Origin of the sequence: Belliella kenyensis (genome assembly GCF_022549675.1) — a bacterium.
Lineage (GTDB): Bacteria > Bacteroidota > Bacteroidia > Cytophagales > Cyclobacteriaceae > Belliella > Belliella kenyensis.
Genome location: NZ_JAKZGR010000005.1, coordinates 115344 through 230686, shown reverse-complemented (window position 1 = coordinate 230686; position 115343 = coordinate 115344). Strand labels below are relative to the sequence as shown.

Annotated in this window: 103 protein-coding genes and 1 tRNA gene (2 of these 104 cut by a window edge); 37 read left to right on the top strand and 67 right to left on the bottom strand. The window is 37.6% G+C overall.

The genetic code is table 11. The features are described 5' to 3' along the window. The 12 genes from MM214_RS07275 to MM214_RS07220 all read right to left on the bottom strand — a co-directional run. On the bottom strand, nt 1-25 hold the beginning of the coding sequence (locus tag MM214_RS07275; protein ID WP_241293842.1) for a RagB/SusD family nutrient uptake outer membrane protein. The gene continues 1832 nt to the left of window position 1, outside the view; only the first 25 of its 1857 coding nucleotides appear in the window; its start codon is at nt 23-25; its stop codon lies beyond the left edge, outside the window. 145 nt (nt 26-170) lie between these two features. Then, a complete protein-coding gene (locus tag MM214_RS07270) occupies nt 171-3278 on the bottom strand; it encodes a SusC/RagA family TonB-linked outer membrane protein (RefSeq protein WP_241293975.1) in 3108 nt (1035 codons plus the stop codon). A gap of 549 nt (nt 3279-3827) precedes the next feature. After that, nucleotides 3828-4862 carry a FecR family protein gene (locus MM214_RS07265; RefSeq protein WP_241293841.1) on the bottom strand — a complete coding sequence of 345 codons (1035 nt, stop codon included), beginning with the start codon at nt 4860-4862 and terminating at the stop codon, nt 3828-3830. Nucleotides 4863-4885: 23 nt separating this feature from the next. Next, nucleotides 4886-5533, bottom strand: a complete 648-nt coding sequence (locus MM214_RS07260; protein ID WP_241293838.1) for an RNA polymerase sigma factor — start codon at nt 5531-5533, stop codon at nt 4886-4888. Nucleotides 5534-6233: 700 nt separating this feature from the next. Further along, nucleotides 6234-6617 (bottom strand): RidA family protein, encoded by a 384-nt coding sequence (locus tag MM214_RS07255; protein WP_241293836.1) that lies wholly within the window; start codon nt 6615-6617, stop codon nt 6234-6236. A 137-nt stretch (nt 6618-6754) separates the two neighbouring features. Beyond that, nucleotides 6755-7891, bottom strand: a complete 1137-nt coding sequence (locus tag MM214_RS07250) for a glycosyltransferase (RefSeq protein WP_241293833.1) — start codon at nt 7889-7891, stop codon at nt 6755-6757. A 45-nt stretch (nt 7892-7936) separates the two neighbouring features. Next, nucleotides 7937-9109, bottom strand: a complete 1173-nt coding sequence (locus tag MM214_RS07245) for a glycosyltransferase family 4 protein (protein WP_241293830.1) — start codon at nt 9107-9109, stop codon at nt 7937-7939. 2 nt (nt 9110-9111) lie between these two features. Beyond that, the gene (locus MM214_RS07240) at nt 9112-9867 is read right to left on the bottom strand and encodes a class I SAM-dependent methyltransferase (RefSeq protein WP_241293827.1); all 756 of its coding nucleotides are present in this window, start codon (nt 9865-9867) and stop codon (nt 9112-9114) included. Continuing rightward, nucleotides 9860-10573, bottom strand: coding sequence for an acyltransferase (locus MM214_RS07235; protein ID WP_241293824.1), 714 nt, complete (start codon nt 10571-10573; stop codon nt 9860-9862). The genes MM214_RS07240 and MM214_RS07235 overlap by 8 nt, the downstream gene beginning before the upstream one ends. Next, a complete protein-coding gene (locus MM214_RS07230; protein ID WP_241293821.1) occupies nt 10566-11702 on the bottom strand; it encodes a glycosyltransferase family 4 protein in 1137 nt (378 codons plus the stop codon). The genes MM214_RS07235 and MM214_RS07230 overlap by 8 nt, the downstream gene beginning before the upstream one ends. Beyond that, the gene (locus MM214_RS07225; protein WP_241293819.1) at nt 11692-13011 is read right to left on the bottom strand and encodes an O-antigen ligase family protein; all 1320 of its coding nucleotides are present in this window, start codon (nt 13009-13011) and stop codon (nt 11692-11694) included. The genes MM214_RS07230 and MM214_RS07225 overlap by 11 nt, the downstream gene beginning before the upstream one ends. A gap of 125 nt (nt 13012-13136) precedes the next feature. After that, on the bottom strand, nt 13137-14072 hold the full coding sequence (locus MM214_RS07220) for a glycosyltransferase family 2 protein (RefSeq protein ID WP_241293817.1): 936 nt from the start codon (nt 14070-14072) through the stop codon (nt 13137-13139). A 402-nt stretch (nt 14073-14474) separates the two neighbouring features. Between MM214_RS07220 and glf the strand changes: the two genes are divergently transcribed. From glf to MM214_RS07205, 3 genes are read left to right on the top strand one after another with little or no spacing between them, the layout of a single operon-like run. Next, nucleotides 14475-15620 (top strand): UDP-galactopyranose mutase, encoded by a 1146-nt coding sequence (gene glf, locus MM214_RS07215; protein WP_241293814.1) that lies wholly within the window; start codon nt 14475-14477, stop codon nt 15618-15620. Beyond that, nucleotides 15617-16894 carry a flippase gene (locus MM214_RS07210; RefSeq protein WP_241293811.1) on the top strand — a complete coding sequence of 426 codons (1278 nt, stop codon included), beginning with the start codon at nt 15617-15619 and terminating at the stop codon, nt 16892-16894. The genes glf and MM214_RS07210 overlap by 4 nt, the downstream gene beginning before the upstream one ends. Before the next feature lie 47 nt (nt 16895-16941). Then, the gene (locus MM214_RS07205; protein ID WP_241293808.1) at nt 16942-17934 is read left to right on the top strand and encodes a glycosyltransferase family 2 protein; all 993 of its coding nucleotides are present in this window, start codon (nt 16942-16944) and stop codon (nt 17932-17934) included. 73 nt (nt 17935-18007) lie between these two features. On the opposite strand, the gene MM214_RS07200 is transcribed toward MM214_RS07205, so the two are convergent. The 3 genes from MM214_RS07200 to MM214_RS07190 form a co-directional block, all read right to left on the bottom strand. Further along, entirely contained in the window at nt 18008-19072 is a 1065-nt protein-coding gene (locus MM214_RS07200) for a Wzz/FepE/Etk N-terminal domain-containing protein (RefSeq protein ID WP_241293806.1), read from the bottom strand. Nucleotides 19073-19077: 5 nt separating this feature from the next. After that, nucleotides 19078-21702, bottom strand: coding sequence for an SLBB domain-containing protein (locus MM214_RS07195; RefSeq protein ID WP_435374030.1), 2625 nt, complete (start codon nt 21700-21702; stop codon nt 19078-19080). Between the two features lie 168 nt (nt 21703-21870). Continuing rightward, a complete protein-coding gene (locus tag MM214_RS07190) occupies nt 21871-22872 on the bottom strand; it encodes a radical SAM/SPASM domain-containing protein (protein WP_241293800.1) in 1002 nt (333 codons plus the stop codon). A 125-nt stretch (nt 22873-22997) separates the two neighbouring features. Here MM214_RS07190 and MM214_RS07185 point away from each other — a divergent pair, with 125 nt between their 5' ends. Continuing rightward, a complete protein-coding gene (locus tag MM214_RS07185; RefSeq protein WP_241293797.1) occupies nt 22998-23423 on the top strand; it encodes a lipocalin family protein in 426 nt (141 codons plus the stop codon). Between the two features lie 135 nt (nt 23424-23558). On the opposite strand, the gene MM214_RS07180 is transcribed toward MM214_RS07185, so the two are convergent. The 8 genes from MM214_RS07180 to rfbC all read right to left on the bottom strand — a co-directional run bounded on the left by MM214_RS07180 (nt 23559) and on the right by rfbC (nt 31403). Continuing rightward, on the bottom strand, nt 23559-24812 hold the full coding sequence (locus MM214_RS07180; protein WP_241293795.1) for a pyridoxal-dependent decarboxylase: 1254 nt from the start codon (nt 24810-24812) through the stop codon (nt 23559-23561). Between the two features lie 166 nt (nt 24813-24978). Further along, nucleotides 24979-25719: a shikimate dehydrogenase family protein gene (locus MM214_RS07175; protein WP_241293792.1), complete on the bottom strand. Its 741-nt coding sequence runs from the start codon at nt 25717-25719 to the stop codon at nt 24979-24981. After that, entirely contained in the window at nt 25716-26651 is a 936-nt protein-coding gene (locus MM214_RS07170) for a DUF368 domain-containing protein (protein WP_241293789.1), read from the bottom strand. Before MM214_RS07170 ends, MM214_RS07175 begins: the two co-directional genes overlap by 4 nt. Before the next feature lie 51 nt (nt 26652-26702). Beyond that, nucleotides 26703-27473, bottom strand: a complete 771-nt coding sequence (locus MM214_RS07165; RefSeq protein WP_241293786.1) for a phosphosulfolactate synthase — start codon at nt 27471-27473, stop codon at nt 26703-26705. Between the two features lie 50 nt (nt 27474-27523). Further along, nucleotides 27524-28927: a tetratricopeptide repeat protein gene (locus MM214_RS07160; RefSeq protein ID WP_241293784.1), complete on the bottom strand. Its 1404-nt coding sequence runs from the start codon at nt 28925-28927 to the stop codon at nt 27524-27526. Between the two features lie 222 nt (nt 28928-29149). Beyond that, nucleotides 29150-30106 (bottom strand): NAD-dependent epimerase/dehydratase family protein, encoded by a 957-nt coding sequence (locus tag MM214_RS07155; RefSeq protein WP_241293781.1) that lies wholly within the window; start codon nt 30104-30106, stop codon nt 29150-29152. Beyond that, entirely contained in the window at nt 30103-30855 is a 753-nt protein-coding gene (locus tag MM214_RS07150; protein ID WP_241293779.1) for a tyrosine-protein phosphatase, read from the bottom strand. The genes MM214_RS07155 and MM214_RS07150 overlap by 4 nt, the downstream gene beginning before the upstream one ends. Next, nucleotides 30855-31403, bottom strand: a complete 549-nt coding sequence (rfbC, locus tag MM214_RS07145; RefSeq protein WP_241293776.1) for a dTDP-4-dehydrorhamnose 3,5-epimerase — start codon at nt 31401-31403, stop codon at nt 30855-30857. The genes MM214_RS07150 and rfbC overlap by 1 nt, the downstream gene beginning before the upstream one ends. A gap of 182 nt (nt 31404-31585) precedes the next feature. Between rfbC and hflX the strand changes: the two genes are divergently transcribed. Both hflX and MM214_RS07135 read left to right on the top strand, forming a co-directional pair. Continuing rightward, entirely contained in the window at nt 31586-32851 is a 1266-nt protein-coding gene (hflX, locus tag MM214_RS07140; protein ID WP_241293773.1) for a GTPase HflX, read from the top strand. A 372-nt stretch (nt 32852-33223) separates the two neighbouring features. After that, nucleotides 33224-33351: transfer RNA gene (locus tag MM214_RS07135), tRNA-Asp, on the top strand. Here MM214_RS07135 and MM214_RS07130 read toward each other — a convergent pair. The 3 genes from MM214_RS07130 to MM214_RS07120 form a co-directional block, all read right to left on the bottom strand. After that, the gene (locus tag MM214_RS07130; protein ID WP_241293770.1) at nt 33343-33543 is read right to left on the bottom strand and encodes a hypothetical protein; all 201 of its coding nucleotides are present in this window, start codon (nt 33541-33543) and stop codon (nt 33343-33345) included. The two genes, MM214_RS07135 and MM214_RS07130, sit on opposite strands and share 9 nt — an antisense overlap. Before the next feature lie 407 nt (nt 33544-33950). After that, nucleotides 33951-34649: a monofunctional biosynthetic peptidoglycan transglycosylase gene (gene mtgA / locus MM214_RS07125; RefSeq protein WP_241293767.1), complete on the bottom strand. Its 699-nt coding sequence runs from the start codon at nt 34647-34649 to the stop codon at nt 33951-33953. Between the two features lie 4 nt (nt 34650-34653). Further along, a complete protein-coding gene (locus MM214_RS07120) occupies nt 34654-35472 on the bottom strand; it encodes a class I SAM-dependent methyltransferase (RefSeq protein WP_241293765.1) in 819 nt (272 codons plus the stop codon). 211 nt (nt 35473-35683) lie between these two features. Here MM214_RS07120 and MM214_RS07115 point away from each other — a divergent pair, with 211 nt between their 5' ends. Further along, nucleotides 35684-36148 (top strand): MaoC family dehydratase, encoded by a 465-nt coding sequence (locus tag MM214_RS07115; protein WP_241293763.1) that lies wholly within the window; start codon nt 35684-35686, stop codon nt 36146-36148. Here MM214_RS07115 and crtD read toward each other — a convergent pair. Together crtD and MM214_RS07105 are read right to left on the bottom strand one after the other, a co-directional pair. After that, complete coding sequence (gene crtD, locus MM214_RS07110; RefSeq protein WP_241293761.1) at nt 36142-37614, bottom strand: 1-hydroxycarotenoid 3,4-desaturase CrtD; 1473 nt, start codon at nt 37612-37614, stop codon at nt 36142-36144. The two genes, MM214_RS07115 and crtD, sit on opposite strands and share 7 nt — an antisense overlap. A gap of 190 nt (nt 37615-37804) precedes the next feature. Then, nucleotides 37805-39196: a DUF4403 family protein gene (locus MM214_RS07105; RefSeq protein ID WP_241293758.1), complete on the bottom strand. Its 1392-nt coding sequence runs from the start codon at nt 39194-39196 to the stop codon at nt 37805-37807. A 120-nt stretch (nt 39197-39316) separates the two neighbouring features. Here MM214_RS07105 and ytxJ point away from each other — a divergent pair, with 120 nt between their 5' ends. After that, nucleotides 39317-39652 (top strand): bacillithiol system redox-active protein YtxJ, encoded by a 336-nt coding sequence (gene ytxJ, locus MM214_RS07100; RefSeq protein WP_241293755.1) that lies wholly within the window; start codon nt 39317-39319, stop codon nt 39650-39652. A 47-nt stretch (nt 39653-39699) separates the two neighbouring features. Here ytxJ and MM214_RS07095 read toward each other — a convergent pair whose 3' ends face one another. Together MM214_RS07095 and gldD are read right to left on the bottom strand one after the other, a co-directional pair. Then, nucleotides 39700-41043, bottom strand: a complete 1344-nt coding sequence (locus MM214_RS07095) for a fasciclin domain-containing protein (protein WP_241293753.1) — start codon at nt 41041-41043, stop codon at nt 39700-39702. Nucleotides 41044-41142: 99 nt separating this feature from the next. After that, a complete protein-coding gene (gene gldD / locus MM214_RS07090) occupies nt 41143-41733 on the bottom strand; it encodes a gliding motility lipoprotein GldD (RefSeq protein ID WP_241293750.1) in 591 nt (196 codons plus the stop codon). A 77-nt stretch (nt 41734-41810) separates the two neighbouring features. Between gldD and MM214_RS07085 the strand changes: the two genes are divergently transcribed. Beyond that, nucleotides 41811-42341 carry a DinB family protein gene (locus tag MM214_RS07085; RefSeq protein ID WP_241293748.1) on the top strand — a complete coding sequence of 177 codons (531 nt, stop codon included), beginning with the start codon at nt 41811-41813 and terminating at the stop codon, nt 42339-42341. Nucleotides 42342-42509: 168 nt separating this feature from the next. Here MM214_RS07085 and MM214_RS07080 read toward each other — a convergent pair whose 3' ends face one another. Beyond that, entirely contained in the window at nt 42510-43115 is a 606-nt protein-coding gene (locus MM214_RS07080; RefSeq protein ID WP_241293745.1) for a nitroreductase family protein, read from the bottom strand. A 106-nt stretch (nt 43116-43221) separates the two neighbouring features. After that, nucleotides 43222-45468, bottom strand: coding sequence for a TonB-dependent receptor domain-containing protein (locus MM214_RS07075; RefSeq protein ID WP_241293743.1), 2247 nt, complete (start codon nt 45466-45468; stop codon nt 43222-43224). Between the two features lie 122 nt (nt 45469-45590). Between MM214_RS07075 and MM214_RS07070 the strand changes: the two genes are divergently transcribed. Beyond that, a complete protein-coding gene (locus MM214_RS07070; protein ID WP_317208428.1) occupies nt 45591-47663 on the top strand; it encodes an alpha-L-fucosidase in 2073 nt (690 codons plus the stop codon). A gap of 14 nt (nt 47664-47677) precedes the next feature. On the opposite strand, the gene MM214_RS07065 is transcribed toward MM214_RS07070, so the two are convergent. From MM214_RS07065 to MM214_RS07045, 5 genes are all read right to left on the bottom strand, one after another. Beyond that, nucleotides 47678-49612 (bottom strand): hypothetical protein, encoded by a 1935-nt coding sequence (locus MM214_RS07065; RefSeq protein WP_241293741.1) that lies wholly within the window; start codon nt 49610-49612, stop codon nt 47678-47680. Further along, on the bottom strand, nt 49609-50667 hold the full coding sequence (locus MM214_RS07060; RefSeq protein WP_241293738.1) for a DUF4249 family protein: 1059 nt from the start codon (nt 50665-50667) through the stop codon (nt 49609-49611). Before MM214_RS07060 ends, MM214_RS07065 begins: the two co-directional genes overlap by 4 nt. Then, nucleotides 50664-53294 carry a TonB-dependent receptor gene (locus MM214_RS07055; protein ID WP_241293736.1) on the bottom strand — a complete coding sequence of 877 codons (2631 nt, stop codon included), beginning with the start codon at nt 53292-53294 and terminating at the stop codon, nt 50664-50666. Before MM214_RS07055 ends, MM214_RS07060 begins: the two co-directional genes overlap by 4 nt. Nucleotides 53295-53445: 151 nt before the next feature. Continuing rightward, complete coding sequence (locus MM214_RS07050; RefSeq protein WP_241293733.1) at nt 53446-55761, bottom strand: M1 family metallopeptidase; 2316 nt, start codon at nt 55759-55761, stop codon at nt 53446-53448. Nucleotides 55762-55924: 163 nt separating this feature from the next. After that, nucleotides 55925-56506, bottom strand: coding sequence for a HupE/UreJ family protein (locus MM214_RS07045; protein ID WP_241293730.1), 582 nt, complete (start codon nt 56504-56506; stop codon nt 55925-55927). A gap of 95 nt (nt 56507-56601) precedes the next feature. Between MM214_RS07045 and MM214_RS07040 the strand changes: the two genes are divergently transcribed. Beyond that, entirely contained in the window at nt 56602-57090 is a 489-nt protein-coding gene (locus tag MM214_RS07040; protein WP_241293727.1) for a DUF6702 family protein, read from the top strand. On the opposite strand, the gene MM214_RS07035 is transcribed toward MM214_RS07040, so the two are convergent. From MM214_RS07035 to MM214_RS07020, 4 genes are all read right to left on the bottom strand, one after another. Next, the gene (locus tag MM214_RS07035) at nt 57087-57695 is read right to left on the bottom strand and encodes a hypothetical protein (RefSeq protein ID WP_241293724.1); all 609 of its coding nucleotides are present in this window, start codon (nt 57693-57695) and stop codon (nt 57087-57089) included. The two genes, MM214_RS07040 and MM214_RS07035, sit on opposite strands and share 4 nt — an antisense overlap. Nucleotides 57696-57976: 281 nt before the next feature. Continuing rightward, nucleotides 57977-59524, bottom strand: a complete 1548-nt coding sequence (locus MM214_RS07030; RefSeq protein WP_241293722.1) for a RagB/SusD family nutrient uptake outer membrane protein — start codon at nt 59522-59524, stop codon at nt 57977-57979. 26 nt (nt 59525-59550) lie between these two features. Then, on the bottom strand, nt 59551-62625 hold the full coding sequence (locus MM214_RS07025; protein WP_241293719.1) for a SusC/RagA family TonB-linked outer membrane protein: 3075 nt from the start codon (nt 62623-62625) through the stop codon (nt 59551-59553). A gap of 193 nt (nt 62626-62818) precedes the next feature. Beyond that, complete coding sequence (locus tag MM214_RS07020; RefSeq protein WP_241293716.1) at nt 62819-63382, bottom strand: 2'-5' RNA ligase family protein; 564 nt, start codon at nt 63380-63382, stop codon at nt 62819-62821. A 108-nt stretch (nt 63383-63490) separates the two neighbouring features. Here MM214_RS07020 and MM214_RS07015 point away from each other — a divergent pair, with 108 nt between their 5' ends. Continuing rightward, nucleotides 63491-64402, top strand: coding sequence for a universal stress protein (locus MM214_RS07015; RefSeq protein WP_241293713.1), 912 nt, complete (start codon nt 63491-63493; stop codon nt 64400-64402). A 116-nt stretch (nt 64403-64518) separates the two neighbouring features. Here the strand turns inward: MM214_RS07015 and MM214_RS07010 are convergent, their stop codons facing one another. Beyond that, on the bottom strand, nt 64519-65892 hold the full coding sequence (locus tag MM214_RS07010) for an exopolysaccharide biosynthesis polyprenyl glycosylphosphotransferase (protein ID WP_241293711.1): 1374 nt from the start codon (nt 65890-65892) through the stop codon (nt 64519-64521). A 195-nt stretch (nt 65893-66087) separates the two neighbouring features. Here MM214_RS07010 and MM214_RS07005 point away from each other — a divergent pair, with 195 nt between their 5' ends. Then, nucleotides 66088-66762 (top strand): class I SAM-dependent methyltransferase, encoded by a 675-nt coding sequence (locus tag MM214_RS07005; RefSeq protein ID WP_241293708.1) that lies wholly within the window; start codon nt 66088-66090, stop codon nt 66760-66762. A 17-nt stretch (nt 66763-66779) separates the two neighbouring features. Here the strand turns inward: MM214_RS07005 and MM214_RS07000 are convergent, their stop codons facing one another. Continuing rightward, nucleotides 66780-67946, bottom strand: a complete 1167-nt coding sequence (locus MM214_RS07000) for a hypothetical protein (protein WP_241293706.1) — start codon at nt 67944-67946, stop codon at nt 66780-66782. 160 nt (nt 67947-68106) lie between these two features. Here MM214_RS07000 and MM214_RS06995 point away from each other — a divergent pair, with 160 nt between their 5' ends. After that, nucleotides 68107-68568 carry a GlcG/HbpS family heme-binding protein gene (locus MM214_RS06995; RefSeq protein ID WP_241293704.1) on the top strand — a complete coding sequence of 154 codons (462 nt, stop codon included), beginning with the start codon at nt 68107-68109 and terminating at the stop codon, nt 68566-68568. 25 nt (nt 68569-68593) lie between these two features. Here the strand turns inward: MM214_RS06995 and wecB are convergent, their stop codons facing one another. After that, nucleotides 68594-69703, bottom strand: coding sequence for a non-hydrolyzing UDP-N-acetylglucosamine 2-epimerase (gene wecB / locus MM214_RS06990; protein ID WP_241293702.1), 1110 nt, complete (start codon nt 69701-69703; stop codon nt 68594-68596). A gap of 345 nt (nt 69704-70048) precedes the next feature. Between wecB and MM214_RS06985 the strand changes: the two genes are divergently transcribed. Together MM214_RS06985 and MM214_RS06980 are read left to right on the top strand one after the other, a co-directional pair. Next, nucleotides 70049-70711, top strand: a complete 663-nt coding sequence (locus MM214_RS06985; RefSeq protein WP_241293699.1) for a hypothetical protein — start codon at nt 70049-70051, stop codon at nt 70709-70711. Between the two features lie 13 nt (nt 70712-70724). Continuing rightward, nucleotides 70725-72416, top strand: a complete 1692-nt coding sequence (locus MM214_RS06980) for a capsule assembly Wzi family protein (protein WP_241293696.1) — start codon at nt 70725-70727, stop codon at nt 72414-72416. Between the two features lies 1 nt (nt 72417). Here MM214_RS06980 and MM214_RS06975 read toward each other — a convergent pair whose 3' ends face one another. From MM214_RS06975 to MM214_RS06930, 10 genes are all read right to left on the bottom strand, one after another. Next, on the bottom strand, nt 72418-73560 hold the full coding sequence (locus MM214_RS06975; RefSeq protein ID WP_241293694.1) for a BamA/TamA family outer membrane protein: 1143 nt from the start codon (nt 73558-73560) through the stop codon (nt 72418-72420). A 127-nt stretch (nt 73561-73687) separates the two neighbouring features. Continuing rightward, nucleotides 73688-76093, bottom strand: a complete 2406-nt coding sequence (locus tag MM214_RS06970) for a TonB-dependent receptor (protein ID WP_241293692.1) — start codon at nt 76091-76093, stop codon at nt 73688-73690. Between the two features lie 60 nt (nt 76094-76153). Further along, entirely contained in the window at nt 76154-76867 is a 714-nt protein-coding gene (locus tag MM214_RS06965; protein ID WP_241293689.1) for a fatty acid desaturase, read from the bottom strand. Nucleotides 76868-76887: 20 nt separating this feature from the next. After that, complete coding sequence (locus MM214_RS06960) at nt 76888-77733, bottom strand: 4-hydroxy-3-methylbut-2-enyl diphosphate reductase (protein WP_241293686.1); 846 nt, start codon at nt 77731-77733, stop codon at nt 76888-76890. A gap of 69 nt (nt 77734-77802) precedes the next feature. Further along, entirely contained in the window at nt 77803-78645 is an 843-nt protein-coding gene (locus MM214_RS06955) for a phytoene/squalene synthase family protein (RefSeq protein ID WP_241293971.1), read from the bottom strand. Nucleotides 78646-78667: 22 nt separating this feature from the next. Next, nucleotides 78668-80149: a phytoene desaturase family protein gene (locus MM214_RS06950; RefSeq protein ID WP_241293683.1), complete on the bottom strand. Its 1482-nt coding sequence runs from the start codon at nt 80147-80149 to the stop codon at nt 78668-78670. Between the two features lie 5 nt (nt 80150-80154). Further along, nucleotides 80155-80667: an RNA polymerase sigma factor gene (locus tag MM214_RS06945; RefSeq protein ID WP_241293681.1), complete on the bottom strand. Its 513-nt coding sequence runs from the start codon at nt 80665-80667 to the stop codon at nt 80155-80157. A gap of 216 nt (nt 80668-80883) precedes the next feature. Further along, on the bottom strand, nt 80884-81789 hold the full coding sequence (locus MM214_RS06940; RefSeq protein WP_241293679.1) for a MerR family transcriptional regulator: 906 nt from the start codon (nt 81787-81789) through the stop codon (nt 80884-80886). Beyond that, nucleotides 81790-82224 carry a sterol desaturase family protein gene (locus tag MM214_RS06935; protein WP_241293676.1) on the bottom strand — a complete coding sequence of 145 codons (435 nt, stop codon included), beginning with the start codon at nt 82222-82224 and terminating at the stop codon, nt 81790-81792. A 43-nt stretch (nt 82225-82267) separates the two neighbouring features. Further along, entirely contained in the window at nt 82268-82936 is a 669-nt protein-coding gene (locus MM214_RS06930; protein ID WP_241293673.1) for a carotenoid biosynthesis protein, read from the bottom strand. A gap of 102 nt (nt 82937-83038) precedes the next feature. On the opposite strand from MM214_RS06930, the gene MM214_RS06925 reads away from it, so the two are divergent. From MM214_RS06925 to MM214_RS06915, 3 genes are read left to right on the top strand one after another with little or no spacing between them, the layout of a single operon-like run. Next, a complete protein-coding gene (locus tag MM214_RS06925; protein ID WP_241293670.1) occupies nt 83039-83341 on the top strand; it encodes a DUF4286 family protein in 303 nt (100 codons plus the stop codon). A gap of 1 nt (nt 83342) precedes the next feature. Beyond that, nucleotides 83343-83807, top strand: a complete 465-nt coding sequence (locus tag MM214_RS06920; RefSeq protein ID WP_241293667.1) for a TspO/MBR family protein — start codon at nt 83343-83345, stop codon at nt 83805-83807. Between the two features lie 6 nt (nt 83808-83813). Next, nucleotides 83814-84404, top strand: a complete 591-nt coding sequence (locus MM214_RS06915) for a DNA-3-methyladenine glycosylase I (RefSeq protein ID WP_241293665.1) — start codon at nt 83814-83816, stop codon at nt 84402-84404. Between the two features lie 13 nt (nt 84405-84417). On the opposite strand, the gene MM214_RS06910 is transcribed toward MM214_RS06915, so the two are convergent. Continuing rightward, on the bottom strand, nt 84418-85164 hold the full coding sequence (locus tag MM214_RS06910; RefSeq protein WP_241293663.1) for a hypothetical protein: 747 nt from the start codon (nt 85162-85164) through the stop codon (nt 84418-84420). Nucleotides 85165-85217: 53 nt separating this feature from the next. Here MM214_RS06910 and MM214_RS06905 point away from each other — a divergent pair, with 53 nt between their 5' ends. After that, nucleotides 85218-85544: a Rieske (2Fe-2S) protein gene (locus tag MM214_RS06905; RefSeq protein WP_241293660.1), complete on the top strand. Its 327-nt coding sequence runs from the start codon at nt 85218-85220 to the stop codon at nt 85542-85544. Here MM214_RS06905 and MM214_RS06900 read toward each other — a convergent pair. Beyond that, nucleotides 85538-85873 (bottom strand): tRNA-binding protein, encoded by a 336-nt coding sequence (locus MM214_RS06900; protein WP_241293657.1) that lies wholly within the window; start codon nt 85871-85873, stop codon nt 85538-85540. The two genes, MM214_RS06905 and MM214_RS06900, sit on opposite strands and share 7 nt — an antisense overlap. A 79-nt stretch (nt 85874-85952) precedes the next feature. Between MM214_RS06900 and MM214_RS06895 the strand changes: the two genes are divergently transcribed. Next, the gene (locus tag MM214_RS06895; protein ID WP_241293654.1) at nt 85953-86333 is read left to right on the top strand and encodes a hypothetical protein; all 381 of its coding nucleotides are present in this window, start codon (nt 85953-85955) and stop codon (nt 86331-86333) included. 133 nt (nt 86334-86466) lie between these two features. Continuing rightward, on the top strand, nt 86467-87036 hold the full coding sequence (locus tag MM214_RS06890; protein WP_241293652.1) for a fasciclin domain-containing protein: 570 nt from the start codon (nt 86467-86469) through the stop codon (nt 87034-87036). A gap of 392 nt (nt 87037-87428) precedes the next feature. Here the strand turns inward: MM214_RS06890 and MM214_RS06885 are convergent, their stop codons facing one another. The 3 genes from MM214_RS06885 to MM214_RS06875 form a co-directional block, all read right to left on the bottom strand. Next, a complete protein-coding gene (locus tag MM214_RS06885) occupies nt 87429-90287 on the bottom strand; it encodes an outer membrane beta-barrel protein (protein WP_241293649.1) in 2859 nt (952 codons plus the stop codon). A gap of 131 nt (nt 90288-90418) precedes the next feature. Continuing rightward, nucleotides 90419-91144 carry a tRNA threonylcarbamoyladenosine dehydratase gene (locus MM214_RS06880; RefSeq protein WP_241293646.1) on the bottom strand — a complete coding sequence of 242 codons (726 nt, stop codon included), beginning with the start codon at nt 91142-91144 and terminating at the stop codon, nt 90419-90421. Continuing rightward, the gene (locus MM214_RS06875) at nt 91137-91787 is read right to left on the bottom strand and encodes a TatD family hydrolase (protein WP_241293643.1); all 651 of its coding nucleotides are present in this window, start codon (nt 91785-91787) and stop codon (nt 91137-91139) included. Before MM214_RS06875 ends, MM214_RS06880 begins: the two co-directional genes overlap by 8 nt. Nucleotides 91788-92003: 216 nt before the next feature. Here MM214_RS06875 and MM214_RS06870 point away from each other — a divergent pair, with 216 nt between their 5' ends. After that, entirely contained in the window at nt 92004-92411 is a 408-nt protein-coding gene (locus MM214_RS06870; protein WP_241293640.1) for a hypothetical protein, read from the top strand. Nucleotides 92412-92426: 15 nt separating this feature from the next. Here the strand turns inward: MM214_RS06870 and MM214_RS06865 are convergent, their stop codons facing one another. Both MM214_RS06865 and MM214_RS06860 read right to left on the bottom strand, forming a co-directional pair. Further along, the gene (locus tag MM214_RS06865; protein ID WP_241293637.1) at nt 92427-93767 is read right to left on the bottom strand and encodes a neutral/alkaline non-lysosomal ceramidase N-terminal domain-containing protein; all 1341 of its coding nucleotides are present in this window, start codon (nt 93765-93767) and stop codon (nt 92427-92429) included. 17 nt (nt 93768-93784) lie between these two features. Next, nucleotides 93785-94951, bottom strand: a complete 1167-nt coding sequence (locus MM214_RS06860) for an AIR synthase related protein (protein WP_241293634.1) — start codon at nt 94949-94951, stop codon at nt 93785-93787. A gap of 367 nt (nt 94952-95318) precedes the next feature. On the opposite strand from MM214_RS06860, the gene MM214_RS06855 reads away from it, so the two are divergent. From MM214_RS06855 to MM214_RS06835, 5 genes are all read left to right on the top strand, one after another. Then, the gene (locus MM214_RS06855) at nt 95319-97079 is read left to right on the top strand and encodes a MutS-related protein (protein ID WP_241293631.1); all 1761 of its coding nucleotides are present in this window, start codon (nt 95319-95321) and stop codon (nt 97077-97079) included. Nucleotides 97080-97146: 67 nt separating this feature from the next. Then, nucleotides 97147-97299, top strand: coding sequence for a lmo0937 family membrane protein (locus MM214_RS06850; RefSeq protein ID WP_241293629.1), 153 nt, complete (start codon nt 97147-97149; stop codon nt 97297-97299). A 110-nt stretch (nt 97300-97409) separates the two neighbouring features. Then, on the top strand, nt 97410-98555 hold the full coding sequence (locus MM214_RS06845) for a 5-(carboxyamino)imidazole ribonucleotide synthase (RefSeq protein ID WP_241293626.1): 1146 nt from the start codon (nt 97410-97412) through the stop codon (nt 98553-98555). Continuing rightward, nucleotides 98552-99067 carry a 5-(carboxyamino)imidazole ribonucleotide mutase gene (gene purE / locus MM214_RS06840; RefSeq protein ID WP_241293624.1) on the top strand — a complete coding sequence of 172 codons (516 nt, stop codon included), beginning with the start codon at nt 98552-98554 and terminating at the stop codon, nt 99065-99067. The genes MM214_RS06845 and purE overlap by 4 nt, the downstream gene beginning before the upstream one ends. Nucleotides 99068-99070: 3 nt before the next feature. Then, nucleotides 99071-99223 (top strand): hypothetical protein, encoded by a 153-nt coding sequence (locus tag MM214_RS06835; protein ID WP_241293621.1) that lies wholly within the window; start codon nt 99071-99073, stop codon nt 99221-99223. On the opposite strand, the gene MM214_RS06830 is transcribed toward MM214_RS06835, so the two are convergent. Next, nucleotides 99220-99675, bottom strand: a complete 456-nt coding sequence (locus tag MM214_RS06830; protein ID WP_241293618.1) for a hypothetical protein — start codon at nt 99673-99675, stop codon at nt 99220-99222. The two genes, MM214_RS06835 and MM214_RS06830, sit on opposite strands and share 4 nt — an antisense overlap. 193 nt (nt 99676-99868) lie before the next feature. Then, nucleotides 99869-100237, bottom strand: a complete 369-nt coding sequence (locus tag MM214_RS06825; protein ID WP_241293616.1) for a DUF3127 domain-containing protein — start codon at nt 100235-100237, stop codon at nt 99869-99871. 361 nt (nt 100238-100598) lie between these two features. On the opposite strand from MM214_RS06825, the gene MM214_RS06820 reads away from it, so the two are divergent. Both MM214_RS06820 and MM214_RS06815 read left to right on the top strand, forming a co-directional pair. Then, the gene (locus MM214_RS06820; RefSeq protein ID WP_241293613.1) at nt 100599-101201 is read left to right on the top strand and encodes an RNA polymerase sigma factor; all 603 of its coding nucleotides are present in this window, start codon (nt 100599-100601) and stop codon (nt 101199-101201) included. Next, nucleotides 101176-101409, top strand: a complete 234-nt coding sequence (locus tag MM214_RS06815; RefSeq protein ID WP_241293608.1) for a hypothetical protein — start codon at nt 101176-101178, stop codon at nt 101407-101409. The genes MM214_RS06820 and MM214_RS06815 overlap by 26 nt, the downstream gene beginning before the upstream one ends. A 58-nt stretch (nt 101410-101467) precedes the next feature. On the opposite strand, the gene MM214_RS06810 is transcribed toward MM214_RS06815, so the two are convergent. After that, a complete protein-coding gene (locus MM214_RS06810; protein WP_241293606.1) occupies nt 101468-102334 on the bottom strand; it encodes an alpha/beta hydrolase in 867 nt (288 codons plus the stop codon). Between the two features lie 710 nt (nt 102335-103044). Between MM214_RS06810 and nth the strand changes: the two genes are divergently transcribed. Genes nth through MM214_RS06795 form a run of 3 tightly spaced genes read left to right on the top strand, consistent with a single transcriptional unit; the run spans nt 103045 to nt 106738 of the window. After that, nucleotides 103045-103719, top strand: coding sequence for an endonuclease III (gene nth / locus MM214_RS06805; RefSeq protein ID WP_241293604.1), 675 nt, complete (start codon nt 103045-103047; stop codon nt 103717-103719). 7 nt (nt 103720-103726) lie between these two features. Next, the gene (asnB, locus tag MM214_RS06800; RefSeq protein WP_262916595.1) at nt 103727-105517 is read left to right on the top strand and encodes an asparagine synthase (glutamine-hydrolyzing); all 1791 of its coding nucleotides are present in this window, start codon (nt 103727-103729) and stop codon (nt 105515-105517) included. A 3-nt stretch (nt 105518-105520) separates the two neighbouring features. Next, complete coding sequence (locus MM214_RS06795) at nt 105521-106738, top strand: glycosyltransferase family 4 protein (protein WP_241293599.1); 1218 nt, start codon at nt 105521-105523, stop codon at nt 106736-106738. Here MM214_RS06795 and gldB read toward each other — a convergent pair. Then, on the bottom strand, nt 106707-107714 hold the full coding sequence (gene gldB, locus MM214_RS06790) for a gliding motility lipoprotein GldB (RefSeq protein ID WP_241293597.1): 1008 nt from the start codon (nt 107712-107714) through the stop codon (nt 106707-106709). The two genes, MM214_RS06795 and gldB, sit on opposite strands and share 32 nt — an antisense overlap. A gap of 339 nt (nt 107715-108053) precedes the next feature. On the opposite strand from gldB, the gene MM214_RS06785 reads away from it, so the two are divergent. Further along, entirely contained in the window at nt 108054-109025 is a 972-nt protein-coding gene (locus tag MM214_RS06785) for a fasciclin domain-containing protein (RefSeq protein WP_241293593.1), read from the top strand. 72 nt (nt 109026-109097) lie between these two features. Here MM214_RS06785 and MM214_RS06780 read toward each other — a convergent pair whose 3' ends face one another. Next, nucleotides 109098-110873 carry a sodium:solute symporter family protein gene (locus tag MM214_RS06780; protein WP_241293590.1) on the bottom strand — a complete coding sequence of 592 codons (1776 nt, stop codon included), beginning with the start codon at nt 110871-110873 and terminating at the stop codon, nt 109098-109100. A gap of 115 nt (nt 110874-110988) precedes the next feature. Between MM214_RS06780 and MM214_RS06775 the strand changes: the two genes are divergently transcribed. Then, complete coding sequence (locus tag MM214_RS06775) at nt 110989-112041, top strand: phosphotransferase enzyme family protein (RefSeq protein ID WP_241293588.1); 1053 nt, start codon at nt 110989-110991, stop codon at nt 112039-112041. Here the strand turns inward: MM214_RS06775 and MM214_RS06770 are convergent. After that, nucleotides 112027-113703, bottom strand: a complete 1677-nt coding sequence (locus MM214_RS06770) for an amidase (RefSeq protein ID WP_376856816.1) — start codon at nt 113701-113703, stop codon at nt 112027-112029. The genes MM214_RS06775 and MM214_RS06770 overlap by 15 nt on opposite strands. A gap of 74 nt (nt 113704-113777) precedes the next feature. Here MM214_RS06770 and MM214_RS06765 point away from each other — a divergent pair, with 74 nt between their 5' ends. Both MM214_RS06765 and MM214_RS06760 read left to right on the top strand, forming a co-directional pair. Further along, nucleotides 113778-114215: a hypothetical protein gene (locus MM214_RS06765; RefSeq protein ID WP_241293584.1), complete on the top strand. Its 438-nt coding sequence runs from the start codon at nt 113778-113780 to the stop codon at nt 114213-114215. Between the two features lie 21 nt (nt 114216-114236). Next, nucleotides 114237-115343: the 5' portion of an exo-alpha-sialidase gene (locus tag MM214_RS06760; protein WP_241293581.1), read on the top strand. 129 nt of this gene lie beyond the right edge of the window; only the first 1107 of its 1236 coding nucleotides appear in the window; the start codon lies at nt 114237-114239; its stop codon lies beyond the right edge, outside the window.

Sequence of the window (115343 nt, the reverse complement as noted above, 5' to 3'; positions counted from 1 at the left end):
GGTATATTCTATTATATTTTTTCATGTGTTTATATTTTGTTATTTAATGGTCACATGGAATCTTCGTATAGGTATAATCATCTCCCTATGTGACGCTCTAATCATAAACGTCTGCTTCAGACATGCCTACTTGTATCAGACAAGCTCGATTTCATAACAAAGCTCAAATTTTAGAATGTGACTGAAAACCCACCATTGATGACTCTAGCTTGTGGATAATATTGTCCTGTGGAATTATTAGATTCAGGATCAAATACCTTCAGCTTGTCCCATGTTATCAGATTGAGTCCATTTAAGTAAAACCGGAGGTTGTTTACTCCTATCTTTGAACCAAGCTGTATAGGTAGTGTATAGCCAATCTCAAGGTTTTTCAGTCTGATGTAGTCAGTTTCTCTATACCAATAGGTATTGTTGTTATCCCCATCAGAATAATATTGGTCTCCTCGATTGGCTATTCTTGGGTGTACGCTGCTTGGATTTTCTACAGTCCATCTGTTTTCATAGAAATCCAAAAGGTAGTTTCCGATATTACCAGATTCTCCAGCACTCACAAGGGTGATCGCACCAGTGGCACCTTGGAAAAGTACAGATAAATCAAAATTCTTGTAACTTCCATTGAGTATCATACCTCCTTGGAATCTTGGGATGTCATTTTTGTCTAACCTTATCCTGTCCAAAGGTGAAATGATACCATCTCCATTTACATCTTTGAACTTCATGTCTCCTGGGCGTAGTTCATTGGTAATTGCAGAATAGTCTAGTGTATTGCGTGCAATATCTTCCTGATCTCTGAATACACCATCATAAATATATATAGGCCCTGGCGCATTCATAGGCCTACCAGTACTTCTCTGCCATTCTTCAGCTCCTGGAGGTTCGTCCCAGAATAGGATTTTGTTTTTGGCATATCCGCCATTGACACTTATACTGTACTTCAATTCTCCCCTAGAACCACGATACCCTAAGTTGATATCAAAGCCCTTGTTTTCGATTTCGCCGATGTTTTCTGCTGGTAACAATGAGGACAGTCCTGTGCTTTGTGGAATCGATGCGTTTCTTCTCCATAGGATGTTTGTTCTTTTGTTATAAAATACATCAAATTCGAAGAATATACGACCTTGTAGCAATTGACCTTCAATACCAATATTGCTGTTGTTGGCTACTTCCCAGGTAATCATATTGTTAGGTACTCTGGTTTCAAACAAGGTTTTTGTTTCTTGACCTTCCAAAATATGACTTCTGAATCCGTAAGTAGATAAGAATTGATATTCTTGAAGTGAATTTTCATAATAAATCTGGTCATTTCCCATTTGACCCCAAGAACCTCGAATTTTGAAAAAGTCAAATGCTGGTAGTGAATTTTTCCAAAAGCTTTCTTCAGAGACAACCCAGCCTGCCATAACACCTGGAAAAAAGCCGTACCTTGTGGCTCTAGGGAAAATGTATGAAGCATCATACCTCCAAAGGAACTCCATTAGATACTTTTCCTTAAAGTTGTAAGCTACCCTACCGAAGTAGTTCAGCCTAGCGCGTTCGAATGCTCCCCCTCCGTTGTCTTTTTCTTCATCACCTCCTGCAAACATCTGATCTATAGCTGTAGAAATAAAGAATCTTCTATATGCAAAGAAATCGTCTGCATTCACGGTTTCTTTATTGGTACCTGCTAAAGTTTGGAATCCGTGGTCACCAAATTGCTTCTCGTAAGTGAATACACCCCCTAGCAAGATGTTCAATTGGTTGTAGTTGGATTGTCTCAATCTTGGTTCTGCAGGACCTCTTTCTGTAGGAACGAGTATAGGTGTAGTACCATCAGCTTCGAAGCCACTACCTCTTTGGTACAGAATCCAAGGAGTTTCCCACCTTTTGTTAAACTGACTCAGGTTATCCACCGCAGCAGTACCTGTGAATTTCAGTCCTTCTACACCAGGTATTTTTATATTTAATGCCCCATTTGTTTGGAAATAGTCTCTTATTTCTCGGTCATAGCCAGTAGCATTGGTAGTGATTACTACTGGGTTTTCTCCATTCTCTATATCAGGACCAGGTCTTCCATCAGGCCAAAAAGCTGGTTCATTGGGCTTGCCGCGCATCTGCATTCGGAAAATTGCCGATGCAGGTCTTGTAGGGAAGAATCTTTGTTCTCTTCTTCCCATTACACCTATTTGCATGTCGATGTGGTCGTTGATCTTTGCATCAAGGTTGAGGCGCATATCGTACTGCTTGTATCCAGTTGCTGAGTTTTTATAATATGCATCTTGATTTTGATAACCAATGGAAGCCATATAATTGATGTTCTCACTGCCACCGTTTAGCTGGACATTGTGTCTGGATTGTGGTGACCAGGTCTTCAGGGTGGCGGCATACCAATCTGTATCTGGATAGTTCCATGGATCAGTGCCTGCTCTATGCAAAGCCAATGCTTCTGGACTGAATGGAGCATTTCTGATCTGTCCATTAGGTCTGGTATAGGTGCCAGAAGTCGCAAATCCTGTAGTAGCAGCCTGCCACTCAGAAACAGGCAGTTCGTAAACACTCAAGTCATTGAGCATTTGTCCATATTGGGCAGCGTTGGCAAGTCTAGGAACGACGGTAGGTTGAGCAAAACCTTGGTTGAATTGGTAAGAAAGTTCAGGCTTTCCACTTTTTCCCCTTTTGGTAGTGACTAAGATTACCCCATTGGCAGCCCTTGCCCCATAGATGGCAGCAGAAGCATCTTTCAGTACAGAGATAGATTCTATATCATTGGGATTCAGTCTTTCTATACCTCCAGCCCTTGCAGGAATCCCATCTATGACTATCAATGCATCGTTGTTACCTAGGGTATTTGAACCTCTGATCCTGATTCCAGAGCCATCATAGCCAGGCTCTCCACTCCTATTGACTGCCACTACACCAGACATTCGTCCAGCGATAGAGTTTGTCAGGTTCAAAGCTGGTGATTTGACTAGCTCAGAGCCTTTGACAGTGGCGACCGATCCCGTGATGGTTTCTTTCTTTTGTTCGCCATATCCTACAACTATGATCTCGCTTAGGGATTGAAAATCAGTAGCCAAAGTAATGTTCAAGGTTGACTGTCCTGCTAATTGCACCCTTTGTGAAATAAATCCAATAAAAGAAAAAACAAGGACACCATTTTCTGGTGCTTCTATAGTAAACTTTCCATCAATGTCTGTCACAGTACCCAATGTACTTCCTTCTAGTAGGATAGTCACTCCTGGTAAAGGATCTCCCAAATCATCCACAACGACACCTGATACAGTCACATCAGCCTGTTGCATGATGGTGACGAGATCGTTTTTTGACTTTTTGGTGGTGGGTTTGACATGTATGTTATTGTTTACCTGAACAAAGCTCAGCTCTGTTTGTCGGGTCAAATTTTCCAGTACCTCATATACTGTTTTATCGTATTCGGCAATGGTTAACTTTTGGTTTTGAGAAAGGAGGTTATCTTCGAAAGTAAACCTGAATTCTGTCTGGTCTTCTATTACCTTGAACACCTTTTTGATTGGTTGATCTTTAAGGTTAAGAGACACTCTCACTTCATCAATGGTTTTTCTCTGTGCATTGCTAGTATTAGCGAGTAACACTGAACACATGAACAGTTGTATCAAAAAACCATACAACATCCTTTTTGACAGCATAATAAGTTGTCTAAGTATATTTTTTTTCATAAAATTGACTGGTTTAAGTGTTGAAATCTTGAACTATTGCCTCTTAGATGTAAGTAAAGTGTAGAAGAGGCAAATCAGAAGGCAGCATGTAGTTCCCCCCAGAACTTATCCTGCCTTCATTTTTTATGAGGAATTTTCTGCGATACTTTTCATAGTCTAGTAGGTTGAAATGGTTATGGTTTTATTGTTGATTTTATAGTTGAAACCAGAGGTAAGCTTGATCCCTTCCAAAACATTTTCAAGGGTCTCATTTTCATAGGCACCAGTGTAAGTCCAGCCAGGTTTGATTTTTCCTTTTAGTTTGACTTCTACACCGTACCATTTTTCGATCTTCATCTTCACCTCTTCAAAAGTGTTTCGATTGAATATCAGATGCTTGTCTTTCCAGCCTATGATTTCCAAAGGGTCAAATTCTGTTTTGTAAAATCCGCCATCTGCTTTCATGACGAGCATTTCCTTGGGATCCAATAAAACTTGATTTCCCAGCTCATCATTAATTCTTACTTTCCCTGAAACCAATGCCACTGATACATCGCCTGTATAGCTTTGGTTGACATTGAAACTGGTACCCAATACATGGATGATTTTGTTGTCAGTTTTTACAATAAATGGTCGTCCATCTTTTTTGACCTCAAAAAATGCCTCTCCTGTTAGGGTGACGTTCCTAGAGGAATCTGAAAATTCACGAGGATATTTGATTTCGCTCCCAGCATTTAAGTAGATTACGGTTCCTTCTGAGAGGGTAATCATTGATTTTTTTCCAAAAGGATTCTTTTTGGTGGTATAGGATATTTCGCTAGTGAGGGCTGGTTCTTCGGTAGATTTAGAAATCACACTGTAACCCAACCAACAGATGAGCCCAATGAAAATGGAAGCTGCTATTTTTCTCATCGAAAAAAAAATGTACCAGCTGGAAGAGCTTTTCTTTTGCAAGCGATCTGTTTCTGAATGATCATGTTTGATGATATTCTCAAAGGTATCGATGTAAGTTTTATCGCTTAATTCAAGATTTTTCTTATACCGAATAGCCTTGATGATAGCGGCAGCGCTTTGGACTGTTTTCCTCTTTTCAGGATGCTCAGAAAGCCATTTTTCCCAAAAATGCTTATTGTCATCATCTGGGCTTACTACCCATTGTATGAAGAATTCGTCACTTAGGAAGTGCTGTATTTTATATTCGTTGTATTTCATTTTCTTATGGATTGAGCCAATAATTACTTGTGACTCCCAAACATTTTGGTTTCAATTATTGATTTGATGCTATCCAATGCCCTATAGATCAACTTGCGAGCTGATTTTACTTCACTGAACTCGAGCACTTCTGCTATTTCTTTGTAAGACATTCCTTCTTTATAGAGTAATAGAATTGCTTGTCTCTGCCTGGTCGTCAGTTTGTTCAAAGCATCTTCTATGAGTAGGGTTTTTTCAGTCTCTATTTCCAGCTGGATTAGTTTTGTCTCATGGGATAATTCAATCTGAAATGAATCTTCAAAAGAATCTATATTCTTAGATTCATTAGATTTGATTTTGTTGAGCTTTCTGATGATTTCTCTCTGGAGAGACTTAAAGAGGTAGGCTTTGATGCTGTGAACTTCTTTCAATTCTCCCCTTTTTCTTCTCAGGTAGATAAAAATATTCTGAATGCAGTCTTGAACTACCCCAATATCATTGGTAATCTGAATTCCAAACTCAAACATAGCTGTGGCATGGAAGCGGTAGATGTAATTAAATGCTTTTTCATCACCTCTATTAAAAGCTGCCCAAATCTCTATGTCAGGTTTTTTTTCATATTGCTTCACAGCTTCAGCGTGCTCAATCAATATGACTGTCTGATTATTTTGGTTTTTAGTGCTGTTGGTCATTTTGGGTTGGTATTTCTTAGAATACTTAATATTAAGAGGAGGTAAATTGTCAAAATGACCCCATAATATTTCAAAAAAAATCCTTGAAAAAATTTTTTCTATATAAAATCAAAAGATTTTGCAAATACTTCTTCTTTTTCCGTGTCAGAAATTAAGAGGGCGTCACTTTTATCATCAAGTTTCCCAAACAAGTTACCGTCTTTTGTCCAAATAGGACTTTTGCCAAGACTTAAAAAAAATCAAAAAATCCCACGCAGTTCCGCATCAGAGCAGGCACTGCAATTTTTTTGCTATTAAAGGATTATGTATATCCGGAACTTTGCCAGTAACATTGAGAAAATCCGATTTACCTAAATACCGATATTAATTGATATTTGATATTTGTGGATATTCACCATTAGCCACCGAATGTGTCAATAAATTGATTTACTGGCAAAGAAGCGTACAATCATATAAAGGATAATGCATCAATGCTTTTTCAATGCTTTTCGCTGAATTTGCTGCACTTGCCAAATAAACATTTGCACCAAGGTTGAATGCGTATTATGAATAACCGCCCTGTAAATTTTCGAAGCAAATCGCCAGTGCAATTTTCATATTATCTGCTTTGATTACCATTTGACCAAGCCCATTTTCAAAAAATGTGACTTTGTCAACATGAAGTTGTTGTATTGAGTAGGGTTTTCTTTGCTTATTTGGCTCAAAGCTTAACAGCAATGCAGGAAATTTCTACTTGTACATCCTTAGGTAATCTGCTGACTTCTACAGTCTCTCTTGCAGGAGGGTTAGATTTGAAATATTGACCATAAGCCTCATTGATGGTCGAAAACTGTCCCATATCTTTGATAAAAATAGTGCATTTCACAACGTCGGCGAATCCAAACCCTGCTTTTCTAAGCACTGCCTCGAGATTTTTCATCACGGCGTGAGTTTCTTCGGTGATGTTTTCGTTGATCAGCTCACCAGTATCAGCATCAAGAGCGATCTGACCAGATACATATAATGTATTGCCCGCTTTGACCGCTTGGCTATATGGGCCAATAGGAGCTGGAGCTTCTTGAGAATAGATGATTTCTTTTTCCATTTGGATACAGTTTATATTTTCAAAGATAGTGCGGATTTCTGCATGTGTGCAAATTTCAATAGGTTTCTGACGATTTCATGGCTTTTCATAATGAATGCTACCATTCTAAGTTAAATCCAAAAATCCGCAAGAGAATGTTATCCATGCTTTTTACTTAGGGATTTGAAAACTTGTAGGTATTGGTCTGTGACATGATCCCAGTTGTACTTTTGTGTGAGGCCTGCGCGAGCGGTATCTCGCAGTGCTTGCATGGTGTCTGGTTCGGATTCAGCCGTGTGGATAAGTGTCTTGACCGCTTCGGGGTTTTTCTCAAAATACTTCCCATGTTTTCCATTCTGAAGCATTTCTTGATTGAAGGCAGTATTCAGTGCCAAGATCGCACATCCATATCCAAGCGCCTTGAGCATGGCTGGGTTGGTGCCTCCGTATTCGTGACCATGTAGGTACGCATAGCAATTGTGATATAGAGCTTTAAGTTCTTCTGGATCTGTGACATAGCCAGTGAAAAGTAACCTATCGTCTTTGATAGATTTCAAGTTATCCACATAGCTGTCTTTGAAAGGAACGTCTCCTACGATCACAAGCTTACGCTTGGAATTTGACTTGACAAATCCCTGGATGATGATATCGGCATTGTTGTCTGGTACTAGCCTTCCGACGATGAGGAAGTAGCTTTCTTTTTCCAAGTTCCATTTTGAGATTTTGGAAGCATCGGCACTTAGTGATGGGTTGGCACCATAGGCGATCACTTGAGAATCGACATGGAATAGTTCCCGATAGATTCTTTGCATCTCGTCGGAGTCATTGATCACTTGGTCGTAGAATTTAGTTGCCATTTTGGATGCCCACAGAAAATATTTTGCTCCTAATCCTTTCCATTTGGGTCTCAACCATTCTAGCCCGTCTACATTGATGGCTGTAGGCTTTCTGAATATCCTAGAGATAATGCCAAAAGGGCCATTTCCAGAGTTGACCACAAAAATGACATCTACATCAGTAAAGCAAGCATGTACCATAGAGACAAAAGAGTGAGTAAGCTGCGTAAGGCTCTTTTTTTCAATGGCTGGTGTATATACGAGCTTGATTCCATTGACATAGGCAGGCTTATCCTTGAAAAGTGCTCTATGACAATAAACGGTCACTTCTACTCCACGTTTTTGTAATCTTTCACCAAGCTCCTTCACCATGGTGTCATAGCCACCATATACATAAGGATAGCCTTTGGCGCCTAAGATGGCGACTTTGAGGTTTGGCGTATGAGATTTTTCTTTCATGGATCAATATTGGTGACTTTTATCTTGTTGATTTTATTTTCGATATCAATGTTTACAGACTTTCAGGATAGCCTTGGCAAAGTTATCCACATATGCATCCTCCGAAAACATTGATTTTTGCCTTATTTGCCCTTTTAATCCCATTTGTCGAATGAGTTTTGGGTTTTGGACGATGGGAAGTATTCTTTGTGCAGCGATGACTGCATTGTCATATGGAATGAATACTCCAGTATCTCCTTCTACTACCATCTCTCTAGCCCCACCGATATCGGTAGCGATGACAGGCTTAGCGGCAGCCATTGCTTCTAGCACAGTAGTTGGTAATGGATCTGGAAGAATGGAAGGTAAAATGAATATATCTAGTGTATTCAATATTTCGGGAATATCTGATCTATAACCGAGATAAGAAATCTTTTCTTCAATTCCTGACCTAGCGATCTTTCTCAAGAGGTTATCCACAAAATGCTCAGTACCGGGATAGGCATCACCCACGATGATAAAATGCAAGTTGTTTTCTGATTTTGAAAGTTGCACTGCAATGTCAATGAAATAGTGCTGACCTTTCCAATGATTAACTCTAGCTATCATCCCAATTAGAATTTTACCTTCACTTTCCTTAGGGAGCTCTTGATTGATTTTTGAAGTAATTTGATGGTACGGTTGATGGGGTATACCGTTGTACAGTAATTTGATTTTTGAAGGATGAATGTTTTCTACCCAGCTATCTGTTACGGCTTGGGATACTGCAAGGACTAAGTCTGCATGTTTGTTGATAACTCTACCTAAGAAGCGCCTCAACCATGATGGGGATTCTATGATTTCATGTAGGTGGGTGACATGCGGTAGATTGTGTTTTTTGGCTATCCAGCCTCCTACAAGTACTGCCGATGTATTTGAGTATACGATATCTATTTTCCTTGATTCGATGAGTTTGCCAAGAAAAGAGTGAGCGTCGAAGAGTGTACTTGCTCTGTTGATAAGTCCAGAAATATTGAAGTATTTTCTTCTGAGGATTCCTAGTTTCTGAATATGGACATGTACTCCTTCTTTTTCGATTTCGGTAATCAATGGTCCATCTTCTGATAATACTACATCGATCTCAAAACCGTATTTCTTCAAAGCTTGAATGGAAATCAGGAAAATCTTACTTGCTCCATAAAGATCCGAAGAACTATGGAGCATCAGTATTCTTTTATGTGGATAACTTTTCAAGACCATTTTTATTTATCTCTCCTAAACATGAAAAAGCTACCAATAAACCCTCCATGATCTGTTGGAACTTCTATTATTTCATTACTGTATTTGGAGAATAGCTGGTGGAGGGAGCTTTTATGATATAAGTTCATTTGCATCACAGGTTCGCTATTGAACCTTCTATGCTTCAGCGAAGAGTAAAGAAAATTGTATAGTGATACTTTAGTCCTTAGAAAGAAATTGAGATAAGTATGTAAGGGTAACTTATGTCCATGTGTGATTTGAATATGAGCGATACCACCTATTTTGACTTTTTGAATCAGTTCATCTATGATTAACAGTCCCCTTTTTTTTTCAATGTGCTGAAGGACAATGTATGAGTTTACCAGATCAAAAGTGGGAAGTTCGGGAAGTTTTATGCCGTCATAGACGATGAATTCAAGATTTTTGCAATCAAGCGCATAGGCATGTTCTTTGGCTTTGGCAATGATGTCTGAGGATATGTCAATTCCAACTACTGGCTGTTCTGTCTGTCTAGCAAAAGGTATAGCAAGTCTACCTACCCCACAACCAAAATCCAAAATTGAAGCACTAGAAATCTGAAAAGAAAAATTTTCTTCGATCCTCTTTGATGTCTCCTGAACATATTCCTCTCCTGTTTGAAAAAACTCTCTGATACTTTCTCCAGTAAGGTTTTCTGTTTTGTATTTAGGGTCTGAAAGTACCCCATAGTAGGGATCATCTTTTCCGAATGTTTTCCAATTGCTTAAAGAATCATGCATAGTCTTTTCTTGATTTGATAATTTTTGCAGGATTTCCACCTACTATGCTATAAGCTGGTACATCTTTGGTCACAATGGAACCAGCGGCTACAATAGAGCCTTTGCCGATCGTGACTCCAGCCAATATTACACTATTTGCGGCGATCCAGCAATCATCTTCTATTTTTACAAATGATCTAGTGACTCCTTGATCTATCATTGGCTTATCCACATCATTGAAATTGTGGTTTTCAGCATATATACTTACCCTAGGTGACATCATCACATTGTCACCTATTTCTATATAACCTGAGCACCCGATATAGCTGTATGGTCCGATGCTACTGTTGTTTCCCACCTTTAGTCCGACACCTGCTTCCCCACCGTAAAGGTTTGTAGGTCTTATGATTGCGTAGCTACCGACGGTGACCTTATCTCCAAAAATCAAGCCCTTTTCTGCGAGTCCATTGATCTCGCAATGATCTTGTGCGATGAAGTTTTTGCCTACTTGAATGTACTTTGCTTGTCTTATCGTAACTCCTTTTCCGATCAGAAACAATCCTTTGGTACTTTTAAATCTCCAACGATACCACAATCCTCTGATCATGTTTCCTAACATGCGTGTCATTACACCCATTGTGGATAAACTATCCCAATCTGGACCAAATCGATCACTGAAATCTACGCCAGTAATTTTAGAAATACTCGTCCCAAGAAAATTACTCATTTAGAATAGCTTTGAAAGTTTGTTCCAAAGATATAAAAAACTTCTCCGTTGTGAATTTCTTTAGTCGGTTTATCCCTTTTTCTTTCATTTCATTTCTCAAAGATTCATTTTCAAGAATCAAGCTCATTTTTGCTCGAAGTTCTTCAGCTGAATTTTCACCTAATACGATGGCCGCATCTCCCGCAACCTCTTTGAGAGCACCCTGGTTGGAGATGATAACAGGTAAGCCATATGAAAATGCCTCTAAAATGGGTAATCCAAATCCTTCATTGGACGATGGAAAAACATAAGCTGTAGCATTTTGAAATAGTTCCTTTAGCTTACTGGATGAAACGTAGCCAGGGAAAACTATGCTATTTTCTAGTTTTTTCTTTTCTACTAAAGACACAAGGTCATCATAATCATCTAAGTCTACCCTTGGTCCTCGTTGACCTACAAGGTAGAGCTTGATATCTCCATAGTCAGGAATGTGGATAAGTTGAGAAAATGCTTCTATTAGGAGTTTAAGGTTTTTTCTTTTTTCCATTACACCCACATGGAGAAAATATCGATTTGGAGCTATAATGGCTGAATTTTTTGAGTTATCCACATTGTTTGTAAGACCTGATGAAGGATATACCACATCGACTTGCAAGTGCTCGAATTGGGGTAAGCTTTTAATTTTCTGCTTAGAGAAATCAGTAATCGTAATGATAGAGGCATTATTCTTTAGACCTTTTTCAAGGAAGAAGGTGTAGTATCGGAGCCAGTGACGCTGATAATGTTCAGGATTGTCCCAAAAGAAGGTATCGTGCAAAACGGAAACTTTCCTCCCCCTACTCCAAGATGGGCTTAAGATATCAGGGCTAAATACAAGGTCAGCCCTGTACCAATATGATAAAATGGGTAATGTGACCTGCTTTCTCACAAAGTATAGGAGCTGAAAAAGGAGGTTTTTCCACTTTGGAGTTTTTCCTTTGAAAAAATTCGAATCACTTACTTTATTGAAATCAGGACTTATGATGTAAGTGAGATCAGTATCTTTTCTTGAAGAAACTTCCTCACAGACGGATTGGATGTAGGTTTTGATCCCAGTCTGTGCTACATACAGGTAGTAAACATCTATCAAAATTCTTTTTTTATGCTTCATGATGCGGCGTTCTTGGGTAATTGTTCATCGCATATCCCACCATCCACCAAGAAGTCCAACTGACGTATAAGTAGAGTTCAGCATTAGCAGTAAATAAAGGCAAAATCAATGCACATTTGGCGGCGGCTCCAGTGAAAGCAATCCTAGAGGTCATTAGGTTTTCATTGGTCTTAAAAACTTTCACACTATGTACAATAGAGTATCCTAGCAGTAAAATGTAAATTACCATCCCTAACCAACCCAATTGCACTCCATAAATCAGGAACTGATTTTCTCCTCCTATCTTCAATTCGTCTACTACACTACCAACGCTACCACTCATAGCAAGTCCTACACCTAGAGGCTGTGCAATCATTCCATCCAAAGCAATAGCCCATTCTACCAAGTGCCCCACACTGGAAAGATTTTGGAAAGTAAGTGTGTCTATTACAAAATAATAAAAGTCTTCTGATGCAAAGAAAATCACAAAGACTACGAATGATAAAACCAAAGAAACCCCCACCATTATCAATGTATAAAGTCTAAAAGTGATTGCAACAAAAAATAACATTACAAAGAATGCGGCAAAAGATGCTCTAGAAGATGCTAGAATCAAACTGATAAAAGCAAAAGCCATGATTAATAAGTAAAAGTTTGCTTTATCCCTTTTGCTGGTCAAAAAGAAAATCAATCCAGCAGCAAATCCCATTAAAACCGAACTAGAAAGTTCAAGTGGATCAGAATAAATGGATGCAAACCTTTTTGTAATTGCCTGGGTCTCAAAAGTCCAAGATAATCCAAAGTTTCCCGTGGGCTCAACATCATTTAATGCCCAGTTGAATGCGGCATAGCCTGTTTTGCTTTGTAAATGAGTATCAAAAAGTAATTCCAGCATATTCACTCCAAAGCCTATGATTACCACAGCAAACATGATTTTGAAAATCAGTCCTGCTTCTAAATCATCGAATTTCGTATTGCGCCCAATAAAGTAGATTATTGCGGGAACTATCATACCCTTGAAATAAAAAATCTTAGCAACAAATGTAGCTTCTCCAATCGGTGCGATAAGGAAAAATGTAGCCATACCAATAAATGCAAGGAACAGTTTATCTACAGCAGTCAACCTTAATGGATATTCCAATAGGTTTTTTTGAAATAGGATGAAGAAAAAAAATGAGAAAATAACCACAAGATCTTTGAGGAATTGAAATATCTTAACTATTACTGCTGAATCAGTAACAGCATAAGTTACACTCAAGAAAACAGTATATACAGGGAAATAAACCAATAAAAAATAGATCAAATACTCCCATTTTCCTTTGAAAACCATATTTTTCACTGTCCAACTCAAAGTCAGAGTGAAAAAAATAGCTAGAAAGATGAAAATCACAAAATGCATTCTGAGAAAAGGCTTTTACATTTGAATTCGAAATATACCTGAATTTGACCAATTGACTATAAATATGCCTTGATATCTGGAACCTTATTGCTATTGGGATTATGGCATATTCCATCGCATAATCCATGAAATGCCGCACGCAGTTTTTTGAATCTAAATCTGATTAAAAAGTAACTTAGATATGACGTTATTTTTAAGATTTGAAATAGCCAAGCACTTACATAGATAAACTGTTTTGGATGTGACTTAAGCAATAACAATTGGTTTCGTATATTCAGATAGTGATTGATTGGACTTAAATAACCTTCGCTTTGTTTTTTCTTTGACTTGGTAGATCCGCTAACTTCATGATAGAGGGTAGACGATGGAATGATGTAGAGTTTAGCGCCATTTTCCCTTATCCTTAAAGACCAATCAACATCTTCAAAATAGGCGAAATAAGTAGCATTTAAAGAGCCGATTTCATCGATTAGTTTTCTGCGAACCATAAAGGAACATCCAGTAATCCATTCTGTTTCATATGCTCTTTCATAAGATATGGCATGAGTTATACTTTCTACCTTTCCTTTGAACCTGTGGATAACTCCACCTGCGTGCCATATTTTGGATGAGTCTTCTTTTTCGAAAATCAGTGGTTGAACTGCCCCTGCCTCTTGGTGTTGATCTAGATAATTGACCAATGGTTCTAAAAATGAAGAATCAAAATAAGTATCATTATTCAATAGTAAAACGTAATCATAAGGTTCTTGCTTCGCCATTTCAATACCTACATTGTTTCCACCAGTAAAACCAAGGTTGGTGTGGTTTTGATGAAATGTGACTTCTGGAAATTCTATTCGTAGCTTTTGACCACTTCCGTCCGTTGAGCCATTGTCGACTAGGAAAATTTTGAAATTGGGATAGGATAAAGTTTTGAGTTGATTAAGACAACTTTTCGAAAAATCATAGGTATTCCAATTGACAATAATAATGGCGACAGAAGAATAAGCCATGTGCAGAGTGAGTAGCGATTTAGTTGAAAATTTTTCCTTACAAAAGTAAAAAAAATGATGATAAATCTTACTATGTTTATTCAGATGACAATATAATTGGAGAATTTAGGTTTTGTTTTTTTTTGGCATTTTTATAGAATGTATAAGTGGCTACACATTTGCTTAGTTAATTCAAGTCAAAGAACTACACTCTTTTTTCTAATGATTTATCTACATCGATTTAGCGTTGAATCTATCGCCAGGAAATTCAAGAATTAATGCAAGCATGTTTTTTCAAATAGTTAATATTAATTTTGGGATTATAAATTTCTTTTCTATGACATAATGTGGAGGGGGTATTAGAGGGTTTATACATAAATCTTGTCTACATTTGACTTAAATTTTAGATAAAAACAATAGAATATGAATTTTGCTATCGCAGGAGCGGGTTTTTCAGGAGCAGTTTTGGCTAGGGAGTTGGCAATGCATGGGCATCATGTTACTGTGTTTGAAAGCAGGAATCATCTGGGAGGTAATTGCTATACGGAAAGAGATGCAAAAACAGGAGTTATGGTACATAGATATGGTCCACATATTTTTCATACTGACCATGAGAAAGTTTGGGAGTACGTAAATCGTTTTGCTGAATTTGTGCCTTATATCAATAGGGTAAAAGCTACCTACAAACAGAATGTATATTCCTTGCCTATAAATTTGCATACAATCAATCAATTTTTTGGTAAAGCTTATGGTCCTAAGGAAGCAAAAAGATATATTCAAGGACTGGCTGACCAAAAGATTAAAATTCCTCAATCGTTTGAAGAACAGGCATTGAAGTTTGTAGGAAAAGAGCTATATGAGGCTTTTCTAAAAGGATACACAGAGAAGCAATGGGGGTTGAATCCTAAATCTTTACCTGCAAGTATTTTGAAACGTTTGCCACTAAGGTTCGATTATAACGATAACTACTTCAACCACAAATATCAAGGAATACCGAGGGAAGGATATACTCCAATTTTTGAGAAACTGCTTGACCATCAATTGATAGAAGTTATTCTCAACACAGCATTTGACCAAGAAGTGCACACAGATTATGATCATGTTTTTTACACTGGTCCAATTGATGCATGGTTCGGCTTTGCTTATGGAAGATTGGGCTACAGGACATTGGAGTTCAAAAGTGAAATTCACGATGGGGATTTTCAAGGCTGTGCTGTGATGAATTATAGTGACTCTGATGTTCCTTTTACAAGAATATCAGAGCACAAGTATTTCGCTCCATGGGAATCTCATGAAAAAACAATAATATTCAAAGAGTACAGTAAGTCATGTGAACCAGGTGATATTCCATATTATCCTATTAGGTTATTGGATGAAAAGAAAATGCTTAATCAATATTTGATTTTGGCAAAAAATCAAGTGGGAGTAAGTTTTTTGGGTAGATTGGGGACTTACAGGTACTTAGACATGGATGTCACGGTCAAGGAAGCTCTTGAAGCCAGTGAATTGATATTAGCTTGTATTCAGACTGAAAGGCAAATTCCTTCATTCTTTATTGATCCGGCATGAGGATAAGAAGGTATTTAAAGCATGAGGACCACAGGAGGTTGTTGACAAATATTTTCTCGCTAGGGACAATACAAATTGTCAATTATGTATTGCCACTATTGACTGTGCCGTATTTGGTTAGAATTCTTGAGCCTGATTATTTTGGTTTGCTGGCATTTGCTACTGCGACGATTACTTATTTTGCCTTGATCACCGACTATGGATTCAATCTTTCTGCAACAAGGCAGGTTTCCATTCATAGGGATGATTTTGATAAAGTCAATGAGATATTCAGTGCCACCATGATTATCAAATTTTTTCTAATGTTTTTTAGCTTTTTGATATTGTGTATTTTGGTTTTTTTTATCGATAAGTTCAAAAATCATTGGGACCTTTATATGATTACATTCGGAATGGTAGTTGGTCAGTTTTTGTTTCCAATATGGCTTTTTCAAGGTAAGGAAAAGATGAAATATATTACCTTTATCAATGTGAGTACAAAAGTCCTATTTACTTTAAGTATTTTTGCTTTGGTCAAGGAGCAAGATGATTATCTATTGGTGCAGGGACTAACCTCAGCAGGCTTTATCATTTCAGGAATTTTTTCTATGATATTAGTTAAGCTTAAATTCAGAGTTTTCTTTTATCTTCCCTCTTGGGATATCTTGAAGAAGCACTTCAAGGATGGTTGGTATATATTTACATCCACACTTGCCATCAGTTTATTTACGACTTCTACCACATTTATTCTTGGTTTGTTTACTAACAATACTCTTGTAGGTTACTATGCAGCGGCCGAAAAAATCGTACAAGCTGTGAAAGGGCTCAATGGACCAGTATCACAATCCATATATCCATTGATTAGCAAAAAGATTCATACGAATTTGCGCACAGGAGTGTCTTTTATCTACAAAATTGGTAAAGTCATTGTTATGTTTTCATTTTTGATTTCTATGATTTTATTCATTTTTGCTGAACCCATAAGCGACCTATTATTAGGAGATCAATACAAACCTTCTATAGTATTATTAAGAATCATGTCCTTTCTTCCGTTAATTATATCCATAAGTAATCTGTGCGCAGTTCAGGGATTATATAATATGGGGAAAGCAGATTTGGTCAGTAAGTATTTGAGTTTGATTGGTATTGCTCATGTATTATTAATCTGTCTACTTATTCCTTTTTTTGGAATTATTGGAGCCGCTATAGGTGTTGTGATTACAGAGATATTGGGTACTATTTTTTCAATTTATTATTTCAAAAGAGAACTAAGGTCTACAATTGGCAATGGTTGATCAAAAAGTCTATTATCTTCGAGCTTCAAAAAGGACTTGACCCAAATATGAATCAATCGAAAGTGGCTGCTGTAGTAGTTACCTACAATAGAAAAGATCAACTTCTGACGAGCTTGGATGCATTGCTTGCACAAGAAAGAACCTTAGACGCTATCATACTTGTAGATAATTGTTCTAAGGATGGCACTCGTGAAATGCTTCAAGATATGGGAATTATTGATGAAACAATATCACTAGAGAGCAAAGAAAAGGTAGTTTCGCAGAAACAGGTAATGGCAAAGAAACCCTCAAAGGATGTAATTGCTGTTACTTTTATTGGCTTATCCGTTAATTCTGGAGGAGCAGGAGGGTTCTATGAAGGGGTAAAATTTGGTTATGAAGCAGGGTTTGATTGGCTTTGGCTAATGGATGATGACGGAAGTGCTGATCCTAGAGCACTGGGACAGCTTTTACGCTATACTTCCAAAGCGAATTTTTTAAATTCTTTGGTTCTTGATATAAAGGATCCAAGCAAATTGAGCTTTGAGCTGAATTATCCTGATGGCCATGGTGTATTTAGTAATAAAAAGGAAGTTATAGACAATTCAGTAGATGGGATTATTCTCGGGCAAGCTAATCCTTTCAATGGCACCTTGGTTTCCAAAATTCTGATTGAGCAAATTGGTTATCCAAAGAAGGAAATGTTTATCTGGGGCGATGAAGTAGATTATCAATATCGAGCTGCAAAATCGGGCTTAGGAATAGCCACAGTTGTTTCAGCCATACATTATCATCCCAAAGCAGCCACGAAGATTTTGAATTTACCTTTTAGAGGCCTCTTTATAGCATGGTCCGGTATTCCGATCAAAGATTATTGTAATGTCAGAAACACAGCCTACATTCATAAGAAGCATTTTCCAAAATCCGTTTTGACAACTTTTATGAAGTATCTCATTTATTTTGTTCCGAGGTTGGATTTCTCTTCCTTGAAGCTTTGCTATCAAGCTACTATGGATGGATTAAACGAGCGCTGGGGTAGAGAAAAGAATTATATGAAGTAAATATTCTGGATCAGCATATTGTGTCTAGGTTGTGTTATAGACATTAGAAGGTAGATTTATTAGCTCTTATTTTTTAGATTTCTTTGAGATATTTTCTGTTCAGTTCTTTGATGTATAAAGCAAGAAAGCATAGAACAATTGCTATAAGTCCTCCAAATACTAAACCTTTGAGTAGCTTAATTTCATACCGATCAAGTGGGTATCTAGGTCCGTCGATTATCTGAATGAGGGGAGATGTGTTTCTTTGATTAACTTTAGCTATCTCGAGATTTTTGACAATTTCAGAATAGATTGCGGTGGTAGCTTGTACATCCACTTGTTTTTTTCTTATCCCCACATTTCCCGCTTGAAGTAAAGGGTTGGGATTTGGTGTCATATCACTTAGGCTGGCAAAATCTTCTAAACTTCTATCAAGAATCCTACGAACGGAATCAGCTTGTGACTGTAGGATATTTAAGTTTTCCGAAGTTTTTTTTGTTTTGGTCTCCAAGTAAAAATTGTTCACATTTTCTACCAATTTTTCATTGAAGACTTTAGCAAAGGCTTCATCTTTCGAAGTGATATCCACTTTGATAATGGTGAGTTTTCTATCAGGTTTTGCTACAGAGAGGTGCTTTTCTTTAATGGTTTTAGCTATTTCTTTCATAACAGAATCTTGAGTCACAGTGAAATCACTTCTTTCTATTCCAAAATTCATGTTTTTAAGATCCACCTTATTCTTCCATTTTTCATCTAGTTTATTGAATTGGATATACCTATCGATAAGTAGGACCTCATTATCAAATGGACTTAAAAGTGTTTTGTCAAGCATATTGTTTGACTTATAAAGCTCCATGATATTATCTCCTTGAAAGAGACCACTTGAACCTCCTAGGCTGCTGAGGTTCATTCCGACTAGTGATGCCAAGCCAGACACCTGCCCAAGTCCACTTCCATCAGATTCTTCTAGTACAAAAATGGTTTCAGCAGCATAAACTGGTTTTTTCAAAATTGAATATGTAGCCCCCAAAGCCATTCCTATGATTGCTGAAATCAATATGTAAATCCACATGCTTTGGAAATAATTGATCCATGCTTTGGTTCTAAGTACTATTTCTTTCAAAGTAATTTTATCGTCCAAAATATGCTTTTCCGACATTTTGCTTAATTGTTTATTTGCGTGACGATCAATACCAAAGTTGCCAATCCTGTAGTCAATCCTACTATTTCTCCTGGTCTCATGGGCATTCTTGGGCCTTTTGTAGGAACGAATATTTCTGCGCCAGGCTCTATACGAGGATAAGCCCTGATTCCTAAGAAGCTTTTGGTTCGTGCTACTTCACCGTTTGCATATACTACATAGGTACGCTTCCTGTTTGCTCTATTGTCAAATCCACCTGCTCTGTTTATGTAATACTTCAATCCACCTAAATTGTCATATCGTACTGTAGTAGGATAGACCACATCTCCTCTCATTCTCACTGTCTGAAGTTGTCTTGGGATAGAAATGATATCTCCTTCTTCTAAGATCAAATCGAATTCCGATCCTGGATTATTGAGTATTTTTTCCAGATCTATTGCGACTGCTTCCATTTCCTTGATTTTGATAGGGGAAATATCTGCCTTTGACTCCACGATTCCTGAGATTGTTTCTTTTTTCACCTCGGATGCTGCGGTGCTTTCTCCTGCACTCTTCGCCACCTCATCTTTATTTCCGAGCGATTTGAAAAGTCGCTCTAGCAGCATCTCTTGTGCTTCAGTATGGTTGGGGTCGTATTGCAGTTTTTCTTGCAGATCAATCAAATTTTTCTGTCTTCTCAGTTGCTCCGATTCGGTATTGTAGTACTCCGTTCTTCGGATCAAAGTAGCGCCTTTTGCATAGGCAAATGCTGTCAATCCTCCAGCCCTTTTGATGACATCGGACACCCTTTCTTTGGCTGATTGTACTGCAAATGCTCCAGGTGAATTCACTTGGCCTTCTATAAATACCATTTTTTCTAGAGTAAAATTTGGCTTTCTTCTGATGATCACATTATCAAATGGCTCTAGAATTTCTGTAGATCCATTTTGACTGAAATCAATTTCTACACTTACAGGAACAAGGACAGAAAATGTTCCTGCTTCTGGTTCACTGATTCTTCTGGATATTTCAATGTCTTTTGTATTTGCAGCCTCCCGAAGTCCCCCTGCCATTATGATCAAATCCTCTACGGTCATTTGCTTGGAAAAAGGGTATGTGCCTGGCTTGCTCACTTCACCTGTGATTTGCACATAGACTTCTTCCTTAAGGTCATAGATACTGGATATTCTGATCACATCTTCTCTTTGGAGTGGAATATCTGGTGATGATCCTTCTAATATTTCACGAAGGTTTACAGAAATCACCTCTGTGGATAAGTCGGCACTTGTCCTTAGGATGCTAGCTCTTTCCAGATAAGCTTCACCTCTTACACCATCTGCATTTTCAATCAGCTTTTTTAAAGTCAAACCATCTGTCAAAGCATAATTTCCCTCTCTAAATACAGCCCCTTTGATTTGTACACGATTACTGTATCTATTCAGAACTTTTCCTACTTTATACACATCTCCGCCCTTTACCGTAAAGATTGAAAACTGATCTTTGAAAATATCTGATACTGCTCTTTCTTTTCCACTTACTCTTGTTACATTGATTCGGTCTTGAAATGCCTCATCTGTAAACCCTCCTGCATATTTCAATAGTTGTCCAAAACTTTCACCATTTTTCACTTCATAAATCTTTGGTCTTTTGACCTCACCTTCTACAGTCACTCTACCTTCAAATGGTTCTACCAAAATCACATCTTGATCTTGTAGTTGTTGATTGAGATTGGCATTTCCATTGATCAGAAAATCATATATATCGATAGTTTGCACAAGCTTTCCATTCCTGATCAATTTGATATTCCGCATGGTTCCATTTTCACTTGGACCACCGGCTGCATATAGTGCATTAAAAACGGAGCTGAATGCGCTCAATGTAAATGTACCTGGAAGTCTCAACTCTCCAACAAGGTTTATTTTGATCGTTCTTACATTACCCAAAGTGACTTGAATAAATGTGTTTGGGTTGGAGCCACTTAGACCTTGATAGTACCTAGAAAGCCTACTCTTCAGGATTCCTGTAGCTTCTTCTATAGACTTACCAGAAAGGGAAATTGGCCCTACATTGTCTATGATTGCGAAACCATCGGGATTGATAGTTGCTTCGTAGTATTTTTCTGATTGGCCATATATATCCACGTAAATCATGTCTCCAGCCCCAAGGATATAGGTCTTTGGTGTTGCAAGGTTTAGATTCGGTTCGAAAGTCAATCGCCTGTTTTTGTTGTAGAATAGATCTGCACCAAAGATCTGAGATGGTTCAGACTTTAGTGTAGGGTCTTGCTGAAATTTAAAAATTCCTTGCGTGATTTCGTTGAGGTCACCTTGTTTTCGGGGTTCTCTTTTTGAAGCACTGGATGAGCTTGACCTACCAGAAGAACCATTTAGGTTCAATTTTTCTATCCGCTCTTGCAGTTTTTCTGCTTGAGGCGCAGACAAGCCACGTAATCGCGCCATTTGGATTAATTCATCTTCAGTGAGGCCGGCTTCATTAGCTCGATTGAGTAGTTCCCTGATCTGTTCGTCCGAAAGTTCATCTACATTGATACTAGATATATCAGCCATGGATTGTGAAAGGGACTGAAATGGTACCGCTAAAACTAGGGCTATTAATAAAACCAATGTTACGGAGACTTTTCTATAAACTGCGTGTAAAGGAAAATGCATATCGAAAATTGTGATTGTCAGATCATTAGATTTCCTCGAAAAGATGTCTATCATCTAATTTGAAAGAAATTTGACGTCTTTCGGCATTAAATTTTGGAAAACTTGCGTAAAGATAACTATTCCATATTGTAAAGAAATAGCTAATTCCTTAAATAGGACTAATTTTGATCAAGTTGTACAGTTTTTGCAGATTTCAATTTCTTTTCTATCTCGAAGAAGGGAAGTTCTAAAATCAATGTATTTAGTGTTTTGCCAGATATCTTCCAATCGTTGATAGGTAAGCTGCCCCATGACATGTTCACCATCTTTATCAAAGCAGCACGGTACTACCCTTCCATCCCAAGTGATTACTGACCCTTGCCACATTCTCCAGCATTTATTTTCTATTTCTTTTTTGAGTTCCCATTTGCCATTTTTACCAAGAATATACCTTGAGTATTTTATGTTTTTTGGAATCAATTCTGATCCATTTTCAAAATCATAGATTTGGGCAGTTTTCAATTGAAGTTCATCTACTTTCATCATTTTTGCCCAATCTTTCAAGCCATCAAGTTGATGTTCGTTTTTGCCTGTTACCAAAAACTGTAAAATGATCCTGGGGTAAAGCGATTTTCTCTCAGCTCTTTTGTGGATAAGTAGGCTAAGGCCTGCTTGGACTTTGGATAGCTTTCCGCCGATACGGTACTCTTGATAGACTTCTTGGCTGATTCCATCCATGGACACTATCAGTTGCTTGAGTCCAGAATTCAAAGTTTTTTCCACATTTTCTTCTGTAAGGTAGTGGGCGTTGGTAGAAGTAGCAGTAAACACTTTCTTTTGGCTTGCATAGCTCACAAAATCCAAAAATTTTGGGTGGAGGTAGGGTTCTCCTTGGAAGTAGAGGTGCAAATAGGTTAGATATTGGCCGTTATCGTCGATGATTTTTTTGAAAAGGTCTTCTTGGATCATTCCTGTGGGTCTGGAGAAGCTTCTCAATCCACTAGGGCATTCAGGACATCGGAGATTACAGCTGGTGGTGGGTTCTATCGAGAGGGTAGTTGGTCGTCCCCAAAGCACTGGTTTTTTGATCCATCGGCTGTAACGATAAGAAGCGATCAAAAGGGAATAATTCGAAATTTTTCTCCAGCTGAGTAGTTTCCAATAGCTATATGCAGTGATCAGTTTATTCACAAATAGACAATTCTCCAGGTATTAGTCGGCAAGGTACTAAATTGTTTTTTTTTAAAACTTTTTATAAATTGAGACATTTATTAGTTAATCTACGTATAGACTTTATAACCAATAACTATAAAAACATGAAAAAGATTTTTACAATTATTATTCTTGGAGCAATTCTAGGCTTTTCTGCATGTTCTGAGGACGAAACACCTGATCAACAGATAATTGGAACTTGGGAGTTGACTGAAACCATTGGTTCATGGCCAGTGGATATTCCTGAAGGTGAAGCCGATTACTTTGTTTCTTATCAATTCCGACAAGATGGTACATTTCAAAAGACACAAGACATCAACGGGACGGAAAGTAGTGCAAGCGGAACTTATACGATTGATTCCACTCAGGATGAGATTTTTGCCTTATTAACATTCTCAAGTCCAAGTGAGATAATTCAAAGCTGTAATTCTAATGCTACGACAGAATCGGTGACAATAGTATCAAATAATAGGCTTGAAGTAGATACAAGCCCTTGTGATGGTCCTAAAAATATTTTTGCCAAAAGGTAAATTAAAATGCCAAAATTATAAATGTTTTGTGGGGATACAGAACAAGATGTTAATATGCAATATTTTAAAAAAACCAAAAAGAGCGAAGGTGTCTTATCCTTCGCTTTTTTTCGTTCAAAATATTTTCAATCAATACTATGCTTTCACTTGTTTTTGCTCTCCAGCCAGCTCTATCAGGAAGCTGTCGATTGTGCCGCGCTTCACGTGCGGCATGACCACTATTTTGTACCATTCTGGTTCAAATTCGTAGGTATTGGCCACCAAATAGTATTTTTCTGCGAGCTCATTTGACATGTGTTTTGCTTTGATAGCGATGATATTGTTGTAGGGATTTCTGAAATATTCCACACCCATTTTTTCTAGTTTCTTACAAATCCGCTCAGTTTTGTCACAGAGGGTTTCCATTTTGTACTTCCACCCTTCAGAGCCATGGATCTTTAAGATCATCCACATGGATATAGCATTGGCACCAGATCTACTTCCACTGATGGTGAAATCTTTTCCTGGGATATACTGTGCTTCGTCAGTTTTGACATATTCAATGAATCCTTTTCTTATCAAAAATAGACCAGTACCATACGGAGTTTGGAGCATCTTGTGACCATCAGCTGTGATCGAGTTCATGTAGGGATTTTGGAATGTATATCGACTAGTGGGATTGGTAAATGGATATATAAACCCTCCATAAGCAGCATCTACATGAATCTTGAAGTCCACGTTTTGGTCAGTGAAATAATCCCCCAATAGATCAATATCATCTACTGAGCCAAACATCGTCGTGGATAGGTTGGCAATCACTATGAAATATTTGATTCCCTCTTCCCTAGCGGCTTTGATTTTTTCATTCAAAGAAGACTTAAGTATCTGCCTTGTTTCGGGATCAACTTGGAGGATGATATTTTGCAAGTTGAGGATGTTTGCTCCCTTGGGCATGGAGTAGTGTGAATCTTCAGAATAGACCAAGCCAATCTCTCCCAGTCTAGCTCCTTTTTCTTTCAAGAAGTAATTTCTATAAATCCACATGGCTTGAATATTGGCTTCTGTTCCTCCAGTAGCCACATAGCCATCTTGAGCATCTTGCTCTCCATGAAATATCTCTTCTGCCACCAATTTGATCAAGTCTCTTTCGATTTTCTGTGTTCCTTCAAACACTTCAAGGACTGATTTTTCACTTAATGTGTGTACGCCAATGTGGTTGGGATTGCGCACCATGGCAGACATATAAGGTGCGTCTTGGAGGAATGGAGCATCAGGATAGAACTCTGTCGTGTCAAGGTATGTTCCTGGGATTCCGAGAATCGGCCTTTCTCCTCTATAGTCTAGATTTTCGCCTAAAGCTTTGAATACGGTATTTTTGATCTCTTCATGAGATAGTTTTTTCCAATACATAGGGTGATTTGGTTTAAAATGGATAGTAGGTAAGCCTTGATTGATCCTGTGAAGGATTTTCACTTTGAATTAGACTTTGTCAAATGGGTATTTGACTAAGAAACAAACCAAGGCTTATAGCTTACTATAGAAGTTATGATAGGGGGAATTGTTCAGTCTACAGAACTTAATTCCATATCTTCCAAGCAGCCTCTGCTTGGAGGTGTAGCATTTCTAGTCCATTTTTTACTACGGCGCCTCTAGCTTCAAGAGACCTCATGAGAAAAGTTTTTTCTGGATTATATACCAAGTCGTAAACTTTATGCTCCCCAGTGATCAACTCCACATTGATGTCAGCCATGGCTTCCGTATTGGGATATGTACCAAGGGGTGTTGTGTTGATGATGAGGTGATGCGTGCTCAAAATGCTTTGGTCTTGATAAAGATCCTCATAAGTAATCCAATCCCCTAGATTGCTCTGGTTTCTAGAAACCATAAGATAGGGAATCTGGAGATCTTTGAGTGCTTGGATTACAGCCTTGGAAGCACCGCCTGTTCCAAGCACAAGAGCTTTTGGTCTTAACCCACCGAGCCAGATGTCTAAAGAATCTTTGAATCCAATATAATCCGTATTGTATCCTGTTAGTTTTCCTTGATTTATTTTGATACAATTGACTGCACCAATTTGTTCACAAGCAGGGTCTAAAGCATCCAAAAAAGTGATTACTTTTTCCTTGTAGGGAATGGTGACGCTTAGTCCTTCCAAGGAAGGGTTTTGAGAGAGAATTTGTGGAAATAGATCTATGTTGTCAATTTCATACAAATCAAATTGACAATCAGCCAGTCCTTCTTTTTCAAATTTTTCTGTGAAATATTTCTTTGAAAAAGAATGAGTCAGCGGGAATCCTATTAGTCCAAATTTTCTCATGATTTTTTGATATAATTTGCAATCCGTTCTATACTTAGTACCAGAAGTATACCAAAAGCAAATGCTAGTATCGCTTGCAAAAATAAGGAATCTTGTCCAGTTTGAGCAAGATAATCTTGTGGAAGTATATTTTGGGTAATGAGTGGCTTCTGTACTCCTGAGGAAGATATTCTGTAGCTAAGGACGATTTTCCAAGGCCATAGTTTATTGATAGACCCTAGCATAAATCCGGATAAGACGGCTATCGTCATTGCATGATACCTCTTAAGAAGCCATGAAATGAGCCTACTAAAGGCTAATAATCCTGTAATACAACCAGCAGCAAACACCAAGATTATAGAAATATTTCGTTCTGATACAGCAGAAAGAATTCTTTCATATTGCCCCAGCATAAGTAGGAGAAAGCTTCCTGATACTCCCGGCAATATCATGGCACATATGGCAATGGCTCCTGCCAGAAAAGTGAACCAAATTCCCTCAGGAGAATTGACTGCGGGCATGTTTGTGAAAAAATATGCAGCGACTATTCCGATGAGTAAGGCAATGACTACTGCAATTGACCATTTCTTGATGTCTCTTAAGATGATGATAGCCGATATGATGATAAGCCCACAGAAAAAAGACCACACAGGTATAGGGTATTCGTCTATCAAAAAGGTGATGATCTTGGATAAAGCGAATATGCTGGTAAGAATACCCATCAATAGGGACAACAGAAATCCTCCATTGACATGCTTCCAAAGCTGCTTAAAATCAAGCTTTGCCAAAAGTGACAAGGCTGCCTTGTCGAATGATTTTATACTATCAAGAAGCTCTTCATATATGCCTGTGATGAGGGCTATGGAGCCGCCAGATACACCTGGGACGATGTCTGCTGCTCCCATGGCCATACCTTTGAGGTAGGTAAGGAGATAATCTTTGAATCTAATCATGTGGGGAAAACGAAATGGACTGCCAGAATACATGCTAGCAGTCCAGAATATTTAAATTTTGATTTCACCGATAAAGTGATCGAAAGTGTCTCCTCTGAGTCCAAGTCTGATAGTTTCCAATGGGATGAGTTCGGCTGGAGCTATATTTCCTAGATTGACATTGGCGCCAAGAAGCTTGACAAACCAAACCTGCTGTTCTTTTTGTGGTGCCTCCCAAAGTATTCTCTCTTCTGGGATTTTGGTAAGAATCTCTTCGACAAGGCCTTGACGTACTTCTCCAGAGTCTCTGAACAATCCCACTGTACCACCTTCTCGAGCTTCTCCGATTACTTTCCAAGAACCTGCTTGCAGTTCTTTTTCCATCTGCTCTATCCATTTGTAAGGAGGGATGATTTTGGCAGCGTCTTTGGATCCTACTTCTGAGAGTACAGTTACGTCTTTGGCAAGGGTTTCGATGAATTCACACTTTTTATCGTGATTCATACTGATCGAACCATCCGATACTTCAGCAAATCTTAGATCATACTTTTCTAAGACTTTTCTATAATCATCAAACTGATTTCTGACCACAAATGCTTCAAAAAGGGTACCTCCTAAGTAAACTGGTACTCCTGCATCATGATACAGGCTGATTTTTTCTGCTAGATTTTTGGTAAGGTACGATGTGGCCCATCCTAGCTTTACGATATCTACAAAATCTGAATTATTATCTAAAAAATTTTCAACTTCTCTGATGCTTAGGCCTTTGTCCATGACCATGGTGAATCCCGATGTACGAGGTTTCTCTGTTCGTACCGGGATGTTATTTAAAACATAATTCATTTGCCGGGTTTTTATTACTGGTAAATAGTTGGTAATAAAGAAAAGCCCTATCAGCTTTCCTTAAATTGAGAGATAATCTTTGAGATTGCCTTTTGGTGCTTTACCTCTGGCATCAACTCATACAGTAAGATATGTTTATCAAAGTCCAAAGTTAATGCATTTTCTAAATATGTAAAGGCTTCTTTATATTTCCCTGATTTGATAAGAAAAACTACAAGTCGGTAATACAGCTCTGCATTTTCTGGCTCTTCTTCTATGCCTTCTTTGAGCACATCTTCTGCTTCTTCAAACCTATTTTGCTCAAAATAGATGATAGACAGGTTTATATAGGTGTCTGTGATACCAGATTCTAAATTGATTGCTTCCTCATACGCTTCGGAACTAGCTAGGAGATTGCCTAAATGGTATTCAGCATCTGCTAGTCCTACCCAATAGTTAGGGTTAGATTTGACCAGATTGATTGCTTTTTTGAAGTAATGAACAGCCTCAAAGTATTTTTCTTTTTTCAGCATGCACATTCCAAGCCCAAACCACGCATCTTCATACTCTGGATCTAGCTTTGCTGATTTTTTGAAATACTTAAAAGCCTGATCTATTTGCTCTAACTTTTCATAAGCTGCTCCTAGATAGCAACAATTTTCAGCATTGGCTCCCTCACTACTTATTGTATTCTGATAAGCTTCCAGTGCCAGCTCATACTGTTCTGTGTTCATGTAGGCATTGCCGAGATTGAAATAAGCAGAGGCAAAGCTATCATCTATAATGAGTGCATAGTCGTATGCTTTGATTGCTTCTTCATATTTACTAAGCCGATTGTAGACTACCCCGAGATTGTACCAAGCACCAGCAGAATATGGATCTCTATCGATGAATTCTTGATAAAACTCGAGTATTTCGTTGAATGAACCTTCCTCTTCGGTAAGCATGGCCAATTGAAAAAGGGCGTCTTCATGCGTAATCCGATTCTTGACACATTCTTTGAAATAATACATGGCATTTTCTCGGTCATCCAAAGAACGATAGAATGTGCCTAAACAGTAATATACTTCTGCTTTATCTTCTGCTAGGGGCAGGAAGTTTTCTAAAATCACAATTGCTTCCTTGGCATTTCCCGTGAGCATCATGGCATTTGTCAATGCCATAATCACGTCTTCATTGTTTGGAGATAGATTGTTCAAGTTCTCAAGCATGTCCAAACCTTCTTCTACTTCCGCACCCAGGATCATACACTGTGCTTTGAGAAGCTTTAGCTCTAAACTAAACGGAAAGTTTTCCAAAGCATAGTCTGTTGCCTTATATGCTTTTTCCAGCTTATTGTTTTCAAAATAATAGTGGATTATATCCTCCAACTCTTCTTCATCAAAGAATAGGTTGAGGTTTTCTTTCAGGGAGTTTTCAAATCGTTTTACTAGCTCTTTGCTTTTTTTCCAATCGTTTTCAAAATCTCCTGTCATTTGCTTCAGTTTTTAATCAATGTATAATATACCAAAAATATAAATCTTTACTCCTTTGGACTTTGATTTTTTTCTTACTTATTCCAAGAATTAAGTCTTATTGCTTGGAATCAATGATGATTTTTGGGTCTAAATTATAATTGTGCGGTGATAATTTCTATTTACGATCTTCAGTACCTTAAGTTCTTTTCTTGACTTATGCATGTGCATGCAAAAACTGTATCAATTCTTGCCTGTGGCCCATATGATAGTGTCTTCTAATTTGTGAAAAGTGATCGGGATTTCACTCAATAATTTGTCATTGATGTGATTTACTTTTCTTTGGGCTAGTGTGGCAGTTTGTGCATTCAAAGGTGAATTGTGCCAGCCTAATGCTTTCATTAATCTTGTGAAAAACAATAAAAACTTTAGACTAGTTTTGTTCACAACTTTATAAGGTGCTCTTTTCCCTGTTGCCAAAGCGATTTTTTCAAAAAACTCCTTGTAGGGAATGCTTTCAGCGTTGATGATGTAGTTTTCCCCCCATTTGTTTGTCAGATAGAGTCTGTAAATAGCCTCAGAAAGATCTCGGACATCTACGTAGTTGATGGTGCCTTCTGGATAGTATTTATTTTCTTGTATCACATACTGATAGACCTGTGTGCTGCTACGCTTGTCAGCGATTTTGCCAAGAACCAAAGATGGGTACATGACCATGACGTCTAGACCTTCTTGAGCTGCTCTCCACACTTCTAGATCTGCTTGGTATTTAGAAATGGCGTAAGGTGTATTGAGAGGAGATTCTATCCATTTATGCTTTTCATCTATAGAAACTACCTCAGGAGACCTGCCCAAAGCAGCCACAGAACTGATATGTATTAGTTTTTTTATTCCTTTATCAAGCATGGCATTGACCAAGTTGGTCGTCCCTTCTACATTAGTTTTTACAAGCAAATCAGCATCTCGGCTATCGTATGAAACAAGTGCGGCAGCATGAATGACCATATCAATACCTTCCAAAGCTTCTTCCAAAGCTTGATAATCTCTAATATCTGCATCTATCCACTTGATGGGATATTTTTCTAAGGAAGAGATATTGCTCTCAGGTCTTTTAATGGCAGTCAGCTTTCCATCGTTGATGAATTTTTCGATCAAATACCTTCCTACCAAGCCCGTCGCACCTGTGATCAAGATATTCATAAGCTGGTATTCAATAAGTCCAAAGTTTGAATTTTTTGGTAGTATTTGCTAGAAGATAGTGTTTCAAGCATGTCAAGGTATCTCATGTTGTGGCAGTCTGTTCCTAGAAGTTTGATTCTACCTTCATCAACGAGTTTTTCAGCAAAATGCTTCACTTCTTTTGAATAAAATCCAGTGAGTGAAAGTAGATTCAGCTGAAAATAAATGCCTCTGTCTATCAATTCACCTTGCAGGCTACGGTCCGATAGGAGGTATTGATACCTTTCAGGATGAGCAAGAATAGGTTGATACCCTTTCATTTCCAGTTCAAACAAGGTGTCTATAAGAAGTGCAGGTTTATTGATAAAACCAGTTTCTACAAGAATCAAGTTGTCTTTTATAGTAAGAAGTTCAGCATCATGCTTTACATTTTCATAAAAAATCTCATCTATGTAATATTCAGCCGCCGCAAATATTTCTATATCAATTCCTTCATTTTGCAGGGCTATTTTTACTTTGGTGAGACCATCTTGAATGATTTTTGGATCATTTTTGTAAAATTCATACATGATGTGAGGTGTAGTGATGATTTTTTTCAATCCAAACCCATGTAATCTTTTGATCAAAGCTACACTCTGTTCCATGTTCTTAGCTCCATCGTCTATGCCTGGAATAAGGTGAGAGTGCATGTCTGCCTGAAGCCATGACAAATCAAGTTTGGGTTGATGCTTTGACTTGCTTTTGAACCCAATAAAATTTAAAATACCCATTACAAACCTCCTATTCTCTTATCGAACTCATCAAAAGTTGGCCATAATTCATCCTTTTCAGAAATGATAGGCTTATCAATTTTCCAATCTAACAACAATTGAGGATCTGACCAAATGATACCACCTTCACTTTCTTTGTGATAGTATGCTGAGCATTTATAAGAAAAAATTGCATCCTCCAATACAGAAAACCCATGAGCAAATCCTTCGGGAATATAAAACATATTGTGAAGCTTGCTGTCTAAAAGTACAGCATAGCTTTTTCCATAGGTTTCTGAGTTTTTTCTCAAATCTACTGCTACATCTAATACCTTGCCTTGTATTACTCGCACGAGTTTTGCTTGAGCATGAGTACCTGCTTGATAATGTAGTCCTCTGACAGTTCCTTTTTTGGAAAATGATTGGTTTTCTTGCACCCAGATCTTATTTACACCTGCTGCTGCCAATTTATCCATTCTGAACGATTCAAAAAAATATCCTCGACTATCTTCAAATACAGCAGGGCTTAATTCTAACAAACCATTAATCGGAGTTTCAGTAATTTTCATATAATAACAATATAAAACATTTAATTGAGTCAAAATATGGTATTGTAACCATATCAATTGGAATAAGATTCAAATATAACAGGATTTTGAACGAGGATAATAACTTTGCAATAGTTTCCGAAATGGAACTAAAATTCGACTCAATTCATTCTATAACTCACGCGAATCAGTAAAAAATCTTTATGAGCAAATATTCAAGAAAACTTCAAAAATTACACGATACAGCGCCCAAACAAGACACAGCCGTATTGGTAGCACTGATTCGTCAGGGTCAGTCAGACCATCAAGTAGCTGAATATTTAGATGAATTGGCATTCTTGACAGAAACCATGGGAGCCAAGACTGTGTACAAATTCACCCAAAGGTTGGAAAAGCCGGATGTCAGGACATTTGTGGGGTCGGGTAAATTGGAAGAGATCCAAGCATATATAGAGCACTTTGAAGTCGATATGGTGATCTTTGATGATGATCTTTCACCTTCCCAAATGCGAAATTTGGAGAATGAACTAAAAGTAAAAGTGTATGATCGTTCTTTGCTAATTTTGGATATTTTCTTGCAAAGGGCACAGACAGCCCAAGCAAAGACCCAAGTAGAATTGGCAAGGTTTCAATACTTGCTACCACGCTTGACTAGGATGTGGACACACTTAGAAAGACAGCGAGGTGGTACGACCACTAGAGGTGGATCAGGTGAAAAAGAAATCGAGACCGATAAGAGGGATATTCGCAATAGAATTTCTCTTCTCAAAGAGAAGTTGAGAGAAATAGAAAAGCAGGGAATCACCCAGAGAAAGAGTAGGAAAGGAATCGTCAGGGTTTCCTTGGTAGGTTACACCAATGTTGGTAAAAGTACATTGATGAACTTGATCACCAAGACAGACATTTTGGCTGAAAACAAGTTGTTTGCCACGGTGGATTCTACAGTGCGGAAGGTGGTATTGGAAAATGTGCCTTTTCTTCTATCCGATACTGTTGGTTTTATCAGAAAGTTGCCAACTCATTTGATCGAATCTTTCAAATCTACCCTTGATGAGATTAGAGAGGCGGATTTATTGATCCACGTAGTAGACATAAGTCATCCTGGTTTTGAAGATCATATAGCTGTGGTCAATCAGACATTGAATGAGATCGGTGTCAATAATAAGCCAACTCTGTTGGTTTTCAACAAGATAGATCTTGTAGATCAAATGCCTACAGAGGAGGAACAAATGCAAATGTCAGCAATTGAGCTTGAAGAACGCAATTTCTTAGATTTTGAAAAATTAGCAGAGGCATACAAAAAGAAGACAGGAATCACTCCTGTATTTATGGCAGCAGAAATGGGAACCCATGTAGAAGAGTTCAGAGAAGCACTCACAGGAGAGGTGAGAAAGGAACATAAAAAAATGTATCCACATTATCTTGAAGATGAAACAATTGATTTTTCAGATTTAGAAGAGGAGGGTTAACCTCCTTTTTTTTGTGCCAATGTTCTGAGCGTTAATATTGTATTTCAGACTTTTTAGAAATATGAGTTTTGTAAATATTCCAATCTCTAGATCTTTTTGCCAATTAAAATTGGTTTTACGTACATCATTTCAAAATAATATATGGTATTCTGGCCTTTGTTGTCCATTGTTATCTTTTCATTTTCATTTTTTTAAAATCTCTACTCAAAACATAGCTTGAATTAACAAAATGATAGGAAATGTCGTCATAAAATAAATTATCTGTAAAAATTAATCATTTTTTTTACAGAAATTTTAATAAAAGGAATGTTTTATTACCTTTGAAACATCAAGCAAGCACAAAAGGTGTAAAAACTTGAAAAAAATACATATTGTAGGATGATGAAATTGGCAAACATGCCCTCCTGTCTCGGGGGTGGGGAGTCCAGGATAAAGCAAATATCGAGCTCGTGTTTTTGCCCAACTGCCCTTTGGAGGTTCGAATCCTTCTCCTACAGCCAAGATATCTGACAGCAGGTCAGGATCAAATTGAAAAACTTATACTGTAGGATGATGAAATTGGCATCCCGATAGCTATCGGGACCGTCTCGGGAGTAGAAAATCCAGCAAAAGGGGAAATAACTAGTTCGTGTTTTTGCCCAACTGCCCTTTGGAGATTCGAATCCTTCTCCTACAGCCACGATATCTGACATCAGGTCAGGATCAAATTGAAAAACTTATACTGTAGGATGATGAAATTGGCAGACATGCCCTCCTGTCTCGGGGGTGGAGAAACCAGCATAAAGCAAACATCGAGCTCGTGTTTAGCCTAACTGCTCCGTGGAGGTTCGAATCCTTCTCCTACAGCTGGTTATTTTGGGTTTATTGTTAATTGACTAAAGCTGTGAGACTTTGTTTTACGGCTTTTTTATTTTTATATCATTTCGATTTACAGACCTCAAGCAAGTTTCATGTAAGATATTGAAAAATAAATACTGGGTGTGACTTTACCATTATGATTATAGGATCACATGAGGGTTTTGGAGAAGTCCAATTTCAATTAAGCATAAAATTTTATCAATAAAGTATTAATTCTTGATGATCTACCCAGCTCCCTGAATCACTTTGTGCCGTAATCTAATTGTTTAAGATTTCTCATTTGTATCAAAATCCAAGCTTGTCTGCCGTATATGTAAGCTGTAGGTTTTGCAGGAGACCATCTTCGTGGATTTGGTAAGGTAGCGGCAATGAGCGCAGCTTCTTGACGAGAAAGTTGAGCAGCGGATTTTTTAAAATAATGCTGTGCGGCTGCTTCTACTCCATAGATACCTTCTCCCATTTCTATCACATTGAGATAGACTTCCATGATTCTTTCTTTTCCCCAGATGAACTCAATCAAAACAGTGAAATATGCTTCAAGTCCTTTCCTGATCAGATTTCTACCTGGCCAAAGAAATACATTCTTTGATGTCTGCTGGGAAATAGTACTTGCACCTTTTATTCTCTTTCCTTTTTTATTGTTTTCCCAAGCCTTTTTCATAGCCTCTGTGTCAAACCCACGATGATCCATGAATTTTTGATCTTCTGCTGCATACACAGCTTGTGGCATATGTCTTGAAATACTGGACATGGAAACCCAATCCTTGTATAGCCTTACATCTTTATCTTTATCGACCGCTTGCTCTCCTACTCGGATCAGCATCAATGGTGTCACTGGTACTGGAACAAATTTATATATCACAGTAAGCCCAATGGTAATGATAAAAAACCACATAAAGCACTTTGCAATAAATCGAATGATGCGCTTGAAGATTTTCATAGTACTAGATAAAAGCAGTCGCTTGTATAAAATTATAATAAAATATGGAGTTTTCTTGATGCTTCAAGTTTTCCATTTCCTCACTGATCGCAGAGACCATATCTGATGAAATCAATCCTTCCTCTAGAAGAGCCGGTGCTCCACTTTTCATCAATGAGGTCCAATAATCGAGTACAGCTGCACGGACTTCTGGTGTACGGCTATCCAAATGAAATCCACCAAACCTTAAGGCTATATCTTTGTAACCTGCTATTTCCAAAAGGTGACCTAACTTAGCTCCGACATCTGGGTCACCTCCAATGCTTCTTTGATAGTTATTGTAGATCTCCCAATACTCCATCACCTTTGCTGCATGAGGATAGGTATAAAATGAGGCATTGAATACCTCCGTGATTACGATCTTTGCCCCTTCATGTAGATATGGCTTCATGCTTTGAAGTACTTTCTCGGGCTCAGATATATGCTCCAATACCCAGCAAATAAATGCAGCATCATAATGATCGTCTAGTTGAAGCTGTTTGGCATCTTGCTGAATAAATTGAACTTTGTCAACATCATACCCTAGAGACTTCATGTTTTGCTGTGCTTTAGCTATCTGCTTTGGCTCATACTCAACTCCTGTGATTTGCAAATGAGGAAATCTATTCAGTAAAATCTCCGTCTGAGCACCAACGCCACTTCCAATTTCCAGGAGTTTTTGATTATTCGAAAAATCTATGAAATCATAGATTGGTTTTTCGATCACTTTGGCTTGATATCGAAGGCGTTCTTGCTCATCGTCTTGATATCCATGTATGTATTTGGGAGTAGTACTATTGCTCATATTGTTTTCGGTTGGTGAGTCTGTACATTCGTAATAATAGCGCTATTGGTTATGAGTCTCAAAAACTTAATAATTGAGATACCTTTCTAAAGTTTTTACACATATATACAACATTTTTTTTAAGCCTTGTACAAGTTTTAATGAAAGAAGCTTTATTCAAATCCATTTTGGGGGAAATTTTGTACCTTTAGACCTTTTAAAACATAGCAGCATGAGTTTAGTAAAAATCGGGAGCTTCGAAGCATTTGAAAAGTTTATTGGCCAAGACTTAGGCACTTCAGGATATCACCAAATCACACAAGAGCAGATCAACCAATTTGCGACGGCTACATTAGATCATCAGTGGATCCACACAAATCCTGAAAAAGCCAAAGCCGAAGGTGCATTTGGAGATACCATAGCCCATGGTTACCTGACTTTGTCTCTAGTACCATATCTTTGGGGCCAGATCGTTGAAGTTCATAACCTAAAGATGATGATCAATTATGGTATCGAAAGCCTAAGGTTTGCGCAGCCTGTATTGGTGAACAATGAAGTAAGACTCAATGCCAACCTCAAGTCAGTAGTAAACTTAAGAGGAACAGTAAAGGCTGAGGTTAATGTAAAGCTTGAAATCAAAGGTCAAAAGAAGCCAGCATTTTCTGGTGTTTTAGTTTTCCTATATCACTTTCATTGATGCTTGAGAGCCATTTCTGCCATGATTTTGGCAGAAAGTAAGCAAAGTGGTATGCCGCCTCCAGGATGTACACTTCCACCACAGAAATATAAGTTTTTGATGCTTGAAGAAAAGTTAGCGTGCCTGAGAAATGCCGCATACTTGTTATTGGAGCTGTTTCCATATAATGAACCCTGAGCTGAAGATGTCTTGAGTTCGATTGATCTTGGATCTAGCACTTCTTCAACTTCTATCAGTGATTCGATATCTGTGTTCAGTATACGATTTACTTTATGGATGATATTTTGCCTAGCTTCTTGGATCAAATTGTCCCAGTTTTGTCCTTGATTGTTGGGTACATTGATCATGGTGAACCAATTCATCCCTCCTTCAGGTGCATCATCCGGCTTGTGAACTGAGGTGATGTTGATATATATCGTAGGATCTTTGTAAATAGTTTTTTGGTGGAAAATATGCTCAAACTCCTTCTGATAAGCATCACTGAATAGGATATTGTGAAGCTCTAATTCAGGAAAATGCTTCTTTATTCCCCAATAGAAAATCAAAGCAGAGCTCGATTTGGGTTGATTGAGTAATTTAGTAGGTTGGTATTGATTTTTAAGTATTGTTTTGTAAGCATTCACCATGTCCATATTGTTGATGATAGTATCTGCTCGGTGTTCCATTTTGTCTATGGCGATACCATAGGCTCTTTTATCTTTTACCAGTATTTCAGTGACTTTTTGTCCGAAGTGATATTTTACCCCTAAATCCTTTGATAACTTATACAGACTTAGAGTGATATCATGCATTCCTTTTTCTGGGAAAAAAGCTCCGATATTAAATTCCAAATGAGGAATGATGTTCAATGTGGCGGGTGTCTGATAAGGATTGGAACCATTGTAGGTTGCGTAGCGATTGAATAGCTGTATGGTTTTATCTTTTTCAAATAGTTTTTCATTTGCTGCATTCATGGTATCAAAAATCCCTAGCTTGCCCATTTTGAGATAGCTTCTAAGCGCATGAGGATTCATCCAGGTGTTCCACTTGTGAAGTGATCTATGCATAAAAAGTGGTGACAGGTGCTCATAGATGTAGGCTGCACTTTGCAATGCTTTTCGAATATTGACGACTGGCTCACCAATTTTGGTATTCATTTCTTCAGCAAACTTTTCAATGTCTCCAAAAGCTCTAACTCGTTGACCATTTTCCCAAAAGTACTGACATGTAATGTCTAACTTCTTAAATTTGAAATGATCATTAACATCTTGGCCTGCAAGGGTGAAAAGTTCTTCAACTTGTTCAGGTAAAGTAAATAGGGAAGGGCCAGCATCAAATCGATACCTTCCAAGCGTGATCTCTGAAAGCTTGCCTCCTGGATAGGTATTTGCCTCAAACACTTCCACCTCACACCCAGCTATAGCCATCCTGATAGATGCAGCTATCCCTGCTATTCCAGAACCTATTATGATTACTTTTTTTTTCATTCGCTTGTATAACTATTCAAAATCCATATAGTTTTTTTACCTAAAAAACTTCAAGATATTACTTCAAGAAATTCATTTACTAAGTCAGGGTTATCCATTTGAAAACTCAAAGGATTTTAGATTTTGGAAAGCAGGATGATTGATGCTTGTGAGGAAAGCCCCACTCGATCCTTTTGCAATCAGGCTACGATCAAAATGCCCTTACTTTCACATTCATTTCGCCAGTAGATCTCAAATATATCCTGATATCCTCTTCGGTGCAGTATATTCCTTCCACATCTAGCTGAGGATTGATGAGGGAAAAGTCAGCAAATTCAGTTCGCAGCTGACCTTGTAGTCTTAGTTCTCGCCGAGCTTCATTGAGGTATTCACCTATTGGATAGTTTGCCTTTTTTTTGATTTGATTAAGTACTTGAGCTTGTTTCATCCAAGTAGCACTTCTGGCGAGGATGTTTTTAGTCTGAATGTCAAACTCAATTTCATCAAATCGAATAGCCTCTGTTCCAATATCGAATGTAGGTTTGCCTACGAGGTACATTTCCCCTTTGATCTCTTTGCGGTTTCTTCGAATTGCTTTGAAGTCCATATGAAGCAAAATTCTGTCTCCGTAGCTTTGAGAAGAGATATTCGATACTTCGAGTAACGTATTTTTATCAGTTCTGAATCTTTGCCCTTCAAAATTTTCTATCAAATACTGATCAAGATCCCCATAGCTAATGGCTAGGGGGATCATGATATCTATTTTGTTTTCTTTACTTTCATTTGGCAGAAGGTTAGGAAGAGGTTTTTTGGTAAGCAATGGCTTAGTTCCTACTTGCGAGAACACTTCTCCCTCTATACCCAGGTATAGCTTTAGCTTTTGATCTGATGTGATTTCTTCAGTGACTTTTAGCTTCGAAGGTTGTGAATAGATATAGGCTGTGACACCATCCTGCTGTAGTTCTATGGGATTTGAAAAGGAGTCCCAAGCTTCTGAGGCTAATGATTTGAAATCAAACCTGCCAAATTTGTTCAAGTCCAATTGGTTGTCAAGCATTTTTTGCAAATGCTTTCTGATTATGGGATCAAGGTCTATTTCAAATCCTAGTAGGTTGTACTTCATGGATCTCCCATATCCCTCAATATTGATGTTTTGTAATGAAAAATCCCAATCAGATCCAATTTTGGGTACAAAACTAATTTCTGGAATTAGGTTTTCATTGAAAGGAATGGCTGTGTTTAAATTTTGACCAAAGATTCGCTTTTCAAACTTTAAATTGCCAGCCATATTCATAGGTAGCGCCAATGACACCTTGTTTGAACCTTTGGATTGAAGTTTAGCTATACCAGTTTTGTTTACATCGATATCTGCCATGAATCCTCCACCTAAATCTAGTCCTCTGTCTGCAAAAAGTGAAGCCTGAAGTGCATCGTTTATCGATCTTTCAATTTGTGAGAGTGGTATTTCTATTGGGATATTGATCTCAGAAGTTGCTTTGGGTAAAATCACCGGCTCACCTACATATTTTGGCTTGCTTGGATTGATACTTTTACATCCCGAAAAAACAAATAGTATAACTATGACTCTGAGCGTATTTTTCATAAATAAGGACTTGATTTCTAGCATGTGTATTTTGAATTCAAACATACAAAGGAACTATTTTAACGAAGAATTCCTTGGATTTGATGTAGCAAATAGCATTCTAAACTGTTAATAAAACTTATGAACTGGAAAGTATTAAACAACCCCGCACAAATTGAGGAGATTATTTCTTTAAGTGAAACTACTCCAGTGATGATTTTTAAGCATTCGACCAGATGCTCTATCAGTAGTATGGCTTTGGATAGATTCAAGAGAAACTGGAAAGAGGAAGATACCAATAAACTGACCCCATATTATTTAGATTTGATTGCTTATCGAGATATTTCTAATTCGGTCGCATCGAAGTTTGCTGTTGATCATGAAAGTCCACAAGTGATCTTGATAAAGGATGGTAAAGCATTTTTTGATCAAAGTCATATGGGTATTAGCTATGCGGAGGTGATGCGTCAAGTTTGAGTCTATTACATTGATTTTTCCTATTTAGAACAAATTATCAGCAGCATTTAATCTGGAATTAATACAGCTTCAATTCCATGGATCAACCCATTGGTAGTCAGTATATTAGTGTAGCTAGAAGAGAAAGCTACATCATTGATGCGCTGAGAAGTCAGACTGATTGTCAGTGTTTGCCCAGGGATCAAAGTCGGTAGGGAAACATCTTCTCTAAAATCTTGGCTAAAATTACGGCTGGGAACTAAGTGATATTGAAGTAAAGAAAGTAGGTCTTCTGAGGAGATCTGTCTAATACCTGACACCTCTAGTTCATCAAAATAGGCTTCAAATGCTTCGTCACTAGGAGCGAATAGTGTCAAATTCTCTTCAAATCCACGACTGAGTAAGTTAGACAATCCTGCAATTTCTATAGCCTCCAACAAGATACTATAAGACACTGAACTGTTTTGATTGTCTAAGGTCAGTTTTTCTAGCATGTTTGCTGTAGGTGGAGTGATAATGTAATCAATGGTGTGCACGATGCCATTGTCAGCCCTTTGATTTGAGCCAATTACCCTAACAGTGCCATTTATCCAAATGGCTCCATTTGGAGCGATACTGGTGTAGATGGGCTTTTCATTCAGATTGATAATTTCTCCTGATTCAATTGTATTGGATGGAATGATGCCATCTATGATGTGATTATCAATAAAAATCTCTAACTCCTCAGAATCTAGGAATTCTTCTAAGTCAATTTCCATATCATTGAGGTAGCGCGTAAAGGCGGTGTTGTTTGGAATGAAAACAGTAAATGGACCATTAAGCTGGAGTCTTTCCCTCAGTTCTGCAGCTTCCACGACTGATAAAAATATGGAAAAATTATTCCTTTCGGCTACGTCTATTATATTGTTGGAAGGAGGTAATAGGGATTTGCTAATTCCGTGAATTACACCATTTCGAGCTTCTATATCCCTTCGGGTTACAGGTATAGAGTCATTGATCACTAGGTCTTTGTCTATTTTTCGGATAATAATCGGAGCATCTTCTAAGAAAGTTTGGAGTTCTCCATCATTCACTATGGTGCTTAAGTTTCTACCTGGACTGATATGATAGGATAACAGTGCAAAAAGGTTTTCAAGTGGTATAGCTTCTAAGCTACCATACCCCAACGATCTCAATGAAGTGGCAAATGCATCATCATCAGGTGCAAAAATAGTGTATGGACCTAGTTCTGTTAAGTCTTCTCTTAGCCCCACCCTGTCTATAGCCCGAACAAAAGTCGTATATCCTTCTCGCTCAAGGGTTTCAACGATAAAGAGTTCTTCCTGAGGTGGGAGATCATAGATATTGCATGAGGGGAATATTCCCACAAGAGAGATTATAAAAAGGATAGATAAAATTGCATTTTTATTCATATATCAAAATAGTATAGTTTGGAGCAGAATTTCTACTTATACTTTGGGTGAAACAAGTTTATACATAATTCAGTGTCAATTTGATTATAAAGGATGTTTTCAATTGATCTTACTTTTTTCAAACTCCAAAGTATTGATCAAATGCATCATATCTATTTTGATATGCTCGATCACAGGTGCCAGGGAATCATTCTTCATGGCAGTATCAAAATAGAGTGCTCCCCGCAGGAAGTGACTGGTAGAATCAGTAACAAAAAACTGAAACTGGGTAGGTACTTCACCAGATAACTCTGCAACGACTCCTGTATAGCCTTTAGGAGTAATCAGGACAGACTCTTCGATCCCATAGGCTTTAACCTGGTGCTTAGCAGTCAAGTTGATCGCATCACTTAGCACAAGCTTGACATCACCACCCTGCCTGCCGAGAGGAAGATAAGTCAAATGAACTTTGGCACCCATATCTTTATAGTTAAGGTTGATCCAATCATCCTTTTGGAGATTGAAGGAATCTTTTTCGACTAAGGCTGCTTGTGGTTTTTCAAATTTGTAAGGAAAACCTTCTTTTAATTTTTCAAAACTATGTTCAGGTAGATCTATTCTATTATATCCCATTGGTCGAGGTAAGTGATCACTTCCGCAACTGGAGAAAAACAAAAGAACCAAAACACTATTTAATAGCTTGCTTGACATGATTCAAAGTTATCAAAATGCTTTGAAATGAATGCCAATAAGACGAACTTTAAAAAAAACTACAAAGTATAGAAGCAATGAAAAAATTGAATGGTTTAAAAAATGTCAGCATGTTAATCTTGCTTATGTTGGTATTTCATACCACTTCCCATGCACAAACAACCATGGAAGAGTTTATGATGAAATGGGAAAACGGCAAAAAATTGACTCTAGCAGTAGTAGAAACTATGCCAGACGATCTGCAAAACTACAAACCGCATGAGACAGCCATGAGTTTCAGCGAGCAAGTGACCCACTTAAGTTCAGCAATTGTTGGAATCAGTGGTGGCTTTTTGATGGGCGAAGAATCGGGAATTGATCTTGAGAAAATTCCTTCTACAAAAGCTGAGCTAAAAGCCCATGTAGAAGCATGCTATGATTATGGCAAGGCAACATTTTCAAAACTGACAGAAGCCCAATTGGCCGAAAAAATTGATATTTTCGGAAATAACGCAAGCAGAAGACAGGTATTGGGACTAATAGATGATCACTGCACGCATCACAGAGGAGCAGCGATTTCCTACATCAGAGCCAATGGCATTGAGCCTCCAAGATTCACCGCATTCTAATAAAAAAGCCGGGATGAACCCGGCTTTTGAACTCCAAGGTCTATGTCCCCACAGACCAAGGTGATGAAATATCCATTTCAATATCTAATATCTATGAATATCCGGATGAAGTGAGAAAATCAAGGTAGTATATTTGAAGGCAAAATTGCGGATACTTATAATAAATATTTACCCCTTTACCCATTCCACTTTATCTTCAATAGGCTTTCTGCGACCTTCTGGCCAGCGGTCAGTAGCAGGTTTTGCTACGTAGAAGAATCCCATCAACATATCCTCCTCTCCCAAGCCAAACCATTCCTTGGCTTCTGGCCAAAATGTAGGCCCACCAGTTCCCCAATATGCTGCAAGCCCATGAGCAGAGGCAGTAAGGTACATATTCTGCACAGCCATAGAAACCGCCGCTATTTCCTCCATCACAGGAAGGTTTGCCCGCAGGTCACGCTTCATTTTGATCGCAATGACATGTGAGGCTTTCAAAGGATTTTCCTTGAATTTTTGAAAAGTAGCTTCGATGAAATTACCATTTTTGGTAGCTCTTTCTTTGTAAAGATTTGCCTGAAAATCTGCAAACTTCACCAATCCATCACCAGAAAAAACTGTAAAACTCCAAGGCTCTGTCAATTTATGTGTTGGTGCCCAATTGGCATTTTCGAGCATTTCTTCAATGATGGCATCGTCGACTGGATCATTTTCTTTGAATTGTGCCACAAACATGGACCTGCGTCCACGGATAATTTTATTTACTTCTTCGATGTTGAAATCTGGTTTTTGCATATACTGGATTTTATACTTTTTCTATCTTACACTTAATGCTTGTTGCGCAAAATTGGTTTCCTTTTTTATTAAAATTTCCCTTGATATGTTTTAGGTTTTATTCACATTAAAACCTATACCCAACTTTTACTCCACCATAATAATTTCTTCCTGGTGCAGGCTGATAGTATCTATTGGCAAAAGCATTGAGGTCATTGCCAAGACTATAGGATTCATCCAATAAGTTATCCACACCCACATAAGCTTCCAAATCCCAGCTACTAGCTACACTTTGTCTCCAACCAAGTCTGCTCCCCACCAAGTTATAAGCATCTTGAAAGACGGTATTGGCATCATTGAGAGGTAGGTTATCCACATATTGGTGTGTGAAATTCAAGTATATACCTAACTTACTTCGAATGTCTACTTGATTGACCAAGGTGTGAGGTGATACACCTGTAAGCTGATTTCCGGAAAAATCATTTCCTCCACTAACAAAATCAGCAAATTCAAAATACTGACCTGTATAAGCATGGCTAATTTTCAACTCCTGTATTATACTTTGCTGATTTCGCCATGGTGCATAATCTATTTGCGCTTCAATCCCTCGCTGATTGGTGTTACCTGCATTGCGGAAAAGCACCACACCTTGGTCATTGGTAAATGTAGTGATCGTCTCATCTAGCTTGAAGTAAAATCCAACCAAATCAATATTGAAAATCCCATGGCTAATCCTATAGCCTAGCTCATAGTTGACTCCTCTCTCCGCCTCAAGTGCCAAATTGATACTCCCTTCATTGGTCCTGACTTCATCTATACTGGGTGGAGAAAAGCCAGAGCTTATGCTACCATGTATTCCAGATGCATCGTTGATTCTATAAGCCAAAGCTATCCTTGGAATGACAATCGGGTCAAATCTCCTGCTGTTGTCAGCAGGGTCTAAGGTACTAGCGTCGATTGTTCTGTTGATATCATACTTAGAAAAGTTCTGACTTGCAGCAAGTGTCAACAAAAGATTACTAGTCAATTCCAATTCAAGTTGTTGGAACAAAAAGGCTTGCGTTGTAACCAAGTCATCACTAAACCTAACCGTATCTGCTTGGCCGTTTCTATTGCCAAAGTTTTGAGCCAGGGTCTTACCGTATTGATATTCTCCACCAGCAATGATCCTGATTGGTACATTTCCTATCTGGTCATTTCGTGTAAACTTTGTCCTACCACCATAGCTAAATGCCGTTTCAGATTTGTAATCTAATATAAATGGGTTTTCAAATGCTGTAGTGCTAACAAAAACCGATGTATGGTTATCCACATGATCTGTGAGTTGGTATTTGTGAGAGAGTAGACCATAAAGGGATTTTTGTGAAATAGAGCTATTTTGATCTACTGAGCCAGGTCTTGCTTGTCTGGGGTTATCTTCCAACTGAGCAGTAGTCAGCGCTCCGGGTATTTCGTAAAACAAATCTGAATATAAAATCTGTGTGGATAACTCTTGCTTTTCAGAAGGCTTCATATGTGCTGCAAGCTGAAAAACCTTGCGATCCACGGCACTATGATCTCTGTACCCATCTGACTTTTGATGCACGTAGGATGCGCTAATACCACCATCTCCAATCTTCTGCTCTATACCGAACCTATACCGAAGCAAGCCAAAATCCCCTACATTCAGCTCTGTGGATAAGTTATTATTGCTGATTTCTGTACGGCTTTCTAAATTAATCACTCCACCATTACCTGCGCCAAAAATACTTCCAGCAGGTCCTTTGATGATCTCAGTATTTTGAATATTACTCAAGTCCAGCAAGTTCAAAGGGGTAGTACCATCAGGCGAAGTAAATGGTACCCCATTCCAATATACTTTGACATTTCTCACTCCAAATGGAGACCTAAGAGAACTGCCGCGAATAGATATTCTATAACTTGCTGGAGCTCGCTCTTCTACCCTGACACCTGCTTTGGTGTTGAAGGCATTGACAATGGAAGTTTCGTTGAATCTATATAATTCATTTTCCTTTACTCTACTAATCGCTCCAGCCTGAAGCATTAAAGGACGCTCTGTATCATAAGCCGATACAGTGACTGTGGATAAGTCGCTAACTTCAGGGATTAAGCGAACCACTTCAATATCGCTACCTGTTAACTCTTTCGTTAATGATTGATAGGAAATATGTGAAAAAGTAAATTTATTAGATTTTGACAAATTCAATTGTGCAAAACCATCTTGATCTGTTATAGCATTCCTATTTATACTTCCAGAAACTACCACTCCCGGAATTGCCTCTCCGGATCTCATATCAATAACTTTAACATTTGTTTGCGCATAGGCAGTTAGTAAGCAAAGTGTCAGAAGTGTGGTGAAGTATAGCTTGCGCATGGATGAAGGGAGTATAAGGTGAAGTGATCAAAAACTAGTATTATCAGTTAATAAAACAGATTAGTCAGTAAAAGTTCTAAAAATGTTAAATTTAAGCTGAATATTACAAAACTCAACGACCCATGTATAATATGATCAATGCTAAGAAATTACCTCTTTTCCTTTTCTTACTTTCGTGGGCATGCAAAGACCCTTCAGCACCAAGTCCAGTTTACCCAATCCCCACAGAGAGACAGTTGATTTGGCATAAATTGGAATACTATGGGTTCATCCATTTCAATATCAATACATTCACAGATATGGAATGGGGTAAGGGAGATGAAAATCCTGCCATATTTGATCCATCCGCATTGGATACCCGACAATGGGCAAAAGTCGCTAAAGAAGCTGGAATGAAAGGACTTATCATCACAGCTAAGCACCATGACGGATTCTGCCTTTGGCCCTCAAAATACACAGAACATAGTGTGAAAAACTCTCCTTGGAAGGATGGAAACGGAGACCTTATCAAGGAATTGGCAGAATCTTGCAAAGCGGAAGGCATTGGTCTAGGAATATACTACTCCCCATGGGATAGAAATCATGCTGACTATGGTGATGAAGCATATATTGACTATATGAAAAATCAGCTCACAGAGCTATTGAGTAATTATGGTGAGTTATTCGAAATATGGTTTGATGGCGCAAATGGTGGTACAGGATACTATGGAGGTGCAAATGAAGAAAGGAAGGTAGACAAAAGAGGGTATTATCCATGGGAAAGTATCTATGAGCTAGTAAGGAAACTACAGCCCAATGCAGTGATCTTTGGCGATGCGGGTCCGGATGTCAGGTGGGTGGGAAATGAAGAAGGACATGCATACCCTAGCACTTGGTCGAACCTCATGCGTGACTCTGTCTATGCTGGCATGCCTGAATACTCAGAAAAATATGCAAGAGGGCAGGAAAATGGTAGTCACTGGGTACCTGCTGAAGCTGATGTATCCATCAGGCCTGGTTGGTACTACCATGCTTATGAAGACCACAAGGTAAAATCTCTTTCCCATCTATTGGACATCTACTACAAGAGTATAGGACAAAATAGTGCACTATTGATCAATTTTCCAGTAGATAGGAGAGGACTGATACATGAAAGTGATGTGGATCAAATCATGAAGTTATCCACAAAAATTAAGGAAGACTTTGAAATCGACTTGATAAAAAATGCCAAACTGGTTGCGAGCAATGAGCGCGGAAAAGGTTATGAGGCAGACAAAGTTCTTGACAATGAATGGGAAACCTATTGGGCAACGGAAGATGGAGTGGTAAATAGTAGCATAGAAATAACTTATCCACAAAAAATCCGCTTCAATAGATTCCTGATTCAAGAATTCATTGCATTAGGACAACGTGTCAAAAGCTTCAGCCTGGAAATCCAAACAGATGAAGGTTGGCAAGAAATCCATCAAGGTACCACTATCGGGGCAAAAAGCATTCTAAGACTAGATGACCATTATACTGACAAAATCAGGCTGAGCATATTAGACGCAAAAGCTTCTCCAGCCATATCCAAGGTTGGTGTATTCGATGCACCAAAACTATTGGTTCAGCCAGTTATCCACAGGGATAAAGAAGGGAAGGTACGTATGGAAATTCCGGAATCTGGTGTGGACATCTATTACACCCTCGACGGTACTATTCCCAGCAAATCAAATGGAGAGCAATATACCGCCCCATTCATCCTGAAAAACGCAGGCAAAATCACAGCCATTTCAATCGACCAAAATAGTGACAACTCCAGCGAAACCCTTACCCAGAATTTTGATATTGCAAAATCGAATTGGAGGGTCATTCATGACGATCCAAACTCAATAAACATTATAGATGATGATCCTAACACCAATTGGACTAATCCAAAAAATGAAGTTAGCATAGACCTGGGAGAACTTATCCACATCACTGGTTTTGATTATTTACCTCCTCAGGGACGTTATTTTGGTGGATTGATATTCAAGTATAAGTTTAGCGGAAGCTTAGATGGAAAAAATTGGCATGATTTGGCAATTGGTGAATTTTCAAATATCCACAATAACCCCATCAGGCAGGAAGTTCGATTTGAGAAGGCCCAATCCCGGTTGATTAAATTGACAAGCTTGGAGACATGGGACGGAACTGCTACACAGTATGCAGAAATCGGAGTGCTTACTCAAGAATAGGGGGTGTGGCGAAATTATTGCACCTGAACAGTCTTTGTATAAACTTCATATTTGTTATTATAAAAAACCCACGACTCAATGGTAAGGCTAGCGGGTTCATCTAGCATGGGAACATTGGTCTTTCCTCTACCTCTATGCATGGGTACTTTTGGGTTCAAAAACTGTGGCTTATATAGATTGACTTCATGAGATTCGAATCTTTCAGGGGTAACACTATCATGAGGGTTTCTAGATACTTTGACATCTTTTAGGAAATACTCATGTTTAGCTTTATTATTTTTCAAAGCAAAATCATTTTGTTTGGTTAGAAATACCAACATACCATTCCCTACTAGTTCACCTAAATTCGTATTATCTATAGTATTCCTATCATAAAATACATCTATGCGATCAATTTGAGATAGTTCTAAACGCAATAATTCCTCTAAACTAGCTGCCTTATAATAATCTATCAGAATTATAGGTTTTCTATTGAAGTTCACCCTATCATCTGTGATATCCACAATTCTAAGCTCTTTCACCTTTTCTTTTCGATTTTTTCGAAACCTTGTTTGGACTACGATGTTTTTAAGAAACGATTCCACGTCTTCAAATGGGACATATTCATCGATAACATAAGATATATCAGGAATAAAAGGGGAACCTAAACTGGAGACTTTCTCTGCCTGTAAGAAATGTTGGTGATATATCTTTCTATTGATTTCCCACTCCAAGAATTCATCAGAAATTTCAATGTCTATTTTATCATTTTTAAAATTTCCAGGGAATGTTTCTTTTGCTGTAACATCCCATGGTCTATAAACCAGCATGGGTACATACTCAGGTTCTAAATCAGTTTTTTTATTATTTATCGCAGTGGCTAGACTAGTTGATTTTGAACCTGAATTTACTCTACGCCAATTTGGATCATTAATTACTTCTAATAATTTTTTTACTCGTTCAGGTTCAGAAGGTTTTATCCAAATTGATGCATTCTCGGATTGATGATCAAAACCTTGTAAATTGATTTGAAATGATCTACCTGTTTTCACAGCAAGTGGTGAATTTATATTTCCCCCACCGACATTGAATTGATTATGTTCATATTCCCAAACTAGCGTTCCTTGTGAGTCGAGTACGCTAATTTGAAATTTATCATATTTTTGATATAGTTCTTTATCTAAACTTACTTTTGCCAGTTTTTTAAAGTCAAACTGTTCTATCAAGTCCACATTGGTGTGGGTTAAAACTTTAAAATCTTGACCTTCATTATCATCTATTTCTAAAATAAAATCTGATGGATTCCACCAAAATTTGCTTGGATCAAGTTTAAAAGTTTCATTTTGAAAAATCACTTGAAGAGGTTTGTCAAAAGCTACAGTAGAATAATAGTCCCTTGACCCTTTGACATCTTCTAAAATTTCTAGGGAGTTTCCGTCTTGGTCTAGAATTTCGATATTCTCAGAGGATGGAGAAGTATGGAAAATGGAAAGCTTACCAGACCTAAAGGGAGGAGCCTGATAAAAAAAAGATGCTTTAAAAGCACTCGATTCTATTGTTGGGTTTTTCACCAAAAAATGCTTTTTCCCTATTGGGTAGTCTTGAAAATTAGACATCCATTTGGAATATACGACCATCGTATAGAGCCCTTCGATAGCATTATCTGGTAAGATGATATCTCCGTAGGCTATTTTATCTGAATCTAACAGTATCTTTTCTTTGTAAATATTATTATTTTCAGAATCGTAGATTTCAATATAAGCCAACTTACTGTGGAGGTAGCTTTCATGGTTTCGAATCAATTTAATTACAAACCACAACCTATCTCCAGCAAGAAGTAGGTCTTGATTAGTTGTAATGACAAAATTTTCCAGATTTTCTTTAAATATGGTTTCCTGCTGGCGAGCAAGAGATCTATTGAAAATCAAAAGAAAGAGAATTATGAAAAGGTATTTATAGTAATTCATCATCGAAAGGGTGTTGGAGGAACTGTGGTGGCATCTCTATAAAATTCAGTACATGTACCTCCTACAAGAGGTGGTGTGTCAAGTTTATGTTCAAGATCTAAAGACGCTGCCCTTATTTCACTTCTTGAAATTAACTTTTCAAAATTTGATTCTTGAAACACAAAGAAATTACCAAGAACTATCGTGTTTCTCGAATTTGTTTGGGTCCTGATGTTCCCTTTTATCCTAAATGGCGCTGTGTCAAAGATACTTCCTGTATTTTTTTGCTGTTCATCAATTTTCATTAGATACCGGAGGTTGTTATCGGATATTGTCCGTACAGATGTTTCTACAGCAAATCTCCCAAGTGAAGATAGTGGTATTGATCCTATTGAATGTTGATAGGACTTGTTCTGAAATACTTCATTGCTAAGTAAATTCATCCTATTAAATATATTTGGCACTCGTGTGTAGCATGTACAGGCACAATTGTCATTTTCAGAAAAAGTGAAGTCCTCCGATATACCACTTGTCATGAACATATAGCCGAAATCACCAATACCGGGATCTGTAAAATTGGCAAATATATTTACAAAAGTGCGAGTCTGAGTGATATTGACCCCTGTAGACATGATGACCTCCAACCTTTCGAAAGCTGTTTCTGAGATTGAATCCAACACTACTGTTGGTGGCATAACTTCGAAATCACTAGAAAACGATTCTCCATTTGTCAGCTGAAAAACTAACTGATAAGACATGCCAGGAACAGGATCAATATAGTTCTGAGGAACAAAATCAATAGAATTCGGGATTGGAACAAAATTCATTCTTTGCCCATTTAAATCCTGAATATATAGAGATGTGACATTAGCTTGCCTGTATCCTGGGTTTAGAACGCCTGACTGATACATTTCAGAATAGTACAATCGGATTCTAGTATTTTCTGGTAAATTTCCATACCAACCATCTACCACTAGCTGTGAACTAAATTCAGAGATAGGGATAACAACTTCGTCTATACAAGAATTCACGAAAATACTTGCAAACAACAGGGCGAAGATTAAGACTACTTTTCTCATCTAAATGTAAAGTTATAAGTGATAGAAGGGATTATAGTTCCTATAACAGCAAGTCGATATGATCTTGGGACTGAGCCAGCCATATCTGGTTGGAAAAACCAAGAAAACGGATTTCTTCTCGCATATACATTATAAAATGCAATGGTGATATTACTTTTGTAGTGACTTTCTCTCTTTTGGTTTCCATCAAATGTCACTCCAAGATCTAATCGATGGTAGTCAGGTATCCTAGCTTGATTCCTTTCTTGGTAGTCAACCACAATACTTCCGTCAATATTGTAAATACTACTTGGAAGGGTGATAGGCCTGCCAGTCCGATAGTTGAATGTTGCTGAAAATGATACCCTCCTTAGCGGCTTGTAATTCAATAGTACATTCAGATCATGTGGCTGATCCCAATTTGCTGGAAAATAATTACCTTGATTAACGACCTCTTCTTCAAACTCACTTTCTATGATTCTCATCGTTCTACTAAATGCGTAAGAAACCCACCCGTTTAGTTTACCGGATTTTTTCTTAACTAAAAGCTCACCACCATAGGCATGACCTCTTCCCATTACTAAAGATGTCTCTAAGGCTGGATTCAGTATAAGTTGAGCTCCGTCCCTGTATTCAAGTAAGCTCTGAAAATCTTTATAATACACTTCAAATGATGTTTCTATTCTATCATGATCAAAATTCCTATATGCCCCTAAGGCATATTGCCAACTTTCCTGTGGCTTGACATAATTGTCAGATAGTTTCCATAAATCAACAGGTGCTGATGCAAAATTATTTGAAAGTAAATGCAAGTATTGAATACTTCTATTAATTGATGCTTTCAAGGACCCGTTTTCCCCGACATTGTACCGAAGTGCTACTCGTGGTTCCCACCCACTGTACCGTTGATAAACTTCTCCTTTTCGATAACTAATCGTGTCTTGAATTCTTTCAATTTCTCTAGCAGCCCCTTCTTCATATTTATAAACATCTCTTTGGCCCAATGCAAAAAATCCAGAATACCTTAGACCAAGTTGTGCTTCAAGTTCATTATTAATTTTTATAGGATATTGTGCGAATATGCCACTTTCAATAGCTCTTTCCGATTGTATACTCCGAGGAATCACTAGAGAATTTTGAGAAATTGGGTTCAACTCCCCCATGCCCATAAGGTATTGATTGACTTGATATCCAAATTCAAATCCTTCAAATTTTTCTCCAAACCATTCGAAATCGTGATGAAGTCCTAAGTATTGAATATCTGATAACAATTCAAAATCTAAAGGTGGAATTTCGCCCAAAACTGAATATTTATATCCCGAATAGCCCAAAGTCAAATCTGAGGCTAGGTTTTCGCCCCATATTGAATTCCACTTTAAACTTGCCAAGTCAGACTGCCATGTATATGCTGTATCACTGCCAAACCTAAAATAATCTTGACTTTTATAAAGGCTCAATGACAATCCATTTTTATCATTTAATTGATGATCTATTCTAAAATTAACATCATAAAAGTAGGTACTACTTACCTTTAATTGAGCATTGGGAATTCTATGCATGATCCAATCAGGATATGCGTATCTTCCAGTAGTCATGATTTGCGTATTTTTTGAAATTGGTCCATTTATACCTAATCTACTTGATAGTAGACCGATACCTCCTTCGCCTACCCATTTTTTGGGATTTCCTGATTTTGTCTTAACATCAAGTACTGAACTCAATCTTCCACCATATTTCGCAGGAATGTCGCCTTTAAATAGATCAGCTTCCTTAATAGCATCTTGATTGAATATAGAAAAAAAGCCAAACATGTGAGATGGATTGAATACTGGTACTCCGTCCATTAAAATTAGATTTTGATCAACCCCTCCTCCTCTGACATTAAACCCAGAAGCTCCTTCTCCTACTGTTGTAACCCCTGGGAGCATCAGCATTCCTTTCATCACGTCTACTTCACCTAGCAATGGAGGAAGTAACTTAAGCTCTTCTATAGACACTCTATTCAACCCCATAGAAGTACTTTTTACATTGTAATCTATTGCTCTATCGGTGACTGTGACCATCTCCAACTCACTCGTAGATTCAAACAATGTAACATCAAGTTTTAAGTCTTGATATACCCGTATGATTTTTCGATCAGTCTCTTTTCCCAAGGAACTGAAATAAGCAATATATGTTCCTTCTGGTAGTGTTGCTGAAAACTCACCTTTTTCGTCTGCCTGTTCGCCTAATTCTAGTTCTGGAATGGTTATCAAGGCGCCTGGTAGTAAAGTTTTCGACTCATTATCTCGAATTATACCAGTCACTTTATGTGCTTGGCCACTTTTTGACTTTGTACCGTTGGTTCTTCGTTTCTGATAATCTTCTCTTAATCTTTTTGGATAAATCACAGCATATTTATTACCAATGATAAAGTAAGAGAATTGGGTATTAGCTATTATTTTATCTAAAATATCATCACTATTATCTGAATAGGAAATCTTATTCAATCCGCTTAGATCGTTCGTATGAAACAAAACTCTTATTCCCGTTTTGCTTTCATACCGATAAACCAAATCTTTAAAAAATTCCACTTGCGATTGCTCATTCTGTGCAAATGCAAATCCATTAATCACTATTAAAAATAGAATGGTAAGTATTTTCTTCATTGGGCTTTCTCTCGAGCGGTTTTTTTACTAGACGTTATAACCTTGGAATTTAAAAAATAAAAGAGGTAAATGGACTAAGTTTAATTTAATCGGCTTTATTAAATGAAGAAAGGGGTCTAAAACCCCTTTCTTCATTTAATAATTTTTATAATTATTTTCTATTCGCTCTTTTCATAGGATTGTCTCCTGATGATGCCCCTCTTGCACCTGAAGTGCTCTTGAATAGCTCAAATCTGTTAGGAGTGAAAGTTCTCGGCCAATAATTATTTGTCTCATCAATATCTGCCGTTTCACGATATGGATCTAGCACTATACTTTTGACTTCTTTTTTCTTTGCAAACACCTTGCTAACCTCTTTCTCATTCAGACGCCAAATTTCCGCTGGAATACGCTCTACCTCCGTACTTCCATCTGTGTAATTAAATTGAATGATCAAAGGCATGACAAGGCCTCCTTCGTTTCTGAACTTCATTTCATAAAAATTCAAACCACTATTCAGCAATTCTCTTTCCTTGGAATTGAGTTTATCCATGAATTCTTTATAAGCTTTCTCATCTTCAGGGGTGACAGAAAATGGATTATAACTATTATAGAAATCTCTTGTGGTTGGATCACTTTCGACAACTGTCTGCGGTATATCCTTGGCGTTGAAAGTTTTTGATATGTAAGTCTCTTCCACTTCAAAATCTCTCTTTGCAGCAGCTTTTTTCTCGGCAGGGGTTCTGTTGTCTAGCTTGTACCAATTGACATGATCTATAGCAATGTCTACTGGATCAGTTCCAAAGAACCAACCTCTCCAAAACCAATCTAAATCCACTCCAGAAGCATCTTCCATAGTTCTGAAAAAATCCTCTGGCGTAGGATGTTTGAACATCCATCGCTGTGAATATTCTTTGAAAGCAAAATCAAAGAGCTCTCGTCCCATGATAGTCTCTCTCAAAATGTTTAATGCAGTTGCTGGTTTTGCATAAGCATTCGGTCCAAATTGGATGATGTTCTCTGAGTTTGTCATGATAGGCTCTAGAAGACTAGGATCGCTAGCCATGTATGGTGCAATCTTGTGAGCTGGCCCTCTTCTAGATGGATATCCTCTATCCCACTCTTGTTCTGCCATGAACTGCATGAAGGTATTCAATCCCTCGTCCATCCATGACCATTGTCTCTCGTCAGAATTGACGATCATTGGGAAGAAGTTATGACCTACTTCATGTATAATCACTGAAATCATTCCATATTTCACAGCATCTGTATATGTACCATCACTGTCAGGCCTACCATAATTGAAGCAGATCATCGGATACTCCATACCATTGCTTGCCTCCACCGAAATCGCAACTGGATAGGGATAATCAAATGTTTTTTCGGAATAAGACTTGACGGTGTGGGCTACTACCCGAGTTGAATATTGCTCCCAAAGTGGGTTGCCTTCTTTCCCGTAGTAGGACATTGCCATGACGTCTTTGCCACCTTGTTTCACGGCCATGGCATCCCAGATGAATTTTCTGGAAGAAGTCCATGCAAAATCACGAACGTTTTCTGCATGGAATATCCACGTTTTCTTTTCTTTTGACTTGCCTTTTTCTAGACGCTCAGCTTCAGCTTGAGTTCTGATCACCACTGGTTTATCATAGGAGGTTTTTGCCTGATTCCATCTTTGAAGCTCAGTGGAGGAAAGCACCTCTTCTGGGTTCTGTAGTACTCCAGTAGAGCCTACCATGTGATCAGCAGGGACAGTGATTTTGACTTTATAATCTCCAAAGGTCAAAGCAAATTCTCCCCGACCTACAAACTCCTTGTTCTGCCATCCTTCAAAGTCAGAATAAACAGCCATTCGCGGAAACCACTCTGCTAAGGTATATAGGTAGTTGCCGTCTTTTTCAAAAAACTCATACCCCGGACGTCCACCTATAAAGCTCATCCTATCGTGAATGTTGAAATTCCAAGCTACAGTGAATTCAAAAGTCTCTCCAGATTTCAAAGGCTGAGGAAGGTCTACTCTCATCATGGTATTGTTGATGGTAATATGAAGATCATCCCCATCCATTGTTTTGACGTGATTGATCTTATATCCAAGGTCTTCATCATGCCATAAAATGTTTTCCAGCTGTCTTAGGTTCATCCTTGGACTTATGCTACTTTCAGCCATTTTGGGAGTTCTTGAGTCAGCCGCTCGTTCATTTTGATCTAGCTGTATCCATAGATACTTCAGTTGATCTGGAGAATTGTTATAATATGTTACTTTTTGCCAACCTTTTATGGATTGTTTTTCATCATCTAATTCTACTTCGATTTCGTGATCAGCTTTTTGCTGCCAATACATGTGACCAGGAGCTCCTGATGCTGTTCTATAGACATTAGGAGAACGAAGCATAGGGCCAAGTTGCTCAAACCGCTCGGCATGATTTCTTTGTGCTGACACGCTCCAAATACATACAAAACTCAAGCATAGTAAAATTATGTTTTTCATAAATCTAAATTTTGAATAAGCTGTAGACCAAATTTTCATTTTATGATTACAACTTCTTGTAAATTACAATATTTCTGCTGTTTTGGAAATGGTTTTTTTTCAAAACAGTTCCAAAATTCTTTCAATGGATTCTTGATTGTATAAGAAAGTATTCTTTCACATTTTACCAAAACTTCGTGTCGATCATCATCATTATAGACATACCGAGCACTATGGCAGAAGTAACCAAGGTCCACTCTTTTCTATTGACACCCAAAAGGCCTACTATCAAAGAGGAAGAAATTAAGAAAATCGCAACAATCAACAACTGACCTACTTCTAATCCAATATTGAATGCCAAAAGAGGCTGAAAAATGGAAGCTTCTCTACCTAGTAATGACCGCAGGTAGTTTGAAAAGCCAAGTCCGTGAATCAACCCAAAGAAAATTGCAAAGATATAGTTCAATTGAATACCTTTGCTGGAACTTGGCTTTGGCTTAATGATATTTGCTAATGCTGTGATAGCTATGGTCACTGGGATCAGGAACTCTATCCAATTAGCATTAACTCTCAAGATATTCAATGTGGCCATGGCAAGTGTAATCGAGTGACCTATGGTAAATGCTGTAATTAAGATGATGATCTTTTTCCAATCCCTTGCTAAATAAATTGCACACAAAGCAATCACAAATAGGATGTGGTCAAAACCGTTGATATCAAGAATATGCTTATACCCTAACTCAAAATAAAGTCTAAATTGACCCATATTTGACTAATTAAATTTAAATAAATTTATAATACATTTTTCGGAGCGTAATTATAATGCATAATTTGCACAAAAAGTAGAAAACTACCTTACAAATGGTTTACAATTACATTTTGATAATATGGTTAGGATGGAAGGCAGTGTTTCATCCATTTTATATCAGCCTAACTGATATCCGCTTCAATGAAGAGGAACTAAGCTTAGAGATAGCACAAAAAATTTTTTGGGATGACTTGGAAATTAGCCTATCAAAAACATTTGATAGCAAGGTAGATTTTATCAAGCCTGAAAGCCCAGAAAGGTTAGAAAATATGGTGAAAAAATATCTTCTCACCCACAATCAAATAATTGTAAATGGAAAAGAGCTTAAATTAAGCTATCTAGGCTATGAAATAGAAGAAGATGCTGCCTGGTTTTACCTTGAAGCGAGAGTGCAAGAAAGACCTAAATCAGTAAAAATCAAAAACACTTTATTGATTAAGGAGTTTCAGGAGCAACAAAACCTTGTGAATTTCTACTTAAGCAAAAGGCCTAAAAGTATAATTTTACACAAAGAAAAAACGAATGGCAATTTTCAATTTTAAGGTTTTGCCATTTTTGCTATCAGATTATGTCTGTGCAATCTCCTGACAATATTACGCATCAAGTGATTGTGGATCACATCATAACCACTCAGTGAGGAGCCATTCACTCTAAAATTGCCCATCCAAACAACCTCTAGGGTATCTTTGTCTAGCAAAAAGCAATTGAAACTAGCGTTATCAGATACCCTTGTATTTCCATTGACAATCCTTACATTCTGCCAATAATTTCTTTGGTCTACTACTAATATACCTTTGGAATCATCATTTTCTAACTTTTCCATGTATTCTTCAAAACTTACATCCGCTTGCACTTCAAAATAATCTTCCATAAACCGTAATGGAGTTGGTTGAAAATTCCTTGACATGCTTCTCTGGTATTGTTCTCGTATTTTTGTGCTAGCTAGCTTATTGAAGTTTGGTTTGATTGAATTATTATAAAAATCTTCAGATAATGAAGTGAAGTCAATACCACCACTGGATGTGACTACCACAAGCGATGTGAAGAATCTAGGCTCTTCGATAACTTTGTTTTCGGAGACTCTTACAGTGGCACAGGATGAAGCTAAAAGGATTGTTATGGCTAAGTAATAAATTTTCTTGATCATAAATTTGTATACTGGAATTTTGCTCTCAAGGTTACAATATTGCATGTTTAACTTACAAAAAGGAATTAATCAATAGAAATAATTTTTTTGGATCAAAGAAAATTTAAAAGTCTATAAAAAAATTATAAAAAAATTATAAAAAAATTATAAAAAATTATAAAAAAATAATTTAAAATCTAAAAAATGTACTTTTATTCAATTTGATAAAGATTCATAATTGATATTAAAAAAACCTGTCTAGCTAGGCTAGACAGGTTTATAATCTTTATCACATACCCATTTTATTGATAACCTGGATTTTGAGGTAAAGGGGCAGTATTGTTAGTCAAAATTTCTTCCAAAGGAATAGGCCAAATAAACAAATGACTTGCATATGGTAGCTCATAATCTGTCGGAATAGCTATGTCTGTGGTGTAGAAATTGATACTTGTAATAGATCTAGAGGTTGCCTTTAATGGAACTCCAGGTATAATTCCTGCACCTGCTAATCTATGAATATTAGGGAATCTTCTTCCTTCTGCAAGGAATTCAATTCTAGTTTCATTTATAATTGCAGTCAATAAGTCATTAGGAGTTGCAAAATCAGCTAGTGTAAAAGCAGGTACTGTAGCTGGCAATGCCCTATTTCTTACAGAGTTTAATAAGCTTAGAGCTGCTGCAAGATCAGGTGTAGCTTTTCTTACGTTAGCCTCAGCAGCTGAAAGTACTACTTCTGAAAACCTTATGATTATACTAGGATCTGAGAAATTGATGTTGTCAGTATACTTATAAGTATACAAGCCAAGTGGGCCCTGAGAAACTAAACCATCAGATGCACCAGCAATAGACCTTCTGCTGTCTTGTGGATGCCAGAAACTAGATCTCCAAATTAATGGACTGATTTTAACAAGTCCTCTTGCTCCGTTTTCTGGATTTCCATACATATTTGGAAGTGCTCCATTTACACCTGCATTTGATAATGCAGAATTCTCAAATGAGAAAATGTTATCTGAGCTATTACCATCTCTGAATGGAGTGATTGGATTAGCTGTTACAGCGTGTGCAGTGCGTATTTTATTATATTCTGTTAATACGCCATCAAAGTCTTCCATATGAAGTTTTACACGTGCTTTGAGTGCGATAGCTGCAGATTTTCTTGCTCTGTAAGCATTTCCTGCTTCTGGAAGTAATTGTTCAGCAAGGTTTAAGTCTGCCAACAACTGATCGTACACTGACTGAACTGTTCCTCTACCTACTTGTTCCCCTGGTTCAACTTTAGATACATCATTTATTGCAAATGTTCTGTATGGTATACCCATTGCTGAAGGATCATCAGAATAAGGTCTCGCAAAATATACTACCAATTCATGATGTGCCAAAGCTCTTAAAAACAAGGCTTCACCCATATATCGATCTCTCAAAGCTTGTGTTAATATACCATTTTGCAAAGCTGGATCAAGGTTTTCGATGAGGATATTTGCTCTGTTAATCATTCTGTAGAGTGAAATCCACTGCCCATTATTATTGGCTGTGTTTGGATTATACTGATGTGTATAAGTTATCTCATAGAATAGCTGATCGTTATACATATCTTCTCCCCTCATATCCCCCTGTTGTGTAGAAGCTGCACCGAAAGGATACCCTCTTTGAACAGATCCTAAATAAAAACCCCTCTGAGCTGCTTCGTAAACACCCAATACAGCGGCATTAATTCTACTGGCATCTGCAAAGGCTTCATTGTCTGGGATGATTGTAGCTGGCTGTAAATCTGACACCTCGCAAGAAGTGGCTCCGAATAAAGCTATTGCTGCTACGGCCGACTTTATTTTTATTGAAATATTTTTTCTCATTTTCTTAACTAATTAAGTTATTCAAATTAAAATCCTACATTTAGACCTACTGACCAAGTTCTAATAATAGGCGCTACATTCTGATCTATACCAAAGGATAATTGATTAGAAGAGCTATTAGACTCTGGGTCTAAGCCAGTATAGCTTGTGAAAATCAATGGATTTTGAACCTGAGCAAAGAATCTAGCTGTTCTGATGTTGCCATTGAATGTGTTTTCAAGGAAAGTTCTTGGAACTTTATATCCAATAACAATATTTTGGATTCTTACAAAATCTCCACGCTCTACAAATCTAGAATTGGCTGCTGATGTCTGCCAAGTATTTGAGTCACGACCTGAGTATAGCCTAGGTACTTCAGTAACTTGACCACTTTCAGTCCATCTTTCTAAGATTTCTCTTCCGTTGTTAGAGAATCCAAGCCCCAAAAGTCCCCTTCTTGTTTCATTCATAATATAATTTCCGCCTGAGTATCTGATGAAGATTTCAGCATCCCAGTTACCATATGTAAAGTTGTTAGACCATCCACCTTGATACTTAGGAAGTGTGTTACCAAGAAATGCTTGAGTAGGAGGAGTTCCTGCTTGAGATACATCTGATGGATTTTCTGGATCATATAATCTCCAGCTACTTGCGCCTTGAAGTTGTACAATATTATCTCCACTGAAGTACATTGCATTACCATTTGCAGGGTTAACTCCAGCCCATGTGAAACCATACAGTTGACCTATTGGGCCACCTTCTACAGTCCTGTTCCATGTTCCAGTTAATGGGCTAACCAAGTTTGTTACTTCATTTTTTACATAAGTAAAGTTGAAATCAGTATTCCAAACAAAATCACCTTTCTGGATCACATTGGTCATCAATCTTAATTCCACACCTTGGTTAAACATCACACCGACGTTTTGACTTATAGTGTTGCCTGGTACTCCAAGAGAAGGAGCAGTTGGAGCATCTAACACCATTCCATCTATATTGTTGTAGAAATAGTCAGCAGAAATAGTTACATTACCTATAGTCATATCTAGACCTAAGTTAGTCTTCTTAGAAGTCTCCCATTGTAATGCCATGTTTGCTACGTTGGAGTAGCCTATACCCGCTCCTGCTGCTGCCAATACTGGACCAAATCCCCCTGCATATGGGAATGAGCCACCAGGCAATCCTATATTACCAACCTCTGCATAAGATGCTCTTAGTTTTAGATCAGAAATGATGCTGCTATTGAAGAATTCTTCATCTGAAACTCTCCACCCAATAGATCCACCTGGGAATGAACCCCATCTATTCTCTGGAGATAATTGAGAGATTCCATCGTTTCTTACTGTAAAGGAAAGTAAATACTTACCCTTGTAGTTATAATTAATTCTTCCAAAATAAGAATCAAATCCTTGTTCTGAAAATCCACCACTAGAGAACTGATTGTTGTATGAACCAGTGATCAAGTTGTTGAATCGGAAAAACTCATCAGAGAAGTCTGTACCAGATGCTGTAAAGTTGTAGAAGTTAGTATATTGATATTCTACACCAGCAGTGATGTTGATATTATGATCATCACCAATTACAGTTTGGTAGTTTAAAGTATTTTGCCAGTTCCATCTGAAAACTGGGTTATACCTCATTGTTACTGAGCCATTGGCACTTCTACCGTCTCCATGTCTAGGATCCAGCGAAGTGAAATCATCTGACATGGTCAAATCGACACCTATTTGAGTTCTTGCAGTAAGTCCTTGAACAATATCAAGCTCAGCATATGCATTACCTAATATTCTGTGATTTCTATTTCTGTATACATTCTTATCCAAAACGTAAGCAATGTTTGGGATATTATTGTCTGGACCTGCTAGGTTTGCTCCAAATCCAGTTGTCGCTCCATTTGCAGTGATATTGTATCCTCCAAATGCTGTGTTTTCTGGGTCAAAGATTGGTACGTTTGGCAGGGCTCTAGTAGCATTATAAATTGCACCAGAAAGCGAACTACCACCATTGTTTAGACCAACGATTTCAGTGTAAGTATAGGATAAGCTCTTACCCAATCTTAAGCTTTTTGAAATAGCATGGTCTAAGTTTGACCTAAAAGCATATCTTTTCAAGTCATTACTTTTGATTGCAGACTCTTGTTCTGTAAAACCTGCTGAAAAGAAATACTTAGTATTATCAGAACCACCTGCCACAGATAGGTTGTGCTGGTGTGTCACCCCTCTTCTCAATACAGCATCTTGCCAATCCGTATTTACTCCAGGGTTTGCAAGTAATGATTGGTTTAAGTTAGCTCTTTTTTCATTTGCAATCTCAACAAACTCGTCACCAGTCAACAAGTCAAATCTATTGACTGGCTCATTGAAACCTGTAGAGGCGGCATAGTTTACCTGTGCTTTACCTGAGCGTCCTCTTTTAGTTGTAATCAAAATTACACCATTTGCAGCTCTTGATCCATAGATTGCGGATGCAGAACCATCTTTCAATACTTCGAATGATTCTATATCAGCTGGATTGATATTGGAGAGTGGGTTAGCAGAAACTGAGCTTGATCTATCAGAATCTACTACTGGAACTCCATCAATTACAATTAGAGGGCTTGCTGATCCAGATATAGAGTTCACTCCTCTAATTCTGATAATTGGTCTTGCTCCAATGATACCTGAAGGTACTGTGACCTGTACACCAGGAGCTCTACCTGCCAATTGTGTATCAAAAGAAGGGGCAACCAAATTTTCTATCGCATCATTTTTTATTGATGTTACAGATCCAGTTACATCTCTTCTTTCCTGTGTACCGTATCCAACTACGACAACCTCACTTAGGGTTTTTACATCTGGTTCGATGACTACATCTATTCGAGAATTGTTTCCGATAGCCATCTCTTTAGTCATGAAACCCACAAAGCTAAACACTAACGTATTTGCTCCTTCAGGTACAGAGATCGAATAGCTACCATCAATATCTGAAATAGCGCCGACTGTCGTGCCTTTTACACGAACATTCACTCCTGGTATTCCATCAGGATCTTCTGCTGATGATACCTTTCCAGTTACAGTTCGACTTTGAGCTGACACGGAGAGTACTGTCAAAACAGCCAAACATAAGCTGAGTAAAACTTTTTTCATAAAGTAATTTTTTAGGTTTTTTAACATATTACCATCACAATATTGTATTATTTTTTTAATAAAATCAAGCAAAAATTAGTGAGTACTATACCTAAAGAAATAATAATATGCATTCAATTTAACGCATAGCAAAATTTTATTTTTTTTTTTAAAAAATAATATATTTCTAATTAATAAATTTTGGAATTACGTTTTATAAAATTAAAGTATCTTGACTTTTTAAGTTCTCAAAAAAAGACCAACTATTTTCAATTTTTTTTAAAAGTACTATTTTCCCGGTCTGATTTTGTTGACAAAAGGTTAACTTACAAACATAATTCCAATATTCTTCAAAAGCTCTTGTTTTCAAATCTTTGAATGCGATAGTCATATGAGGATGGTAATTTGAATCGCTTAGTTCTTTTACTAGTTTCAATTCTTGTTTGCAATGTTGAACAAGTCGGGACTGTAATTGCACCAATTCTTCACTTCTGGATACTTTGATAAATATTACTCTTTTACCAAATTTACCAAAACCATCTAAGTCTAAAGTAAAGTCATTTTCGTGGCTCAGAAATTTTTGAAGATTTTGAATTAGTAAATGCTCTTTTGCTTCATTCCAACTAAAAGGCATTTTGAGGGTAATGTGAGGTGGAGATTTCAGCGCATACTTCAAGCCGAAATTATCTTTCAAGGAATTTTTTATAGAATCTACCTTTGCTATGACCTCTGATGAAGGAATCCATGCAATAAAATATTTACCAATAATTTTAGCCATTTGACACAAATATATTGGAAAAGGGAGTGATAAAGGCGAAATTGGTAAAATAATCTAAGTGAAAGATCCACTTGTAAATATTTGCAAAAACTTTAGAAGACACTTATAATGACAAAATTTCAGAAAGTATTGGTTGGGCTGGATTTGTCCGATATGGATTTGATCCTTCTCCAAAAGATTTCAGCTCTCACAAATGCACTCGGTATCGAGAAAATTTATTTTGTACATGTGTCAAAGGATTTGTCTATTCCTGAATCCATAAAGAAAAGCTATCCTGATTTGTTAGCGCCAGTAGATGAAAGTATCAAGGCTGATATCGAATCTACTATTTCAAAATCCAAGCTAGATGGTGCGATTGAGTATGAAGTTTTGGTGATTGAAGGAAGCCCATTTGAAAGCTTTCTTAGGCAAGCGAAAATTAAAGATGTTGATCTGATTGTCATGGGGAGAAAGGATGAATTGCCTGGTAGTGGATCATTGGCCAAAAATATGGCTCAAAAGGCTCCATGCTCAGTTCTTTTTATCACAGAAGCGGGTGATCAACCAGCTTTGGAAAGGATTTTGGTTCCTATGGACTTCTCCTCACATTCTGTACTTTGTATAAAACTTGCAGAAAGATTTAATGAAGAAGTAGGTTCTGAAATCATAGGCGTACATCTATTTGAGATTCCGATAGGATATTATAAAACTGGCAAAAGCCATTCAGAATTTGCTGAAATCTTATCTTCCAATGTTCAGAAAGATTTTGAAACCTTTATTCGAAAACATGATATGAAATCCTTTGTATGTGATGCTATAGTCAAAGATAATGGCAATGATGGGAAGCATATTTTGAAAATAGCGAAGGAAAAAAATGCAAGCTTGATTCTATTAGGAAGCAGGGGAAGAACCAATTCAGCAGCTATACTCTTAGGCAGTACTGCTGAAAAACTGGTACAAGTCAATAATGAAATTCCAATGCTTATATTCAAGAAAAAAGGCGAGACGATGAGTTTCTTGGCAGCACTTTCAGAAATCTAATTTCTATCCAATTAAAAAACACCTTGTGGGAGTTTTTGAAATCTCCTACAAGGTGTTTCAATTATAACAATAACTTTTTCCAGGTGAGGAAAACAATTTTTGGAATGTGAAATATACTAATAAGCGTTTTCTCTATTGAATGCTAACTCCCCAATGGTTCTAAAGCAAATACTTAAATCCATCCAGATAGACCAGTTTTGAATATAAAAAGAATCTAGCCTTACTCTTGATCTGATTTGTCTTAGGTTCTCAATCTCTCCCCTATAGCCTCTTACTTGAGCTAAACCTGTAATACCTGGCTTTATCTTGTGTCTTGAATTATACTTTTCCACTTGAAGCTGAAAGTTACGATTCATCGGAATAGTGTGAGGTCTAGGACCTACTATAGACATATCTCCAAATAGGACATTCAAGAATTGAGGCATTTCATCCAAAGATGTCTTTCTCAAAAATGCTCCAATTTTTGTTACCCTAGGGTCATTTTTGGTAGCTTGCTTGGTATCTGCGTAGTCATTGGGTGTCATAGATCGAAATTTCAAACAACGAAAAACCTCATTGTTTACCCCATTTCTATCTTGTATGAAGAAGACGGGACCCTTCGATTCCATTTTGATAAGAATACCTACCAATGGTATCATCCAACTTAAGATAAAAACTGTCACGAATAGGGAGAATACAATGTCAAATGATCTTTTCAAAACCCGGTTCAACAAGCCGTCAAGGGGAATTTCGTTGACATTGATAACAAAAAACTCACCATACTTCGAAAATGATAAATTCTTCTCTAATTGTAGATTGCCATGTGGAATCACTTTCACTTTCAAGTAACGCTCATCGGCATAATTCATCACTTGTTTCATGACATGCGCATCCAAGCCTTCACTCAAATAAATAAGATCTAAATCAAGATTATCTATTTCTTCGAAAAATTTTGACACTTGACCTCTTGAATTGATTTGGTCTGTATCATCATTGTCATAAAAACCCAAGAAATTAATACCAAAATCTCTCCTCTGATTGAATACCCTCGCAAGTTTTGAACTGGAACGAGTCCTTCCTAGGATTACAGCATTTCTATAATTTTTTCCTAATGCTCTATAATGCTTGAGTGACAAGTGAACTCCAACCCTATAAACACTCAGAAATATAACCAAAGTAATGGCTACTCCTGCAAGGAAAAACACACCAAGCGGATGTTCTTGGCTTGGAATCCAAAATATGGACATCAAACCAACTAACCATACCAATGATTCTGGGATTTGTTTTAAGGTGTATCCAATCTCTGATGTTCTGCTGATTTTGTAATCCTTTCGACCTACTGAGATTACCATCCAGAAAAACACAAAGTAGCCATAAAGCTTTGCTGTAACTTCTGGATAACCTATAAAATACCGAAATAAGCTAATGACGAGAGTGAGCCCTATCAGCAATACAAATAAGTCACCAACAACGAAAAGCCATGGAAAATATTTGTGAAAACGTCTTTTCATAAAAATCGATTAATCAACCGTGATATTTACGTAAATTCAAGGTAGATAAGTTTTAAAACTTTTGATATTCTGTAAATTCTTCAATCAAATAAATTAATTGTGTGTAAAATTATAAAAAGATTTACAAAGCAAACGTAATTTACCAACAATTAATTTTAAATTAAAGTATAATTTTAGTTGCATATTCAGCATCTTATGATCCATAAAAAAATTAAACATTTACTAGACTCTTCAGACAATCCACAATCTATCGGAAGTATGTTCAGAAGTAGGCGATTTTTTGTATTTGAAAAACTCATTGAACAAAATTTCAATAGAGGATCATGTATAAAAATTCTAGACGTAGGAGGTGAGGAGCATTTTTGGAAAGACAAGGCTTTTCTCGATAAATTCCAAGTAGAGATTACCTTATTGAACTTGGAGGCAAAGGATGTTGATCATCCTAATCTGAAGGCTATTAAAGGAAATGCAACTGATTTATCTGAATTTGAAACGGATACATTTGACCTTGTTTTTTCTAATTCAGTAATTGAACATTTGTACACTTTTGAAAACCAAAGGAAAATGGCTAATGAATGTATGAGAGTAGGTAAAAAATTTTTCATCCAAACCCCTAACAAATATTTTCCTATTGAAGCACATTACGCTTTGCCTTTTGGACAGTTTTTACCCAGAAGACTTATGTTCTTTCTACTAACTAAAACAAAGATTAGTAGAATGCATCGATGGGACCAAGGTTTTGCAAAGCAATATTTGGAAGAAATTCGCTTATTATCTTTGGCAGACTATAAGTCTCTTTTTCCAAATGCAACAATCTATAAGGAGAAGTTTTTGGGGTTGTCTAAATCATTTGTCGCACATAACTTATAATAAATCGATTTAAACTTTTATTGTTTCTCACTCAACTCATAGATATAATAGCACTGATAGTCTTTTTCATATTCATGAAGATCTCCTTGGTCGCCATATTGTAAGTAGCGATTGTTTCCCACGTTGATCAATAGACTTCCTGGATTATCCCAGAGTATGGGTTTCCCTACCCTTTTGCCATCTTTGATATAGTAATAATACCTTTTCCTTGATTCCTCTTCAATTTGTCTCAAGGATTCATCCTCACCCTCGTATTTTAAATTTGGATTGATACCTGTTCTATATGCCACCAATAATTCATCCCCTTGTCCTACTATCCCGTCAAACATTCCCCCCATCTTGAAATTCTCTCCTCTGTGTTCTCGAACTGTCGCGTAAGAAGCATCACTCATAGGTATATCAATCATTTTATCACTTCCGATTCTTTCCATGAATATTTTGTTGACAGTTTTGAAGTCTTCCTTGGGGTCTATTTGATATAAAATAGAATCACCGAAGGCGATCATGGATATGTAACTAGACTGAGGATCTGAAAAATATACAGGCTTATCCATAAAAGGGAAAAATCTACCTGATCTGAACATACTACTTTCGTCAAAGGTGCCTCCTTTCGAAATATTTCCAGACTGAATGTCCATCAGATGGACAAGATTTAAGGTGTCATAGTAATCTTCGGGATATGGCTGTAGGTAGCCATCATTTATATTGACGAGGGCTTTTATAGTTCCGTCTGAAGATTGAAAAGTGCTTAGGTTATCTCTATTGTAATGAACCAACCTGAACCTGACACCCTGCTGAAAGGGATACTTTCTCAATTGCTTCAGATTGAGATCATATACATAGGAGTGCCCCTCACTTACCATGAGGATTTCATCTCCTACAAATCCCCCACGAATCAATACCAAACCAAATGCATCTGGGCCTTCAGAGAGCTCATTTTCAGCTAAAATTTTTCCTTCTTTGTCCAATATATAATAATGTCCTTCCATGCTCGGAAATTTCACTGCAAGGTATATTTCTTTACCTGGATGATAATCTACAATTTTGACAGGATCTAGGATATCGATAACGAGTGAGTCGACTTTTACAAATAAAAACTCCTTGTTTATATCGGAATTTTCATGCTTTGGATTGCAGGATAACCAGACGGACAACAAAAGAACTAAGTATATATAATTTCTCATAAGGATAAAGTTTCCCACAATATAAAATGTCTTTTAGTTGAAAGAAAATTTAAATTAAAAAAAATTGAAATCATTCAATGAAAAAGAATTTAAATACAAAAGGCTGGGAGCTTGGAGAGAAAATTCGGATTTTAGCATGTAGAACTTAAAAATCAATAAAATGAGACATTTTCTTACCGCTTTATTAGTTATGATTTTGACTGCACATATTGCAATTGCTCAAAGTCAACCAGTCCTAAACCTTGAACTTGCAAACAAAATCGCAGATGCTGCTCAGGAAAAAGCGACTTCAGAGAACTGGAATGTGGTCATTACTATTTTGGATCAAGGAGGCAATCTTATTTTACTTAAGAAAATGGATGGTACTCAAATCGGTAGTATTGAAGTGGCACAACTCAAAGCCAAAACTGCTTTTGAGTTCAAAAGACCAACAAAAGTCTTTGAAGACATGATAAAGGGTGGTGCTGTACATTTGAACACAATGCCTATCACAGCTGTAGAGGGAGGTCTGCCAATATTCAAAGATGAGCATATCATTGGTGCTATCGGAATATCAGGGGTAACTTCTGTACAAGATGGTATTATAGCTGAGGCTGCCTTGAAAGCAGTGAGTTTGAATTAAATATTAACCCGATGAAGTCAACTTGTTAATGATTTCTTCTCGTCAAATACAACTCAATAATCTTATTGACGATTCTCTTTGCAGCATTACCATCCCAAAGAGGAATGCCTTGATAAGATTTCCACTCCCCTTTCATCAATTTCTGTAAATATGGTCTTAGGTTATCTGGATTGGTCCCTACAAGCTCATTAGTGCCCAGAGTGATTGTTTCGGGTCTTTCGGTATTGTCCCTTAAAGTCATGCAAGGGACATTCATTACAGAGGCTTCTTCAGTGATACCTCCAGAATCTGTAATGACAGCAAAGGCATTTTCCACCAAATAATTGAATTCCAAATAGCCCAAAGGATCGACCAGATATAAGCTTGGGTAAGAAATCCCCGTTTCTTTCATACTGGAAGAAGTCCTAGGATGAACAGGGAATATTACCGGCAGCCCCTCAGTTCCATTGATGATTGCCTCAATCATTGCTTTCAATTTCTCTTGCTGATCTACATTCGCCGGCCTGTGCATAGTCAAGACAAAATATTTGCCTTTTTCTAACCTTTCAAATACCTCTCCAGATGGCTTGGTAAATCTAGGCCTATGTGTGATCAATGTATCAATCATGGTATTACCCACAAAGTGAATTCTTTCCTCAGAAACACCATAAGAAGATAAATTGTCACTGGCCAACTTGGACGTGGTAAAAAAATGATCTGTAATACTATCTGTCACGATACGATTGATCTCTTCAGGCATAGTCATGTCACCAGATCTAATGCCTCCCTCCACATGGGCTACATCAATAAGCAGCTTTTTGGCAGTGATTGTACAAGCCAAAGTAGAAGTCACATCACCCACTACGATTACCAGATCGGGTCTATGCGCAAGCAATTCTTTTTCAAATGCAAGCATCACAGCAGCTGTCTGTTCGGCTTGCGATCCTCCACCTGCACCTAGATTTATATCTGGAGAAGGAATATGGAGTTGTTCAAAAAAGTCACCGGACATTTTTTGATCATAATGCTGACCAGTATGTACTAAGCGATAGCTTAAGTTCGGATATGAATCCTTGCACGCCAAAAGTTGATGAATTATAGGAGCTATTTTCATAAAATTAGGTCTCGCTCCAGCTACCAAAGTGATTAAAGCCATATTTGATAATTATTTGATATGTATGTCCGTTTTTATACAAGAAGAAGTATTCCATTCAAATAATAGATTACTTCGGGATTAGTATCCACTAGTAACTTGTCCACCTAGGCGGATCCAGTATCAATCAATATCTGGATCTTGAAAGCCCAAATATGACTTGAATACTGGTTTCTTTGCGGAAATACATATTTTTTGAAAAGCTAAATTAGACATTATTTTATGCTGAGCCAATGTAAAATCGATTCATAACTCCAAAACAATAAGACATTTTGTGGTTTTATTTCGTTTATTTGTGTGTTGAAGAGAATAATATAGATATAGGCTAGCTTAAACCTGTTTAGATTGATGCGTCAAATTTTAAAAAAAATTTCTTTTTATCTACTCTGCTTTTTTCTCATAAGTACGATAAGCTCATGTGAAGATAGGTTGAGAAGTGAGCTCATGGTATATTCCAATAATTTTGGGCAGCTTGATTTGACGAACTTTGACAATTCTAGGCTTTTTATTTTTCAAAATGATACCATTATGGGCGCTTACCACAATGAGGAAGTCTGGGTCAAAATACCTGATCTACCACCTCATAATGCTGTGAAAGTGACCATAGAGGTATTAGCTCATGATTCTTGGGATGGAAATGTGGACGATGGAGTATCTGGGCCAGATTTTTGGTATTATAAATTAGATGATCAAGAAGTATATAGAACAACTTTTTCTAATACAGTCTGTGAATCGACCTACTGTTTGAGACAATCATATCCGGACCAATTCTTCAAGCAAAATTTCCCAAAGCAAGGAGCAGTTCAGACTAACTTGCCTGGATTATGTCTTCTCGCTAATCAGCCTAATGGTACTACAAGATATGCTATAACGAAGATTTATCCTCACAGTCAGCGTGAACTGAAGATCACCATGGGTGATGAATTGATGCAAACCAACGCACCCGTTCCACAATGTGACGAAAGTTGGTCTATTGCAAAAATTGAAGTTAGTGTGCTTGATATAAGATAACTCAAATGTCATTATGAAGAATATATTATCTATCAAAGTTTTCCTAATACTGCTTCTTTTTGCATTTGAAAACACTGCCCAAACCTTACCTTTCAATACGCTGGGATTAGAAGACTACTTGAGAAGAAAACAGCTTCTTGGTGAAATTGATAGTCATAGCTCGTTTAGTATCAGACCTCTTTATCCAGCCCAAGCTTTTGATACTTACACTGGATTAGACCTCGATGGTGATCTTCAAGATTTCGATACATCTTTGCTCAATTCGAAATTTGGAAAAAATAATAAAGGTACTTTATTGATGATGCCTTTTACCATGCTCAATCAGTACAATTCTGATTTGACTTTTGGAATTAATAATGGTGCAATGATTCCAAACAATGGATTGCAGACCCTAATGAGTGCAGGTGCGTTTATTAAATATGGGATTTTTAGCTTACAGATCCAACCTGAGGTTGTTATAGCCCAGAATAATGACTTTATAGGGTTTCCTATTGAGCATCAGTCTACTATTTTATATTATTATGAATACCTCAATAGGATTGATATGCCCGAAAGGTTTGGTACTGGAAGTTACTTCAGGCTACTACCTGGTCAATCAAGTATAAGAGTAAATCCTGGAGATTATTCATTTGGGATTTCTACAGAAAATATCTGGTGGGGCCCAGGAAGGAGATCATCCTTGCTGATGAGCAACAATGCCCCTGGATTCTTACATTTTACAGCAAATACAAGAAAACCTATTGATACTAAAGTTGGGTTCTTTGAAGGTCAGATTATTGCTGGTCATTTGAATAGTACGAATTACGAGCTACCTCATCAAGATTATGTTTTTCAGAATAACAATGTCTTTATTCCCAAAAGAGAAAATGGAGATAGGTATTTGTCTGGGTTGATTTTGACCTATCAGCCAGTATGGATTCCAGGATTATCTCTCGGCTATGCCTCTACCAGCCACATGTATAGGGAAGACATGGATGAATTCAAGGATTATCTTCCTGTATTCAATGGAGAAAAGCGAATGAGCAGTATCGAGAATCCGAAAAGAGATCAAAGACAGCAGTTTAGTTCTGGATTTTTCCGTTGGATGAGTCCCAGAGGCCATTTCGAATTTTATGGAGAGTATGGTACCAATGGAAATTCAAGGAGATTGAATGAATTCATAGTCACACCCGAAAGAAATAGAGCCTTTACATTAGGGTTCAGTAATCTTTTTAGTTTGAAAAATCAGGATCAATACATTCAGCTGAGTGCTGAAATGACCCAATCGGGCCAGGCTATAAGGGAAAGTATCCAAAATATGGATACCTGGTATATCCATGATCATGTGAGACATGGCTACACGCACCAAGGTCAAGTTCTTGGGATGGGTTATGGCCCAGCAGCCAATGTAAATTGGTTGGAAGTAGCATGGGTGAAAAGATATAATCGCGTCGGGTTTCAATTTGAAAGAATTGTATATAACAATGATTTCTACTACTTTAGAATGGAGGGTTCCCAAGATTGGAGAAATAAATACATGGATCTAGTCCCAGGCTTATTTACAGATTTGAAAGTGAAAAATTTACTACTTTCGGGAAGCATTCAATACATCAACACATTTAATTATAAGTGGTATTTGGAAAATGATCCAAATTTTTATTTTGTACCAGGAGATGACAGAAAGAATATCATGGCAAAGATTGGAGTTTCCTATATCCTCAAATAACTCAGAGTACCTCATTGAGTCCAAAATAAAAAGCGCGCTGATCCCCATAGGCAATATCTATTCTTAGATTGAGCCCTTCAGGACTGAGTTTATACCTTATTCCAAGGCCTGCTCCATATTTCATTCTTTTCCACTCAAGATGATTTATTTGTTCAGCCACTTGGCCAGCACTTCCGAACACGACCAGTCCTAGATTGCGGTGTACTGGAAGTCTATATTCTGCTTGCTGGACGACTGCATGCCTATCTCTATATCTGCCTTCAAAATATCCCCTCATTAAGTCACTTCCACCTATCAAGGAAACATGCTGGAAGGGTGGATTTCCTGAAGTAAAACTCCAAAAGCTTTGTACTACCAAAACATGTCTCTCGTAAATTTTTACATACTTTCTAAGATCAAGGATGTATTGATCAAAGGTGAAATTGCTTCCGAGTGCTCTCTGAAAGCTCATCCATGAAAGCCTATTATACCATCCACGTGTAGGTTGAAATATATTATTTCTTGTATCGTGATTCATCACAAAACCAAGACCTGAAATTCTTTGTCCGTTGGATCCGGCTATTTGGCCAGTGGCTAATTTCCCAGCTGGCTGAACATCGTATATATCATCCACTCTGAATTCATATTTCGGCCCAAAGTAAAGACCAGAGAGAAGTTGGCGCTCATAATTCAAATGAACATATGCATATTTTGTGGAATAGGACTCTGCTTCATCTAGATTCAAATCATTTCCTAAACCGTAAAATTTAAATGGATAATCAGCAAGCATAATTCTTGCGTGAATGAAATCCCTATTTTCATTTTTCCAAAGTTCAAGCTCCGTCGTAAATATGACTTGTTTGTTCAAAGTATACAAAAATGTAATGGGCAAGGAAGAAGGTCTTAATTTTCCCAATGGATCTTCATGAGTTTTGAAAATACGAATAGCTCTAGCGCCTAGGCCTAGGCTAGTTTCAGGAGAATATACTACTGCGGGGATAAATGACCATTTTTCACCAGAAATAAGATTTACTATTCCATCAGCAATATCAAAAAGTGGATCGACTATAGATCGAGGCTGGGCTGTAGAATCTTGTTCTGAAAACTCTTGAGCTTGAGTCGACAAGCTCAAAAAAATAAAAATTGCTACCAATATGTACTTCATCGGCAACAAAGGTAATGGATCAGAACTTCCTTTCAATAATAATTCTCAAAGATCATCCTGTCAGACTACTTGTTGAATGATAAATTCTGACAGGATTCCACTTATGAAAGATCACATTGGGTTAGCATCAAAATTCAATAATCAAACCTACTGTAGGAAGAATGGTTCCTGCATTGTTAGCCACTGATCTGATCAAATATCGGCTTGGATCATTTGGATCTATCCTAATGGTTCCATCTTCAAGTCGGCTTGGAATCAAATCATCAGGTTGTTGTGCTTTGAAATTGTAGGCGTTTTGTACATCAAAGTACCAATTGAGATTCCATTTATCAAAAAAGTATTTTTTATCTACTCTCAAATCAAGCTGATGAAAAGACTGGAGACGAAGTCCATTGATATTGTTGAAATCCAATATACCTCCACCACGTAGATCCCAATTGCTTCTTAAGGTAGAAGCATTCAAGTCGAAAGGGGTAAAGGGTGCACCTCCTAAGTATCTCCACCTTCCTCCTATTTCCCAATTTTTATCAAAACGTCTGCCAGCTGTCATGGTCACGATGAACCTATTGTCCCAAGAGGAAGGAACAAAACCCACTGTATTGGGATTGGTAAATTCGCTTCTAACTAAGGTCACTGCGGCAATGCCATAGAAATTATTGAACAAGCGCTGCTGTGCCAAGAATTCAATTCCATATGCTCTCCCTTCGGCATTTGAGTCGACTGGCTCGTTACCGATGACTCCGAAGTCAGCTCCCAAATTAGCCAAAGCAATGCCATTTCTTATAGAGGATGGGTAGTTATCATAGTGTTTATAAAATGCCTCTATTGTAAATCTTCTGTTCTTATCGGGAACGACACGTTCCATTCCCATAATCAATTGGCTAGATTTTATAAATTTTACATCATTTTCCTGATTGACTAGCACTCCAGCATTATCTCTAAATCCAAGCACTGTGTAGGGTGGTTTTTGATAATATATTCCAGCATTTGCGGTCCAAAACAAATTTGGTCTTAGCTGATAGGATACGGATAGTCTTGGGCTGATTTGATTCAGAGGGTTTTGTGCTGATTTTCCAAAATCACTTCCATCCATTCTTATCCCTCCTGACAGCAGAAGCCTCTCATCTTTGGACGTCTTTGTACCTGAGATGAAAGCTCCATAGCTATTGAAAAAGGCGGTATTGTTAATATTGATCTCTTGACCAGATTGTGACAAAGTACCTCTATCAAAATTATTGATGAAATACCTGGCGTACTCATAGTTTACACCATATTTTAGACTATATCTCTTTCCAAAGATGCTATTTTCAGCCCTAAATTTATTTTCACTTTCTTGTGATGTATAATCAAAAATCAAATTTTGGGGGGAACTTTCATCGTTGTTCACATATTTGTAGGCGCTGTTATTGAGCATATTCCTGCTCAAAATGAAAGTCCAAAACCCATTGTCTCGGAATCGCTTAAGCTTAGCTCCAGTTGCATAATTCCATTGTGAAGAGATAGGGAGATTATCTAATCGGAACAACCTTTCCTCTCTTTCCTCTTCCGTTTCATTATTAGGGACATCAAAGTTCAAAGCAAACTGGTCTATCGCACCCACTCCTATCAAAGTAAGCTCTGTCTTATCGTTGAATTTTGTAGTAGTTTTGAATTGAAAATCATTGAAAGTTGGCAGGAATGGGAGTCCTATCAATCTGAAAAGACCTTGCAAATATGATCTTCTAGCAGATATCAAGTAGGTAGTTTTTTCTCCAAGTGGCCCTTCGTTGGAAAGGGTCAATTCACTGGCTCCGACGGTCAGTTGTGTAAACATTTTGTCACGCCTTCCTTCCTTGAGTTCAAATTCAAAAAACGAACTGAGGGCATTCATTCTATTGGCAGGAAATCCACCAGTGACTACTTCTACGTTTTTTATCAAATTCACATTCAAGATACCAACAGGTCCCCCAGAAGATCCTTGCGTAGCGAAATGATTGATTACTGGCACTTCTATTTCATCAATGAAAAACTTATTCTCATTAGGAGCACCACCTCTGATAATGATGTCATTTCTAAAGCTCGCTGTACTGGCTACACCAGGAAGGGACTGTATTACCCTACTGATGTCTCTATTGCCTCCTGGATATCTTTCTATTTCATTGGCATTGAGTCGTCTTACAGAAAGGGGGGTCTCGTCTGATCTGGAAAATTCCGCACTGATCACGACTTCATTAAGGTCTGCGGCATCTTCTTCTAGCCTAAAATCCAATTGTACTGGACGTGCTTTTGTAACTTGAATTTCAAAACTTGTTTTTGATTTGAACCCGACAAAACTTGCTCTGACATTATAAAGCCCAGGTTCAAGATTTTCAATTCTGTAGGTGCCATCTTCGTTGGAAACTGTACCTATGTCTTTTCCTGTAATTACCACATTGGCAAATGGAATAGGATCATTGTTTACCGAATTGGTAACCTTACCCTGGATCACTCCTCCTTGAGCATAAAGTAGTGAATTGAAGACAAAAATTGAAAACAAAGTAAATATATACTTCATATGTTCTTGGATATAGCTACGAATTAAAGAAAGGATTGAAAACTTATTTGTGAAACATGATTAATTTTGAATGCTTTGACGTTCCTTGATCCTCCAAAGCCTCCACCATGGAGTCCCCGGTGAATCATGATGCTCAAAGTGATACCCAAAGAAATAGCAAGACAAAAATGCCCAGACGTGATTCTTTCTTTGGGATGAAGAATAGTGAATGTTGTTTGGCTTACCCATGTGAGGAATATATGTGCCAAAGTAGAACAATTGGAATGTGGCAAGTACAGCTGGCAACATCCAGAATAGAACCAAATTAGATACTGGAATCCAGATTTTCAAAATATTAAAAGTAATCGCCATCAATAGAATCTGCCAAATGCTTACGTATTGCTTGATAAAGCTGTAGTACCAGGGGAAAAATCTTCCAGATTCATGATAATCAGGGTCTTTTTCAGTAGCCACATGCTTATGGTGTTCGTGATGTTTTGGGAATAATTTCCAATAGAAATTATAGGAAAAAAGCATAGCGGAAAGCCATCCTATGGCATGGTTGGTATTCTTGTTTTTTGATATCAGACCATGCATGGCATCGTGGGCTGTGATAAAGAGTCCTGTATATAGGTGCATTTGTATCAATATGCCTAGATAGATTAGTGGATTGGCCCAATGGATATCTATCGAAAGCAGGAAAAATAAAGAAATACTCCAAAGCAAGATTATCAAAATTGCGATAATACTGCCCTTTGGATCAATCTCTTTTGAAAATACTTTTGGAATAGACACGGTCTTGAGTTAAAATGGAATTAAAATTGATCCAATTTTGCTTTAACTTGTTCCATAAGCCACATAGGTGTGGAAGTTGCTCCACAGATTCCTACTGTATCATTTGGAGAAAACCATGAGGCATTCACTTGTTCAGCATTGGAAACAAAATAGGTGTAGGGATTTTTCTCTTTACACACATTGTATAGAACCTTTCCATTAGACGACTTGGTTCCACTCACAAATACAATTTTGTCAAATTTTTCTGCAAAAGCCCTAAGTTCCTTATCTCTATTAGAGACTTGTCTACAAATGGTGTCATTTGTATTTACAGTAATTCCGTTGTCTTTCAATATTTCATTGATTTCGTAGAATTTATCTGTGCTTTTGGTCGTTTGACTGTATAAGGTGAGATTTTTGGGAAGCGTATTGATATCCAGCTCATTGATATCTTGGAACACCACGGCTTTGTTATTAGTCTGACCTAATAGCCCAACTACTTCTGCGTGGCCGTGTTTTCCATAAATAAATATAGACTCATTTTTGTCAAATGAATTTTTGATTCGATTTTGCAATTTCAAGACTACTGGACAGCTTGCATCTATCAAGGTAAGGTTATTCTTGATGGCCAGCTCATAGGTAGAAGGTGGTTCTCCATGAGCACGGATCAAAATTTTTTCATTGTTCAAGCTTTTTAGCTCATCGTGATTGATGATTTTGAGCCCTTTGTTTGATAGTCGGTTTACCTCTTCGTCATTGTGTACAATATCACCCAAGCAATACAGGTAGCCTTGCTCTTCGAGGATTTCTTCTGCCATTTCGATGGCATATACTACCCCGAAACAAAAGCCAGAGTGCTGGTCTATATGTACTTGAAGGTTCATCATGGGATTATAACTTTACAATGACAAGTTTGTTTTACTTAGCGGTAATAGGGGCTTAAAAAAACAGTGTTTTTACGCCCAACCCAGTTTGATTCCACAATATGTGCTCAAAAGAAGGGAGATTTTTCTGGTATTTGGTATTCTGATTCGAGTGCTTGTTATCGTCTCTGGTGGTAATGATTTTATTTTTTCAAAAAGTTTGAGGTAATATAAATAGGCTACTTTTACACCTGTTTTTGCACCAGTTGGTAGCTGATTTATCCCAATAAGAGCATCATCAAAGTCTCTTTGAATATCTTCTTCTATCATTTGCTTGGCTGATTTGTCAAACCCTAAAAAGTTGACTCCTGGAAAGTAAACCCTTCCTCTCTCCTCGTAATCACTTTTGATATCTCTAAGAAAGTTCACTTTTTGGAATGCTGACCCAAGTTTGCATGCAGGGTCTTCTAGCATCTGGTATTGCTCATCATCTCCTTCACAAAATACCCTAAGACACATCAGACCTACGACTTCAGCTGATCCGTAGATATACTCATGATACTTAGAATCATTGTAAGTTTTGAAGTCTAGATCCATCTCCATGCTTCTAAGGAATGCCTCTATTAGTTCCAGCTCTATTTGGTATTGGTTTACTATTATTTGAAAAGCATGTAAGACTGGATTGAGGCTGATTTTTTCTTTTATAGCTTTATAAGTGTCTTTTTTAAATTCTTCTAAAAGTGCTTTTTTATCATGATCATGAAAAGTATCTACGATCTCATCGGCGTATCTGACAAATCCATAAATGGCATATATAGGCAGGTGATATTTACTGTCTAGGGTTTTGATCCCTAGGGTAAAACTAGTACTGTACCTCTGGGTTATCAACCTGCTGCATTCCAATGTAGTCAAGTCAAAAAGATCTTTTGCGTTCATCATAGGTAATATACCACTTTATTTACAAATTGTTTTCTTTTATCACCTCTTTTGCTACTACTCGACCTGAGATGAGTGAAGGAGGCACTCCCGGACCTGGTACTGTCAGCTGTCCAGTATAGTAGAGGTTGTCAATTTTCTTGCTTTTCAATGACGGCTTCAAGATGGCTGTTTGATAAAGTGTGTTTGCTAAGCCATATGCATTACCCTTGAATGCATGATAATCTTGCTTGAAGTCCCTGTGAGCGTAGGAGCGCTTATATACCACATGACTTCTTATCTCTTCACCTGTAAGGCGTTCTAGCCTATCCATGATCATATGGTAGTACTTTTCTCTCATCTCTTCCGAATCATCCAAATCTGGAGCTAATGGAATGAGTAAAAACAAGTTTTCTTTTCCTTCTGGTGCCACGCTAGCATCAGTTTTTGATGGTACAGAAGCATAAAAGAGTGGCTTTTCTGGCCATCTTGGATTGGTATAGATTGCATCAGCATGAGGACCTAGTGGCTCATCGAAAAACAGGTTGTGGTGGTTCAAGTTGGGTAGCTTTTTATTTACTCCCAAATAGAAAAGTAAACTTCCTGGAGCCATCACCCTTGTGTTCCAGTACTCTGGATTATAAGACCTATACTTTGGTTCTATGATATGTTGGTCTACATGGTGGTAATCGGCACCGGCTATGACGATATCTGAGTTGAAATTTCTACCATCTTTGGTATTCACAGCTACTACATGTCCGTCCTCCATTTTCATACTGATCACTTCTGCGCCAAAGTGGAACTTGACACCTTTTTCTTCAGCCAAGCTCACCATGCCTTCAATGATTTTGTGCATACCTCCATCTGGATACCATGTTCCTAAAGCTATATCCGCATAATTCATCAATGAATATAATGCTGGGATGTTTTCAGCAGTTTCACCTAAAAATAGAACAGGGAATTCCATCAGCCTAATGATCTTGTCTTCCGTGAAATATTTCCTGACATGCTTTGACATAGATTGGAATACATCCATTTTCATGATGTCTTTCAACAAACTTAAGCTTGCAAATTCCAGCAATGATCTACTTGGTCTGTTTACGAGGTCTTTGATTCCTACTTCGTATTTGTATGCAGACTGCTTGAGAAATTCATCAAATTTTGGACCTACCCCTGGCTCAATTGTCTCTAAGAGTGCCCTAAATTCTCCTAAATCTGCCGGTATATCTATGAAGTCATTTTCACCATAGATTACGGTATATGATGGGTCTAATCTGATCAAATTGTAGTAATCGGAGGGCTTTTTGCCAAAATGAGCGAAGTAATCTTCAAATACATCTGGCATCCAATACCATGAAGGCCCCATATCAAAAACAAAACCCTCGGCTTCAAACTTTCTAGCTCTTCCGCCGGGGGTATTATTTTTCTCTAATAAATTCACATCATAACCTTGATCTGCAAGGTGTGTAGCCGCAGAGAGTCCTGCAAATCCAGACCCAATCACTACCACTTTCTTTTTTGACATCTTGTTTAGTTTTTGTGTCTATAGATGTGAAGATCGTCTTTTAATAGTTTCCTTGCAATATGAATTCGATTTTTTACTGTTCCAATTGGAATTTCAAGCTTATCTGCAATTTCATGATATTTGAATCCTCTAAAATGCATCATGAATGGCACTTTATAGACGTCCTCAAGCTTTGTAATAGCGAATTGGATATCGTCCATGGTAAAGTCTCCATAAGCTCCGTTTTCAACCAATACATCTCCAGAATTCAAGTAGTGAAGGTTATCCGTAGTATCCACAAAAGTTCCTCGTCTTACCATTCTTTGGTAGTTGGTAATAAAAGTGTTTTTCATAATCGTATACAACCAAGCTTTCAAATTGGTACCTTCTGCAAACTTGTCTTTGTTGGTAAAAGCCTTTACCATCGTGTCTTGCATCAAATCATTAGCATCATCCATATCTCTTGTTAATTTCAAAGCAAATGGCTTCAATGAGCTGGAGAGCTTGTTAAGCGAGTAACTGAATTCTAGAGTTGTCATGGGTGTTATTTTTTTGTTGAATCAAATATATGAATGATTAAACAAAACACAAAACACTTTGTGTAATTTTTTAAAAAAAATATTAAACAAAAACAAAGATAGAATTTTAACAACCTCAAAAAATTAATAAAAAGGCTATTTTAATTGTCTATACATACATTTTTTAATAAAAGTAAGAAGACAATCTGTTTAATTTTTTTTACAAAAAACTTTAAATTAATTGTTGGAATGTACTGGGCTTTCTATTTCTTCAATGTAAGCTTTGATGTCTCTGATATAATTCAGAACTCGAACATTGTCGGGGAAGCTAAAATCATGCCCAATTACTTGCATGCCAGATATTATAATCTGAGCATCTGAAAATTTATTGGATACATCATTGATGTAGTCTACAACTAGGTCAGAACTAGGAGCGGTAGTAATTACAGTTACCAAAAAATCTGGTCGATGTAAATCATATACTATTTGTAAATCTGATCTTGGAGTACTTTGGCCTAGGTAAAACACCCTGTGCCCTTTCAGCTTTATGATATATGCCGCAAAAAGTAGTGAAATCTCATGCAACTCTCCTTCTGGAAGGTATAGTAGGAATTTTTTTCCGCCACTTTTAGCTACCTGACCATCTATAGCCACAATGAGCTTTTGTCTAACCAAATTGCTGATAAAGTGCTCTTGTGCAGGATTGATTGATCCTGTCTGCCAAAGCACGCCTATCTTAGACATAAACGGGTATATGATATTGAGCATAGTCTGCTCAAAACCAATTTTCAAAATATTTGTAGATACTACTTTGTCAAATCTTGCTTCATCAAGTTCAATCATTGATATGGTCAAAGCATGTATCTGATCATCATGAGTGAGTGTTCTCTCGGTAAGTTTCACTACCTCCTCTCTAATTTCTTCATGACTCATGCTAGCAATCTTACTGATTTTGTAGCCATTGTCGTTCAGTAAAGCCACGTTTAAGATGAGCTTCAAGTCATTGTCATCATAATATCTAATATTCGTATCAGTGCGCTTGGGAGAAAGTAGACTGTAGCGCTGCTCCCAAATCCTAAGCGTGTGTGCCTTGATACCAGAAAGTTGTTCAAGGTCTTTGATAGAGTAGGTACTTAAAGTCATTTACTTAAAATATTTCTTGGGTACTATAAATAATCCAAAGGATACAGCATCCTTCTTTTTATTGGTGGCATGATGTGCTTGATGTGCCTTGAAAATACCTTTCAAAAAAGTATTCCCAGGTCTATCAAACCATTTGAGCCTTCTATGAATCAATACATCATGTAATATGAAATAGCTCATACCGTAGATGCTGATCCCGATACCTAGCCAAAACCTGTAATCAAGTGCCTGAAGGCCTAAGATTATCAAAATAATCGCTATACTTCCGAAAAGCAAAGAAAACAGATCATTCAACTCAAAAAATGACTTTGATGGTTGATGATGTGTTTTGTGAATACTCCATAATGGACCATGCATGATGTATTTGTGAATAAACCATCCGGAAAATTCCATCAATCCAAATCCTAATATGGTAAATAGAATAGCATTCATCATATCAATAACTTTTTTAATCAATATTTGTTTATCGATCCTATTTTTAAAGCAAAATATTTAGCAAAATAAAAAAAATAGCCAAATTGATCAATAAATACAGCGATAGGGGGTTTGATTTTGTAAACGGAAGCTTTCTGTAAATCAAATGAATAATAAATCCGACCCCAAACCATCCCAAATAGTTTCTTAGAGGAATTATTCCATCTTGCCAAGTCCAAAAATCCAATTTGATGGCCACTGGCTCTATCAAAAAGTCCAGAATTACCAACAGTATAGCCCCTACGATGGATGCTACAAAATCATTTTTGATCAAACTATAAATCACTCCTCCAGATAGATATACTAACAAAAGCCAATTTACGCCAATCATCAATGGGGTATCGAATAATTTTAAACCAAGCACATTGCTGTAGGCATAATTTCCAAATGGAAATCCAGTATGTACTCCCATCACTTCTGATCCGAATCCCAAGCCGTAAGCCAAAATTACAAACCAAAGAAAGTTGCTGTTCCAACTTGTATGAAAAACAAAGAGAAGTCCAGTACAGAGCAACAAATGAAATGGCGTCAATAATTGAAAATATGGTCTCAATGCCAAGGAATTCATACCAACTACACCCACGAGATGAAAAATCGTAATTACTAACTTAAATAAAAATATACGGTCCTTTTTTAATCTGAACCAAATTGAAGTTGATTGATTTGTATTCATGTATGTAAGATTCAAACAAGATCTTTGTCTTGTTTATCGCCAGATTAACTAGCCGAACCAATTATTGTTGATAAATTTGTGCAAATTTAAAATTAAAACCGGATGATACTATATAATATTACTGTCAATGTAGAAAGAGATGTAGAAGATGAATGGCTTCAATGGATGAAATCCACTCATATTCCTGAAGTTCTTTCAACAGGCATGTTCCACGAAAACAAATTTTTTAAAATAATGCATGACTCTGAGGATACGGGATCAAATTATTCAGTACAATATTTTGCCAAAGATATGCATCAGGTCATGAGTTATCAGCATGAATATTTTGACAAGCACAATGCGATAGTTCAACAGAAATTTCCGAAAAAGCTTGCTATATTTATTACATTGCTAGAAGAGGTCTAATATGAAAAAATGGCAAATTTTTATCATTTCATTGTCAATTCCCCTTCTGGCGGGATTTGTTGGATCACTGTCTACAGCGTCTTCTGTAAATAGCTGGTATGCCACCTTGGAGAAGCCCTCATTCAATCCTCCATCATGGCTTTTTGCTCCAGTTTGGACAGTATTGTACCTGATGATTGGGGTCGTTTTGTATATTCTCTGGACTAGCGATCACCCATCAAAGCGCTTAGCTATAAAGGCCTTCGCTATTCAGATGATCCTAAACTTCTTTTGGTCTCCAGCTTTCTTTGGTCTGGAGTCTCCACTGTTAGGCTTGTTAGTTATCTTACCATTATGGGTTTTCATATTGATTTGTATAAGACTATTCAAGCCTATCTCTGCTACGGCTTCTTACATGATGGTCCCCTATTTTCTTTGGGTCACTTTTGCTTCGCTTCTTAATATATCCATCTGGTACCTCAATTAAGTAATTATGGAAAATGGAGTAGATAAAATGAGATGCCCTTGGTGCATGGGCTTTCAACAATACATTGATTACCATGATGAAGAATGGGGTGTGCCTGTCTATGAAGATAATATTCATTTTGAGTTTCTTGTCCTGGAAAGTGCTCAAGCAGGATTGAGCTGGGCTACGATTTTGAAGAAGCGAGAAGGATATCGAAAAGCTTTTGCTGATTTTGATTACAAAATTGTTGCTGATTTTCCTGAATCTTACCTGACAGAGTTACTTTCCAATCCAGACATTATCAGAAACAAATTGAAAATCAATGCTGCTGTCAATAACGCCAAAAGGTTCATGGAAGTACAATCTCAGTTTGGGAGTTTTACGGATTATATTTGGGATTTTGTAGATGGAAAAGTTATCGATAATGCTCTTCCCAATATGAAAAATGCCCCCGCCACAAGTCAGGAATCGGACAAATTGGCCAAGGATATGAAAAAAAGAGGCTTCAAGTTTTTAGGAAGTACCACTCTCTATGCACATATGCAAGCTACTGGTTTGGTCAATGACCACCTCACGAGTTGCTTTAGGTATGAAGAAGTAAAACTTCTTGCTAAGTAAAGACAAAGCCTGCTTAATTCGCAGGCTTTTTGTATCCATCACTATACTTAGTCCAGATCTCGTAGATAGGATTACCAGCTGAGCTCATGCCACTGTGATGCCACTCCCCATCTATTACTTCGAAATCGAAAGATAAGCTGGTGCCAACTCTGCTGTCATCTCTGGAGAAAAATTCAATTTTTTCTACATATTTACCGTTCTCTGCTGAATAAGTACCGCCTCCTGTTCCAGAAAATTGCTTTGTTTCGGAATTGAATGCTACCCATTGAAATCGGCCTCCGCTCAGAATTTTTATGGTTCTTCTAGCCCCTGGAGTAGATCTACTTATATTTTCATCCGTCTTTCTACCCGTTATCACCCAGTTTCTAGTGAGATCGTCTTTTGAGTCGCTGATTTTCTCCCATATTTCTACATGTGCGGATCCACCTTTTTCTGTAGAAATCACCAATTTACTATCTACTATATCGAGTGAAAATTCAACCTTTGATCCAATAACCTCTTCATTTTCAGTATAGAAGTCGTAGGTTTCTGTGTAGTAATTATCTCTCAATGAATATTCTCCTCCACCAGCTCCCAAGAACTTGTTTGAATCAGAATCTTTAGACCCAAATGAAAAATAGCCATCCTGGTATATTTTCACTACCTCTTTGTTATCTATTTTTTTTCCGTTTTGATGCGTCATTCGCCATGATCCTTCTATTTGCTGTGCAAATAGGAAGTTGGATAGCAAAAGTAATGGTAGTACAAATATTTTTTTCATGGTATAAGTATGGTTAGTTTTATGTTTCTAATTTATCAATAAAATCAATCAAAATGAAAACTTTCACGCTAGGGAATTCTGATCAACAAGTACTAGAGCTTATTCCTGATAAACGTATCAAGCTTGTAAGTGTTGGGTCTAACCAAGTCTGCGTTAGCAGAATCGGTAAGAAGTTTTATGCTTTTCAGAAGCTTTGCCCTCATCGAATGGCATCTCTGAATGAAGGTTTTGTAACTAATTTTGAAGAGGTCGTTTGCCCGCTCCATCAATATAGGTTTGACCTCAATACAGGAGAAGTCAGGGCAGGAAGTTGTGAATCATTGCTGGTCTATAAAGCAGAATTGACTTCTAGCGGATTGCTGATACAGCTTCCTCAGTGAAGTCTCGTGCCATTTGGCACAGGTAAGTCTACTGTGGCTAAAGCTACTTTTCCTTTTTCTTGATCAAAACCCGTCACCAATACCTCTGACATAAAATCTGCAATTTGTCGGGGTCTGAAGTTACAGACACAAATCACTTGCTTGCCGATCAATTCTTCGGGCAAATAAAGTGATGTAATCTGCGCAGATGATTTTTTGATTCCAAGGCTTCCTAGGTCTATCCATAGTTTGTATGAAGGATTTTTGGCTTTATCAAATTCTTTGACTTCGATGATAGTTCCAATTCTTATATCAACTTTTTGAAAATCAATAATCTCAATCGTTTGCATAACATTTTTAATTTTTCTATTTTTACTGACCTTAGTGTCTAATTGACAGTTATTTAAATCCATTGAAGAATTAACTACAATGTCAGCTCAGAATTATATTTCCTCAGCACAAGTTAAAGGCATATTGTTCGTAATTTTATTTTGTTCTTTTGGTGCAAACGATTTATTTGCCCAAAATGATAAAGAGAGAACAATGCAAGATTTTCCTAAGAATTCCGACGTGGTTTATTCATATGAAAATCCCGAGTACAATAATTCTGAGACAAGAAATGAATTAAACAGTAAGCAAAATAATCAAATTTTGCTTAAGGATGGTAGACATTCTGGAACAAACGTGGTCAAAAAGGATAATCCCATATACAAACAAGGAAGTGATAAGGAGTTGAAAAAGGAAGGAATGTCGACTTTGTCATTCAATCTTTTTCTCTACATTGTGGATCGCTTCAAGGAAGATAATTAAGCAAATACCAATAAACCTAAAACAAATATGGCTAGCTCATCAGGGCTAGCCTTTATTTTTTTATAGTGAAGATAATCCAGTCTTAACTATGCCTGCGTATTTGCTTTCATCTAAAATAAAAATTCAAACCATTATGAAAACTATCAAATCACTTTCTCTAGCCTTGTTCGCTATTTTGGCGATGTTCACTTCTGAATCTTTTGCTCAAAAAGAAAAAACAGTAACTGTGGGAGGAGCTCCAATGTATCCGTCCAAAAACATTGTCGAAAATGCAGTAAACTCAAAAGATCACACGACCCTAGTAGCTGCTGTAAAAGCTGCTGGCCTAGTGGAAACTCTCCAAACTCCTGGTCCTTTTACTGTTTTTGCGCCGGACAATGCAGCATTTGAAAAATTACCCTCTGGCACTGTTGAAACGCTAGTTCAACCTGAAAATAAAGCAACATTAACCTCTATATTGACTTATCATGTGGTAGCTGGTAAAATGGGCTCTAAAGAAATCGCAGAGGCAATCAAAAAAGGCAATGGAAAAGCTACGCTTACTACAGTTCAGGGCGGTAAATTGACCGCTTGGATGCAAGGTAAGGATCTTTATATCTCAGATGAAAATGGAAACAAGTCTAAGGTTACGATCGCAGATGTATATCAGTCCAATGGAGTGATTCACTCTATCGATACTGTGGTAATGCCTAGATCAGAGTAATCTATAAGTTTGATTGATAATCATGCAGAAAAAAAGCTGTGGATAACTAAATCCACAGCTTTTTTATTAATGTATATCCGCAAAGATACTAGTAACCAAGTCATTATAGGGCTTTTCAATATTCAGATTTTAACTGATACTAATCCTGAAGTAATCAATTATTTGAATGAATTACTTCTTCTTGAATAAAAATGGATAATCAAATTTTTAATGATCCACTATTATGTTTGGAGTAGTGAGTCAAAGAAATAAGAAACTTTTTTAGGTTCTATAGCCACAAATAACTTACCCTTCAGCTCAGATTCAGTATTCATTTGTGACTAAATCTTCCAGTCTCTTTGATTGAATGAGTTTCTTGAACCTTCGCGAGAATGTATTTTATCTTTTTTTGATTACCAACTTCGACCACCTTGCATCATTCTCATGCCTGGTCCACCTTGCTGAGATTGATTTCGCTCGGGCTGCTTGAAGCTACCAATATGATAAGTAAATGTTAATAAGGCATATCTAGTAAGTACTCTAGTAAAGGTATCTGTGATAGACACATCATTGATCGTTCTAGCAATAGCATTGTTTTGTCCCAGCAAATCAAAGACAGTTATCTTAACCTCACCTTTATTGTCTTTCAAGAATCTATAACCACTCTCGATGTTCCATAGCCAAACCGATTGATCTAGTCCTGCTGAAAGCCCTCTGTACAAAGCATTGTTCACGACATTGGAAACAAAAAGCTTACCATTATTTGGTGAATAATAAAGCCTAATATTTGAGTTTTGGACGTAATAGTTATTGTTCAAGCTAGTCTGTAGTGAAGAGTTGACAATAGTATACGTCCCTGTGGAAGATAATGTGAAATCAAAATCCTTACTGATATTAGAGGTCAACGTAAGGCCTTGGCTTAGATCGATGTTATCATTTAGGTTTTTTTGGCCATTGATAATTCCTGGAGTCCTGTTGAAAGATATGGAAGAGTTAGAATTAAACTGAGATTTGATTGCTTTTATTGGGGCACCGTATGTTGCAAAGATTCTTCCATTAAATCTTCCCTTAAGGTTTTCTGGTCTACTCAATTGTCCTCCTGGTCTTAGCAGAACTTCATCATTGATAAGGGTATCTACTTGAGTGACAAAGGTTGAATTTCCAATGAAATTCTCTGTCAATGAAGCGAAAGCAAACACGAAGAGAGTTCTAGATTTTTCCAAGTTTAATTTTCCAACATTTACAAAAAGGTTGTGATTGAAAGACTGACCTAAATTGGGGTTACCTACGCTTAGATTTAACGGGTTAGAATTATTGATGACATTTTGCAACTGATTGACTGAGGGCTCTTGTGTGGAGGTTCTATACCTCATTCTGAATGTGGTTCCTTTTTCTGAGTTTCGATAGTTCAAATTGATACCTGGTAAGAAATTGCTAAAGGTCCTATTGAACACTCTTTCTTGAGGAAATAGTGCCTCATTGTCCTGCTGAGCATATTGATAATCTAAGTTTGCATTCAAGTTCCAGTTTTTATAATTGTACCTATATCCTATACTAGGGCTCTGAACCAAGAATCTATTATCAAAGACGTTGCTCAATGAAGTATCTAATGCCACTAGATTTAATTCTGGAATAATGTTAAAAGTCTGCTGATCAGCTGAGGATTTGTTGTTGGCTACTTGATAGGAGAATGTTAGTAGACTATTGGATTTCAATGGCTCTGTCCACTGCACATTTGCTCTATAATTGAAGCCCTCTGTTAGCCCAAAGGTCTCCTGATTGATCGTATCGCCTATATTTCTAATGAAGTCCCTGTTTTCTGCAAGCAAAGTGGAGTAAGAATCTCTATTGTTGATTGCTGTAAATAATGTCGTCGATAGGGTTCTTCCTTGCTTTTCGAATTTATATCTATATACTAGATTGTTTGAAAAGTTGTAGCTTGACGACTCTGAGTCTGAGATTGATCTGGTGCTACTCAAAGGGGCAAGAAGGTTGTTCACTGTAAGTGCATCTCTATCAGAGAAAGTATTGTTTGTGGTATAATTCAAGCTTGGCGAAATGATTATTGCATTTTTCGGATTGATATCATATTCAATTCTCGCATTGGCTCGATGATTCCCTGATTCGACTGTGTTGATCAAATCTTCGGAATAAAACTGACTATTTGATTCAGTTAGAAGAATTTCTCTATTAGTGAAACTGCTTAGGTTGTTTCTAGATCTGCTATAGAAGTAGCTTCCAGTCACATTTGTTTTTGATCCCCACTTATCTGAATAATTTACCCCCATACTATTGGTAGTGATGATTCCATTGTCTTGACCACCACCGAAGTTGGGAGCACCTCCTCTTCCACCACCGGGCCTTCCACCACCTCCGCCTGAGCTACCAAGATCTTCTTGAGAAAAATTCTGCTGATTGATATTATTAAAAAGTCCAACCAAAGAGATTCTTCGATCTCCTTTGAAAAGATTAATACTTCCTCCAGCCGAATATCTATCATCAGTACCATAGCCAGCATATACCCTTCCAAATACTCCTTGTCTTCGGTCACTTCTGGTCACGATATTGATCGTTCTTGAATAGTTTCCATCATCAAAACCCGTGAGTCTTGATTGATCAGATCTTTGGTCAAGGATTTCTACTCGATCTATCACGTCTGCTGGTAGATTTCTCATGGCTAGGAATGGGTCATTTCCAAAAAACTCTCTCCCATCTACCAATACCTTTTGCACTTGCTCTCCTCTTGCTTGTACTTGTCCATTTTGAATAGTCACTCCGGGAAGCTTTCTGATGAGGTCTTCTGCATCAGCATTTTCTCTAGTTTTGAATGCATTGGCATTGAATGACGTCGTGTCGCCTTTTTGTTCTCCTACAATGATCTGTCCCTCTATCACTACTTCTCCAAGAAGCTTGCTATCTTCACGGAGTGCTATTATCCCAAGGTCTAATCCATCTCTTATTCCAAGTTCCTTGCTGAATTTTTCAAAACCCAAAAATGAAACCTCTACAATAACTGTAGGTATCCAAGGTCTACTCAATTCAAAATTCCCGTCTATATCAGTGACTGTAGAAACCAAGATGGAATCAGCCACGGTTTTAATCATTACATTTGCTCCAATCATAGGAAGTTTACTGGGGCCTTCTACAACTTTTCCCTTCACCTTCAAATCAGGTCTCTGACCCTGTTGACCCTGTCCACGTTGTGCACTCACCTGTAGAGATAAGGCTGTCATTATCAATAAGAAAATAATCGTACTGTAAATAATTTTCATTCGTTTTGGCTTTAAATCGACACTTAGACTTATCGAGATGCCAAAAAGTTTAAAGCCTAAGCGCGAATAATTTTGAATGGAAAAATTACAGTTTGAAAGGCAAAAAAATAGGCTGAATTTACGCTATAATTTTAACTCGCTAAAAGGTCGTTGATGACCACAGAAGCACAACTGCATCCAAATGCTGCCGGCAAAAATGACATTGTTCCATAAGCGGATTTCTTAAAGTTTGTGCCATCGGTCATCATTAGGCTATCCTTATTATACAACTCCGTAGAGAATACGGCTTTGAACCCAGTCGAAATACCTTTGTTTTTGATTCTCTTTCGGACATGCTTCGCCAATTTGCAATTGTAAGTTTCGGATATGTCTGCAATCCTGATCTGAGTAGGATCTACCTTACCACCAGCACCCATTGAGCTTACCAATGGAAACCCTCTCAAAATGGCACTTTCAATTAAATGTAACTTGGGAGAAAAGCTATCTATACAATCGACCACATAGTCAAACTCATTCTCCTGTAGTAGCCTGAACATAGCACCGGGTTTCAGAAACTGCTTGATCACATGGATCTTCAATTGAGGATTGATCGCTAGAAGGCGTTCTTCCATCCATTCTGCCTTGGATTGCCCTACGTTTTTTTGAGTAGCTGGAAGCTGCCTGTTACAATTGCTTACATCTACAGAATCTCCATCTATGATAGTCAGTTCTCCGATACCACTTCTACAAATAAACTCAGCAGCAAAAGACCCAACTCCACCCAAGCCTACGACTAGTACATGCTTCTTAGCTAGTTTTTCTAACCCTTCTCTGCCTACTATCAGTTCTGTACGAGAAAGCCAAGCCAAATTATCCATCTATTTTATTCTTTGATATCCTATTCCAATTGTTAATAACCTGATCTGCTAAAACTACTTCAGGAAGCTGCAAAATTAATGAAGCTCTCTCAAAAACTTCATCTATTTTTAATCCATCATTATCTGTCTCAAAAAACACCCGATCTAATGTCATCATTTTCAGGCTCTTGAGTGCTGATGATTTTTCTCTAAAGATGGCTGAACCAAAAGAAAAATACATTGGAAAGTCATGAAAAAGCTCCAAAAATTCTGGTTTCGAATTGTAACCATGCCAAATGATGGTTGGGGTATGGTTCAATTCCTTAAGCACACGCTGTAGCAAATGCAAGCCTTTTACTTGATGCATAATCACTGGTAAATCCAAAGAATGAGCCAGCTCTAGCTGTGCTTTGAAAGCTTGATACTGAATCTCATAATTTCCAAATCCCCTGATCAAATCGAAACCACACTCTCCGATAGCTACTAGGTTACTATCTGAAGACAATGTGGAAATTTTATGGAATATTTCTTTCCAATTTTCATTTACATGCCATGGATGTATTCCTACAGAGTACCATCCACTATTTTTCTGACTAATATTTTCACATTGATATATAGATAAGTTGTGTCTCCTGTGGTGTGTATGGATGTCTAAATATTTCATCAGATTTGTGGCAAATATTGTTATTTACTTTCAAAGGATAGTAAGTCTTGGATAATTTTGAATATTTATCCTACATCTAGCGATAATCATGCAATTCGAGACCCAAACAATTTTTTATATTTCTATAAATCAATTGATTGTCAAAAAAATGACGGTTTTTTGAGACATTCTAAGCAAAATATTCGTCCAGATTGCAATGTAATTTACAAACAGATTATGAATATTAACAAGGGAATATTTTTGCTTTGTACCATGGCTTTCATGGTTTCTTGTAATCAACTGGATAATCTAGTTGTAGAAAATTTAAATGGAAAGTTTGAGGGTACTTTTGAACGTGTAGAAAGTGGTACTAGTTTAGGATTGTCAGAAGTTAGTCTTGAATTTGAAGGAAATACTTATTCTGGCTCACACAAGGAGCCAAGATATCCAGTGATTTGCAATGGATCCTATAATATAGAAAACTCAAAGATTACATTTTCTAATAATTGCTTTTTTACAGCTGACTTTGATTGGTCCTTAATTCTCAATGGAGAATTTGATGCGGTGCTTTCTGGTCAGAAACTGATTCTTACAAGAAGTAGTGGGAATTTCGTAGATACCTATAAGCTGATTAGGGTCGAGTAGTGACTTTATGTATGCTCAATGCCAAGGCTTATCTATCAAGCCTCGGATGAGCGTGTCGAAGTAACCCCCATTTCCCGGGCCAAACCAATTCATATCTCGTACCTCATGATAGTTTCTATCATAGTATCGATCAGGAGTGATATATCCTATGTAGGACCCATTGAAAGCTGTAATGATCAGATTTAAGCCCTTTTCTCGAGCATATCTCTCCCAATCAGACATGAAAACTCCCGAGATTTCACCGCTACTACTTATAAGCAGCGTATTCCCGATCAAAAATACATCAAAATGGGGTTCAACTTCTCCAAATACCAATTTGAACAAATATGGATTTAGTCTCACGTTGTCGTCTAATCTATATTGTGCATCTCTCAATGATATTTTTAGCTTATTAAATCCAAGTTTTTTAGATCTTATGGGTTGTGATATTTTGATATTACTTTGAATTTGTTGGAAAATATTATTTGCATAAGTCTTGGTATGTTCGGGTGTATTTCCCTGATGGACGGGTGCATGACTGCCTACAGTGCCAGCAGCATACAATGCAAAATCATAATTTTCTGATTCAAAATCATCCATCAAGTAATGAGGGTAGTCTCCAGAGAGTCCCATGAATTTCCTATCCAAGGTAGTGGCATGAGCTGAATAGGTAAAGAATATAGCCCGAAGACCATCTATTCGTTCAAAAACCAATTGTCTTACAAAAGGATCTACAGGGTCGTCTTCGACAAAACGATTGGTAACTAGTCCGCTAGTTTCGGAAACTTGATAACTGATAGTAGCTTTATCTTGATTTGCTAGAGCTGACTTGATGCTCAGGATTGATTGATTCTTCAAAAAATCAACTATATTTTGATCAAAACCTCCAAATGCAAATTCCCCCATCAAGCCAGGAATATATCCCCCAATTCCACTATGAGTATGTGTAGCTGTAAAATATATGTGCTTTACGGGAAGCTTTTCCTCTTCTATAGCATCTTGAATCAATTTAGAAAGAAATGGATGAATAATCATCAGCTCATAATTAAGTATGGCTACATTGCTCTCACCATTTCCTATCACTAATGCTCTTATATAGCTACTATCTTGAACAAACTCGTATTGACCACGAGGCTTGTATCCGACCAGCGAAGCCCCATCATTTGGTGTAGCATTTACCTTGGACCATCCTACTAGCCAAGCCTCACCTTCATCTATCGAAGGACTAAGATCAGCAAGACGTCCTAATGTATCTCTATAGAAATCATTTGCTTGGATAGCGCTCCTATCTACTCCGCTTGTTACCAGCACGCCTATCAAAAGCAAGATGAAAACGCCGATAAAAAATCCAGAAAATGATTTATAGATGAGATTCATCTTTCAACAACTCTAATCTATTCATAATAAAATGTGCCATGTGCGCCATTAATAGTTACTTTTTTTCCTTTGTGAGGAAGTACTCTACCAATGATCTGTGCATCTACACCATAGCTTCTGGAGATGTCTATCACTTCTTGGGCATATTTTTCATCCAAATACACTTCCATTCTGTGTCCCATGTTGAAAACTTTATACATCTCTTGCCAATCTGTTCTACTTTCTTCTTGGATGATTTTGAACAGTGGAGGGGTCTCGAACAAGTTATCCTTGATGACATGCACATCATCCACAAAGTGAAGCACTTTCGTCTGCGCACCGCCACTGCAATGTACTATTCCATTGATCTGCTTTCTCAAATTCTTCAACACTTCCACCATGATAGGAGCATATGTCCGCGTAGGAGATAATACCAACTTACCCATATCGACTGAGGTCTCAGGAGCAGCATCGGTTAGGTTATATTTTCCAGAATAAACCAATTCGTCTGGCACAGATGGATCAAAGCTTTCGGGAAACTTTGTCTTCAATACTTTGGCAAATACATCATGCCTAGCAGAAGTGAGTCCATTACTGCCCATTCCACCATTGTATTCGTGCTCATACTTTGCTTGGCCATATGAAGAAAGTCCCACTATGACATCTCCACCCCTGATTTGGTCATTAGATATTACCTCGTCTCTTCTCATCCTACAGGTCACAGTACTATCCACTATAATGGTCCTCACCAGATCCCCTACATCAGCTGTTTCTCCACCTGTCAATACTACATTGACTCCATTGTCTCTCAGCATCTGAAGGACCTCTTCTGTTCCGTTGATGATGGCAGAGATCACTTCTCCTGGGACTAAGTGCTTGTTTCTCCCAATAGTGGAAGAGACCAATATATTGTTTACAGCACCTACGCAAAGTAGATCATCGGTATTCATGATTATAGCATCTTGAGCTATGCCCTTCCATACGCTAAGATCCCCAGTTTCTTTCCAATACATGTACGCTAGGGAAGACTTAGTGCCAGCACCATCGGCATGCATGATATTACAATAATCAGGATCGTTACCTAAAGTATCTTCTACAATCTTACAAAATGCCTTTGGAAATAGCCCTTTATCTAGCTTAGAAATAGCCTGGTGTACATCTTCTTTGGAAGCTGATACACCTCGCTGCATATACCTTTCGTTCATGGGGTACTGATGTTGGTTTTTATGGAAGACAAAGGTAAGGATATTATGTGTATTGGGTCAAAATTTTGTTCCAATTCATCCTAATTCCATAAATATGTCAAAATCAAATCCCTCTTTAAGAGTTTTCTCTTTGTAGTTTCGTCTTGATCATGTCTCATTGCTTTGACTTCTCCTTTTATGATCTAGCTCAATACTCTTCAAAACTCGACACTTGACATTGATAGCATTTCTTACATGAATTTGGTCAATGAACGATTGCTTGTAAGATAAAAGCTAATGCCTTTACCTAGACTATAGGTATGAGTAGATGTATATAAAATACACAAGGCATTTTAGGTTTAAATTAGAATTGCACTAATTTTACTTCATGATATTTGACATTAACTTTGAAGCTCTTGAACAAGAGCTCACCGCTGCCAAAAGAAAAGCCGTTACACTTTCGATTCTAAGACTTTTTTTATTTTTCTTTATCCTTGCAATATTGGTCGTCGGCCTTAGTGAGTGGAAGCTACTATTGATAAGTGTTCCGTTTTTGGTTTCTATTTTTGTATACCTTATCATTCAGTTCAACTTTCAAAAGGACAAAGAAGCTTTTATCAAGCAATTGATTCAGATCGAAAAAGATCATAACCTTAGAAATAGAAGGGAATTGAGCGCCTTTGACTCTGGTGAAAATTTTCAAGAAAAAAACCATGCATTTGCAAGTGATCTAGACTTATTTGGTCAGCATTCATTGTATCAGCTCATGAATCATACAGTAAATGAAAGTGGAAAAATGACCTTGGCGAGGTGGTTGAAGGGTTCGTTTGACACCAGTTTAGCTATGAATAGAAGAAGAGCTATTCAGGAATTGTCGCAAAGAGCCATTTTTTTAAAGTCTTTTGAAGGAATTGGGAAGGCATTTGTAGGCAAAGAAAAATCAAAACGTGTATTTTATGACTGGCTAAAAAAGTCACAGTCCTTAGTGAGATGGATAAGTGTCCCAATGGTCTTAGGACCTGTAGGAGGTGTGATGATTTTGGCTGGCACCTTATTTTTTGGATTGCCATATGGTTGGATTGGGATTTGGATTTTATGGGGAATGATCTTTCTAAGCTTCGTTTTCAAATCACTGATGGAAGCCGCATCAGTGCTACCCAATCAAGGGGATATTAAAACTTATCGGATTTGGTCAGAACTATTAGGAAAAGAAAAGTTTGAGTCAGATTACTTACAAGCTCTTCATGCACCTTTCCATAGAAAGGAAAATTCTGCACGTGAGGTATTTGATGCTTTGGAGCAAATGACATTTCTAATCCAAAACAGAGGTAATTTGGTGTATGTGATTCTGAATTTACTGTTTTGGACGGACTTGTATTTGTATTGGAAACTATTGACTTGGAAAAGTAAACACGCCATGCTCCTTGCTCAATGGGAACATGAGTTTGATGAATGGCAGGCAATTACTTCCTTGGCAGCTTTCGAACAGGAAGAAAATCAGTCTTGCGAAGTAAATTGGGGTAAGGAAAGGTCTATTCATGTAAGAAATATAAAACATCCACTTTTACCTAAAGAAAAGGCCATAGGAAATGATTTTACCATAGATGAAAATACCAAGACTATCCTGCTGACTGGAGCAAACATGTCAGGGAAAACCACATTTATGAGAACCTTGGGGATAAACATGATCTTAGCCAATTTGGGACTGACTCCTTTTGCAGATCATTTCGAAATGGGACCCTTCCAATTGTTTACTAGCATGAGAAATAGTGACAATCTTGGGGAGAGTGTGAGTTCATTTTATGCCGAACTTGCTAGGATAAAGCGGGTGTTGGAAGTGGCGGATAGTGGTCAAAATGTATTTTTTTTACTAGATGAAATTTTAAAAGGTACAAATACAGAGGATAGAATCAAAGGGTCAGAAGCGCTCATTCGACAATTGGCTAGTACAAATAGTAAAGGGATCATTTCCACTCATGACGTGGAGCTTAGCACTTTAGAAAGTTCACTTAACTATCTAAAAAACAAAAGCTTCCACTCCGAGATCAGTGACAATGAGATATTCTTTGATTACAAGATCAAGAATGGACCGTGTCTGAGTTTCAATGCACATAAATTGATGGAATTAATGGGTATACGATTTCAGTAATTAGAAATGTTGGCATAGTAGTTGTTTAATACCATATAAATCAATTATTTACTTAAACCAACTAGCTATGAATTCTTTATTGTATTTAGTCGCCCTTATTTTGATAATAGGATGGGTCCTAGGTTTCTTTATTTACAGTGTAGGTGGATTGATCCACATCTTGTTAGTTTTAGCTGTAATCTCGATACTGCTTAGACTTATTGGAGGTCGCTCTGTATAGATAGCGACAAGAATCACCCTTAATATCACAAAGCTCCTAAATGGGGCTTTTTTTTATATTCATACCATGACTTATCATTTTTCCTTATTTTTGCATCAAATAATAACAAGGTGCAGGAAAATTATCAAAAAAAGACTTTAGGAATACTTGGTGGTGGCCAGCTTGGAAGGATGGTTATACAATCCGCTATCAATTACAACATAGACATTCATATCCTAGACCCAGATCCAAATGCACCATGCAAATCAATAGCTCACGATTTTCAGCAAGGATCGTTGACCGACTTTGATACGGTGTATGCATTTGGGAAATCGTGTGACATCATTACCATAGAGATAGAAAATGTAAATACAGAAGCTCTTCAGCAATTGGCAAATGAAGGAAAGGAAGTGTTTCCTCAGCCTCATTTGATCAAATTAATTCAAGATAAAAGGCAGCAAAAGCAATTTTATAAGGATAATAATATACCTACAGCTGATTTTGTTTTGACTGATGACAGAGATGCAGTGATACAGCATGCAGAGTTTCTACCAGCTGTGAACAAGTTGGGCAAGGATGGCTATGACGGTAGGGGTGTTCAAGTGTTAAGATCACAAGCAGATTTGGAAAAGGCATTTGACGCTCCAGGATTGCTTGAGAAGCTAATCGATTTTGACAAAGAGCTCGCAGTCATAGTAGCAAGAAACAAGAGAGGAGAGTTGATTGCTTATCCAGCAGTAGAATGTGCTTTTCACCCCACGGCGAATCTGGTCGAGTTTTTATTTGCGCCAGCATCTGTCAATGAAAAAATTGAGCAAAAGGCGAAAGAGATTGCTATACAAGTGATCGAATCGCTTGATTTGATAGGGATATTGGCTGTGGAACTTTTTGTAACGAAATCTGGGGAAATACTTGTAAATGAGATTGCTCCAAGGCCTCACAACTCAGGGCATCATACCATAGAGGCAAATTTCACTTCCCAGTTCGAACAGCACCTGCGTGCTGTTATGAATATGCCACTAGGCAATACAGAACTAAGGACTCCAGCGGCGATGGTGAATCTACTAGGAGAAGAGGGTCATAGTGGTGAAGCGCTGGTGGAGGGACTGGATCAAGCCTTGTCGGAACGTGGCGTGTATGTACATTTGTATGGAAAAAAAATCACCAAGCCATTCAGGAAAATGGGTCATGCTACGGTTCTGGATGAAAATGTAGATATGCTTAAAGAGCGAGCGATGAGAATAAAAGAAATTATTAAAATTAAGACAGAATCATGAGTAAGCAAGTAGGTATAATCATGGGAAGTAAATCAGACCTTCCTATCATGTCAGAAGCAGCCAAAGCACTAGAAGAGCTGGGTGTGAGTTATGAATTGACAGTGGTATCAGCTCATCGTACTCCCCATAGGATGATAGAATATGCTGAGACTGCACGTCAAAGGGGCATCAAAGTGATCATAGCAGGAGCTGGCGGTGCTGCGCATCTTCCTGGAATGGTTGCGTCTCTTACCTCGCTTCCAGTGATAGGAGTGCCGATTTTGTCTTCTAATTCTATAGATGGATGGGATAGTATTCTTTCGATTTTGCAAATGCCCGGTGGTATACCTGTGGCTACAGTTGCGCTCAATGGTGCAAAAAATGCTGGCATCTTGGCAGCTTCTATCATAGGGACTTTTGATCCAAAAGTTGCAGAACAACTCGATAATTATAAGAAAGACCTCAAACAAAAAGTGGAAGATAGTGCCAGGGATATTGAGCTCAAAGGCTGGAAAGAGGGACTCGATGATTAAGTTATGGATTTGAACAAAATCATAAAATTCAAAATTGGAAAAGAAAATTGGGAAATGCCTCTGGGAGTATTATTGCTTCTAGGTGGCATTACCTTAATCATGATCTTGGGAGGACTTTATGTAGGTTTTAAATTTGGAGAGCAAATGCAGCCTTAATCTATAAATAGTCCCCAACCGTCATCACTTTTTTCAGCTTGGTCAAAGTTTTTTATCCACTCTTTGAATAATTCCCTAAACTCGTCGATAGCATCGCGAAGCAACTGAAGGTGATCTTCAGCATGAGTTCCTTCCATGGCCAGTTGATACGACATGCTGTACAAGCTTTTGGCATGTACTTTCATAATCACCGCATTTTCCATTTTGATGATGAAATCATCCACAGGATGAGCGCCAGCAAATTTCGAAGATAGTAGCATAGCCGACTCTAACATCAAAGTGCCATAAAGTTCTTTTCTTGCCTCATCCAATGATCCAACGATTGCTTTGGTCAAGCGAAAAATTTCTATAGATTTTAGTTTTAAGGGGTGATTTTGAGTTTCATCTTTTTTTCTTCTAAAATCATCCATGTCATCTTCATCAAAATCATCATTGTCAAAATTGTCCCACATATGGTTATAGTTTAATTATTAAAAAGAGCTGTTTCATTGTCAAATACCGGAACTGGGGATGAAAGCACCATGAATCGGTCAAATACGTTTTTTATAAATGGATTTTTTGTGAAGCATTTATTATTGATTTGACCAGCTCTCTGGTAATCATTTAAGGATATTTCCAATGAAACAGCAGGAAAAGCTTTTTTAATTAGAAAGGAAGAACATCTCCCTCATCGCTAGAAAATGAAGTCACATCAGGCATGGCTGATGCATTTGCTGTAGCTTGAGGAGATGCTGAAGCTGGGGTACTAGCTCCTTGCTTATCTACTTTCCATGCCTTCACATCAGTATACCACCTTCCATTATATTCTCTACTTTCGATTTCTATGCCTACATTCACATCCTCTCCCTGTTGTAAATTGAATTGATCAATTTTATCTCCCCAGACGGTCAGAGCTACTTTTTTTGGATAGTTTCCACCCGTTTCTAAGATATAATCTTTCTTTCTCCATGTTCCATTTCGGCCATTTCCGCTTTGTTCAGGTAAAATCTGAACAATTTTTCCATTAATTTCCATATAGCTATTGATTTGATTTCTTCTGAAAAACGAAGGTAATAAAATCAACTTACAATCACCATTATTCAATACCTGCACTAAAATTTCTTGGATTGATTTTTGTTAAGAAAATTCCAATTAAATTTTTCAATCAAAGAATGTCTAAAATGTATTATTCCAAATAAAATTTCACTTAAAAAAGGTAAACATGCAAATATCTAAAGTAACATTGGGTTTTACCAAGATGAAAATCAATAAAAAAACTTATTAACTATTGCAAGATAGTTTTCGATTGAATACATTTGACAAGGTACATCAGTTTGTTTCAACATAAATATATACTATGGCATAAACCTCTACGTTAACATTAAGTCAAATCAGTATGAGTAAAAGGAATGGTCCTAAGGACAGCGAGCTGATCTCCCAATACCGTGGAGGTAGTGAAGTTGCGTTTGAAATGTTGGTAGAAAGATATCAATCTAGGGTATTTACCACCATTTATCTGATAGTCAAAGATCGTGGCGTAGCAGAGGATTTACTGCAAGATGTATTCGTAAAGGTAGTTCAGACTTTGAGCTCAGACAGGTACAGCGAGGAGGGGAAATTTCAGCCTTGGTTAATGAGGATTGCTCATAATTTGGCCATAGATCACTTTAGAAAAGCAAAGAGATACCCTACGATCATCATGGAAGATGGTGAGAATGTTTTCAATACACTTCAGTTTGCGGATGTAAATATTGAAGACCAGAAAATCAAAGAAGATACACTGGAAATGGTAAGAAAACTTATCGATGAGCTTCCAGAAAGCCAAAAACAGGTTCTTATAATGAGACATTACATGGATTTGAGTTTTCAAGAGATCGCTGAGCAAACAGGCGTAAGTATCAATACGGCCTTGGGTAGAATGAGATATGCTCTGATCAATATGAGGAAAAAATTGAAACAACTAAATGTAGCCTATGATAAAACAATTTACCCCAAATGACTTGGTAAGATATATCTACCAAGAAATGAATGAGGGTGAGCGCGAGCTTCTAATGCAGGCCTTGCATGAAGATGAGTCTTTGATGCAAGAATATGTGGAAATGCTGAGCACAATTGAGAAGTTAGACCAAATCGCACTCCAACCTTCAGAAAAAGTAGTCAAAGCTATTTTTAAAATGGCGAAATCTACCGGACTGCAAAAAGTCTGAAAATTGAAAAGTATTAGGGTGGGCTCGGAAGTTTCCGAGCCTTTTTTTTTTCATTATTTCAATTTTGTGAATGGATAAAATCCGCAGCTTGCTTGATCATCTCTACATAGATGGGATAGCTAAATCCATGCTGAGCTCCTTGGACATACCTATTGGACATGGGTATGTTATTGTCTTTTAGCGTCTTTTCAAGAAGTTGACTTTGCTGAATCGGCACCACATTATCGGCAGTTCCGTGAAAAAATACCGTTGGAACACTCGAATTATTAATATGCTTCACTGGACTTGAATCTATATAACGTTGTGCTTGACTGGAAGGTCCTCCTCCATGTAAAGCCTCTATTAGCATGGTGGTAATGAAGTTGAATCCATGGAATGTATTGAAATCAGTGGGAGGAAAAAATGCTACCACAGCTTTGACTGACTTGTCAGGATTATTTTTGTACGCATGAAGTAAAGCTAAATGACCTCCTGCACTCGCTCCTGCTATAACAATCTCGGATGAAACTCCCCACTTTGAGGCATGAGCTTTGATGTACTCAATAGCATCCATTACATCCTCTTCTTGATTTGGAAATCGATTACTTCCAGTAGTGATGTTGAATAACCTGTAATTTAAAGACACAAATGCATAGCCTTCAAAGGCATTTTCGAATCTTTCTTTGAAAGCAGAGAATTCAGACTTATCTCCATCCGTCCATGCTCCACCATGTATCCATACAAGTATTTTAGTTTCCTTGCTAGACCTATTAGCAGGAAGGTACACGTCCATAGCTTGGCGAGGATGATTGCCATAGGGCTCATCCACCAGCTCCATGGATACTGATGTATCCAAAGGTGGATCCAAGTCTTCTACTTCACTGCAACCAGACAAAAAGAGCCAAATGATTGAAAATATGATGAAGCTAGCATTGAAATTTTTCATGTTTTATGATTAATTTACTTTCAAACTCAAGCTATTCATAGGGTTTTGAAGTAACTTTTTAGAGTTTGATTGGGTGAGGTACTTGTTATATATTGGGTATATTCTGAATTTGTAATTTTCAAGCTAACCTTGACGTTATACTTCCTAAAGGCGTAAGTGAAAGCTAAAATTATTCCAACTTTCAGATAATTGTCACCTAAGTGTTGCCAAATTATAAAAAAAATCCAATTTTTTGAATTTTTATTTTTCGTTATTGAAATTTTATCGAAGATGTTATCATTCAATTTTTAATGATTATCCTATTTTATCATTCGCTTCTTTATAAGTGCTTTAAATTCAATGGTTAGGTCGTCTGCTACACGCCAATATCAATGAGTAACTTGGTCCTGGCGAATCCAACATGTTTTTATCGGGCAAGTATAGATCAATATCATAGCTAAGTCAGAACGATAATTACTAAGCCAATGGTAAAGCTCCCTAAATAATTAATCCCTTATTGTTTTTTAAAGGATGATTCACACAAATTGAGAATTACTTCTGAATCATCGTTTAAATATTAAAAAACTCAGTTTTGACATTTCCCTCATGTCTTTGAGGAGAGTCATGAATTGATACTTGGGTATTTACCCCAATGAGGATACAAAGACTATTGATGATTTGATTAAATTTGCTGGGCATTACCTAATTTTCCAATCGTAAAAGTTTCAGGCATGTTAAAGAAAGAAAGATACAAAGCATTTATAGACCATTTTGAATTCAACATGCCTGTAGCAGAGACAGAACTGGAATATGAAAATCCGTTTCAATTACTTGTAGCTGTAGTTTTGAGTGCTCAGTGCACAGATAAGAGAGTAAATATCGTCACAAAAACATTGTTTGAACATTTTCCTAGTCCTGAGCATTTGGCTTCATCTCATTTTGAAGAGCTCTTTCCCTATATCAAAAGCATCTCTTACCCAAATAATAAGACCAAACACCTTTTGGGTTTAGGTAAAATGTTGGTTGAAGACTTTGGAAGTGAGGTACCATCTACTGTGGAGGAATTGATCAAATTACCAGGAGTAGGTCGCAAAACAGCCAATGTGATCACCTCTGTCGTGTGGAATCAGCCCAATATGGCTGTGGATACTCATGTATTTAGAGTTTCAAAACGTCTTGGCTTAGTGCCACAAAATGCGAAAACTCCACTTGAAGTAGAGAAACAATTGGTGAAAAATATCCCAGAAAGGTTCATTCACAAAGCCCATCATTGGCTTATTTTACATGGTAGGTACATATGTCTTGCTAGAAAACCAAAGTGTGAATCTTGTGATATCACTCATTTTTGTAGATACTTTGAAAAAGCAAATGCTGTGAAGGCAATCTCCAAAGGAGAGAAAATATGATTTGCGCATGTGTGGTATTTCCTTGCTGATAAACAATTCTTCAGAAGCTCGATCATCGATAGAAAGCATGATGAATGCCAATCAACACAGAGGGCCTGATGCTTCGGGTCTGGATCGTGTTACTGATGGGATATGGCTGGCAGTCAATCGACTAAAAATTCTAGATCTTTCTTCCTCCTCTAATCAGCCGCTTTGGAATGAAGACAAAAGCTGCGTCTTAGCTTGGAATGGGGCAATCTACAATTACAAAGAGCTCCGTGCAGAACTGAATAGACATAAATCTACAGTGGAAATAGACTCTGATTCAGCTGTGCTCCTTGCTTGGATGTCAACGTATGGCAAGAATGGTATTCAAGATCTTAAGGGAATGTTTGCCATTACTTTTATAGATCTTCAAAAGCAAAAAATCATCGTAACCCGTGATATTTCTGGTGAAAAGCCTCTATATTATGCCAATCAAGGCCATGAATGGATCTTTAGCTCAGAAGCTCGTGCGGTAAATATTGCTTATAATCAGACTTCTAGCATAAATACATCACAGTTTTCCAATTACTTTTATCACAGACACAGTGAACCTGACGAGAGCTTCTTTCAAGGGGTCAAACAATTGGTTGCAGGTCAGGTGATTACACTTGATCTAGAAGGGAATTTGATAGAATCATCCTATTTCTCAAAAAATATCGCCAGTCCAAAGCCTTTCTCACAAGCTGAATTTGAGTTGACCCTAAAAAAATCAGTGCATCAAAATTTTCAAAGTGATAGACCTGTAGGAATACTATTGAGTGGAGGTGCTGATAGTGCATTACTACACAAGTTGTATTTAGAGGAATTTCAAGAACCAGTCCATACCTTCACCGCAGTGTTTGATAGCAAGTATCAGCGCAAATACAATGACTCTAAATTTGCCAAGAGACTTGTGTCAAATGATCCTCAGCTACACCATGAAGTATATGTAGATCAGAAAGTCATCATGAATACGTGGAATGAATACATTGCTAGTTTAGATCAGCCAATAGGAGATAGTGCGAGTATACTTACTTGGTTAATTGCCAAAGAAGCTAAAAAGCATGTCAGTGTATTGATTTCGGGAGCTGGAGCTGATGAAGTGCTTGGTGGATATCAGCGACACGCTGCATTGCTCAATTATTTGAAATATAAGAAGCTCTTGATTTTCTTTCTTCCCCTTTTGAAAAGACTTCCTTTGTCTAGTAATATTTCAAAGTTTGTAAATGGCATTCATCCAGATCCAAGAATTTCTTTCATGAATTTTGCGGCTTTGTCAAATTTACCAAAAAGCAATGTCACCCAAGCTCAAAGATGGTATCCTGACACGGGCAATTTCTACAAGGATGCGCTTGCTTTTGACCGAAATTATTATCTAACCAATGACGTGCTCAAAGTACATGACAATGCCTGTATGGCTCATGGGGTAGAAGGGAGGTCTCCCTATTTGTACAAGGATTTGGTAAATTGGATCACTCAACTTTCTGAAGGAGAGCTAATTCCTATCACAGGAAAGAAACCTATCAAATCAGCTTTAAAAAGTAAAGGCTTGAAAATGATTGCTCAAAGAAAGAAATTTGGTTTTGGACTTCCTCTTCAAGAATGGATCGGCGAAGATGATGCATTCAGAATTTGGATCTATGACGAAGTCAAAATGATGGCAGATAGATGGGGAAGCTACTTTCCTGAAGAAATGTATCAATTATGTACTCAACCAGAGCAGGTGGAGGGACGCCAATTTTTATTGGTTTGGAATATGTTTATCTTGGCATCTTGGCTCAAAATAAAATCTTGAAACATGAAAGTCATTTACATCCATCAATATTTTTGTACCCCTGAAGATGGAGGCGCCATAAGGTCATATTACTTAGCCAAAGGTATGGTCAACGCTGGAGTAGAAGTAGAAATGATCACAGCTCACAATAAGAAATTTTATGACTTGAAGATCATAGAAGGTATCCGAGTCCATTATCTCCCAGTAGCTTACCGACAGGAGTGGGGATTCAGTATGAGAGTGATTGCTTTCTTGAAATTTGCTATTCATGCAATGCGTTTAGTTAAAAAATTGCCTCGTCCAGATTATTTGTATATCACTTCAACTCCTTTGACTACTGGAATGATAGGTTTATGGGCAAAGCGAAAGTTTGCATTACCATTTATTTTCGAAGTGAGGGATCTTTGGCCTGATGCGCCAGTAGAAGTAGGTGCCATTCGAAATCCTTTGCTAAAGTCATTTCTTTACAGACTCGAAAAACGAATCTATCAGCACGCACTAAAATGTGTTGCCTTGTCTCCTGGTATTGCCAATAATATGAGGAAAAAGACTGATACACCCATTACCATTATTCCTAATATAGCGGACACGGAGTACTTTTATCCAAATCAAAAATCACAAATACAATTAGATAAATATGGATTGAGCGATCAATTTACTATTATTTATTCAGGTGCAGTAGGCGATGTCAATGCAGTACACGAATTTTTGGAATTGGCTAGACATGCCGAGTCAAAGAATAAACCCTTTCAGTTTGTGATCTTGGGAAAGGGGAGCAAGCTAGAAGCAATGAAGTCTTTAGCTTCAAAACTTTCCCTCAGTAATTTGAAGTTTTTTGCTTTCGGTAGTAAAGAAAAGGTTCGAGAACTCCTTGATATCTCAGACATGGCATTCATTTCTTTTGAGCACCTTCCAGTATTGAAAACCAATTCCCCCAATAAGTTTTTTGATGCTATCGCTGCTGGAAAAGCAATACTCATCAACCATAAAGGCTGGATTTATGAGTTGTGCAAAGAAAATAAAATTGGACTTCTATATAGAAACAAGAGTCCTGAAAATACACTATCGGAAATCGAGAGACTCATACAAACTGAGGAAATTAAGATCTATCAAAAAAATGCCAGATCACTGGCTGTGAAATACTTCGACAAAGAGATCGCTATTCAAAAGCTTCTCCATTTGATTGATCCTAAAAGATTTCCCATGGACACTAGCGACGCGGCTTGTATCCAGATTGCCTGAAAATCCTATCAGCATTACTTTCTTTCATGAGTTCTTCTAGACTCATGGAATTATTGAATCTAAAGTCATCGACAATATTCCACCCCAACCACCTTCCTACACGACCTGGTGCATCTGGGCTTATTTCATCTGTAGCAGGAGACTCCCCTGTATACTTCCTTATTACAAATGGATTATTGGAATACAAAAGGTCATTTTCGATAAAGTGAGTCCAAATGAATTCCTCATTGGCATAACAAGCTTCAATTTCTTCAGTAGAATAGCCTATTATATATTCATCTGAGGTACATGGCATCATTGATTTGACAAAATGATAGGCTTTGCCATAAAATATCATATCTGCAATAAGTGTATTTTGCGATAGATCTACGGCATTATACCTGCTCGATATTGCGGTCACAATCATGGGGACTATATATTTACTTTCATATCTATCTGCCATATATTGAGGCAAATCAGGTGGCTGAAATTTGTGTGTTTTGGGCAAAAAATAATCTAATCCTATCACTATCATATCTTCAGAGATAAATAAATCAATATTGAACCCAGTGAGAAAAGTATAAACTTTTGGAATTTTGAAATCGGGATAATAGTGTTTTATGTGTGCAAATGCTTGCCTCAAATCTTTTTCCAGAGTAGCTACACTTTGAAATTCATTTTTTACCTCAGCATATAATTCTTGCATCAATGAATCTTGATTTGTCAACCATAAGTCTTCAGCCAAAGCTTCTTTGGACTCAAAGTCATCCAGCTGGAGAAATTTCTCAGCAAATACAGGATACTCTTCTAGCAAGTAGTTCATGTCAGAAACATCAGAAGATTCATAGAAGACTTTTTCAAGCCTTTGAATATGTATCTCTTCCACTGCATTCAAAATAGAATCATCGATTTGACACGATTCATCTTTTGATTTGCAAGCTCCAAAGATGCTGAGTAAAAGAAAAATGTATGAGGTTTTTTTTAAGCAAATGCTCATTGGATTCATAAATTTAATATTCAAAGCTAAGGTAAAGCTCGGAAAATGCCAGTTCATTTTTTAACAATAGTGATTGGTTTGACAGAACATTTAGATCAGTTACAAGGAATTTTCAAATCATAAACATAATAATTTCAATAAAAATTGTACATTTTGTAGCAGTAAAAAAAGGGTATTTGTGTTTATACAATTATTTTTAACCACATTATAAAGCCATTCATTTATTTATATTGACCCTACATGTACAATTATTCAATTAATATTTCATTACAAGTAACATAATGTAAAATCACAAGGTTTGAAACTGTGAACTTTTAATACACTAAACCAACAATTAATATGAAAAAGTACATGAAAACAAATTTAGGGTTTAAAGCTTCTGCATTAGCATTAGCATTCGGTTTTGGTCTTGCTTCTTGTAGCGATGATGATGACATGCCACCAGTAGTGGAACCAGAGCAGAATATCGTGGAAGTTGCTTCTAGCAATGCTCAGTTCTCCACTTTAGTTACTGCTGTAGATCAAGCAGGATTGGTAGGTACATTGTCAGGAGAAGGTCCATTCACAGTATTTGCTCCAAACAATGATGCTTTTACAGCCTTCTTGAGTGCCAATGGTATGTCTGCTGAGGAATTACTAAGCAGCCCAGAACTTGGAACTATTTTAACTTATCACGTAGTAAGTGGGTCAGTGATGGCTTCTGATGTAACGCCAGGGAGTGTGTCGACAGTCGCTGAGCTACCATTTTTCGTAAGTGAGGACGTTGATGGAGCTTTCTGGATCAACGGTAGTGCAAAAATCACAGCAACTGATATTGCTGCTTCAAACGGTGTGATTCATCAATTAGACAATGTGATCACTCCTCCAACCCAAAGCATCGCTGAAATAGCTGTGTCCATGACAGAAGCTGATACTCCGGAATTTACCCATCTTGTAGCTGCTTTGGTAAGGGCTAACCTAGTGGAAGCTGTAAGTGGTGACTTTGATGATAACTTGACAGTATTTGCACCAACCGACGCTGCTTTTGAAGCTTTATTCGATGCTTTAGGCGTAAATGGTGTTGATGAAATTGATGTAGCTTTATTAACTGACGTGTTATTGTATCACGTTGTTGATGCAAGAGCATTCTCACAAGATTTAAGACAAGATGCTACTTTACCTACTCTTTTGACAGGTGAAGAACTTACAGTGGATTTAGCTAATTTACAGATTAATAATGCTGGTTTAGTGCCTAGTTTATTAAATGTGCATGCAACTAATGGTGTGATTCATGTCATTGATGCTGTATTGCTTCCACCGATGGAAGATTAATATTCTCTAAGTTTTTAGATACCAAAAAGAGACTATCATTTGATAGTCTTTTTTTGTATCCAAATTTTTACATTATCTCATACCTTTCCAGCTTTTGATTATAATACCACCACCTGCGAGTGCGATGATTGAGGCAACAGAAGCTGGCAATGCCTCTCCATATAGCCATAGACCTACAGCGAAAAGTACCGCATAAACCATGATAGAGCCTACTACCATCAAGCCGATTTCCCTCGGTAATCTCCCTTGCTCTTCTTTTTCATGTGGATATCTTTTCAAGACAGATTTCCAACCTATAGATGCTGGTTTGATTTTTCGATAAAAGTTTAATAATACCTCATCATCTTCTGGCTTGGTAATGAATGTCACCAATATCCATCCAAAGGATGTGATACCTACGCCGTAAAGAATTTTAAGATACTCCTGACCTTCTGCTATGTGGATAAGTCCAAGTTCTGGATTTATTTTTTCAAAAAATAATGCTACGAAGAAAGATATGATCATCCCTGCAATTTCCGTATAGGCATTTATTCTCCACCAAAACCATCTTAGAATAAAGATAGCTCCAGTACCTGCTCCGATTTGAAGTAAGATGTTAAAAGCTTCTAAGGCATTGGTGAGTGCCAAAGCTAGAAAAGCTGCCATTACCATCAGCAAGACTGTGGATAACCTTCCTACCATCACCAGCTCCTTTTCAGATGCATCAGGTTTTATGAATCTTTGATAGAAATCATTGACAACATAAGAAGATCCCCAGTTCAAGTGTGTGGATAAGGTTGACATTACAGCTGCAATCAAAGATGCCAAAACTATGCCTATAAGTCCGCTTGGCAAATAGGTAAGCATCGCAGAATAGGCCAAATCATGTCCCAGTTTGTCTTCAGGGATATGTGGAAAAGCTGCTTGAATATCACTTACCTGAGGGAATATGACCAATGATGCCAAAGCAATAATGATCCATGGCCATGGTCTCATTCCGTAATGAGCGATGTTGAAGAATAAAGTTGCTCCAATGGCATTTTTTTCATCCTTAGCAGAGAGCATTCTCTGAGCTATATATCCACCTCCTCCAGGCTCTGCACCTGGGTACCATGTAGCCCACCACTGTATGGCTAGTGGCATGAGCAAAAGTGGAACGTATAAATTCGCATCTTCAAAGCTCGGGAAAAAGTCAAGTTTATCTGCCACATTTGGATGGGCAAGTAGATTGTCTAATGATCCAATTTCTGGAAGCCCTAATACATAAATAGCAGCCCAAACAGCACCAATCATTGCAATGAAAAACTGGAAAAAATCTGTTAATAGAACACCTTTTAATCCGCCAAGAGAACTATATACTACAGTGACGAAAGCAACGATAATTAGGGTTTCGTATGGGCCTAGACCTAACATGATCCCACTTATTTTGATGGCTGCAAGTGCTACTGTAGCCATGATGATCACATTGAAGAACACACCTAGGTACAATGCACGAAAGGCTCTAAGAAATGCTGCCGGCCTACCTCCATAGCGAATTTCATAAAATTCTAGATCTGTGGTGGCTTCAGATCTCCTCCATAGTTTTGCATATACAAACACTGTCAACATTCCTGTAAGTAAAAATGCCCACCAGGCCCAGTTTCCTGAAACTCCGTTTTTTCTCACGATGTCAGTGACTAGATTGGGTGTATCTGCCGAAAATGTAGTAGCAACCATCGAAACCCCCAATAGCCACCAAGGCATATTCCTTCCAGATAAAAAGAAGGCCTTAGAAGAGGTTCCTGCTTTGCGGGCAGTCATTAAGCCAATTATGAGTGATATCACAAAAAAGGCAGCAATTATTGCCCAATCAAAGTAAGAAATGTTCATAGTTATTTAATTTGGGGCTAAACTAGCCCCTTTTTCAATAAAAGCAAAAGAGAAATATATATGTTCGGTATATTATCCTGTAATTCTCCTACTTTTAAGCTTTGAAAGTTAATTTATGGAAAAACTGCCTTATTTTCATCAACTCAATCAATGTTATTGGATCGACTTTTCTGTGTACAGCATAGAGAGGTTTGGAGAGGGGCATATTCACCAGACTTGGTTAGCAAAGTCAGATTCTGATGCTTGGATTATACAGCACTTCAACAAATGTGTATTTCAAGACCCATGTAAAATAGCTCAAAATCATCAATTGCTAATAAATCTACTTGAATTCGATAAATTGAATTTTCAATTACCTCTTCCCATTCCGGACTTGGAAGGAAATACTTTATGTCTTATTAATGGAGAGTATTTTAGAGTTTTACCTTTTGTGACAGGGGAATGTTTTCAGGCTATCAATGATTCTTCCCATGGACTTTTAGCTGCTCGTGCATTTGCTTCTTTGATCGATGTGGCGAGTGGCTTAGATGTTACTTTGTTTCAAGAAGTAATTCCAGGTTTTCATGATCTGACACTTAGATATAGGCAATTTGAAGATGCAGTTGCAAGTACAAAAATTGAGATTGAAGGAGATTTGTGCAAGTTGATCAGATTTTACCAAAGTAAATTTGAATTGGTGACTGAATATCAGCGTTGGATAAAGGTCTTGCCTAAAAGGATTACTCACAATGATACCAAGATTAATAACCTTATTTTCCATACTGATCTTTCAAATATTGCTGCAATCATTGATTTGGACACCATGATGCCTGGATATGTGTTCAATGACTTTGGAGACCTTGTAAGGACTGTCACTTGTACGCTAGATGAAAATTCTACAGCTTTTGAGCAAATCAGTGTCGATGTGGATAACTATAAAGCAGTCTATGAAGGGTTCTTAGCTGGGGGCAGTTTTATGACGGAAGCGGAACGTACTTCATTGCATTTCGGTGGTGAGATGATGACTTATATCATGGGACTTAGGTTCTTGACAGACCACCTTAACGGCAACGTCTATTATCACACCCGCTATGAAAAGCAAAACTTCGATCGTGCGACAAATCAAATGCATCTCTTGATAGCTTTGATCAATTGTGGATTTAGAAAGGACAATTTATCTATCAAATAGTGGAGGTCTTTTCTTTTGCCAATCTGTATTTTCTTGATAAACTCGACCTAGCATGATAAGCTTTTCTTCATCAAATAGATTTGCAAGGAAAGTAATGGAAGTAGGGCTTCCATTTTCTAGAAAGCCGCTTGGAAGACAAAGTGCAGGATGTCCAGTAAGATTGGTAATTTGCAACTGATTTCCCCCGAATGATGGTGTGATGATGACATCATACGACTTGAAAAGTTCATGAATTTCTTCTATCAGGATGCTGCGAAACCTATTCGCTTGTATGTATTCAACTGCTGGAATGAACCTTGCTGATCTAAATATATTAGGCCAGGCATTTCGTCCCTGAGCTACTAGAAGGTCATCCAAGCCGGATCTGGTGAGTTCATCAAAAGCAGCAGCTCCTTCTGCATATAAAGTTATCAACATACTGCTGACATCCACAGATGTCTTCAAATCAAGAGGATGAAGCTGCAGCCCTAGGTTTCTAAGGTCTTCTAGTACCTGCCTATCCATTTTGCTAGCTGCTCGATCACCCTCAAAGAATTTTTCAAAATAACCTATTTTCAAATCTTTTACTGACTTATCCACATTGTAATTGAAGGCTGCTGGGATGGTAGATTTATCCCTTTTATCCACACCATTGATGGCATGCAAGATGATCCCGTTATCCAAGGCGGATCGTGATATGGGGCCGATTTTGTCCATACTCCAGCTCAGCGCCATTGCTCCATGCTTGCTTACCCTACCATAAGTCGGTCTCAATCCAGTCACACCATTTCTCGTGGAAGGAGAGACTATGCTGCCCAGTGTTTCTGTGCCTATTGCAAAGGGCACCAATGCTGCACTTACACCCGAAGCTGATCCAGCAGAAGACCCACTTGCTCCTTGGCTTAAGTTCCAAGGATTTTTGGTGACTCCACCATACCACACATCTCCCATAGCCAACGCTCCCAAAGTAAATTTGACGAGTAAGACTCCTCCTGCTTCCTTAAGTTTATCCACAATTGCTGCTGTCTCATCTATCTCTTGGTCTTTGAAAGGCATGGCTCCCCAAGTGGTTTTGGTCTGTTTTACAGCAAAAAGATCCTTGATACCATAGGGGATACCATGTAGGGGACCTCTATATTGACCCGCATCTAATTCAGCATCCATGGCTTTTGCCTGTTCCATCGCTTCGTTTTCTAACAATGAAATCACTGCCTGAAGGGTGTCTCCAAATGTTTTTATCCGATCGATATAGATTTGTGTTAGCCTTTGAGAACTGATTTTTCTTGCTTTGATCAATGTGGATAACTCACCCACACTCAAAAATGCGATATCATGCTCAAGTTCTGGCAAAATAACTTGGCCTGGTAATCCCCAAGAAGGTGTCACTTGGTTTTGATCGGGAAAGAAGCCTTGTGGTAGGGGGTTAAATGTTAAAGCGGGAGCAACAGCATTATTTATCTGTTGTTTGCGCATTGCCTCATAACTTGACTGATAGTTTTGGAGATTTTGAACCATGCTATCACGTTCTGCTGGAGTGAAAGCAATACCTAAAATGGATTCAGCAGCTTGAATTGCTGAGGGACTGATTCCTCCAGAATGCTTCCCTATCATGAAGCCCAATAGTAAGAGTGTGGGGAATAGGAGAATAATTCTCCATTTACGCTTAATTGTAAAATCCTTCATGTAGTTTTGTATTGGTTGAAAACCTCTATTGCTGAGCATTTGTTATGTTGCTTTGAAAATAATCATTTTAAAGAATGGAAAAAAATACAATTACACCAAGTTTTCCTATGCCCATGCGAGGGCTATTGTTATTGACAGGAATGTACACCTTTGCATGGTCTGCATTCTTTCGGTATTTCGGAGATGATCTGTTGAAGTGGTTAGCTATGGGTTCATTAAGTGCTACTGATCTATCAGCACAATGGTTAGGAAGTTTTGGGATGTTGATTGGTTTTTTTGTGTTTTTGAGTGCTTTTTACCCTATTTCGTGGAACTACCTGATCATAGCTGGTATCTTTGGGAAACTTACACTTGCAATTTGGTTTATATTGATGTTTGTTCCTGATTTGGGCTGGAATAAGCGTACAATTTTTCATGTGTCATTCACAGAATTGCTTTGGCTCATTCCTTTGATTACAATTTATTTGCGTACAATTAAAGTAAAGGATTATCTCAAGACATTGCCTGAATAAATTGAAATCTAAATCGATCAAATGAAAGCTTTTCAATTTCTCTTCTTTTGCACTTTGCTACTGGCATTTGCCTGTAATAAGACCACTCAAGTAGAGCATGAGGACACAGTTGTCAGTAATATATTCTTTGAAAGTAAAGAAGGAATAAGGTACGGAGAGCCGTACCTAAGTAAGTCTTCCAAAGGTGAGATTTACATTTCGTGGATAGCCCAAGAGCCTGGAATCAATAGTTTGTTTTATTCAAAATTCGAAAAGGGTAAATGGACTTCACCAAGACGTATAGCATCTGGAAAAGATTGGTTTGTAAATTGGGCAGATTATCCTCAATTGGCAGTTTTTGGAGATGGGACACTGATGGCAGTTTTCTTGGAAAAAAGTAGTCCTGGTACTTTCTCATATGATATTAAAGTTACGATATCAAAAAATGGAGAGTTGTGGACAGAGCCATTTACATTGCATGATGATGAGACTCTGAGTGAGCATGGCTTTGTTTCTTTGCTGCCGTGGGGTGAAAACATGTTTGTAAGTTGGTTAGATGGCAGGCATACTTCAAGTATTGCTTCTGAAGGTCATCATGACCATGACCATGCAGGAGCTATGACGCTGCGAGCAGCTGTCCTTGACCCTGATGGGGCCAAGCTGGTAGAATGGGAACTAGATGATAAGGTTTGTGATTGTTGCCAAACTACTTCCACACTTGGAGAAAATGGGCCTATAGTTTTTTATAGAAATCGCTCTGATGAAGAAATCAGGGATGTATATTTTACGGCTTACTCAGGTATTGAATGGTCTGAGCCTATGCCAGTATATCAAGATAATTGGAGGATCAGTGGCTGTCCAGTCAATGGTCCTCAATCAACGAGTAATGGAACTGAAGTCGCTGTAACTTGGTACACTGCTGCAAAAGATTCTCCAAATGTGAAAACAGCATTTTTTAATAGTGAATCGAAAACTTTTGAAGAGCCTATCAAAATTGATCTTGGAAATACGATAGGTAGAGTGGCATCTGTGATGATAGATCAAAAAGTGACATTGGTTAGTTGGATGGAAAAGGGGACAATATACCTTCGGGCGGTTCGTAAAGATGGTCAGAAGTCCAAACCTATTCTAGTTGGCGAAGCATCTGAA

Bases quoted from the DNA above. Each gene is read 5' to 3' on its own strand.
- MM214_RS07270 (WP_241293975.1), bottom strand. From the start codon at position 3,278: ATGCAACAGGCTGATGTGACTGTATCAGGTGTCGTTGTGGATGATTTG.
- MM214_RS07265 (WP_241293841.1), bottom strand. From the start codon at position 4,862: ATGAAATACAACGAATATAAAATACAGCACTTCCTAAGTGACGAATTC.
- MM214_RS07260 (WP_241293838.1), bottom strand. From the start codon at position 5,533: ATGACCAACAGCACTAAAAACCAAAATAATCAGACAGTCATATTGATT.
- MM214_RS07255 (WP_241293836.1), bottom strand. From the start codon at position 6,617: ATGGAAAAAGAAATCATCTATTCTCAAGAAGCTCCAGCTCCTATTGGC.
- MM214_RS07250 (WP_241293833.1), bottom strand. From the start codon at position 7,891: ATGAAAGAAAAATCTCATACGCCAAACCTCAAAGTCGCCATCTTAGGC.
- MM214_RS07245 (WP_241293830.1), bottom strand. From the start codon at position 9,109: ATGGTCTTGAAAAGTTATCCACATAAAAGAATACTGATGCTCCATAGT.
- MM214_RS07240 (WP_241293827.1), bottom strand. From the start codon at position 9,867: ATGCATGATTCTTTAAGCAATTGGAAAACATTCGGAAAAGATGATCCC.
- MM214_RS07235 (WP_241293824.1), bottom strand. From the start codon at position 10,573: ATGAGTAATTTTCTTGGGACGAGTATTTCTAAAATTACTGGCGTAGAT.
- MM214_RS07230 (WP_241293821.1), bottom strand. From the start codon at position 11,702: ATGAAGCATAAAAAAAGAATTTTGATAGATGTTTACTACCTGTATGTA.
- MM214_RS07225 (WP_241293819.1), bottom strand. From the start codon at position 13,011: ATGGTTTTCAAAGGAAAATGGGAGTATTTGATCTATTTTTTATTGGTT.
- MM214_RS07220 (WP_241293817.1), bottom strand. From the start codon at position 14,072: ATGGCTTATTCTTCTGTCGCCATTATTATTGTCAATTGGAATACCTAT.
- glf (WP_241293814.1), top strand. From the start codon at position 14,475: ATGAATTTTGCTATCGCAGGAGCGGGTTTTTCAGGAGCAGTTTTGGCT.
- MM214_RS07210 (WP_241293811.1), top strand. From the start codon at position 15,617: ATGAGGATAAGAAGGTATTTAAAGCATGAGGACCACAGGAGGTTGTTG.
- MM214_RS07205 (WP_241293808.1), top strand. From the start codon at position 16,942: ATGAATCAATCGAAAGTGGCTGCTGTAGTAGTTACCTACAATAGAAAA.
- MM214_RS07200 (WP_241293806.1), bottom strand. From the start codon at position 19,072: ATGTCGGAAAAGCATATTTTGGACGATAAAATTACTTTGAAAGAAATA.
- MM214_RS07195 (WP_435374030.1), bottom strand. From the start codon at position 21,702: ATGCATTTTCCTTTACACGCAGTTTATAGAAAAGTCTCCGTAACATTG.
- MM214_RS07185 (WP_241293797.1), top strand. From the start codon at position 22,998: ATGAAAAAGATTTTTACAATTATTATTCTTGGAGCAATTCTAGGCTTT.
- MM214_RS07180 (WP_241293795.1), bottom strand. From the start codon at position 24,812: ATGTATTGGAAAAAACTATCTCATGAAGAGATCAAAAATACCGTATTC.
- MM214_RS07175 (WP_241293792.1), bottom strand. From the start codon at position 25,719: ATGAGAAAATTTGGACTAATAGGATTCCCGCTGACTCATTCTTTTTCA.
- MM214_RS07170 (WP_241293789.1), bottom strand. From the start codon at position 26,651: ATGATTAGATTCAAAGATTATCTCCTTACCTACCTCAAAGGTATGGCC.
- MM214_RS07165 (WP_241293786.1), bottom strand. From the start codon at position 27,473: ATGAATTATGTTTTAAATAACATCCCGGTACGAACAGAGAAACCTCGT.
- MM214_RS07160 (WP_241293784.1), bottom strand. From the start codon at position 28,927: ATGACAGGAGATTTTGAAAACGATTGGAAAAAAAGCAAAGAGCTAGTA.
- MM214_RS07155 (WP_241293781.1), bottom strand. From the start codon at position 30,106: ATGAATATCTTGATCACAGGTGCGACGGGCTTGGTAGGAAGGTATTTG.
- MM214_RS07150 (WP_241293779.1), bottom strand. From the start codon at position 30,855: ATGGGTATTTTAAATTTTATTGGGTTCAAAAGCAAGTCAAAGCATCAA.
- rfbC (WP_241293776.1), bottom strand. From the start codon at position 31,403: ATGAAAATTACTGAAACTCCGATTAATGGTTTGTTAGAATTAAGCCCT.
- hflX (WP_241293773.1), top strand. From the start codon at position 31,586: ATGAGCAAATATTCAAGAAAACTTCAAAAATTACACGATACAGCGCCC.
- MM214_RS07130 (WP_241293770.1), bottom strand. From the start codon at position 33,543: ATGTCAGATATCGTGGCTGTAGGAGAAGGATTCGAATCTCCAAAGGGC.
- mtgA (WP_241293767.1), bottom strand. From the start codon at position 34,649: ATGAAAATCTTCAAGCGCATCATTCGATTTATTGCAAAGTGCTTTATG.
- MM214_RS07120 (WP_241293765.1), bottom strand. From the start codon at position 35,472: ATGAGCAATAGTACTACTCCCAAATACATACATGGATATCAAGACGAT.
- MM214_RS07115 (WP_241293763.1), top strand. From the start codon at position 35,684: ATGAGTTTAGTAAAAATCGGGAGCTTCGAAGCATTTGAAAAGTTTATT.
- crtD (WP_241293761.1), bottom strand. From the start codon at position 37,614: ATGAAAAAAAAAGTAATCATAATAGGTTCTGGAATAGCAGGGATAGCT.
- MM214_RS07105 (WP_241293758.1), bottom strand. From the start codon at position 39,196: ATGAAAAATACGCTCAGAGTCATAGTTATACTATTTGTTTTTTCGGGA.
- ytxJ (WP_241293755.1), top strand. From the start codon at position 39,317: ATGAACTGGAAAGTATTAAACAACCCCGCACAAATTGAGGAGATTATT.
- MM214_RS07095 (WP_241293753.1), bottom strand. From the start codon at position 41,043: ATGAATAAAAATGCAATTTTATCTATCCTTTTTATAATCTCTCTTGTG.
- gldD (WP_241293750.1), bottom strand. From the start codon at position 41,733: ATGTCAAGCAAGCTATTAAATAGTGTTTTGGTTCTTTTGTTTTTCTCC.
- MM214_RS07085 (WP_241293748.1), top strand. From the start codon at position 41,811: ATGAAAAAATTGAATGGTTTAAAAAATGTCAGCATGTTAATCTTGCTT.
- MM214_RS07080 (WP_241293745.1), bottom strand. From the start codon at position 43,115: ATGCAAAAACCAGATTTCAACATCGAAGAAGTAAATAAAATTATCCGT.
- MM214_RS07075 (WP_241293743.1), bottom strand. From the start codon at position 45,468: ATGCGCAAGCTATACTTCACCACACTTCTGACACTTTGCTTACTAACT.
- MM214_RS07070 (WP_317208428.1), top strand. From the start codon at position 45,591: ATGTATAATATGATCAATGCTAAGAAATTACCTCTTTTCCTTTTCTTA.
- MM214_RS07065 (WP_241293741.1), bottom strand. From the start codon at position 49,612: ATGATGAATTACTATAAATACCTTTTCATAATTCTCTTTCTTTTGATT.
- MM214_RS07060 (WP_241293738.1), bottom strand. From the start codon at position 50,667: ATGAGAAAAGTAGTCTTAATCTTCGCCCTGTTGTTTGCAAGTATTTTC.
- MM214_RS07055 (WP_241293736.1), bottom strand. From the start codon at position 53,294: ATGAAGAAAATACTTACCATTCTATTTTTAATAGTGATTAATGGATTT.
- MM214_RS07050 (WP_241293733.1), bottom strand. From the start codon at position 55,761: ATGAAAAACATAATTTTACTATGCTTGAGTTTTGTATGTATTTGGAGC.
- MM214_RS07045 (WP_241293730.1), bottom strand. From the start codon at position 56,506: ATGGGTCAATTTAGACTTTATTTTGAGTTAGGGTATAAGCATATTCTT.
- MM214_RS07040 (WP_241293727.1), top strand. From the start codon at position 56,602: ATGGTTTACAATTACATTTTGATAATATGGTTAGGATGGAAGGCAGTG.
- MM214_RS07035 (WP_241293724.1), bottom strand. From the start codon at position 57,695: ATGATCAAGAAAATTTATTACTTAGCCATAACAATCCTTTTAGCTTCA.
- MM214_RS07030 (WP_241293722.1), bottom strand. From the start codon at position 59,524: ATGAGAAAAAATATTTCAATAAAAATAAAGTCGGCCGTAGCAGCAATA.
- MM214_RS07025 (WP_241293719.1), bottom strand. From the start codon at position 62,625: ATGAAAAAAGTTTTACTCAGCTTATGTTTGGCTGTTTTGACAGTACTC.
- MM214_RS07020 (WP_241293716.1), bottom strand. From the start codon at position 63,382: ATGGCTAAAATTATTGGTAAATATTTTATTGCATGGATTCCTTCATCA.
- MM214_RS07015 (WP_241293713.1), top strand. From the start codon at position 63,491: ATGACAAAATTTCAGAAAGTATTGGTTGGGCTGGATTTGTCCGATATG.
- MM214_RS07010 (WP_241293711.1), bottom strand. From the start codon at position 65,892: ATGAAAAGACGTTTTCACAAATATTTTCCATGGCTTTTCGTTGTTGGT.
- MM214_RS07005 (WP_241293708.1), top strand. From the start codon at position 66,088: ATGATCCATAAAAAAATTAAACATTTACTAGACTCTTCAGACAATCCA.
- MM214_RS07000 (WP_241293706.1), bottom strand. From the start codon at position 67,946: ATGAGAAATTATATATACTTAGTTCTTTTGTTGTCCGTCTGGTTATCC.
- MM214_RS06995 (WP_241293704.1), top strand. From the start codon at position 68,107: ATGAGACATTTTCTTACCGCTTTATTAGTTATGATTTTGACTGCACAT.
- wecB (WP_241293702.1), bottom strand. From the start codon at position 69,703: ATGGCTTTAATCACTTTGGTAGCTGGAGCGAGACCTAATTTTATGAAA.
- MM214_RS06985 (WP_241293699.1), top strand. From the start codon at position 70,049: ATGCGTCAAATTTTAAAAAAAATTTCTTTTTATCTACTCTGCTTTTTT.
- MM214_RS06980 (WP_241293696.1), top strand. From the start codon at position 70,725: ATGAAGAATATATTATCTATCAAAGTTTTCCTAATACTGCTTCTTTTT.
- MM214_RS06975 (WP_241293694.1), bottom strand. From the start codon at position 73,560: ATGAAGTACATATTGGTAGCAATTTTTATTTTTTTGAGCTTGTCGACT.
- MM214_RS06970 (WP_241293692.1), bottom strand. From the start codon at position 76,093: ATGAAGTATATATTTACTTTGTTTTCAATTTTTGTCTTCAATTCACTA.
- MM214_RS06960 (WP_241293686.1), bottom strand. From the start codon at position 77,733: ATGATGAACCTTCAAGTACATATAGACCAGCACTCTGGCTTTTGTTTC.
- MM214_RS06955 (WP_241293971.1), bottom strand. From the start codon at position 78,645: ATGAACGCAAAAGATCTTTTTGACTTGACTACATTGGAATGCAGCAGG.
- MM214_RS06950 (WP_241293683.1), bottom strand. From the start codon at position 80,149: ATGTCAAAAAAGAAAGTGGTAGTGATTGGGTCTGGATTTGCAGGACTC.
- MM214_RS06945 (WP_241293681.1), bottom strand. From the start codon at position 80,667: ATGACAACTCTAGAATTCAGTTACTCGCTTAACAAGCTCTCCAGCTCA.
- MM214_RS06940 (WP_241293679.1), bottom strand. From the start codon at position 81,789: ATGACTTTAAGTACCTACTCTATCAAAGACCTTGAACAACTTTCTGGT.
- MM214_RS06935 (WP_241293676.1), bottom strand. From the start codon at position 82,224: ATGATGAATGCTATTCTATTTACCATATTAGGATTTGGATTGATGGAA.
- MM214_RS06930 (WP_241293673.1), bottom strand. From the start codon at position 82,936: ATGAATACAAATCAATCAACTTCAATTTGGTTCAGATTAAAAAAGGAC.
- MM214_RS06925 (WP_241293670.1), top strand. From the start codon at position 83,039: ATGATACTATATAATATTACTGTCAATGTAGAAAGAGATGTAGAAGAT.
- MM214_RS06920 (WP_241293667.1), top strand. From the start codon at position 83,343: ATGAAAAAATGGCAAATTTTTATCATTTCATTGTCAATTCCCCTTCTG.
- MM214_RS06915 (WP_241293665.1), top strand. From the start codon at position 83,814: ATGGAAAATGGAGTAGATAAAATGAGATGCCCTTGGTGCATGGGCTTT.
- MM214_RS06910 (WP_241293663.1), bottom strand. From the start codon at position 85,164: ATGAAAAAAATATTTGTACTACCATTACTTTTGCTATCCAACTTCCTA.
- MM214_RS06905 (WP_241293660.1), top strand. From the start codon at position 85,218: ATGAAAACTTTCACGCTAGGGAATTCTGATCAACAAGTACTAGAGCTT.
- MM214_RS06900 (WP_241293657.1), bottom strand. From the start codon at position 85,873: ATGCAAACGATTGAGATTATTGATTTTCAAAAAGTTGATATAAGAATT.
- MM214_RS06895 (WP_241293654.1), top strand. From the start codon at position 85,953: ATGTCAGCTCAGAATTATATTTCCTCAGCACAAGTTAAAGGCATATTG.
- MM214_RS06890 (WP_241293652.1), top strand. From the start codon at position 86,467: ATGAAAACTATCAAATCACTTTCTCTAGCCTTGTTCGCTATTTTGGCG.
- MM214_RS06885 (WP_241293649.1), bottom strand. From the start codon at position 90,287: ATGAAAATTATTTACAGTACGATTATTTTCTTATTGATAATGACAGCC.
- MM214_RS06880 (WP_241293646.1), bottom strand. From the start codon at position 91,144: ATGGATAATTTGGCTTGGCTTTCTCGTACAGAACTGATAGTAGGCAGA.
- MM214_RS06875 (WP_241293643.1), bottom strand. From the start codon at position 91,787: ATGAAATATTTAGACATCCATACACACCACAGGAGACACAACTTATCT.
- MM214_RS06870 (WP_241293640.1), top strand. From the start codon at position 92,004: ATGAATATTAACAAGGGAATATTTTTGCTTTGTACCATGGCTTTCATG.
- MM214_RS06865 (WP_241293637.1), bottom strand. From the start codon at position 93,767: ATGAATCTCATCTATAAATCATTTTCTGGATTTTTTATCGGCGTTTTC.
- MM214_RS06860 (WP_241293634.1), bottom strand. From the start codon at position 94,951: ATGAACGAAAGGTATATGCAGCGAGGTGTATCAGCTTCCAAAGAAGAT.
- MM214_RS06855 (WP_241293631.1), top strand. From the start codon at position 95,319: ATGATATTTGACATTAACTTTGAAGCTCTTGAACAAGAGCTCACCGCT.
- MM214_RS06850 (WP_241293629.1), top strand. From the start codon at position 97,147: ATGAATTCTTTATTGTATTTAGTCGCCCTTATTTTGATAATAGGATGG.
- purE (WP_241293624.1), top strand. From the start codon at position 98,552: ATGAGTAAGCAAGTAGGTATAATCATGGGAAGTAAATCAGACCTTCCT.
- MM214_RS06835 (WP_241293621.1), top strand. From the start codon at position 99,071: ATGGATTTGAACAAAATCATAAAATTCAAAATTGGAAAAGAAAATTGG.
- MM214_RS06830 (WP_241293618.1), bottom strand. From the start codon at position 99,675: ATGTGGGACAATTTTGACAATGATGATTTTGATGAAGATGACATGGAT.
- MM214_RS06825 (WP_241293616.1), bottom strand. From the start codon at position 100,237: ATGGAAATTAATGGAAAAATTGTTCAGATTTTACCTGAACAAAGCGGA.
- MM214_RS06820 (WP_241293613.1), top strand. From the start codon at position 100,599: ATGAGTAAAAGGAATGGTCCTAAGGACAGCGAGCTGATCTCCCAATAC.
- MM214_RS06815 (WP_241293608.1), top strand. From the start codon at position 101,176: ATGATAAAACAATTTACCCCAAATGACTTGGTAAGATATATCTACCAA.
- MM214_RS06810 (WP_241293606.1), bottom strand. From the start codon at position 102,334: ATGAAAAATTTCAATGCTAGCTTCATCATATTTTCAATCATTTGGCTC.
- nth (WP_241293604.1), top strand. From the start codon at position 103,045: ATGTTAAAGAAAGAAAGATACAAAGCATTTATAGACCATTTTGAATTC.
- asnB (WP_262916595.1), top strand. From the start codon at position 103,727: ATGTGTGGTATTTCCTTGCTGATAAACAATTCTTCAGAAGCTCGATCA.
- MM214_RS06795 (WP_241293599.1), top strand. From the start codon at position 105,521: ATGAAAGTCATTTACATCCATCAATATTTTTGTACCCCTGAAGATGGA.
- gldB (WP_241293597.1), bottom strand. From the start codon at position 107,714: ATGAGCATTTGCTTAAAAAAAACCTCATACATTTTTCTTTTACTCAGC.
- MM214_RS06785 (WP_241293593.1), top strand. From the start codon at position 108,054: ATGAAAAAGTACATGAAAACAAATTTAGGGTTTAAAGCTTCTGCATTA.
- MM214_RS06780 (WP_241293590.1), bottom strand. From the start codon at position 110,873: ATGAACATTTCTTACTTTGATTGGGCAATAATTGCTGCCTTTTTTGTG.
- MM214_RS06775 (WP_241293588.1), top strand. From the start codon at position 110,989: ATGGAAAAACTGCCTTATTTTCATCAACTCAATCAATGTTATTGGATC.
- MM214_RS06770 (WP_376856816.1), bottom strand. From the start codon at position 113,703: ATGAAGGATTTTACAATTAAGCGTAAATGGAGAATTATTCTCCTATTC.
- MM214_RS06765 (WP_241293584.1), top strand. From the start codon at position 113,778: ATGGAAAAAAATACAATTACACCAAGTTTTCCTATGCCCATGCGAGGG.